Annotated in this window: 73 protein-coding genes (2 of these 73 only partly in view); 44 read left to right on the top strand and 29 right to left on the bottom strand. The window is 72.9% G+C overall.

Annotation, left to right across the window (positions count from 1 at the left end):
- Nucleotides 1-261, top strand: the final stretch of a protein-coding gene (locus tag ACGFNV_RS30985; RefSeq protein ID WP_393626882.1) for a YncE family protein. It extends 918 nt beyond the left edge of the window; the window shows 261 of its 1179 coding nt (coding positions 919-1179); its start codon lies beyond the left edge, outside the window; it ends in the stop codon at nt 259-261.
- A 7-nt stretch (nt 262-268) separates the two neighbouring features.
- Here ACGFNV_RS30985 and ACGFNV_RS30980 read toward each other — a convergent pair whose 3' ends face one another.
- On the bottom strand, nt 269-910 hold the full coding sequence (locus ACGFNV_RS30980) for a GNAT family N-acetyltransferase (RefSeq protein WP_393626881.1): 642 nt from the start codon (nt 908-910) through the stop codon (nt 269-271).
- A gap of 61 nt (nt 911-971) precedes the next feature.
- On the opposite strand from ACGFNV_RS30980, the gene ACGFNV_RS30975 reads away from it, so the two are divergent.
- From ACGFNV_RS30975 to ACGFNV_RS30965, 3 genes are read left to right on the top strand one after another with little or no spacing between them, the layout of a single operon-like run.
- On the top strand, nt 972-1886 hold the full coding sequence (locus ACGFNV_RS30975) for a MerR family transcriptional regulator (protein ID WP_393626879.1): 915 nt from the start codon (nt 972-974) through the stop codon (nt 1884-1886).
- 59 nt (nt 1887-1945) lie between these two features.
- Nucleotides 1946-2158 (top strand): EF-hand domain-containing protein, encoded by a 213-nt coding sequence (locus tag ACGFNV_RS30970; RefSeq protein ID WP_133930085.1) that lies wholly within the window; start codon nt 1946-1948, stop codon nt 2156-2158.
- A complete protein-coding gene (locus tag ACGFNV_RS30965) occupies nt 2155-2982 on the top strand; it encodes an NADPH-dependent F420 reductase (RefSeq protein WP_393626877.1) in 828 nt (275 codons plus the stop codon). The genes ACGFNV_RS30970 and ACGFNV_RS30965 overlap by 4 nt, the downstream gene beginning before the upstream one ends.
- Nucleotides 2983-3013: 31 nt before the next feature.
- On the opposite strand, the gene ACGFNV_RS30960 is transcribed toward ACGFNV_RS30965, so the two are convergent.
- Nucleotides 3014-3556: an MOSC domain-containing protein gene (locus tag ACGFNV_RS30960; protein WP_393626875.1), complete on the bottom strand. Its 543-nt coding sequence runs from the start codon at nt 3554-3556 to the stop codon at nt 3014-3016.
- Nucleotides 3557-3636: 80 nt separating this feature from the next.
- Here ACGFNV_RS30960 and amrS point away from each other — a divergent pair, with 80 nt between their 5' ends.
- Nucleotides 3637-4668: an AmmeMemoRadiSam system radical SAM enzyme gene (gene amrS, locus ACGFNV_RS30955; RefSeq protein ID WP_393626873.1), complete on the top strand. Its 1032-nt coding sequence runs from the start codon at nt 3637-3639 to the stop codon at nt 4666-4668.
- A complete protein-coding gene (locus ACGFNV_RS30950; RefSeq protein WP_393626871.1) occupies nt 4665-4943 on the top strand; it encodes a radical SAM-modified peptide, FtsH ternary system-associated in 279 nt (92 codons plus the stop codon). The genes amrS and ACGFNV_RS30950 overlap by 4 nt, the downstream gene beginning before the upstream one ends.
- A 59-nt stretch (nt 4944-5002) precedes the next feature.
- On the opposite strand, the gene ACGFNV_RS30945 is transcribed toward ACGFNV_RS30950, so the two are convergent.
- Genes ACGFNV_RS30945 through ACGFNV_RS30885 form a run of 13 tightly spaced genes read right to left on the bottom strand, consistent with a single transcriptional unit; the run spans nt 5003 to nt 21432 of the window.
- Nucleotides 5003-8254 (bottom strand): WD40 repeat domain-containing protein, encoded by a 3252-nt coding sequence (locus ACGFNV_RS30945; protein WP_393626869.1) that lies wholly within the window; start codon nt 8252-8254, stop codon nt 5003-5005.
- Nucleotides 8251-9837 (bottom strand): hypothetical protein, encoded by a 1587-nt coding sequence (locus ACGFNV_RS30940; protein ID WP_393626867.1) that lies wholly within the window; start codon nt 9835-9837, stop codon nt 8251-8253. The genes ACGFNV_RS30945 and ACGFNV_RS30940 overlap by 4 nt, the downstream gene beginning before the upstream one ends.
- Nucleotides 9838-9840: 3 nt before the next feature.
- Nucleotides 9841-10554, bottom strand: a complete 714-nt coding sequence (locus ACGFNV_RS30935; RefSeq protein WP_393626866.1) for a hypothetical protein — start codon at nt 10552-10554, stop codon at nt 9841-9843.
- Complete coding sequence (locus ACGFNV_RS30930; RefSeq protein WP_393626864.1) at nt 10551-10871, bottom strand: hypothetical protein; 321 nt, start codon at nt 10869-10871, stop codon at nt 10551-10553. The genes ACGFNV_RS30935 and ACGFNV_RS30930 overlap by 4 nt, the downstream gene beginning before the upstream one ends.
- Nucleotides 10872-10874: 3 nt before the next feature.
- Nucleotides 10875-11672, bottom strand: a complete 798-nt coding sequence (locus ACGFNV_RS30925; protein ID WP_393626862.1) for a hypothetical protein — start codon at nt 11670-11672, stop codon at nt 10875-10877.
- A gap of 43 nt (nt 11673-11715) precedes the next feature.
- Nucleotides 11716-12894: an AAA family ATPase gene (locus tag ACGFNV_RS30920; protein WP_393626860.1), complete on the bottom strand. Its 1179-nt coding sequence runs from the start codon at nt 12892-12894 to the stop codon at nt 11716-11718.
- Nucleotides 12891-14738 carry an ATP-binding protein gene (locus ACGFNV_RS30915; protein WP_393626858.1) on the bottom strand — a complete coding sequence of 616 codons (1848 nt, stop codon included), beginning with the start codon at nt 14736-14738 and terminating at the stop codon, nt 12891-12893. The genes ACGFNV_RS30920 and ACGFNV_RS30915 overlap by 4 nt, the downstream gene beginning before the upstream one ends.
- On the bottom strand, nt 14735-15667 hold the full coding sequence (locus ACGFNV_RS30910) for a hypothetical protein (RefSeq protein WP_393626856.1): 933 nt from the start codon (nt 15665-15667) through the stop codon (nt 14735-14737). Before ACGFNV_RS30910 ends, ACGFNV_RS30915 begins: the two co-directional genes overlap by 4 nt.
- Nucleotides 15615-16868, bottom strand: coding sequence for a JAB N-terminal domain-containing protein (locus tag ACGFNV_RS30905; RefSeq protein WP_393626854.1), 1254 nt, complete (start codon nt 16866-16868; stop codon nt 15615-15617). Before ACGFNV_RS30905 ends, ACGFNV_RS30910 begins: the two co-directional genes overlap by 53 nt.
- Nucleotides 16858-18627: a hypothetical protein gene (locus ACGFNV_RS30900; RefSeq protein ID WP_393626852.1), complete on the bottom strand. Its 1770-nt coding sequence runs from the start codon at nt 18625-18627 to the stop codon at nt 16858-16860. The genes ACGFNV_RS30905 and ACGFNV_RS30900 overlap by 11 nt, the downstream gene beginning before the upstream one ends.
- Complete coding sequence (locus ACGFNV_RS30895) at nt 18624-19685, bottom strand: HesA/MoeB/ThiF family protein (RefSeq protein WP_393626851.1); 1062 nt, start codon at nt 19683-19685, stop codon at nt 18624-18626. Before ACGFNV_RS30895 ends, ACGFNV_RS30900 begins: the two co-directional genes overlap by 4 nt.
- On the bottom strand, nt 19685-20536 hold the full coding sequence (locus ACGFNV_RS30890) for a hypothetical protein (protein ID WP_393626849.1): 852 nt from the start codon (nt 20534-20536) through the stop codon (nt 19685-19687). The genes ACGFNV_RS30895 and ACGFNV_RS30890 overlap by 1 nt, the downstream gene beginning before the upstream one ends.
- Complete coding sequence (locus ACGFNV_RS30885; RefSeq protein WP_393626847.1) at nt 20533-21432, bottom strand: CHAT domain-containing protein; 900 nt, start codon at nt 21430-21432, stop codon at nt 20533-20535. The genes ACGFNV_RS30890 and ACGFNV_RS30885 overlap by 4 nt, the downstream gene beginning before the upstream one ends.
- Nucleotides 21433-21693: 261 nt before the next feature.
- Here ACGFNV_RS30885 and ACGFNV_RS30880 point away from each other — a divergent pair, with 261 nt between their 5' ends.
- The 6 genes from ACGFNV_RS30880 (at nt 21694) to ACGFNV_RS30855 (ending at nt 28914) form a co-directional block, all read left to right on the top strand.
- Nucleotides 21694-24000, top strand: a complete 2307-nt coding sequence (locus ACGFNV_RS30880) for a hypothetical protein (protein WP_393626845.1) — start codon at nt 21694-21696, stop codon at nt 23998-24000.
- Nucleotides 23997-25886, top strand: coding sequence for a hypothetical protein (locus ACGFNV_RS30875; RefSeq protein WP_393626843.1), 1890 nt, complete (start codon nt 23997-23999; stop codon nt 25884-25886). The genes ACGFNV_RS30880 and ACGFNV_RS30875 overlap by 4 nt, the downstream gene beginning before the upstream one ends.
- Before the next feature lie 166 nt (nt 25887-26052).
- On the top strand, nt 26053-27399 hold the full coding sequence (locus tag ACGFNV_RS30870; protein ID WP_393626841.1) for a hypothetical protein: 1347 nt from the start codon (nt 26053-26055) through the stop codon (nt 27397-27399).
- The gene (locus ACGFNV_RS30865; protein ID WP_393626840.1) at nt 27396-28052 is read left to right on the top strand and encodes a hypothetical protein; all 657 of its coding nucleotides are present in this window, start codon (nt 27396-27398) and stop codon (nt 28050-28052) included. Before ACGFNV_RS30870 ends, ACGFNV_RS30865 begins: the two co-directional genes overlap by 4 nt.
- Nucleotides 28053-28066: 14 nt before the next feature.
- Nucleotides 28067-28234 carry a hypothetical protein gene (locus ACGFNV_RS30860; RefSeq protein ID WP_393626838.1) on the top strand — a complete coding sequence of 56 codons (168 nt, stop codon included), beginning with the start codon at nt 28067-28069 and terminating at the stop codon, nt 28232-28234.
- A gap of 26 nt (nt 28235-28260) precedes the next feature.
- Nucleotides 28261-28914, top strand: coding sequence for a hypothetical protein (locus tag ACGFNV_RS30855; RefSeq protein WP_393626836.1), 654 nt, complete (start codon nt 28261-28263; stop codon nt 28912-28914).
- Between the two features lie 17 nt (nt 28915-28931).
- Here the strand turns inward: ACGFNV_RS30855 and ACGFNV_RS30850 are convergent, their stop codons facing one another.
- Nucleotides 28932-29489, bottom strand: a complete 558-nt coding sequence (locus tag ACGFNV_RS30850) for a glycoside hydrolase family 25 protein (RefSeq protein WP_393626834.1) — start codon at nt 29487-29489, stop codon at nt 28932-28934.
- Between the two features lie 248 nt (nt 29490-29737).
- On the opposite strand from ACGFNV_RS30850, the gene ACGFNV_RS30845 reads away from it, so the two are divergent.
- Entirely contained in the window at nt 29738-30766 is a 1029-nt protein-coding gene (locus ACGFNV_RS30845; protein ID WP_393626832.1) for a polyprenyl synthetase family protein, read from the top strand.
- A 29-nt stretch (nt 30767-30795) separates the two neighbouring features.
- Here the strand turns inward: ACGFNV_RS30845 and ACGFNV_RS30840 are convergent, their stop codons facing one another.
- Nucleotides 30796-31467, bottom strand: coding sequence for an FMN-dependent NADH-azoreductase (locus tag ACGFNV_RS30840; protein ID WP_393626830.1), 672 nt, complete (start codon nt 31465-31467; stop codon nt 30796-30798).
- A 129-nt stretch (nt 31468-31596) separates the two neighbouring features.
- On the opposite strand from ACGFNV_RS30840, the gene ACGFNV_RS30835 reads away from it, so the two are divergent.
- A complete protein-coding gene (locus ACGFNV_RS30835) occupies nt 31597-32526 on the top strand; it encodes a LysR family transcriptional regulator (RefSeq protein WP_393626828.1) in 930 nt (309 codons plus the stop codon).
- A gap of 3 nt (nt 32527-32529) precedes the next feature.
- Here ACGFNV_RS30835 and ACGFNV_RS30830 read toward each other — a convergent pair whose 3' ends face one another.
- Genes ACGFNV_RS30830 through ACGFNV_RS30820 form a run of 3 tightly spaced genes read right to left on the bottom strand, consistent with a single transcriptional unit; the run spans nt 32530 to nt 36672 of the window.
- A complete protein-coding gene (locus ACGFNV_RS30830; protein WP_393626826.1) occupies nt 32530-32937 on the bottom strand; it encodes a nuclear transport factor 2 family protein in 408 nt (135 codons plus the stop codon).
- Between the two features lie 10 nt (nt 32938-32947).
- Nucleotides 32948-33886, bottom strand: a complete 939-nt coding sequence (locus ACGFNV_RS30825) for an NAD-dependent epimerase/dehydratase family protein (RefSeq protein ID WP_393626824.1) — start codon at nt 33884-33886, stop codon at nt 32948-32950.
- Complete coding sequence (locus ACGFNV_RS30820) at nt 33880-36672, bottom strand: alpha/beta fold hydrolase (RefSeq protein WP_393626822.1); 2793 nt, start codon at nt 36670-36672, stop codon at nt 33880-33882. The genes ACGFNV_RS30825 and ACGFNV_RS30820 overlap by 7 nt, the downstream gene beginning before the upstream one ends.
- Before the next feature lie 646 nt (nt 36673-37318).
- On the opposite strand from ACGFNV_RS30820, the gene ACGFNV_RS30815 reads away from it, so the two are divergent.
- From ACGFNV_RS30815 to ACGFNV_RS30790, 6 genes are all read left to right on the top strand, one after another.
- Complete coding sequence (locus ACGFNV_RS30815; RefSeq protein ID WP_393626820.1) at nt 37319-38098, top strand: LuxR C-terminal-related transcriptional regulator; 780 nt, start codon at nt 37319-37321, stop codon at nt 38096-38098.
- A gap of 101 nt (nt 38099-38199) precedes the next feature.
- Nucleotides 38200-38991, top strand: coding sequence for a LuxR family transcriptional regulator (locus ACGFNV_RS30810; protein WP_393626818.1), 792 nt, complete (start codon nt 38200-38202; stop codon nt 38989-38991).
- 191 nt (nt 38992-39182) lie between these two features.
- Complete coding sequence (locus ACGFNV_RS30805) at nt 39183-40127, top strand: ACP S-malonyltransferase (protein ID WP_393626816.1); 945 nt, start codon at nt 39183-39185, stop codon at nt 40125-40127.
- The gene (locus tag ACGFNV_RS30800; RefSeq protein ID WP_393626814.1) at nt 40124-40885 is read left to right on the top strand and encodes an IclR family transcriptional regulator; all 762 of its coding nucleotides are present in this window, start codon (nt 40124-40126) and stop codon (nt 40883-40885) included. The genes ACGFNV_RS30805 and ACGFNV_RS30800 overlap by 4 nt, the downstream gene beginning before the upstream one ends.
- A 122-nt stretch (nt 40886-41007) precedes the next feature.
- Nucleotides 41008-42099, top strand: coding sequence for a beta-ketoacyl synthase N-terminal-like domain-containing protein (locus ACGFNV_RS30795; protein ID WP_393626812.1), 1092 nt, complete (start codon nt 41008-41010; stop codon nt 42097-42099).
- Nucleotides 42100-42154: 55 nt separating this feature from the next.
- Nucleotides 42155-42508: a hypothetical protein gene (locus tag ACGFNV_RS30790; protein ID WP_393626810.1), complete on the top strand. Its 354-nt coding sequence runs from the start codon at nt 42155-42157 to the stop codon at nt 42506-42508.
- Nucleotides 42509-42532: 24 nt separating this feature from the next.
- Here ACGFNV_RS30790 and ACGFNV_RS30785 read toward each other — a convergent pair whose 3' ends face one another.
- On the bottom strand, nt 42533-43210 hold the full coding sequence (locus ACGFNV_RS30785) for a hypothetical protein (RefSeq protein ID WP_393626808.1): 678 nt from the start codon (nt 43208-43210) through the stop codon (nt 42533-42535).
- Between the two features lie 185 nt (nt 43211-43395).
- Between ACGFNV_RS30785 and ACGFNV_RS30780 the strand changes: the two genes are divergently transcribed.
- The 4 genes from ACGFNV_RS30780 (at nt 43396) to ACGFNV_RS30765 (ending at nt 49291) form a co-directional block, all read left to right on the top strand.
- Entirely contained in the window at nt 43396-44382 is a 987-nt protein-coding gene (locus ACGFNV_RS30780; RefSeq protein ID WP_393626806.1) for a polyprenyl synthetase family protein, read from the top strand.
- A gap of 10 nt (nt 44383-44392) precedes the next feature.
- Nucleotides 44393-45940, top strand: a complete 1548-nt coding sequence (locus tag ACGFNV_RS30775; protein ID WP_393626804.1) for an acyl-CoA carboxylase subunit beta — start codon at nt 44393-44395, stop codon at nt 45938-45940.
- A gap of 11 nt (nt 45941-45951) precedes the next feature.
- The gene (locus ACGFNV_RS30770; protein ID WP_393626802.1) at nt 45952-46188 is read left to right on the top strand and encodes an acyl-CoA carboxylase subunit epsilon; all 237 of its coding nucleotides are present in this window, start codon (nt 45952-45954) and stop codon (nt 46186-46188) included.
- 100 nt (nt 46189-46288) lie between these two features.
- Nucleotides 46289-49291 (top strand): BTAD domain-containing putative transcriptional regulator, encoded by a 3003-nt coding sequence (locus ACGFNV_RS30765; RefSeq protein ID WP_393626800.1) that lies wholly within the window; start codon nt 46289-46291, stop codon nt 49289-49291.
- 25 nt (nt 49292-49316) lie between these two features.
- Here the strand turns inward: ACGFNV_RS30765 and ACGFNV_RS30760 are convergent, their stop codons facing one another.
- The gene (locus tag ACGFNV_RS30760; RefSeq protein WP_393626798.1) at nt 49317-49514 is read right to left on the bottom strand and encodes a hypothetical protein; all 198 of its coding nucleotides are present in this window, start codon (nt 49512-49514) and stop codon (nt 49317-49319) included.
- Between the two features lie 217 nt (nt 49515-49731).
- Between ACGFNV_RS30760 and ACGFNV_RS30755 the strand changes: the two genes are divergently transcribed.
- Nucleotides 49732-51669, top strand: coding sequence for a BTAD domain-containing putative transcriptional regulator (locus tag ACGFNV_RS30755; RefSeq protein WP_393626796.1), 1938 nt, complete (start codon nt 49732-49734; stop codon nt 51667-51669).
- A gap of 98 nt (nt 51670-51767) precedes the next feature.
- Here the strand turns inward: ACGFNV_RS30755 and ACGFNV_RS30750 are convergent, their stop codons facing one another.
- Nucleotides 51768-52007: a DUF6269 family protein gene (locus ACGFNV_RS30750; protein WP_393626794.1), complete on the bottom strand. Its 240-nt coding sequence runs from the start codon at nt 52005-52007 to the stop codon at nt 51768-51770.
- 158 nt (nt 52008-52165) lie between these two features.
- On the opposite strand from ACGFNV_RS30750, the gene ACGFNV_RS30745 reads away from it, so the two are divergent.
- Both ACGFNV_RS30745 and ACGFNV_RS30740 read left to right on the top strand, forming a co-directional pair.
- Nucleotides 52166-53719 carry a tryptophan 7-halogenase gene (locus tag ACGFNV_RS30745; RefSeq protein WP_393626792.1) on the top strand — a complete coding sequence of 518 codons (1554 nt, stop codon included), beginning with the start codon at nt 52166-52168 and terminating at the stop codon, nt 53717-53719.
- A 72-nt stretch (nt 53720-53791) separates the two neighbouring features.
- Complete coding sequence (locus ACGFNV_RS30740; RefSeq protein WP_393626790.1) at nt 53792-55882, top strand: ABC1 kinase family protein; 2091 nt, start codon at nt 53792-53794, stop codon at nt 55880-55882.
- 39 nt (nt 55883-55921) lie between these two features.
- Here ACGFNV_RS30740 and ACGFNV_RS30735 read toward each other — a convergent pair whose 3' ends face one another.
- Entirely contained in the window at nt 55922-57145 is a 1224-nt protein-coding gene (locus ACGFNV_RS30735; RefSeq protein ID WP_393626788.1) for a cytochrome P450, read from the bottom strand.
- 257 nt (nt 57146-57402) lie between these two features.
- Between ACGFNV_RS30735 and ACGFNV_RS30730 the strand changes: the two genes are divergently transcribed.
- The 3 genes from ACGFNV_RS30730 (at nt 57403) to ACGFNV_RS30720 (ending at nt 61195) form a co-directional block, all read left to right on the top strand.
- On the top strand, nt 57403-58173 hold the full coding sequence (locus ACGFNV_RS30730) for an ABC transporter ATP-binding protein (RefSeq protein WP_393626787.1): 771 nt from the start codon (nt 57403-57405) through the stop codon (nt 58171-58173).
- Nucleotides 58173-60716 carry an ABC transporter permease gene (locus tag ACGFNV_RS30725; RefSeq protein WP_393626786.1) on the top strand — a complete coding sequence of 848 codons (2544 nt, stop codon included), beginning with the start codon at nt 58173-58175 and terminating at the stop codon, nt 60714-60716. The genes ACGFNV_RS30730 and ACGFNV_RS30725 overlap by 1 nt, the downstream gene beginning before the upstream one ends.
- A gap of 221 nt (nt 60717-60937) precedes the next feature.
- Nucleotides 60938-61195 carry a LysR family transcriptional regulator gene (locus ACGFNV_RS30720; RefSeq protein ID WP_393626785.1) on the top strand — a complete coding sequence of 86 codons (258 nt, stop codon included), beginning with the start codon at nt 60938-60940 and terminating at the stop codon, nt 61193-61195.
- A gap of 56 nt (nt 61196-61251) precedes the next feature.
- Here the strand turns inward: ACGFNV_RS30720 and ACGFNV_RS30715 are convergent, their stop codons facing one another.
- Nucleotides 61252-61902 carry a response regulator gene (locus ACGFNV_RS30715; protein WP_393626783.1) on the bottom strand — a complete coding sequence of 217 codons (651 nt, stop codon included), beginning with the start codon at nt 61900-61902 and terminating at the stop codon, nt 61252-61254.
- A 168-nt stretch (nt 61903-62070) separates the two neighbouring features.
- Here ACGFNV_RS30715 and ACGFNV_RS30710 point away from each other — a divergent pair, with 168 nt between their 5' ends.
- The 8 genes from ACGFNV_RS30710 (at nt 62071) to ACGFNV_RS30675 (ending at nt 106923) form a co-directional block, all read left to right on the top strand.
- Nucleotides 62071-66087, top strand: a complete 4017-nt coding sequence (locus ACGFNV_RS30710; protein ID WP_393626781.1) for a PA14 domain-containing protein — start codon at nt 62071-62073, stop codon at nt 66085-66087.
- Nucleotides 66084-67061 (top strand): TauD/TfdA family dioxygenase, encoded by a 978-nt coding sequence (locus ACGFNV_RS30705; protein ID WP_393626779.1) that lies wholly within the window; start codon nt 66084-66086, stop codon nt 67059-67061. Before ACGFNV_RS30710 ends, ACGFNV_RS30705 begins: the two co-directional genes overlap by 4 nt.
- On the top strand, nt 67058-68284 hold the full coding sequence (locus tag ACGFNV_RS30700; RefSeq protein WP_393626777.1) for a cytochrome P450: 1227 nt from the start codon (nt 67058-67060) through the stop codon (nt 68282-68284). The genes ACGFNV_RS30705 and ACGFNV_RS30700 overlap by 4 nt, the downstream gene beginning before the upstream one ends.
- Nucleotides 68285-68525: 241 nt before the next feature.
- Entirely contained in the window at nt 68526-74810 is a 6285-nt protein-coding gene (locus ACGFNV_RS30695) for an amino acid adenylation domain-containing protein (protein ID WP_393626775.1), read from the top strand.
- Nucleotides 74810-90394, top strand: coding sequence for an amino acid adenylation domain-containing protein (locus ACGFNV_RS30690; protein WP_393626773.1), 15585 nt, complete (start codon nt 74810-74812; stop codon nt 90392-90394). The genes ACGFNV_RS30695 and ACGFNV_RS30690 overlap by 1 nt, the downstream gene beginning before the upstream one ends.
- Nucleotides 90395-90411: 17 nt before the next feature.
- Nucleotides 90412-105207, top strand: a complete 14796-nt coding sequence (locus ACGFNV_RS30685) for an amino acid adenylation domain-containing protein (protein WP_393626772.1) — start codon at nt 90412-90414, stop codon at nt 105205-105207.
- A gap of 186 nt (nt 105208-105393) precedes the next feature.
- Nucleotides 105394-106464: a hypothetical protein gene (locus tag ACGFNV_RS30680; RefSeq protein WP_393626770.1), complete on the top strand. Its 1071-nt coding sequence runs from the start codon at nt 105394-105396 to the stop codon at nt 106462-106464.
- A 150-nt stretch (nt 106465-106614) separates the two neighbouring features.
- On the top strand, nt 106615-106923 hold the full coding sequence (locus tag ACGFNV_RS30675) for a hypothetical protein (protein ID WP_393626768.1): 309 nt from the start codon (nt 106615-106617) through the stop codon (nt 106921-106923).
- 109 nt (nt 106924-107032) lie between these two features.
- Here ACGFNV_RS30675 and ACGFNV_RS30670 read toward each other — a convergent pair whose 3' ends face one another.
- The 3 genes from ACGFNV_RS30670 to ACGFNV_RS30660 form a co-directional block, all read right to left on the bottom strand.
- Nucleotides 107033-107872 carry an ABC transporter permease gene (locus tag ACGFNV_RS30670; RefSeq protein ID WP_393626766.1) on the bottom strand — a complete coding sequence of 280 codons (840 nt, stop codon included), beginning with the start codon at nt 107870-107872 and terminating at the stop codon, nt 107033-107035.
- A 13-nt stretch (nt 107873-107885) separates the two neighbouring features.
- A complete protein-coding gene (locus ACGFNV_RS30665; protein WP_393626764.1) occupies nt 107886-108860 on the bottom strand; it encodes an ATP-binding cassette domain-containing protein in 975 nt (324 codons plus the stop codon).
- 290 nt (nt 108861-109150) lie between these two features.
- Complete coding sequence (locus ACGFNV_RS30660) at nt 109151-110392, bottom strand: sensor histidine kinase (RefSeq protein WP_393626763.1); 1242 nt, start codon at nt 110390-110392, stop codon at nt 109151-109153.
- 201 nt (nt 110393-110593) lie between these two features.
- Between ACGFNV_RS30660 and ACGFNV_RS30655 the strand changes: the two genes are divergently transcribed.
- The gene (locus tag ACGFNV_RS30655; protein ID WP_393626761.1) at nt 110594-111130 is read left to right on the top strand and encodes a hypothetical protein; all 537 of its coding nucleotides are present in this window, start codon (nt 110594-110596) and stop codon (nt 111128-111130) included.
- Here ACGFNV_RS30655 and ACGFNV_RS30650 read toward each other — a convergent pair.
- Nucleotides 111119-111898 (bottom strand): thioesterase II family protein, encoded by a 780-nt coding sequence (locus tag ACGFNV_RS30650; RefSeq protein ID WP_393626759.1) that lies wholly within the window; start codon nt 111896-111898, stop codon nt 111119-111121. The genes ACGFNV_RS30655 and ACGFNV_RS30650 overlap by 12 nt on opposite strands.
- A 359-nt stretch (nt 111899-112257) precedes the next feature.
- Between ACGFNV_RS30650 and ACGFNV_RS30645 the strand changes: the two genes are divergently transcribed.
- The 5 genes in view from ACGFNV_RS30645 to ACGFNV_RS30625 are tightly spaced (at most 55 nt apart) and all read left to right on the top strand, a layout consistent with a single transcriptional unit that may run on beyond the window.
- Nucleotides 112258-112476, top strand: a complete 219-nt coding sequence (locus ACGFNV_RS30645; RefSeq protein ID WP_393626757.1) for an MbtH family protein — start codon at nt 112258-112260, stop codon at nt 112474-112476.
- Nucleotides 112477-112527: 51 nt separating this feature from the next.
- Nucleotides 112528-112779 (top strand): acyl carrier protein, encoded by a 252-nt coding sequence (locus tag ACGFNV_RS30640; protein ID WP_393626755.1) that lies wholly within the window; start codon nt 112528-112530, stop codon nt 112777-112779.
- A gap of 55 nt (nt 112780-112834) precedes the next feature.
- Complete coding sequence (locus ACGFNV_RS30635) at nt 112835-114091, top strand: beta-ketoacyl-[acyl-carrier-protein] synthase family protein (RefSeq protein WP_393626753.1); 1257 nt, start codon at nt 112835-112837, stop codon at nt 114089-114091.
- Entirely contained in the window at nt 114088-115218 is a 1131-nt protein-coding gene (locus ACGFNV_RS30630; protein ID WP_393626751.1) for a beta-ketoacyl-[acyl-carrier-protein] synthase family protein, read from the top strand. Before ACGFNV_RS30635 ends, ACGFNV_RS30630 begins: the two co-directional genes overlap by 4 nt.
- On the top strand, nt 115215-115343 hold the start of the coding sequence (locus ACGFNV_RS30625; RefSeq protein ID WP_393626749.1) for a beta-ketoacyl synthase N-terminal-like domain-containing protein. Its footprint extends 759 nt past the window's final position; only the first 129 of its 888 coding nucleotides appear in the window; the start codon lies at nt 115215-115217; its stop codon lies beyond the right edge, outside the window. The genes ACGFNV_RS30630 and ACGFNV_RS30625 overlap by 4 nt, the downstream gene beginning before the upstream one ends.

The following is a 115343-nucleotide window of genomic DNA, read 5'->3' as shown; positions in this document are numbered from 1 at the left end:
ATCTCCGTCTTCGACTTCACCCAGAACAAGCTGACCAAGAAGTGGCACCTGCCCGACGGCGGCAGCCCCGACATGGGTGGTGTCTCGGCCGACGGCAAGGTCCTGTGGCTGTCGGGCCGCTACAACTCCGAGGTGTACGCCATCGACACCCGCACCGGCACCCAGCTCGCCCGCATCCCCGTGGGCAGCGGCCCCCACGGCCTCGCCGTCTACCCACAGCCGGGCCGCTACTCGCTCGGCCACACGGGCATCTTCCGCTGAGCGCGGCTCACCCGACCCGCGGCGCCCTGAGCAGCGCCTCCGCCCCCACCGGACGGTAACCGGCCGCCTGGAACGCCCGCATGCTGCGGGCGTTCCCCGGCGCGACCTGCGCCCACAGCGGCTCCGTGACGAGATGCCGGGCGGCGGTCACGAGGAGCCGCCCCAGCCCCCGGTGCCGTACCTCCTCGTCCACCTCCACCGAGACCTCCAGGCGGCCGCCGATCCCGCGCCCCGTCACCAGCACACCGCCGTCGGCCGTCCACGCGCGCACGTCGTCGCGCCGTCCGCGGGCGTACAGGACGCGGGAGTGGCCGGCGTCCTCGATCTCCTTCAGCACGAGCGGCGGCTCACCGGGCAGCGGCGCGGCGACCAGCATCGCGTCGATGGTCTCGGACGTACGGCCCGTCCGCTCCATGAGCGCCGTCAGGAACCGCGGGTTCATGGGCGCCGCCAGGGCGTCGCAGTCCATCGCGCGCAGTGTCGCGTGGACCCATCCCGGATCCTCGTCGGTGAAGACGACGGAGTGCCCGGTGAAGGCGAGGACCCCCGCGTCCCGGTCGGAGTGCTGGGGCACCACGCTCGTGCCGCCGTCCGCAGGCGGGAACACCCCGCGTGCCGCCGCGTCGAGAACGGCCCACAAGGTCTCCATCGCAGCGCTCCCCGAGTCTCCGCTTGAGTCTCCACCCACTGGAGGGACCAGACTCACACACATGATCGACGACGGCACCGGACTTCTCACCATCGGCGAGCTGGCGCGGGCCACCGGACTGACCGTGCGCACCATCCGCTACTGGTCCGACGAGGACGTCCTGGCCCCTGTGGCCCGTACGACGGGCGGCTACCGCCTGTACGACGCCGAGTCCGTCGCCCGCCTGGAGCTGATCCGCACCCTGCGCGAGCTGGGTCTCGGCCTGGGCGACGTGCGCGAGGTGCTGGCGGGGGAGCGGACGGTCGCGGAGGTCGCGGCGGCGCACGTGGTGGCGCTGGACGCGCAGATCCGATCACTGAAGGTCACTCGTGCGGTGCTCTCGTCCGTGGCACGACGTGGCTCGACAGCGGAGGAGACGACGTTGATGAACAAGCTGGCGCGGCTTTCGGCGGCCGAGCGGAGCCGGATCGTCGAGGACTTCATGGCAGAGGTCTTCGAGGGGCTCGACACCGCCGACCCCGACATCCGCCGCCGTCTGCGGTTCGCTCCCGCGGACCTGCCCGACGACCCCACCCCCCAGCAGGTGGACGCCTGGGTGGAGCTCGCCGAGCTGATCCAGGACCCCGAGTTCCGGGCGACCATGCGGCGGGCGGTCGAGTTCCACGCGGCGGACCGGGGGCCGGACGCGCCGCCGGGCACCTCCCTGTGGTTGATGAGCCGTCTGGTGCAGACGGCCGGTGAGGCGCTGCGCGACGGCGTCGCCCCCGAGGCGCCGGAGGCGGAGGACATCCTGCGCGGGCTGCTCGGCGACGCCGATCCGGCCGACGTACTGGAACGCCTGGAGGCCGCCACGACCGTACGGCTCGCCCGGTACCGGGAGCTGTCGGCCGTCGTGCGGGGTCTGGAACCCCAGGCCGCGTACGAGCAGGAGTTCTCCTGGGTGGTCGCTGCGCTGCGGGCTCGCGCGGGCGGTTAATCTGACCTGCGTCAGTACGACGGCACGTAACGGAAACACGAGCAATAAGGGGCGGATCGGTGGCGGACATCGACGAGGCACGCAAGCAGTTCGAGCGGATCGATACGGACGGTGACGGCTTCATCACCGCTGCCGAGTTCAAGACCGCCCTGGCCCAGGAAGGTGACTGGAACGTCACCGAGACGGTCGCCGAGGCGATCATCAAGACCCGCGACCTCAACGGCGACAAGCTGCTGTCGTTCGACGAGTTCTGGGCGTACCTGAACAAGTGACGCGCGCGGAAGGGGGGTGCCCGCCGGGGCGCCCCCCTTCGTCATGCCCGGCGCCGGCGATCCGATTTCCGGGGACGCGGAATAGACCCCCCGGATTGGCGGTTACTCGGCCCCGACAGCCGTACGCGGTACCACCGACCCCCGGAAGGGCGAGGCAGGACATGAAGATCGGCATCATCGGAGCGGGAAACATCGGCGGCAACCTCACCCGGAGGCTCACCGCCCTCGGGCACGACGTCTCCGTGGCCAACTCCCGCGGTCCGCACACGCTCACGGAACTGGCCGAGGAGACGGGCGCCACCCCCGTTCGGATCGAGGAGGCGGCGCGCGGCGCGGAGGTCGTCGTGATCGCGATCCCCGAGAAGGCACTGGCGGACCTGCCGACCGGGGTGCTCGACGGGGCCGCCGACGGTGTCGCCGTCATCGACACCGGCAACTACTACCCCAAGCAGCGGGACGGGAAGATCCTCGCGATCGAAGCCGAGGGTCTCACCGAGAGCCGCTGGACGGAACGCTCCATCGGCCACCCGGTGATCAAGGCGTTCAACGGCACCTACGCCCAGGACATCCTGGACCGCCCGCGCCCGGCCGGCGCCCCCGACCGCATGGCCCTGCCGGTGGCCGGTGACGACGAGGCGGCGAAGACGGTCGTCCGCGCGCTGATCGACGAGCTGGGCTTCGACACCGTCGACGCGGGCGGCCTCGACGAGTCCTGGCGACAGCAGCCCGACACCCCCGTCTACGGTCTGCGCGGTGGGGTGGCGGAGGTGACGAAGGCGCTGGCGGAGGCGTCACCGGAGCGCAAGCCGGAGTGGCGCGCGTAGGGGACCGGTGCGGAGGGCGTCCCGAAGGCGCTCAGACGATCTCCAGGGGCCGGTGCGGCCCGTCCGGCAGCTCGACCTCGACCGGGTCCCCGGGCCGCACCACGCCTCCGTGGACGACGACGCTCATGATCCCGGACTTGAACCGGACCGTGCCGTCCTCGTCCCGGCCGACGACCTGCTTCATGAGGCCCTGCTGGAAGCCGTCGATCTGGGCGCAGGGGTTGCGCAGGCCGGTCACCTCGACGACCGCCTCGTCCCCGAGGCGCAGCAGGGTTCCCGTGGGCAGGCCGAGCAGGTCGATCCCGCGCGTGGTGACGTTCTCGCCGAGCTGACCGGCCGCCACCTCGAACCCGGCAGCGCCGACCTCGGTGAACAGTTCCTCGTGGATGAGGTGCACCTGACGCAGGTTCGGCTGCGAAGGATCCTTCCGCATCCGGAACCGGTGCTTCACCGTTACCCCCGCGTGCACGTCCCCCTCCACCCCGAGCCCCGCGATCAACGTGATGCTGTCGCGGTTGGGCTTGGTGAAGGAGTACGTACCGTTGCTGCTGACTGCGCTGACTGTCCCACCCATGCCGCGAGCGTACCCGCCGGCGTTGTCCTGACAGGCGTCGGCCGCGCCACTACGCTGGCCGGGACGACGGGGGTGGTGCGGTGGCGGGGACCTGGCAGAGCGCCGACGGCGCCTTCACCCGGGCCACCGCCGACGAGGTCAGATGCGTGCTGTGCCCGTTCCGCTGCCGGCTGCGGGACGGCGAGACCGGCGCCTGCAAGGTACGACGGCGGCGGGGCGGGTCCGTGCAGACCCTCACCCTCGCCACCACGGTGAAGCACCGGGACGCCGTCGAACGCAAGCCCTTCTACCACTTCAGACCCGGCAGCACCGTGCTCACGCTGGCGCCGCCCGGCTGCTCCTTCCGCTGCGACTACTGCGTCAACCACCGGCTCTCCCAGTACGGCCGTGAGCCCGACGCCGGCCGCGGGCTGCCGTTGGAGACGGTGGACGTACCGGCGGTGGTGCGGGAAGCGGCCGAGGTGTCCGCGTCCCTGGGGCTGTCGTACTCGGAGCCCTCCCTGGCCCCGGAACTCACGCTGGCGCTCGCGGCGGAGGCCCGGCCTGCGGGCGTGCCCCTGCTCTGGAAGAGCAACGGCTTCCTCACCCCTGAGGCCACCGACCGGCTGGCGCCCGCGCTGTCCGCCGTCAACATCGACATCAAGGCCGCCGAGGAGGAGCCCCACCGCAGGCTCACCGGTGCTCCGCTGCGCCCCGTACTGGAGACGCTGCGGCGGATGCACGCCCAGGGCGTCTGGGTGGAGGCGACCACTCCGCTCATCCCGGGGACCAGCGCCGAGGACGCCCAACTGGAGGGGATCGCGGGCTTTCTGGCCTCCGTCGACCGGGACATCCCCTGGCACCTGATGCGGTTCACACCGACGCACCGCATGGACACCCACGCCCCGACCGGCCCGGACCGCCTCGACCGGGCGCGCGCCATCGGCAGGGCGGCCGGGCTGCGGCACGTGTACGTGGAGCGGGCGTTGGGGGCGGAGGGACGCACCACCTACTGCCCCGGATGCGGCGCGGCCGCGGTCGACCGGGACATCTGGGCACTGTCCGCCCTGCGGCTGGACGGGACGGGGCGGTGCGGGGAGTGCGGGACACGGATCGAGGGGGTCTGGCGATGACGACTGTGGAACCGGGGGCGGAGCACGGTGAGGAGCAGGCGGGGGTCGGGGAGGGGACCGCGCCGGGGGCGACCTACCGGCTGGTGGACTCGTTGCCCGATCTGATCGACGCGGACGAGTACGCCCGGCACCCCGAGGGACGGCTGGTGCGGCTGCGGCTGACCTGGTCGGCGGAAGGGGTCGAGATCCTGGGCGACGCCTTCCGGCCGGACCTGCTGGAACGGCTGCTGGAGGGGCTCGGCCCGGACGAGATCGAGCAGATGATGTGCGGCTGACCGCTGACCGCTGACCGCTGACCGCTGGCCGCCTGACCGGCTGACCGCCTTGGTGACCGTCACAACTCCGCCAGCACGGAGGCGAGTACGGCTCTCAGTCGTTCCGGTTCCGGGTCGGGCGCCAGGGTCCATGAGTCGCGTTCGTCGGTCGTCGTGGGCGCTCCCGGGTAGTGGACCCGGATCGTGAGCAGGCCGGGCAGGCCGAGCCGACGCTGGTGGGGGTGGGTGAGCAGCACCGCGCGCGGGGTGCCGAGCGCGCCGCCCTCCAGTCGGCGCAGCGCGGCGGCCGCGCGCTCCGCCGCCCGTACCGGATCCGGGGGCGCGGGCGGGGAGAGCTGCCACAGCGCGCGCAGATCGGCGGTGTGGGCCAGGGGCAGCGGGCCGCCCAGGCCGTTCAGCTGGAGCAGCTCCACCTGGCGCCCCGCCCGCAGCAGTGCCTGGGCCAGGGCGTGGGCGCACACCCGCAGACAGGTGCCGACCTGGCCGTGGGCCGCGGGGCCCGTGTCCAGGACGAGGACGGCGTTGCGGGTCGCGGGCGGCGCCGCGCCGCTGCGGGTGCGGTAGAGCAGGGCGTCCTGTGCGTAGAGAGGGCCCAACACGTCGTCGGGGAGGGCGAGTTGGCTGGGAACGACGCGGTCCGGCGGGCCGTGCCGCACCAGACCGGCCGGGGACCCGGCGGCGGTGGGCCCGGTGATCTCGTCGCCGACGGGGGACGACGGCAGCCGCAGCCCCGGAACGGGATGGCGTCCGTCCGGCTGCGGGCCCTGTGTCGCCAGGCCCCGTGCCACCCGCTGCACCAGGCCCGGGTCCTGGCGTACGGCGTCCGGGCCGAGCAGGCGCAGGGCGGGCAGCAGGCGGGTGCGGGTCAGCTCCAGCGCGGCGGCCAGCGCACCGGCCGCGGGTCCGTGCTCCGGCGGGTCCTGGGCCGCGCCGCCGAGGCCGCGTTCCAGTGCGGAGCGCAGCTCGGCCGCGGGGACGGCCGAGGGTGCCGCGTACCGGGAGTCGGGAGGCAGCTGGGAGGCGGTGACGGCGGCCAGCGCCGGGTGCGCGGCCGGGGGCCAGTCCAGCGCGCGCAGCGCCCGCGCCGCCCGGGCGCCGTACAGCAGTTGGGCGTGATCCGCGGTCGGGCCGCCCGTCGGTGTGGGCGTGAGCAGGGCCAGCAGGTCGGCGAGGGTGGACAGCGGGACCGCGGCGTCCGCGGCGACGGCCGCGCCGCCCAGCTCGGCGAGCCGGGTCGCGGGCAGGGGGAGCGGCGCGGAGGGCGCGGAGCCGGTGGTGCGCAGCTCCCACACGAGCGTGGTGCCACCGCCGTACGTCGTGGCGATCCGGCGGCCGTCCGGTGACCAGCGCACCGCCCACAACGGGCCCGGCACGCGGGGCGGTTCGAGGGTGAGCACCACCGACGCCCCGGCCACGTCCCAGATCTGCACGGTCGACGTCGACGTGCCCGGCCCCGGCGCCGCCAGCAGCGCACCGTCCGGCGACCAGGCGAGCGCGGGCGCCCAGCCGACGCCGCCCGGCGCCCCGAGCTCGCGGTGGATCTGCCAGTCGGCGGTGTCCCACACCACGACCGGCCCGCGGCCCGCCTCACAGGTGGCCGCGAGCCTGCTGCCGTCGGGGGACCAGGCGACCCTGGTGGCGAAGGCCCCGGACGGCAGCCGCAGCCGGGGGCTGGTCAGCGCGAACTCCGGCATCCGCCACAGCAGCACCTCGCCGGCCGTGCCCGCCGCCAGCAGCCGCCCGTCCGGCGACCAGGCGGGCCGGCCCACCCGGCCGCGCACGAACCGGCTCACCTCGGTGGTCGCGGAGGGCGGTTCCCCCAGCTCGTACAGGTACAGGTGGGCGGGTTGCGGTCCCGGCTCGGGTACGACCAGCCGGCCGCCGCCGGTGGGACACCACACCGGCGCCCGCCCCCCGGGCAACCGCGCCCGTACGGCACCCGTGACCGCGTCCAGCACGGTGAGCGGGGCCGATCCGCCGCGTGTCGCGAGGGCGAGGGCGGCGCCCGGGGAGTCGCACCGCGCCGGATCCAGGGCTTCCGCCGACGCCTCGATGTCCACGGCCCCGCTCCAGCCGGCGGTGCCCAAGTCGGCGGTCCACACGGGTCCCGTGGCCGGGCGGGGCAGGTCCGTCACCTCTGCCGGTGCCGCCGTCGTCCGGCCCGGCGCCCCCGGTCCGGGTGGGCGCCGGGCCGGCTGTCCCGGCCGTAGCTCGCCGACCGAACCGCCGTCGCCGAGCCAGGCGAATCCCGGCGCCCGCACCCCCTCGGCCGTGCCGAGCGCGCGGGGTGGTCCGGCGCGCAGGGCGGGTGCCTCTCCCGGCTCGGGGACGCGCCGCCCGACCGAGCCGCACATGGCGGCCACCCAGCGCCGTAGCGCCGCGTCGGTGCGTCGCCCGGTCACCGGCTCGATGGCGTCGGGGAGTTCCCACAGCGCGTAGCCCGCCGTACCGTCCTGCTCGGTGCGCACCAGCAGCCGTCCCGCGGCGCAGGCGCTGAAGTCGGCCGGCAGGAGCGGGGCCGCCGAGATCTCGGCGACGGGCGCCAGAGCGAGGTCGAGGACCAGCACACCGCCCGAGCCGGCGACCGCGAGATGCCGGCCGGTGCGGCTGAACCCGAGCCCGTACACCCGGGGGAAGGGGGCCGAGACCGGGGTGGCCGTGCCGTGGGTGTCCACCAGGTGCACGCCCAGGGCGTCGGCGAAGGCCAGGGTCCTGCGGTCGGGGGACCACGCGACCGCGTGCAGGGCGGTGCGCCCGGAGCAGGGGGTGGCGTACGGATCACGGGTGGTCGGGTTCCACAGCTGCAACGCGGTCGGCGTGGCCACGCACAACAGCCGGCCGCCCGGGTCCCACACCAGGTCGGCGACCGCGTCCCCGGCGGCCAGGTGGACGGTCGCCTCCGTGCGCCGGTGACGGACCGCCACGGTCCGTGGGTCGGAGAGAAGGGCCGTGCGCAGGCCGTCCGGCGAGACGGCGACCGCGGGCCCCGCCGTCCCCCGCACCGCCCGGAACCGGGAGCGCTCGGCGCCGGTGTGGAGGTCCAGAACCCGCCCCCGGTCACCGGCGCACACCAGCACCTCGCTCCCGTCGGCCACCCACACGGCGGCCACCGGCCCTGCAGACCCCTCCCCGGACCCCTCCAGCGCGGCCGACCACAGTCTGCGGCCGCTGTCGTCGACGGCCTCGACGGTGGTGCCCTCGGTGCGCAGGAAGAGGGTGCCGTCGGGGGAGAGGCCGAGGTACCGGGCCTCGTCCGCACGGAACCAGCGGCGTCGCGGTGCCCGGTCGTCGTCCGGGGCGGGCGAGGTCACTCCGTCTCTCCCAGCCGTAGCGCCGCCTGTTCGAAGAGCCGGCCCGCCTCCAGGGGGTCGCCGGCCGTGCGGAACGCCTCGGCGGCCTCCGTCAGATGTCCCTCGGTCCGCAGCCGGGCGGCCCGGGCGAGGGCTGTCGTGGGGTTCTCCTCGGGTGCCTCGGGCGGCACCCGGCCGTCCGCCGGGCCGTCCACCGGACCGGACGCCTCCGTCCGGCCGTCCAGCAGGGACTCGAAGAGCGTCAGGAGTTCCTGGGCCGTGCGGGAGAGCCCGGGAGGCGCGGCCGGTGGCCCGGCAGGAGCCCACAGCGTCCACACCGGCAGCAGCGGATCGAGCCGGAACTCGGACCGGCCCGCGTACCAGCACACCACGGCGACCCCCGCCCGCAGGCCCAGCGACCGGACCCGGGCACCCGGCGGCAACGGCGGCGTCAGCACATGCCCGGACTGCACGTAGCAGGCCCCCGGGCCCACCCGGCGCAGGGGCACGCCGAAGGGCACGGAGGCCACCAACCCCGTCGCGTCGACGAGGAGTTGCATGCCGTCGCCCATCGCGAGGAAGGCCTGGTCCGCCAATCGACGGCCCGTCAGGTAGCGGCGCAGCAGCGGGAGTTCGGCGTCCGTGAGCAGCACCGCGTCCACCCCCGTACCCGCCTCCGTGTCCCGTACCACCCGCAGTTCCGTTCCGGGCGGTTCGGGCGCGGGGTCCACCGTCCGCCGTACGGCCGCCGCGGGCGCGTCCGGCGGAGCCTCGACGCTCAGCGGTGCCGGAACCGCCAAGAGGCGCAGCGCCACGGGTGGTTGCTCACCCGAGTCGCCGAGCAGCCACAACTCGCCCTCGGGGATGACGGGTTGCAGCAACTCCTCGTCGAGCGGCGGATCGTGGCGTACGTCGAGGAGCAGCCGTACGCAGTGGGCGGCCGGGCGGCACACGGAGGTACGGGGCAGCGACACCAGGGAGTGCACGAGGCCGTCGGGAACCGTGTGGTCCGGGGTGTCGGAGGCCGGGTCCGCCGGGGCGCTCAGCAGCACCAGCAGCCGCTCCTCCGTCACGGCGGGCCGCACCCCCGGGAACAGGGGGCGTGCCGTGGCCCGGACGAGGGAGATGTCGACCCGCGCGGACCGGGCGTGGCGCACCACGGTCGGCAGCAGGGCGGGGGCGGTGAGCACGTACAGCAGCGGGTGGCCCGCCGTCGGCGGGCCGTGGGTGGGGAAGGCGGCCAGCAGCTCCACCGCCGTCACCTCGGGCCAGGACAGCACCTCGCGCAGATCGCGTGCCCGCGGGCTGTCCACCGGCACCGGCTCGCCGCCGTGCAGCGCGATCACATCGGCGGCCACCGGCCCGTGCACCGTCGTGAGCAGCCAGTACGCCGACGCCTCACCCGGTGCCCCGCCGGGCTGCCGGTGGCAGACCCAGTCCGCCGCGCCCGCCCCGTACAGCGAGCCCAGGGCGGCCAGGGTCTGCCGGGCGGTGCCGAAGCGGCCCGCGCTGCGCCAGCGCACCGCGCCGCCCGTCGGAGTGGCCGGGGCGGGGCGGGCGCTCTCGTCGGGGCGGCGCCGGGCACGGCCCAGGAAGTCCGTCACGGCTCACCCCGCCACAGGGGTGGCGCCCGGACCGGGCAGCCAGGCCGTGCCGCCCAACCGCCGGGCCGCCCAGTCCTGCCACTGCTCCAGCACCTCGGTGCGGGCGCCCGACTGGTCCCGGCGCGGCCGGTGCGCGGCGCCGAACAGCGCGGCGGACAGGTCGAAGCGGTCGATCCGGTCGGCCGCTTCCACGCCCCACTCCAGCAGCCGCAGCCGCTCGGTGCGCGACGACACGGTGAGGATGCCCCGCTCCACCTCCGCGAGCAGGGCCGTCAGCGGTTCGGGACCCACGGCCCGGCCCGGCCCGCCGCGGTCGGCGATCCGGCGGTACAGCGCCCCCGCGAGCCGCAGCCGCAGCGACGGTCCCGGCGCGGTGGGCGGGGTGCGGGCCGCGTCGGCCAGCAGCGGGGCGGCCGCCTCGGTCCGGTCGGCCACCAGCAGCTCCCAGCCCGCCTCCAGCGGACTGCCGACCTCCTGCCAGCACCGGGCGGCCCGGTCGGGCAGGCCGAGCAGCCGGAAGCAGCGGGCCGCCCGGTCCGGATGACCGGACCTGCGGTAGGTCTCGGCGGCGTGCTCCAGATCGCCCGCGCGGTGGTACGCGTCCGCGGCGGTCCAGCGCCAGCCCAACGCGTCGTAACAGCGGGCCGCCTCGGCGTGCGCGCCCGCCTCCGAGTAGGCGCGGGCCGCTCGCAGCAGCAGCTGGACCCTCTTGCTCACTGCGTGCCCAACTCTCCTGTCTCGACGTCGGGTTCGGACTCCTCCTGGCTGGACCCGACCGGACGTACCCGCGACCACTGCGAGGGATCGAACGGGATGCCGGTGACCAGCGGCCGTACCTCCTCGACGCCGGGCCGGCGGGCGGCGACCGCGCCGATCTCGGCGCTGATCCGGTCGTGTTCGGCGTCGTGCGCCGGCCCGCGGTAGCGGGCGGCGCCCTCCGTGCCGTCCGCATCCTCCGCGCTGATGTCGTCGATCTGGAACAGCTCGACCTCGCCCGAGACCGTGTTGAAGCGGAAGCGCACTCTGACCCGCATGGTTCAGCTCCCCATCTCGAACTCGACGGCGATCGAGTCCTCCGACTCGTCGACCCGTACCTCGCGGGCCCCCTGCTCCCGGGCGAAGGCCACCAGCGCCTCCCGGTACGCCAGCGCCAGTACGGCGTTCACCGCCCGCAGCGCCTCCTGCCCCAGCCGCTCCACCCGGACCCGGTTGCGGGCGTCGAGCTCGTCCCGCACCCGGGCCCGCTCCGTCTCGAGCCGGGCGGCGGCGTCCGCGGTCGCCGCCTGCCGTACCCGGTCGTCGGCGGCCCGTTCCGCGCTCGCGGAGGCCTCCTGGGCGCGGCGGCGCACACTGTCGAGGAGCGCCCGCGCGTTGTGCTCCGCCGCGGACTCGGCGATCCTGCGGGCCTCCGCGTCGGCGGCCCGGCGGGTCCGGCCGCGCCAGTTGTCGTCGTAGTAGCTGCCCCGGCCCTCGCCGTGCGCGACGTCCCTGACCGTGCCGTGCAGCGTCTCGGCCGCCACGCCCTCGGCGCGCGCGGTGTCCGTCAGCCGGGCCCGCACCACGAGCGTCCCGTCCGCCGGACGGTAGGTCACCGTCCCGTCGGGCAACGGCAGTTCATGGGCGCCGTCGCTCGTCTCCCGCCAGTGCGGGTCCCGGGCGAGGGCGCCCTCGAAGACCGCGCGGGTACGGTCGCCCAGGGTGCCCCCGAAGGGGAAGGAGATCTCCAGTTCGCTGACGACGGTGTCGCTCAGGGCGACCCGACGCTCCAGCTCGACCTGCCAGGCCTCGGCGACCTCCCGCGTCGCGGTGACTCTGACTCGGCGTGGATTGCACATGTCCTGTCGGCTCCCCCCGTACAGGGCCCGGCCGCCTCCCCGCTCAACGGGGGAGGAACTCGAGCGTGTCGGTGATGATGGTGCTCAGTTCGTGGTACACGGCCTCGTCCCGCGGATGGTGCCCCTCCAGCTCGAGCCGCAGGGTGTTGAGACCGCGCAGGGTCGCCTCCGTGGCGGAGGGCGAGGGGGACGAGCCCAGCTGGCGGAACAACACCCGGGCGTCCGTGATCAGTTGGTGTGGGGGACGCTCCTGCGGGCGTCTGGGGCCTTCGGTCCCGGCGAACCGGCTCACGGCCTCCGCGACCACCGGCTCGTGCACCGGATCCGACCAGAAGTGGCGCAGCGGCCACAGGTCGCCGGGCACGGCAAGCGCCCGCTCGTCGAGCATCGCCGCGGCCGCCACCAGCCGGGTGCCGCGGATGATCCGGCGGTCCGACAGGGTCACCCCCTGCCCGAGCAGCTCGCGGATCAGCGCCCGGTAGGCGGCGCTCGCCCCGCTCAGGTCGACCCGGGCCACCTGACGGCCGAGCCGGTCCAGGGATTCCTTGTCGACGTAGGTCTGGCCGTCGGCCCGCTGCGCCGCATCGGGCTGCGGCGGTGCGAAGTGCGCCGCGAGCAGCTCGTCGAGGCGGCTCTCCGCCACGGGCGCCACATGCAGCCGCAGCAGGAACCGGTCCGCGAAGGCCAGCAGGGACGGGTCACGGGGCAGCGCGTTGGAGGCACCGACGAGACTGATCAGCGGCACCGGGACGGTGCCCCCGCCGTGCCGGAACAGCCGCTCGTTCATCACCGTCAGCAGGGTGTTGAGGATCGGGCTGCCGCACTGGAACACCTCGTCGAGGAACACGATCGACGCCTCGGGAAGCATGTTCTCGGTGCGGACCTCGTGGCGGCCGTCGCGGAACGCGGACACGTCCATCGGGCCGAACAGCTCGGCGGGCTCGGTGAAACGGGTGAGCAGCCGGATGAAGGGGTGCGTGCCGAGACCGGCCGCGAACCGCGACACCAGATCGGTCTTGCCGGTGCCGGGCGGGCCCAGCAGCAGCACGTGCTCCTGGGCGACGACCGCGACCTCCAGCAGCTCCAGCGCCTGCCGGCGTCCCGTGAAGTGCCGCTGCACACTGCGGCCGAGGGCGCGCAGCGTACGGATGGCCTTCAGGTCGTCCCCGTCCCAGCCGGGCCGCGCCGGACCGGCTCCGCTCCCGGCGGGGGGCGCCGTCACTGCTGCGCCTTCTGCTGACGGCGCTCGTGCTGGATACGGCCCACCAGCTTGCCCATCTGCAGCGCGGTGGGCGGGTTGCCGTGCAGCTTGTCCTCGACGGAGGCGTCCCGCATCAGGGAGCGCAGTTCGTCGCCGTTCCAGAGGTCGGTCGCGCCGCTGATCAGTTCCAACAGTTCGTCCTCGAGTTCGACGTGGTAGCGGCGGGCGTGATGGCGCAGGATCTGACGCCGGGCGGCCAGGCCGGGCAACTCGATGTGGATGCTGCGGAACCGGCTGGGCCGCTGGAGGGCCTTGTCGATCACGTCGATGCGGTTGGTGGTGCCGATGACCAGCATCTGCACCTCGGGACGGAAGCCGTCCATCTCGGTGAGGATCTGCGCCACCACGCTGTTGCCGACCCGGGAGCCGCCGTCCTGACGGGCGCTGCGCTCCATGGCGATCGCGTCGAACTCGTCGAAGACGATGACCGAGGGGGCGCTGCGCCGGCCGGCGGCGAACACCTCGCGCACCATCCGCTCGCTCTCGCCGACGTACATGTTCAGCACCTCGGGACCGGAGACGACCTGGATCGTCGCGTCCATGACGTTGGCGATCGCCTTGGCGAAGAGCGTCTTGCCGGTGCCGGGCTCGCCGTGCAGGATGAAGCCCCGCGGCACCAGCTCGCCCCGCACCTTCTCCAGTTCGGCGGGCAGCTGACGGGCGCCGGTGACCAGGGACAGCGCCTGCTCGATCTCCTTCTTGACGTCCTCGTAGCCGCCGATGTCCTTGAGCGTGACGTCGGGCACCTCGAAACTAGTGGACTGCTGGGCCTTGAAGGAGCGCAGGGTGTCCAGCAGTTGCCGCACGGTGGGCCGACGGCCGTCCGGCCTGGGCTCCGAGTGCACCTGGCGGGCGTAGCGCATCGCCTGCCGCATCCGCACCGGGTTGAGACCGGCCACGTGCTTGTGGAAGTCCTGCGCCTGGAAATCCTCGAAGCAGGCCGCCTCGTCAGCGGTGACGAGTGCGATGCCCAGCGGGGTCCGCGGGGCGCCCGGCCGGTCCGGGACCGGCACCGTGGCCGGGACCCCGGTGATGGAGACCCGGACGCTGAACCGCTCGGCCAGCACGTGCGGCAGGGGCAGCGAGCTGTCCGCGAAGGCGAGGACGAGCCGGTCCGGGTACTCGTACAGCAGCTCCACGAGCTCCCTGGCCTCGGCGTGCCGCCCCAGGTCCTGGCCGCCGCACAGCAGGTCGAGGTGGGGCAGGACGACGACGTCGTTCTCCTTGAGGTGCTGGAGCAGGGAGCGCAGCTGGGTCAGCCGGTCCACGCGGGTGTTCGCCTCGGCGTGGAGGGTCTGCGCCATCCCGGACAGCACGGCCACCTCCTGCCCGGCCGGGAGGTCCCCGGCTGCCGCGGCCGCCGCGTCCCGCGGTGCCTCCAGCAACACCGGGCGCAGCCCGGCCAGACCGGTCATCTCGTTCAACAGGTGGGTGACGACCAGCTTCTCGGTCACGACGAGGACCGGGAGGCCGTTGCGCAGCAGCGAGGCCACCTGCTCGATCTGCTCCCAGTAGGCGGTCCGCACCGCCTGACCGTCCCTCAGCTCGGCCGGGTGCTCCGCCCTGCGGTCCGGCACCGTCCGGGACGGCCCGGCCCCGGACTCCGTCCGGCCCTCCACCACGCACTCCGGAGCGAACCGGTCCCACGGCAGGTCGTACAGCTCCTTCGCGACCTCCTCCAGCAGCCGGTAGCGGCCGGAGGCCAGCACCTCGCGCAGTGTCAGCGTCGGTGGTGCCCCCAGCAGTTCGCCCCGCTCGGCCTCGGAGCGGGCCACCACCTTCACCTCGTAGGGATCGTCGCTCACCTGGCCGCCAATCGCATCAGTTCCGCACGGGCCCGCACGCCCCGGTGGACCGTGCACAGCTCCAGGGCGTCGTCGTAGTCCCGCAGCAGCGGCCGGGCACGCAGCTCCGCGAGGTGGAGATGGGTGAGCACCGCCAGCGGCCGCCACCACTCGGCGAGCGCCTCGGCCTCGTCCACCGCCAGGCCCTCCCCGGTGTCCCGCTCGTCCGGCCCCGGCGGCACGGGCCCGACGGCCGCCAGTACGGCGGTGGCGTGCGCGGTACGGCGGCGCAGCTCCGGCCCGTGGTGCAGCAGCGCCGTCTCGTACACGTCGAGGACCCACGGCCGTTCCTCGGCGGTGTACCGGCGGCGTTCCAGCAGCCCGGCCCGCCAGCGCGCGGTGCGCCGGTCGTCCGGCGGCGGGGCGAGGGCGGTGGTGACGCTCGCGCGGCCCTCGGGGTGACCCAGCAGCCGGTCCAGGACCTGCTCGGCGGCCGTCTCGGCACCGGGCGCGGACGCGGGCGCGGTCAGCAGCCCGGTCAGCGGGGAACGGCACAGCAACTCCTCGCCGAGCCGGCCGTCGGGCGTGAGCGCCGGGTCACCGCACGAACGGAGCCGGCGCACCAGACCGTGCCGGGCCAGCAGATCCGCCACCGAGGCGGGCGCGGACACGTCCAGCGCCATCGCGGCCACCTCCGGGGCGTGCCGCAGGGCCACGGCGGTGGCGAGCAGCAGCGCGCCGAGCCCGGCGGGCCCCTCGTCGCCCAGCGGCGGGTCGGGCAGCCGCAGCCGGGCCGCCGTCACCGCCGCCAGCCGCTCCACCCCCGCCACCGGGTCGCCGTCGTCGCCCGGCCGGGGGCCGGCGGCGCCCGACACGGACGGCGGGAGACCGGCGCGGTCAACGGCGGCCCAGCGAAGGACGCGTAAGACGGTAAGGGACAGTGTCGTCATCCCGGCTCCACAGGGGGCACAGTTCCATGGAGTTCTCGGAGCGGCTGTAGCAGCGCACGACGCGGCGGCCGCCCGAGATGTTGATCAGTGCGGCGACCTGCCAGGGGCGGCGGAAGGTGGCCCGGTGCAGCTCGACGTCGGTGCGGGACAGTCCCATTCCGCCGACCGCCGAGAAGAGATGGGTGTGGTACCAGCCGAGCAGCTGGTCCTCGGGATGACGTTCCTCCATGACCCGGCTCATGGTGCGGAACGAGTCCCCCGTGAACGTGAAGTGCATGTGCGAGGCCCCGGAGTGCTCGGCCGGCAGCACATGTTCGACGATCACCACATGACCGTCCGCGCCGTCCGGCCTGCGGTACACCTTGCCGAGGAGGAAGCCGCCCTCCTCGACGTCCAGCGACAGCGGCAGGTCGCGCTCCAGCCGCCGCTGGACCTGCGGCGTCAGCAGGACGGTCACCGGCCGCCGCTCCAGGTCGTGCGGCAGCCCCGCCCCGTGCGTGTCGGACGAGCTGATCCGCGGCGCCTCGGGCTCCTCCACCCGTCGCACGCCGAACGACAGCCGCGAGGAACGCGTGACGTCCACGTCACCGGTGCCCGTCACGATCGGCGGCAGCCGGGACGCGTCGCGGCCTTCGAGCAGTTCGCGGCGCCGTCGGCGTTCGTAGGCGTCGTAGGCCTCGTAGCGGTCGTACGGGCCAGGGGCGTCGTAGGGGTCGAAGTCGCCGTAGCCCCCGCGCGGCCCGAGGTCACGCAGGTCGCGGCCGGTCGCCGAGTCGCGCCGGGCGACGGAGTCGACGCGGAACGACCAGCGCGCCTCGCCGGGGTCGATGCCGCGGGCCAGCGCCGCGAGCGCCGGACCCAGCAACCCGGTCACGGAGTGCGGCTGCTGGTACAGCACCCGGTCGCCGACGTGCGCCAGCACCGTCAGATGGCCGAAGTCGGGGCGCAGGTTGACGATCTCGGGCGGCCCCTCGTACCGGTCCCGGCCCTCGATGTCGTGGAAGAGCAGCACGAAACCGAACTCCGGATCCCGTGCGTACTCCCGCAGTTCTCCGGCCAGCACCCGTTCCAGCAGGGGCACCAGGCCCAGCCGCCGGGCGACGCGCGCGGTGCCGTCGCCCCGGTACAGCTCGACCTGCGGCTCACGGCCCAGCTCCAGACCCGGGCCGGGCCACCTGTGTGAGCCGCCGTCAGGTGTCATCGCCGACCACGTCCGCTTTCCGCAGCCGCAGGGCCCGCACCCGCAGGCTCATGGCGTCCCCGTCCGGATTCTCCCGCGCCGGGACCGACGGCACCCCGTTGATCTCCCTGATCATCGCCTCCCCCTTCTCGGAGGCGGCCCACCGCGCCGCGCGCGCGTTGAACCACCCCTCGCCACCGTCATTGTGGGAGCGGACGTCGTAGGTGCGGTAGCCCGCGATGTCGACCAGCATCTGACACAGCCTCCCGAAGTCCATCGTCGGCCGGTACGCGCGGTTCAACTGTCCCAGACACACCAGTCCGTCCGGGGCTTCCGCGGCTTCCGGGGGCCATTCGGGTGGCCTCTCGGGGCCCAGGATGTTGGGGTGGAACACCGGGGTCTGCCACACGGCCACCGGTGCGCCGTACGGGAACTGCGGAGTCAGCCGGATCGTGACCGTGTGCACGTTCCGGGGCATCGGGGGCGAACCGGGGGGCGCGCCCTCCGGCGGGGGGCGGAAACCGGGCGCATCGAAGGAGATGTCGTAGACCGTCGGGAACTCCGGGTCGTCCATGTGGTCGATCCGGAAGAAGTCCGTGTGCTGCTGCGCGTACCGCAGGATCTCCCGCTTCACCCGAAGGATCGCCCGGATCCGCTCCTGCGGCGCGCCCGCACCGGCAGTGCTCTCGGGCGACACACGCAGGGTGTCGCCGTCCCGCACTCCGGAGTCGTACAACGTCTGCGACAGAGGGTCCAGCTCCACCCAGCCACCGTCGGGCAGCAACCGGTCGACGACGGTCCGCCGCCGCCGCGCGAGCCGGTCCCGGTACGCGCCCTCGCCGTGGCCCAGCACCGCCGCCGCGATGTCGTGGCCCGTGGTGATCGAGGGGACGCTGTCCAGGCTGTACGGCTGCCTGTCGGGGCCCTGCGCGCGCAACTCGTGGAAAAGATAGGGGCGATGCCCGTGCACCTGCTGGAGGAGTTCGAGGTCCGCGGGGGCGCCGAGATCCACCAGGGTGCGCCGCAGGATCTCGACGCGCTTGGCGGACAGGGGCTCCTCCAGCAGCATCGCGACCTGGCCGACCTCGGCGTTCCCGTTGTTGCTGACGAAGAGCAGCTGAGCCGCGGGCTCCTCGCGCTGGACGGTCTGGATGAACTGCACATGGTGGCTGCCGGCGACGAACACCAGCGTGTGGTGATCGGTGGGGGGTTGGGGCTCAGGGGCCGGTGTCGGCACCTCCTGCGGATGGGGCCGCACGGTGTACGGCGGCGGGGCGGGGTGCTCGTTGCCCGTCGGCGAGGCCGGGCCCGCGCCGGCGGGAGGCGTGGGCGGTCCGGGGTGCGGATGAGGGTAGTAGGCGGGGGCCCACGGGCTGCCCGGTACGTGGTGGGGCTGCTGGTAGGGCGGCGGAGTCATCGCGTGCATGCCGTACTGCCCGTACCCGGGGGGCCCGTAACCACCGTGCGGGGGCCCCGGCGGCGGGGATGTCTGGGCCGCCGCGGCCGCCGCCCGCTCACCGACCTCGATGTGCAGGATCCGCTGGAGCACCTTGTTGTCCGGGAACTGCGGTTGGATCTGGCGCAGCAGCCTGAACTCGCCGTCGGGGTGCGCCCCTTCGGTCAGCAACTGCCGCAGGTTGGACCAGAACTGCTGGGGGGAGACCTGGAAGTTCAGCCGTTGCACCGGGAAGCCCAGCGCCTGGAGGTGGATACGGGCCTCCTCCAGACTCACCGCTCTCTCGAGCACCGCGTACAGCTCGTCCCGCAGGTCTTCTCTCATCGGATCCCCCCGTCTCCGGCCAACTCCAGATACCGCAGTCCGCTTCCGTCCCGCCGCGTCACGGCCAGCAGCTCCCCGGGAGCCACCCCGATCTCGCGCAGGGTCGCCCCCGGTGGCGCGGCGCGCAGCCGGAACGCCGCGGGCAGCGCCTTCTGCGACTCGCCCGCGGCCCGGAAACCGGCCCAGCCCAGCGGCTCCTCGTCGGGGTCCGCGTGGGCGAGCAGTTCGCTCACGCGGGCCTCATGGCCGAAGGGCAGCCGCCGGACGTCGTCTTCCTCGATGCGCTCGTGCAGGGGACAGTCCTCTCCCGGCGTGTTCATGGGACCCGTGCGGGACACGGGCACCGCGGAGCCGTACGTGTCGATCCGCAGCGGCAGCGGCTCCACCGGCAGACCGAGCAGCAGCCGTACGGCGTGACCGGCGAGCCACGATCCGACCAGGAACGACACCGGGGCGCTCGCACCGACGGGCACTCCGGGGGCGAGCGGCGCGGCGCACGACCAGGGGTTGTCCGCCACGGCCAGCTCCTCCGGCGGTGTTCCGCAGGCCCAGCAGCGGCCGCCGGGCGGGAAGTACGCGACCTGTCCTCCCCAGTCATGGGTGCCGCCGTCGAGCATGCCGACGCCCACCAGGTTGCAGCGGGAGGCGAGTTCGATCCGGGCGGCCCGGCTGTCGAGGCAGCTCACGACGAGTCCGGCGGCGCGCAGTTCGCCCAGGCCGATTCCGGAGAGCAGGGGAGCGGCGCGGGCCTCGGCGCGTACTTCCGGCGCCAAACGGGCGAGCGTGGCCGCGGCGGTTGTCGCCTTGGGGCGGCCGACATCGTCGGGGCGGAACAGTGGGCAGCGGCTGAGGTTGCTCGGCGCCACCACGTCGGGATCGCACAGCAGCAGCCGGCCCACGCCGGCCAGGGCGAGGGCCTGCGCGACGACGTTGCCGAGCGCGCCCACACCGAGCACGGCCACGGTCGCCGAGCCCAGTCGGTCCTGCTTCCAGCCGGGGACCAGCGTGTGGCGGGCGTAGCGCGACTCCTCCGGGGGAGCGGGTGTCGTGTCGGTCATCAGCCGCCGCCCCCGCCCACACACGGATCGGTGTCGTTGTGGGCCCGCCAGTTGTCGTAGCAGAGATTTCCCCGTTCCGGATCGCGGTGAATCGCGCCCATGCAGTACGGGCGGTGCGGGGAGCAGGTGCAGTGGATCACGAGGTCCCCGGGGCGGAGCGTCATGTCGCAGACCCAGCAGGTGAACCGGGTGGGCGGCCGGAGCCCGCCACCCGCGTGCAGGCCCAGCAGCGGGTGCCCGGGCGCCAGCCGCACCGGGTGCTTGTCGCCGGAGGGCGGGTTGCTCTCGTCGAGCCCGCGGTGGAAGTCCGCCGCCAGGCGCGAGGTGTGCGTGTCCAGGGTGCCGGCGTTCCCGCAGCCCAGCAGTCTGCCGCGGTGGCGCAGGGTGTACGAGCCGTCGGCGGGGTCCCGGTCCACCATGACCTCCTCGCCGAGCCGGAAGGTGTGGTGGCACTCGGGACAGGTCTGCCCGGCTTCACCCAGCCCGATCAGCAGACGGTCCGTCACGACCGTCGCACCGTCCTCCAGTTGCTCACCCTCCAGGCCGGAGTCCGCATCCCCCGCGCCACCCGCCAGCCCCAGCTCGAACTCGATCGCCGACCGACTGCGCGCCTCCGCCCCACCCCCGGGCCGGGCCCGCCTCCGGTGCGCCCCCCAGTCGAAGTCACCCCAGCCACCGGCGCCCCAGTCGGCGCCGGTCCACTCGCCGTGCGAGGCGTCGGCGGTGGTGCCGGTGTCGTCGGCGGAGTCGGTGACGGTGTGGGCGCGGTCGGCATCGGCCGCCGCGGGGGCGGCCCCGTCCGGCACCGGTAAAGCCCCGTCAGGCGGTGGGACCGGCGTGGGTTCGGTCACGGCAGCGCACCCCCGCCGCGGCGGCCCCGCACGAGCCGTAGGCCCTGGGAGTCGCCGGCTGTCATGGTGACCTGGGCGGTGCCGAGGGCGAAGGCGTCCGGGACCTGTCTGCCTCGGCGGAGGGCCTCGTAGAAGACGCGGCTGAAGGCGCGGCCGTCGCGGTCGCGGAGCGGGACGGTCGCGCCGATGGAGAAGTCGGCGCAGGAGCGGAAGTCCTCCAGGTCGCGGCCGAGATGACAGCTCGTCAGGACGAGGCAGTGGACCCCGCCGACGGCGGCGAGCGACTCCGCCAGCCAGCCGGTCCGCACCGGGGCCATGCTTCCTCCGGGCCCCTCCATCAGCAGGTGACCATTGGGCGAGCCGTGCCCGGCGTAGTGCAGGACGTCCGGGCGCTCGGTGTCCAGGGCGGACACGACGCCGTCGTTGCGGGCCGCCGCCCGTACCCGTAACTCGACACGGCGCGAGCCGGCCGCCGCGACCGCCTCCTGGATCTCGTCGAACTCCGCGCCCAACGCCAGCCGTCTCTCCGTGCGCGGGCCGGACATCAGGAACAGCACGGTCGCCGGATCCGGGAGCCCGACAGTGGCACCGGCGCTCTCGGCGGCCCCGGAACACCCGCCGCAGCGCCTCGCGACGAACGCCGTCAGGGTCTTGTCCGCATGCTCCGCCAGCACGGCTTCCAGCAGCTTCCCGAGGTCGAACGGAAACGCGCCGTGCTCGGTCAGGCGGCAGACGTGGTACCACCGCACGAGGGGCGTGCTCTGGTCGGGAACCCGGGTCAGGCTGCCCCCGAGCGGCTCCAGCAGCAGTCGTGTCTCCGCGGTGCCGGGATACAGCTCGGCCAGGAGGCCCACGATGCCCTCACGTTGCAGCTCGGCGGCCGTGAACTCCCCCACGCGCCCCACCCCCCTCTTGGACCCCCCGTGACGGTTTCGGGACTCTACTCGGCCGCGTGCCGGGGCCCGACCGCTCCGGACAGCTTGGCACACGAAAACACGCCAAGTAACTATTCATGCACAAAACGTCTCCTTGGTGGTTCCGTTTGTGGTAGAGCTTTGCCCCTGCACGTACTGCGGGGCGCGTCGACTTGGGGGGAGGTCGTGGCGTTGACTGAGGAGTTTCGCGGTGAACGGCCCGCGGAGCCACGAGGGCAGCGGGTGACCATCGCCATCGTTCCGGAATCCGGTGAGGGCTCCGAATTCGTCTGCGACGGCTGGCACATGGCTCGTTTCCGTCACCATGTGACGGGGCGTCAGCTCGTGGTCAAGTCGGCCCGGCGCGGCAGCGATGTGGTCGCGCTGGAGCGGGAGTTCGACAACACCGCCGTCCTGGTCCGTCTGTACCACCGTGACCGGGTGCCGAGGCAGCTCGCCCACGTGGTCGCCCGGGACGACACCGGCCCGACAGGCCCCCGGCTGCTGCTGGCCCTGCGCGGCCGCAGGCTCGCCGACTGGACGTCCCCGGACGCACTGCACGGCAACCAGCTCGAAGGCGCCGTGCGCGACCTGTTCACCGGTGTCGCCGCGCTGCACCGCTGCGGGTTGGTCCACGGGCGGCTGTCCCCGGAGTGCCTGTGGTGGGACGGGGACAGCCTCCAACTGTCCGGCCTGGACACGGCCGTTCGGGCCAACCGGCCCCTGCCCGCGCGGCCCGTCACCGCTTGGGACCCGCCGGAGTTCGGGCACGGCCGTACCGCCGACGAGCAGGACGACGTGCACAGTGCGGCCCTGCTCGCCTTCTGGATGGCGACCGGCCAGACGGTGCCCCCGGGCAGCAGCCGCAGCGCGCTGCGGGACCTCGTGGACCCGCACGAGGAGTGGATCCGGGGCCTGATGCTGCGGATCTTCTCCCACACCGGACCGGCACAGCTGCCGCCCCGGCTGCCCAGGGCCCGGGAGGTCCAGGAGTGGCTGGAGCCCCAACCGCCGCCCGGACAGCGGCTCTGGCAGGAGCGGCTCGACCGGAACCTGGAGCGCGCGCAGGAACTGGCCCGCAAGGACTTCGCCCAGCTCCGCGCCCAGCAGCGGTCGGCGCGTGAGGCCGGACGGCAGCGTGCGGAGGAGGCCGCCCGCCAGGAACGCGAACGCCGGGACCGGGCGGCCGCCGAGGCCGCCCGGGCCGCCGCCGCCGAGGCCGCGGCGGCCTACGGCGGCCCCCCGCCGGGGCCCGCCCCCGGCGGCCGCCGGGGACTGCGGGCCACCCTGCTGTCCTGGTTAGGGGTGGAGACCGTGGAGACCCCATCCGCGCCGAGCACGCCACCGCCCCCGCGCTCGGCGCCGTTCGTGCCCCCTCCCGCACGGGAGCCGGCGCGGCTGACGGTGGAGTGCCCCATCTGCCTCAAGGTCCTCGACTGGGACGGTCTGCGGCGCGGTGAGGACGAGGACAGCCGGTCCCCGGCGCTGCGCGGCGAACCGGACGAGCCCGGAACCGGCCCGGCCCGGGCCGACGGGCGCGCCGCCCGGGCCGCCCAGGAGGCACGCTCCTACCGCGTCTGCCCGGGCAACACCGCCATCACCGCGCACCGCATCCCCGAGCGCTACCCCTCCTACGGCACCCCGGTCCGCATCGGCCTGGTGGGCGAGTCCGCCACCGGCAAGTCGCACCTCCTCGCCGCGATGATCCACCAGGTGATGGACGCGGGGCTGGCCCAGCGGTACGGCATCGAGGTGCAGCCGCTGGACCAGCGGCAGTACAACGAGTACCGGTCCAGGACCATCGATCCGCTGATGCGGGGGCGCCGTGAGCTGCACGCCACCTCCGCGGCCGAGGTCCTGAACTTCGCCGTCGGGCTGATCGTGACCGATCTGAACTCCGGCCGCCGGCACACGGTCGTCTTCTTCGACGTCGCGGGCGAGCGTCTTCAGCGGCACGGCCCGGAGGTCGACTTCCTCGGCGGACTCAACGCCCTGCTGTGCGTGGTCGACCCGACGGCGGTCCCCGGGCTGCGGCGCCTGAGCCGGCGTGGGTCCGGGCAGGGCGAGGACCGTGCGGTGGCGGCAGTACGCGCCCGGCTCAAGGCGCAGCGCAACGCCACCGACGGCCCCCTGCTGAACCTGCCGTGCGCACTGGTCGTCTCCAAGTCGGACACCCTGCGGCACCTGCGGCTCACGGAGGCCGAGCCCTGGCTGCCCGGGGGCGACGAACCCGAGGACGACCTCGCGAACGTCGAACGCGAGAGCGAGGACGTGTACGCGCTGCTGGCGGCCCGCGGCGGCCGTCGTGCCCTGGACCTGGTCCAGGAGTGCGAGGACGCCACCCTCCATCTCGCCTCCGCCACCGGCACCGCCTCGGTCCCGGTCAGACAGCGGGACGGCGGCACGGTGCAGCTCTTCGGCGACGGCTTCGGCCAGCACCGCGTCCTGGCCCCCCTGCTCTCGCTGCTCGCGATGAAGGGCGTACTCACCGGTCCGGGCGCCTACCTCGGCCTGCACCGGGACGCCCGGCACGGGGGGTCCGGGACATGACCCTGCCCGCCCTCTCCGGCCCCAGGGCGTTCGCCGACCTCACCGTCTACCGGTGGTCGGAGCTCTCCCTCACCGGCGGGAACGGCGTGGGCCCGGTGGCCACGTCACTGAGCGACGCGGACCTCGGCCGCTGGGACCGCCGCCTCGCCGCGCTCGTCTGGGCGGCCCAGGGCTCCACCCGGCCCGGCTACATGTACCTGACGTACGACGACGAGGCCGCCGTCCTGCGCAAGGTATCCGTCCAGGACGCCCACGGCCGCAGCGGGTCCACGCTGACCCACGTCCTGACCGGACCGGCCGCCGACGTCGACCTCGCGCTCGCGCTGACCCTGTGCCGCAGCGACTGGAACTGGCTGCCGCCCGGGGGCCTCGACGGGACGCAGAGCCACCTGCCGCCGGTGCCGCTGAACCGGCTGCGGCCCCATCTGGAGCCCGACGCGGCCGAGTTGGAGAAGGCGGCGGCCGAGGTGCCGGAGGCGCTGCTCGCCCCGGTCGCGGCCGCGGTGCTGTCCGCTCCCACCGATCCCGTGACGGTCGTCGGGTCGCGGGTCCCGGGGGAGGTGGTGATCCAGGCGCTGAGCGGGGTGCTCGGCCTGCTGACGGCGGGCGAGTGGACCTTCGCGACCAGCGAGGAGAGCGACTCGGCCCCGGGGCTGCCGCGGTTCGTCTTCCTCGACCGGGAGCGCGGCCCCCTGCACCAGGGGAACTCCCGGCTGCTGGTGCGCGCCGACGTGGTGGAGGACCTGGGTGCGGCGGACGCCTCCGTCGAGCGTGCCGCGCGGCTCGTGCGCCTGCACCGCAGGCGCGGCCCCGAGGCCCTCGCCCGGCTGAGACCGAGCGAGCCGCTGCGCAGCGGGCAGGAGGCCCGCGCCTGGCAGGACGAGCACCAGACCCCCACCGGCATGGTCAAGGACATCGCCGGCATGCTGCTCGACGCCGTGCAGGGCCGTCTGGAGCCCGACGAGGTCGCCTTCCTGAGCCGACGGGCGAGCGCCCCCCAGGTGGAGACGCACCTGCGCCGGATGAAGCCGCAGGAGCTGGAGACGCTGGTACGGGACTGGTCGCCGCACCGCCAGGACCTGCGGGAACTGTCCCTCGTCCGGGACACCCTGCACACCGAGGTGCTGCGCCGTGTGCTGCGGGCCCGGACCGACCCGGGCGCCCACACGGCCGCCGAGACCAGCCCCGGCCTGGTGTCCGCCCTGCGCTCGGCGCTGCCCAGCGGGGACCTGCTGCGCGAGCGGCTCGACTTCGAGCTGGAACTCGCCCACCGCCGAGGCCTGCGGGTCGACGTCCTGGGCGTCCTGCTGGTCGCCCGCAGTGCCGGGCTGCCCGAGACCGCCCTGGTCGAGGAGGTGCGCCGGTTCGCCGAGTCGGACCTGCCCGTCGAGGTCCTGCTGGCGCAGGTGGACCGCATCACGGCGACGGACCCCTCGCTGGGCCGGGAACTCCTCCAGATCTGCTACCGGCGACGGGCCCGGCGCGCGGACAAGTACCGGATCGCGTCCGTCCTCGGCGACCACCGCTTCCTGGAGAGCGCCGTGCAGACCATGTCCGACGGTCAGCCCGGACTGGCCGTCAAGTACTACAAGTGGCTGCTGTACTGCCTCACCGGCGCCCAGACCGTCCAGCGCAGGGACGTCCAGGACGTCCTGATGCTCGTCGGCCATCCGCCGCCGGCGGCGCTGCTGAAGGCGCTGCGGGAGATCGGGAGCAAGTACGCCGTCCAGGCCGTCGACGCGATCGCGGCCAGCGAGTACTTCCGGCAGAACCTGTCTCCGCGACAGCGCCCCTCCGAACCGACGGACCACTCGGATCACGCGTTCCGGCAGGGCGAACCGCGGAGTTCGTCGCACCACGACGAACCCGACCGGCGCCACGACTGACCGACGAGGTCACCCCACCGACCCGCGTCACGAACCGGGCGCACGAAACCCGACCCACGACCGCACCCACGAAACCGGACCCCCGACCGGGCTCACGAAGCCGGCCCCACAACGGACCCACGAAACCGGACCCAGGAACCGGAGTCACGAAAACGAAAGGCACACGGTGACCACGAACACAGTCCCGCCGCAGCCGCCGCCGGCGGCCCCGCCGAGCACGACACCGGAACTGCGCGCGGCGGGAGCGCAGTTGGCCAAGCTCGCCCTGCGATCCCCCAGCGTCACCGGTCGCGTGGTGCTGAAACGCGTGGCCGACGACGCCGTCGCCGGCGGCCGGGCGCTCGTCGGCCTCGACCTCGTCCGCGTCTACCCGCCGCACCTGCTGGTGCCCGACGCCCCGCAACCGGGCCGACAGGTCCGGGGCTGGCTGGGCGTGGTCCGGGACGTGTGCGTCTTCGCGCCGATCGTCGTGACCTGGCTCTCGCTGTACTCCGCGCTCAAGCAGTACAAGGACGGCGCCAACTTCCTCATGCTGTGGGCCGACGACTTCGGCGGGACCGCCGTGCTGTTGGTCGTGGCGCTGATACTGGTGGTGGTGACCCTCACCGTCCTCCTGCACTGGCTGCGCATGCAGGCCCAACAGAGCTCCTCCCGCGCCGCGTTACGCCGGTCGGTGGGCGAACAGCTGGCGCTGATCACCTTCGAGCTGTCGACGACGACCGGCGCCCAGGCGGCGGCCGTGCCCACCGGTCGGCTCGTCCGCGCCGCCGGAGAGATCAGCGGCGCGACCGACCGGCTCACCCTGATCCTGCACGAGGCCACGGAGCGGCTGGGCAAGATCTTCGACCCCGGCCCGGAATCCGGCTTCACCAAGGCGCTGGAGGGCTGGACGTCGTCGGCCGGTGCCCTGGAACGGATGGGCCGGTCCCTGACCGTTCCGCACCAGCTCATCCAGGAGTTCGCCGCGATGCGCAAGTCCCTCGGCGCGGACGAGGAGGCCACCCGCCGTGCCCTCGCGGAGCTGCTCGCCGAACTGAACGAGGCGACCGCGACCTCCCGGGACTCCGACCAGGCACATGTGCGGGTGGCCGAAGTGGTCCTGGAGGGGACCCGGCAGGTCCGCGAGGCCATGCTGGTGTTCGTCGAGCGCACCCAGAAGCTGGACATGTACCTGGCCGCCATGGAGAACACGATCTACCGTCTCGACCCCAACTGGACGCCCCCACCGTCGGCGGGATCCACCTCGGCGTCCTCCGGGTTCTACGACCCCATGGGCGACGACGCCTTCGACCACCTGCACGAACACGACGAGGGCAGGACCGCGCCCGCGGCGGGCCGGGGCCCGGCCGAGCCCCGTACGCCGGCCGAGGAGCCCGTCCGGGAGCCCATGGAGTGGCCCGAGGGGGACGAGCGGGCCGACGACCCGGCCCCCGACCCGGCGAGGGGCGCCGGCCGCGGCGCGCAGGGCTCCTCGGACACCGACCAGTGGTACGGCGACGGGAGCGGCCGGTGAGCGCCCCGACCGCGCGCGCCTGGGAGGAGTCGTACGAGGAACACGAAGGCGGTCAGGGGGAGGGCGACGAGTGGCCGGAGCCCGAGGAACGCTCGGCGACCGCCCCCCGCCACCTGGCCGGCTGGCTCTTCGCGGACCTCTTCCTCGTGCTGTTCGTCCTGGTCCTGGGGCTGCTGCCGCCCGCGCCCCGGGAGAAGAAGGAGCCGGTGGTGGACCCCACCGGTTCCGCGCCCGCGTCGGACGCGCCGCCGGGCGGGAAGGCGGTGGCCGGCGGCATCGACCCGAAGTACCACACGGTCGGCGTCGCCCTCTCCGCGCAGTCCACCGTCCGCGCCGGGCAGCGCAAGGCGCTCACCTCCGCCGACGCCGCGAAGGTCACCGCCGCCGTGGCGAGGGAGGTCGCCCGCAGCGGCAACGGCCGCAGGGTCGGCATGCTGATCACCTTCGGCGGCGCCCCCCACTTCGAGGAGAACGCCCGCACCCTGGCCCGCCACACCAACGCGGCCCTGCTGAAGGAGGCGCCGAAGCTGTTCTGCGGCGGGAACGTCGGCACCCGCCCCTTCTGGGACGGCGATCCCCTGGGCGACGGCAGGCGCTCCTACGACGCGGTGCGGGTCGACGTCTACTACACCAACTCCTGCGAAGAGGACTGAAGGAGGGGCTGCGCATGGCACCCGAGGAACAGCCGGAGACGGGCAGCATCAGGCTCAACGCCGACAACGAGGTGGAGCGGTACGACGGCACCCGCTGGCAGCGGTACGAGCAACTCCCCGACGACGGCTCGGACCACCTGTTCCGGGGCGAGGACCCGGACGCGGAGCCGGAACGGACATGAGCTCGCCAACCGCAGGTGACCAGCCCTTGGTTCAGCCCCTCGACCAGTTCCTCGGCCAGCCGGCCGCCGGTGCCGCGCAGGCCGCCGTCGCCGACATGCGGGCCACGGCCCGCTGGTCCGTGGCGACCACCGGCGCCGTCGGCGGACTGCTCCTGGGCGGCTTCCCGCTGACGGCCGTCGGCAAGATCCACGGCACGGCCGACATCCTGCCGGCCGTCGGCGGGCTCGTCGTGGCGGTGGCCGGGGTGGCCTGGGCGCTCTGGTCGACCGGCGAGGTCCTGACACCCCGGTTCGCCACGCTGCGCTCACTCGCCGACCCCGCCCTGGCCGACCTCCGCGCGGAGATCGACGCGGCGCCCGAGACCTTCTTCGGCCCCTTCGGCCGTACCGCCGGCCAACTGGAGGCCGCCTGCCGCGAGCACACCGACGTCGCGGTGCGGCTCGCGGCCCTGCTCGCCCGGGAACACGACGAGGAGCGACGCGCCGGACTCTCCCGGGGCCTGGCCGACGCCCGCGCCAACGCCGCCCACGCGACCGCACGCCGCCGGGCCCTGCTGGAACTCGTCCACGCCTGGCAGGTGCGCCGCGCCCTGCGCCGGGCCCGGATCCACACCCTGCTCGCCTCGGTCGTCGTGGTCACGGGCGCGGTGCTCTTCCTCCTGGCGACGGACGGCGGCTGACGGGCCCCGTACGACGGTCAGCTCACCGTGGCCCACGCACGCAGCGCCTGCGCGCTCGCGAAGTTCGCCACGTCCTTGTCGTGCGGTTCGTCGGTGTACTGGTGGAAGCGCCACTTCGCCTTGATCCGGGGCTTGCCCGCGCCGACGTAGTCGGCGATCCACAGGCCGTCGCCCGCGTACGAGGTGTCGTCGACGTTCAGCCAGAAGTGCCGGTTGCAGTAGAGCACCACCCGGTTCCTCGGCCGCAGTTCCTTCAGCTTCCGGATGAAGCGGTCCTTCTCCGCGTTGCTCGCGTGCGTCCCCTCGCCGGTCGTCTCCCAGTCCACGGCGAGGATGTCGCCCGCGCGCTCGGGAGCCTTGCCGACGAAGTACTCCGCCTGGGCCGTGAGGTCGCCCGGCCACAGGAAGTGGTAGAACCCGACGACCAGACCGGCGTCCCGGGCCGTCTTCGTCTGGGCGGCGAGTCTGGGGTTCACGTACGACCGCCCCTCCGTCGCCTTGATGAAGACGAAGGAGAGGCCGTCCGTGCCGTAGTGGGAGGACTGGTACGAACTGACGTCTATACCGCGCAACATGGGGGGCTCCCAAGCGGGGTGGGGGGCGGGAGTCGAAGCGGCTGCCCACCCTCCCCATTCCCGGTGATGGCCGGCTAGTACACGGCGACCGCCCGCAGGACTTCTCCGGCAGGTTGCTGCCAGTGCTGCGTGGCAGGTGTCCGATTGCGGACAAACGTGCGGGAATTCCTGTCGCGGCACGGGGGCCCGTTCCTACGCTCCGATGTGGAAAGCCGTCGGCCGAGGGCCACGACTCGGAGGGGAAGTGGATGTCCGCGCTGACTGCGAGGGTGCGAGGCCGGTCGATCATCACGCGGCTCGCCGTGCGGGACCGGGCATGGGAACGCCGTATGCAGCGGGGTCTGGAGGAAGTGGAGACCCGGCTCCAGGAGTGCGTGCGTGAGGCGGACGACCCGCGCCTGTCCGAGGTCGTCGGCCATCTGATCGCGGCCGGCGGCAAGCGCCTGCGGCCGCTGCTCACCCTGCTCGGCGCGGAGTTCGGCGCCCCGAGGGCCGTGGGCGTCGTCGAGGCGGCCGTGGTCGCCGAGCTCATCCACACCGCCTCGCTCCACCACGACGACGTCATGGACGAGGCCCTCATCCGCCACGGTGTGACCAGTGTCAACGCCCGCTGGGGCAACACCGTCGCGGTCAGGTCGGGCAACTGGCTGCTGGCCAAGGCCGCCCAGCTGTCGGCCGGACTGACCACGGAGGCGGTCCCGATCCAGGCGGAGGCCTCGGAACGTCTCGTCCAGGGCCAACTGCGGGAACTCGTCGGCCCGGCCCTCCCCGAGGACCGCCTGCCCCACTACTTCGATGTGATCGCCGACAAGTCGGCGTCCCTGCTCTCCCTGTCCCTGCGGCTCGGCGCGGCGCAGGCGGGCGCGCCCGCCTCCGTGGGTGAGGCGCTCGCGGAGTACGGCGAGCACCTCGGCGTGGCCTTCCAGATATCCGACGACCTGATCGACATCGCCTCGCCGTCCGCCGACCTCGGCAAGGAGCAGGGCAAGGACCTCGCGGTCGGGGTGGCCGGCCTTCCGGTCCTGCTGGTGCTCGACGGCGCGTGGCCCGGCGACGACGAACTGCGCGGCCTGCTCTCCGACCCCGGCGGGTTACGGGGTGAACGGCACCTCAGGGCGCTCGCCCTGCTCCAGCGGTCCCCGGCCATGGAACGGGCCGGCCGGATCATGGACGAGCGGCTCGCCGGGGCGCGCTCCGCGCTGGCGGCGCTGCCGCCGGGCCCGCCGCGCCGGGCCCTCGACGCGCTCTGCGACTTCGTGGCCACCCGGACCGCGTAGCCCCGGGGGCGGCCCAGGACGTCATCCGGTCAGCCGCGCGCGATCTCGCGGGCGCGTTCCACCGCCAGCCTGAGGGAGCCGACGGCGGCCTTCCGGTAGGAGGCCAGCCCGGGAACGAAGCCGGACTTCGTCATCTCGGCGTGCAGGAAGTGCAGTTCGTCGGCGAGCCCCACCATGCGGAACGCGGTCCGCAGATACGGTTCCTGGAAATCGTCCCCGTGGCGCGGCGAACCCGGCCCGTAACTCCCCCCACGCGCCGTCGCCACCACGGTCCGCCGTCCGGACAGCGGGCCCTTGCCGGTCTGCGAGTCCACGATCAGCGGCGGGATGGCGACCCGGTCGAACCACGCCTTGAAGGTGGAGGGGACGGAGAAGTTGTACATCGGCAGGCCGATCAGCAGCACGTCACAGGCGAGGAGTTCGTCGATCAGCTCCCAGCTGTGCCGCCAGCTCTCGCGCTCCTTCGCGGTCCGAGCCGCCTGGCGCGCCTCGTCCAGATCGGCCGTGCCCGCCGTCTCGAGCCGGGTGACCACCTCGATCTGCGCCGCGTCGACATGGCGTACGGGCGTGGCCGCCAGGTCACGATGGATGTGCCTGCCTTCCGGGTGGGCCGCGCGCCAGGCCACCGCGAACTCCGTCGAAATCTGCCGGGAGACGGATTCGGGGCGGGCACTGCAGTCGAGGTGGAGCAACGTGGGCATGCCGGGCGACCTCTCTTGGAAGGGACGGAGGTGTGCGGGTAGCTCATTCAATAGGTCAACTCGCCCAGGAGTCTCGTCGCTTGGCGTAAAAGTCGGCGACGGCCGACGTTAAGGGAACAGACGGTACGAATGGTGCTTGACATACGGAAACTGGTGCTGCTGCGAGAGGTGCAGGCACGCGGATCGATCGCCGCGGCGGCCGAGGCCCTCAACTACACGCGCTCGGCGGTGTCCCAGCAGCTGTCCGCGCTGGAGGCGGAGACCGGCACCGCGTTGCTGGACCGGCGCAGCAGGCGAGCCGCCCTGACCGCGGCCGGGCGGCTCCTCGTCGAGCACACCGAGCGCATCCTCGCCGGCCTGGAGACGGCGGAGGCCGACCTGATCGCCGCGACCGGCCGGGTCTGCGGAGAGCTGCGGGTGGGCGTGCCGTTCCACGACGGGCCCGCCCTGCTGATCCCCGCGCTGACCCGGGTCCGCGAGGCACATCCCGAGCTCAGGATCACTCTGCGGGGCCTGCCCGCGGGCGGCTCCCGGGAGGCGGTCCGGCTCGGACAGGTCGACCTGGTCCTCGCGGTGGGCTATGACCGGGTACCCGAACCACCGATCCCGGGGCTGTACGAGGAGCAGGTGATCGAGGACCAGGTGCGTCTCGTCATCGCTCCCGAGGGAGCCGCCCCCGGCGACTGGAGCCGAGGGCCGCTGCCGCACACCCTCGCCGGCTACGCCGACTGTCCCTGGGCCCTCGATCCGGACTCCGGGCTCGGCAGACTCACCCTGCACGCCTGTGCCGCGGCGGGCTTCGCCCCCGACGTGGTGGCCCGGACTCCCGACCTGCAGGCCACCCTGGGCCTGGTCTCCCTGGGCTGGGGGGTCTCCCTGATGCCGGATCTGGTCCCCGACCGGCCCGGCTACCCGGTGCGCAGGGTCACCCTCGACGGCCCCCCGCTGATCCGGCGCGTGTCCCTCGTCGTGCGCCGGGGCGCCCTGTCGAGCCCCGCCGTCTCGGCCGTCCTCTCGGAGGTCCGCGGACGGTCGAAGGACTCGCTCAGGGCGTCATGACGGTCAGCTCTCGATGAGCCGGTGGAAGAGGACGGTGTCGAAGATGTCCTCCATGACGGCGGCCTTCCCCTCGTGCAGCGTCCATGAGTGGACGAACTTCAGCCGCTCGGTGTGGCCGCGCACCGACGTCACATGGCGGACACCGAACACCACGACGCGGTCGCCCGACTCGACGAACTCGTGCGGTTCGAGCCGCATCCCGTTCAGGACGGTCGGCACCCGGGCCAGGAACCCCCTGACACCGGCGTGGCCGTGCGCGGTCCCGCCCAGGTCGTAGGTGGACATGCCGTCGGGATGGACCCAGCGCACGTCCGGCGCGAGGACGTCGAGAAGGGCGTCCGGGTCCCGGCGGTGGAAGGCGTCGTAGGCGGCTCGGACCAGTTCGAGGTTGGGCGAGTCGGACACGGACATCGGGGGCTCCTCAGGAGTGGGCGGGCCGGCGGACGTGCTGGGGGAAGTGGGCTTCGAGGGTGCGGCGGATGCCGTCCTGCCAGGAGACGGCGCAGGGGCCGGTCAGCGCACGGCGTCGCGTCGGGTCGAAGTGGTAGGTCTCCCGGGTGATCCCGCTCGGCAGCAGCGTGGCCTCCACACCCGTCAGCTCGGACATGAACCGCACGCAGTCGGTGATGCCGACCGCTTCGTCGCCGCCCCAGTTGACCAGCGTCGCCGGGGCCGCCGCCGCTCGCCACAGCCGGGGAACCTGGGCGACGAGATCGTCCGTGTACAGCAACGAGCACCAGTTCTGGCCGGTCAGCGGCACCGGAATCGCCTCGCCCGCGAGCATCCGCCGGAAGTACAGCATCGGCACACCGCCGTAACCACCCGGCCCGTAGGCGATGTTGAGCCTCGCGATCGTCGTGGGCAGGCCGAGCACCTGGCTGAAGGCGCGCACCGCGCCCTCGGTCGCGATCTTTCCGACGGGGTAGGCGGGCAGCCAGTCGGCGACCCCGTCCACCGGGTCGTCCTCGGTGTACGCGTGGTCGAGGGACTGCCGCGCGTACAGGGCGCCGGTGGAGACGTACAGGAAGGCCTCGGCGGTGCGGCAGTGTGTCATGAGGCGGCCGGTCGCCACCGCGTTGACCTCGATGGTCGTGTTGAAGTCCCCGTCGTCGCCCCGGCGCACCGCGGAGTGGACGACGTGCGTGAAGTCCTCGGGCAGGCCCTTGAGCGTGTCCGGGGACAGGTCCGCCATGTCCCAGTGCCAGGTGGTGATGGACTTCTCGTTGAGCTCCCGTTCGACGCCGGGGGTGCCGAACCTGCCGAGGCACCAGACGTCGTTGTGCTCGGCGAGTGCTTCCGCCACCGGCCGGGCGACCTGTCCGGTACCACCGGTGACCAGGATCTTCTTTCCGGTCAGCATGATCTCTCCGCCGCCGTCGTGGTGTCGGCGGTGCGGTCGGCGTCGGCCAGGGCGCGGTCGAGTTCGCGGCGCAGGATCGCCTGGAAGGACGCCACGTGCCGGGGGCTCATCAGCGTGTAGTGCTCGCCGGGCACATCGATGTAGCGGTTGGGCCCGGTGGTGTGCTCGTCCCAGCGGCGCAGCTCGTTGTTGAGCCAGTCCTCCTTGGTGCCGCGCAGGGGGATCGCGTAGAAGACGTGCATCGACGGCACCGTTCCGCTCGGCCGGTAGGAGCGGCCGAGGTCGGTCAGTGAGTTGGCGAGCTCCGCCCAGTTCCCGAACTTCTCCTCGTCCAGGTCGAGTTCGGCCAGCCGATCGCGTGGGGCGAGGTCCAGGAGGCGGGCGACCTGCTCCTCCGCGGGCAGGTGGCGGAGCCGGCCGGGCAGTTCCAGGGCCTGCTCGCGGTCGATGAGGGCCAGGAAGAACGCCAGATTGACGGCGGTCTCGGCGAAGTCGAGTTCGTCCATGCGGTACTTGATGTTCGGCGGCAGATTGAAACTGCCGACGAAGTCGACGCGCTCGCCCTGGGCGCGCAGCGCCTTGGCCATCTCGAAGGCCACGGCGCCACCGTAGGAGTAGCCGGCGAGTGCGTAGGGGCCGTGCGGTTGCCGTGCGCGGACGGCGTCCACATAGCAGTCGACCATCTGCTCGAAGGTGGCGAAGGGCTTCTCGCCCTCGTTGAATCCACGGGCGCGCAGGGCGTAGAACGGCCGGTCGCCCACGAAGTACTTGGCCAGGTTGACGAAGACGAGGACCTCGCCGACGCCGGGGTGGACGCAGAACAGGGGCGTCTTGGTGCCGCCGGTCTGCATCGGCACGATCGGGTCGTAGGGGCGGGTGCCGGGCGCGGCCTGTTCGGTGAGCCGCGCGGCGAGCGCTCGGACCGTGGGAGCCCTGAGCACGGTGATGATCTCCAGGTCGGTGACGCCGAGCCGCCCGGCCACCTTGCTGCGCAGGCGGAGGATGTCGAGCGAGGTGCCGCCGAGGTCGAAGAAGTTGGCGCCGGCGCTGACCGAGCCGGGATCGGTGCCGAGGATCTCGGCGAAGATCTCGCACAGCACCCGCTCGGTGGCGCCCTCGGGCGTGAGGTAACCGCCCAGCATGCGCATCGTGAGGTCGGCGACGGCATCCTTCCGGGTGTCGTACGCGCCCGATTCGAGGCGTCGGCGCATCAGAGCGCGCTGGATCTTGCCGAGGCTGGTCTTGGGGAAGGCGTCCTTCGGCAGGGGCAGGATGAGGGAGGGCCTGAAGCCCCAGTGCATCACGACGCTGCTGCGTACGGCGGAGAGTACCTGGTGCAGCGCGACCTCGTCGTCCTCGGGGATCTCCGGGTGAAAGGCGATCACCAGTTCCTCGGTGTCGGCGCCCGCCGGGCGGGTCGGGAAGGCGGCCACGTAGGACCCGGTGACGCCGGCCAGTTGTTCCAGGGAGGTCTCTATCTCATGGCTGAAGTAGTTGACGCCATTGACGATGATGCTGTCCTTGCTGCGGCCGACCAGGGAGAGCCGTCCGGCGTCGATCCGGCCCAGGTCGCCGCTGCGGAACCAGCCGTCGGCGGTGAAGGCGTCCGCCGTGGCGGCGGGGTTGTTGTAGTAGCCGCGGGTGATCATGGGGCCGCTGAGCTGGAGTTCGCCCACCTCTCCCGCGGGGAGCTCACGGTCGTCGCCGTCGGCGACCCGGATGCGCAGGCCGGGCACCGGAGTGCCCAGGGACGCGAACTCGCTGCCCCGGTCCACCTCCGGGAAGGCCTTGCGGGAGTAGACGCTGCCGGCGCAGGTCTCGGTCATCCCGAAGGCGGGCCACAGCGTGTCGGGGGCCAGTCCGTAGGGCGCGAAGTGGTCGAGGAAGGCCTCGCCGGTGGTGCGGACCACGGCCTCGCCGCCGCTGATGATGTGCCGCAGCCGGGTCAGGTCGAGGTGCTCCCCGCTGTCGCGCAGTTGATCGGCCGCCGAACTCAGCTGACCCAGAAGGAAGTTGGGCGTGAAGGTCATGGTCACGCCGTGCCGGGAGGCGAGCCGCAGGAACTCCAGCGGTTCCCCCAGGACCACCGGGGGTTCCACCTGCAGCTGGCGGCTGCCGGTCGACAGCGGGAGCAGATGACATTCGAGGAGGGCGGCCACATGGTCGAAGGAGACCCAGTTCAAGGTGGTGTCCTCGGCGGTGAGCCGGTGGTGGCCGTTCTTCCCCGCCATGGAGGCCAGCAGATTGGCGTGGCTGAGTACAACGGCCTTGGAGTTCCCGGTCGAGCCCGAGGTCAGCACGAGCAGCGCGGTGTCCGCGGGAGTGGCGCCGTACGGCTCGGCGCGTTCCTCCGTGTACAGCCGGTCGAGCGAGGTGACCGCGAGCCCGTCCACCGGCGGCAGTTCCCCGCTCAGGGACTCGCTGGTGATCACCAGGGGGCGGTCGAGCAGGGTGTTGACGTGGGCCAGTTGGGCGGCCCATCGCTCGCGGTCGCCGCGCAGCGGCACCATGGGGCACGGCACGAAGCCGCCGAGCACCGAGGCCCAGAACGCGGTGAGGAACTCCCTGGGCCGCTCCAGGATCAGGACGACCTTGTCCTGGGGGCGCAGGCCCTGGGCGCGCAGTCCGGACAGGACCCGCAGGGCGTCGTCGAGGAGCTCCGGGTGGCTCTGGTCCTGGAACGCGGCGGCCGCGCCGCCGAGGCAGTAGCGGATGCCGGAGTCGGAGTGGTGCCGTGCGGCGTGCAGGAGAAGGTCGGCGATGCTCTGCTGAGGTGGCGTGTTCACGTTGGTCTCCCTTGCCTGGGGGCGCGTCGGGCGTGCGGGCCCGTGCGTCGACGAGGTGCGAACTGGGCGTGCCGTGAGCGGGACTGCGTACAAGGGGGTGCGGTGGCCCGAGGTGACCGAAATTGCCGGGCTGTTCGACGGCAATTCCCACAGGGATCACACAGGCATTACGAAAAGGGCCGGAATTTCGGGCGCTATGTGACGCGCGGCGCCGACCTGGGCAGGAATACGCTGTCTGTCCGATATTGGCTGGCCGGTGGTGTGTGACGAAGCGCGGTCACGCCGGAAACTTAGGGGTGACCATGCCCGCCCAGCGGGACGACTGGCCGCTAGCGGCCAGTCGCATCACGTAGAGTGAAAGTTACGCTGCGGTAATATCACGAAAAGGGAAGATGAGGCGCCGCTTCCGGGGTGTGCGGGCAGTTTGCTGACAACCCCCTAACGGGAGTAACTGATGGGGGCCCAGTTGACTGAATGTGATCACTCGAACTACTGTCGGAGAGAATCTGGTGGGCTTCTTATGGCTGTAAAGTTAATTGATCGATAAACAGTTGTAGCCATCAGATTTATGGGGCGAGCCTGTGACGCTCGTGATCGGCAAGAGCCGTGCGGGAGTGGGACCCGGTGCCGCAATAGGGGGAGCTTGATGTCGGATGGATTAGTTGAACCAGGGGGCACCGGCGGGGCGGAGGGGACGCCCACAGCCGATTACTCCGCCGGCCTGGAAGAGGCGCTGCTGCAGGCGGGGGCTCTGATCGATTCCACCGTCCTGCTGCACCGGCAGCGCTCGGGGCTGCCCACTCCGGTGGCGCGAACGGGCGGGGTGCCGATCGGCCACGCGCTCGAGTCGCTCATCGGCCGGACCCGCCACACCGTGTGCGTCGCGCTGACCGAGACCGGGGAATTCGCCGACGTCGTGGTGCGGTCGCTCACCAGGATCTCGGACCGGGCGGCCGTGCGGATCCTGTGCACCGCGGAGGCGACGGACTCCGCACTGACCCGACTGGCCCAGCTCGCCGACAGCCGGCTCGAGGTGCGGGTGTCGGAGAGCGAGCTGCGCGAGACGCTGGTGGTCGACGGCGTGGCGGCACTGGTCAGGGGAGCGGAGGGGGCCGGAGGCCAGGCCGCCATCGTGAACGACGCCGCCGCGGTGCGCGCCCTCGAACTGCTCTTCGCCGGTGCCTGGTCCCGGGGCCGACGGCTCGCCGACCACCTCCAGCTGAGCCCCCGGCTCCGCACCGAGCTCGCCAGGAACATCCTGGAGCGGCTGCGCGCGGGCAACACCGACGAGACGGCGGCGCGCGATCTCAACGTGTCCCTGCGGACCTATCGGCGTTACGTCGCGGAGATCATGCGTGAACTCGACGCGCACTCCCGCTTCCAGGCCGGAGTCCGGGCCGTGGAGTTCGGACTGCTTTCGGAGTAACGAGCGATACCGACCAGGAGAGCCGTACGAGCGGAGCCGTCCCGTACGGGGGCCCGCCCATCGGCGCTCAACGCCAAGAGCCAAGGGTGGTGGAACACTACGTGTCCAACGGGGGAGGCGACGAGCTGGAGCATGCCCTGCTCCAGGTCAGGGCGCTGATCGAGTCGACGGTCGCCCTGCACAGGGACCGAAGTCTCCAGGAAGGCCTGATCACCGGCATAGAGAACGACTACGACGCCGTGCTCGACGAGGCGCAGAAGCTCATCCTGGGCGCCTCCCGGAGCATCGACATCGTGCACGCACGCCGACTCGGCGCCGGCGAACGGTCCGACCGTACGGAGCGGGAACTGATCTACGGCGCGCGGGAGGGCGTGGGCGTGCGGCTGCTGTCCAGCCCCGCCCTCCTCGACGAGGACTACGTGCGCGAACAACTGGACAGGGAACGGCCCGTGGCCATCCGGATCGCTCGGGTTCCCCCGCTTCAGGCGATGATCGTGGACGGCAGTTCCGCGCTGGTGATGGCCGATTCGGCGGTCGGCCGCCGGGCGTCGCTGATCCGGGTCCCGGAAGTCCTCAACACGCTGGCGACGCTGTTCGAGAGTGTGTGGGTGCGTGCCGTGCCCGCGGGCGAGCGCACGGTCTTCGGGGACCACTACCGGGCGGAGCTCGCCCGGCAGATACTCGGTGCCCTCCAGGCCGGTGTCACGGACGAGGTGGCGGCACGTGAACTGACCGTCTCCGTCCGCACCTACCGGCGCCATGTCGCGGAGATCATGACCCTGCTCGGTGCGAATTCCCGCTTCCAGGCGGGGGTCCGCGCGGCCGAGCTGGGATTGCTGCCACCCGCGGCCGGACCGGGTACGGAACGCGGAGGCCCGCTGGCAATTTCCTGAAAGGTCCGTTGCCGCCCGCTCGCACGGCCCACTTGTATGAGGCGTCAGGAACGGGGGATCCGTCCGGACGGCGGACCCCTTCCCCGACGGCCGGTACCCCCGTTGAGCCGTCGGTGCACGAGGCCGGTCACCTGAGCCCAGGTGGCCGGCCACGCGTGCCCCTCGATGAGCGTCGTGCGGAAGGCGGGTTCATGAATCACGTACCGGTCGGCCTGGTTTTCCCCGGGCAGGGAACACAGAAACAGGGAATGGGCGAGCCCTGGCGGGACACCCCCTCCTGGGAGCTCACCGCGGAAGTCTCCGCCGTCACGGGGGAGGACCTCTCCGAACTGCTCCTGCACACGCCCGGCGAGCACCTCCGACGCACCGATCTCGCCCAACTCAGCGTGTTCACCGTCTCGTTGATCGCGCACGCCGAAGCCGTACGCGGTGACGCACTCGGCGGGCCCGTCGTGGCCTGCGCGGGACACAGTCTCGGCGAGTACGCGGCCCTCGTCGTGGCCGGTGCCCTCACCGTCGGCGGCGCCGCCACCCTGGTCGCCGCCCGGGGACGCGCCATGCGCGAGGCGGCGCTGGCCCGCGAGGGCACGATGGGGGTGGTCGTGGCGGCGCCGCTGGCCGAGGTGGAGGCCCTGGTGCGCGAGATTCGTGCCGAGGGCGGCCAGGTGTGGGTCGCCAATGTCAACGCCCCCGGGCAGACGGTGGTTTCCGGCGATCCCGACGCGCTCGCGGAGGTGGCGGGACGGGCCGCGTCGATCGGGGGGAGGATGCTCGACCTCCAGGTCGGGGGAGCCTTCCACAGTCCGTACATGGCACCCGCCGCCGACGCACTGGGCCGCGCGCTGCGAGAGGCGGCCTTCGCCCCCGCGCGTCTGCCGGTGGTGGCCAACGTGGACGCGGTGGCGTACGGCGCCGACGGCGACTGGCCGGCGCTCTGCGCCCGGCAACTCACCTCCCCGGTGCTGTGGGAGGGGAGCGTGCACACCCTCACCCGTCGGCTCGGCTGCCGCCGGCTCGTCGAACTGGGCCCGGGGCGGACCCTGGCCGGGCTGATCCGTCGCATCGACCGGGACGTCGAGGTGGTCTCCGTGGACAGCCCCCACGCCGTCCCCGCCCGACCGGTGAGTGAACGGTGACCGTCGCGACCCGGCAGCCGAAGAGGGTCAGCGGGATCGGAGTGCTCGACAAGGCCTCGACCCTGCTCGACCTCGTGGAGAAGGGCCCGGCGTCCCTGGCGGACCTGGTCGCCGGCAGCGGGTTCGCCCGTCCCACCGTGCACCGGATCGCGCTCGGGATGGAGAGCCTCGGGCTGCTCGCCCGGGACTTCCGGGGCCGGTTCGTCCTCGGCCCCAGGCTGGGGAACATGGCCGTCGAGGTGCAGCGCGACCACCTGGTCAAGGCGGCCTCACCGGTACTGGCCGACCTGCAGACGCTGACCGGCCTCGACGCCCGGCTCTTCCGGCGCCGTGGTGCCCAGCAGATCTGTGTCGCCACCGCCGCCGACGCCACCGAGGGCAGGGAGGACCTGCCGGTCGGCACGGCACGCTCGCTCAAGGCCGGCCCGGTCGCCCAGATCCTGCTCGCCTGGGAGGAGCCCGAGGAACTCTACGACGGGCTCCGCAGCGCCCGTTTCACCGCCGCGCAACTCTCCCTCGTACGGCGCCGCGGCTGGTCGCACGGCCCCGACGCGATGGTGCCCGGCGCCGTCTCGATCGCGGTGCCGGTACGCGCCAAGGGCAAACGCGTGGTGGCCGCCCTGGCCCTCACCGGAGCGCAGCCCCGTATGCCCGCGACGCCGGGCCGGCTGCTGCTCGGCGCGGTGGTCGACGCGGCGGGCGAACTCGGGGACACGCTGGTGGAATCCGGTGCGGCCCCACGGGCGCGAACGCGGTAGTTCCTGCCGTGGGTGGCAGCAATGTGTCCGCTTCGTTGTGGGGGTGCCGAGCCCCCCACAGCATGGAGTCCGAGCCGTCCGCCGGTCCGTCGGGGCCGACCGATCCGCAAAGGGGAACAGGCGTGTCCACTGCTGTGCGAGCCGAGCCGGTGAGCCGTCCCATCGTCGGGATGGGTGCGGTGGCGGCCACCGGATCAGATCTCGACGAACTCTTCGAGAGCCTCTGCCTGGACGGCGGTGGCCGGCCGGAAGTCCGGGCCTTCGACCCCTCCCGGTCCCGTGCCCGGTACGCCTCCCCGGTGGACGGCCGGCCGGTTCCGGGCGCGGACCTCGCGGGCCGTGCCACCCGGCTGCTGCTCGACGCGGTCGGCCAGGCCGCGGCCGACGCCGGACTCGGCGAGGACCTGAGTGGTGTACCGGTCCTGGTCGGCACCGGGGTGCGGGAGCCGCGCCCCCTGGAGCTGTGGTGGCGGGACGGATCACCCTTCGCCGACTCCGGCCTCGACTTCGGCACCGCGCTGCGCGAGCGCTTCGGCGTCGAGGTCACCCACACCTTCTCCAACGCCTGCTCGGCGTCGCTGTACGCGCTGGCGCTCGCCTTCGACCTGCTGGGGCAGGAGGGCGACGACGCTCTGGACACGGTGATCGTCGCCGGGGTCGACGTGGCGAGCGGGTCCCTGCCGGACTCGCCGCTCGAACGGACCCGCCCCTTCGGCGCGGACGACCGGTGCGTCTCCCCGGGGGACGGCGCCGCCGCGATCGTGCTGCGCCGGGCCGACTGCCCGGCGGCCCGGGTCCACGGCCGTCTGCGGGGCGTGGCGTTCGACTGTGACGACCACGGGCCCACCGCGCTCTCGGCGGACCAGATCGCCGCGGTCATGCGGACCGCGCACCGGCTCGCCGGAGTGAAGGCGTCCGATGTCGACCTCGTGATGCTGGACGGCAGGGGGCCCTCGGAGACGACGACGGCGGAGGCCTTCGCGCTCGCCACCGTGCTCGGCGACGCCGCGTCGGCCCCGCTGATGACCGCCGTGGAGTCGACGACCGGGCAGCCCTCCGGGGCCTCCGGGCTGCTCGGTCTGATCGTGGGGATTCGTGCCCTGAACCAGGGACGGGCGAGGGACGGGCAGCGGCTGAACCTGGCGCAGCTCAACGCTTTCGGGCTCGGCGGTATCAACGCCGTCGCCATAGTGGAAGGAACCGAGCGCTCATGACCGCCTCCGGCATGGCGACGGGTGTGCCCCTCGTCGAGGGCAAGGCCGTGGGGACGTGACGGCGCAACGGGAGCAGCCCGCAGGGGACGGTCCGTGGCTGCTCCTCGTCGAGAGCCGGGGGCACGACGGCGAACCGGACGGTTTCCGGCAGGACGCCGTCACTCAGGTGCTCATGGGGAACCCGGTGGTGTTCCTCCTGGTCGAGGAGGGCGTGGTGCTGGCCGTCCCGGAGAGCGACGCGGATCTCGACCGGTTCCAGAAGGAGGGCGGGACCCTGGCCGCCGACCGTTTCTCCCTGGCGCAACGAGGCCTGGACGAGGCCCCGCTGCGCGCGGGAACGCGGGTCACCGGCATGGACGAGGTGGCGGGCTGGATCCTCGACCCTTCCGTGCGCGTCGTCTGGCACTGACCCCGCCGGCCGTCCCCGGTCCGGTCACTCGCAGCCGCGCTGCCAGTTCCATCCCACGAAGGTGTGCTTGAGCTCGACATCGAAGGTGCAGGTGGCGGTCGCGTCGGCAGCCAGCTTCACCTGCGAGCGGTGGGCGTTGGCGTACCAGTCGCCGGTGGGGTCGAAGACGCCCTTGTAGGTGAAGTCCGCGGCGGCCTCGTGGTTGACGACGGAACAGCCGGTGGCGCAATCCTGCTTGTCGGCGGCGGACTTCAGCGACCAGCCGGCGTCCCAGGGCTCACGGTTCCACTGCTGGGTCGCGGTGGTGGTGGCCTTGCTGATCCGGCCGTCGGCGGCACTCCAGTCGGCGGTCGTGTACAGCCCGGTCATCCGGATGTTGCAGCAGTCGTACATCTCGTTCCAGCTGCGGATCCGACGGCTGGTCGAGGCGGCCGCGACGGCCGGCGCACCGGACTTGGCGGCGGCGGAGACCGGAACGTAGCGAACGGGTCCCGCTTGCGGCTCGCAGTCCTCGCCGATGGTGACCGTCTGTTGCACGGACATCCCGGCCGGAGGCACCGGGAGCGCCCCGGAAAGCTTGACCGTGCCGCACGACTGCGCGGTGTCCTGACCGGTCGCGGGCGCGGCGGTCGCCGTACCACCCAGGACGGAAACAAGACCGACTGCGGCGAGCGTGGCGGAGGCGAAACGCATGTATCGCATTTTTTGAATTCTCTTTCTCGGGACGCGGTTCTTCGATCTGGACAGTAATGGCTGCAATTTGGCGGCAGGCCGGGGCGGCGAATGGTTGGCACCTTCATGTCACCCCTGTTGGAGGAAAGTCGGACGGGCTGCCACAGTCGCCATGGATCGCCCTTATTCGGGCGAGGAAAAGGAGGCTCATTCACATGCGCGCGACCGCGATGTCGGGGCCGACGCGGCAGCATTCCGGCCTCCTGGGACTGCTCGACCTGGAATCACCCGAGTTCGAGTCGCGTGTGGGCGCGTCTCTGGACGTGACCGAGGAACGACTGCGGGACTGCGTGCTCGGCGCCCCGGAGCCGGGCCTGGCCGCCGAACTGTCCGACCGTCTCGCCGGGGCGGACGAAGGGCGGCTGCGTCCCCTGCTCGTCCTGCTCGGCGCCGAGTTCGGTGAGTCGTGGCGGGAAGGAGTGACCGAGGCGGCCGTCATGGTCGAGCTGCTGCACCTGTCGTCGGTCGCCGACGCGCACCGCAGCGCGACGCCCGGTACCGACTGGCTGCTGGCCCGCTCCGCCCAGCTCGCCGCCGGCCTCGGCACGCACGCCCTGCAACTCAGCGCGCAGACCGTGGGCCGGCTCGCGGCGGGACAGCTGCGCCAACTGGCCGGGCCCGCCCCCGAGGAGGAGCCCGTCGCCCACTACTTCGAGGTGACCGCGGGCCGGACCGCAGCACTGCTCGCCCTGTCGCTGGGCATGGGAGCGCTGCAGGCCGGTGCCCCCGACCGGTGCGCGCGGGCCCTGATCGACTACGGGGAACACCTCGGTGTCGCCCTCCGGATCGCCGACGACCTGATCGTCTCGGCCCCGCCGGCCCCCGACGCCGGCGACGCGCCCGACCACGACCCGTTCTCCGGGGCCCCCGGCCTGCCCGTGCTCCTGGCCCGGTCCGACACCACCGCGCGGGGCGCGGAACTGCGCCGCCTGCTCACGGGCGGCGCGCCGGCCGCGGCGGACCGGAGGCGGGCCCGGGAGATGCTGCGTACCGCCCCCGCCACCCGGCGGGCCCGGGCGGCCCTGCACGGGCGGCTGGCCGCGGCCGTCGCCGCGGTCGGCGTCCTGCCCTCGCTGCCCGCGCGCCGCGCGCTCTACGCGCTGTGCGACTTCGTCGCCGCACGAACCAGTCGGACCACATGAGGAGTTGGCCATGACGATGCACGACCGGGTGGGCGAGCTCGCGCTGATCCGCGACGAGGTCCTCGAAGGAGTCCCCCGGGCCACGCAGGCCCAGCACGCCAAGGGGAAACTGACCGCGCGCGAACGCCTCGCGCTCCTCTTCGACGAGGGGTCCTTCACCGAGATCGAGCAGCTGCGCAGACACCGGGCCACGGGTTTCGGCCTGGAGGCCAAGAGGCCGCACACCGACGGCGTGGTGACCGGCTGGGGCACGGTCGAGGGCCGTACGGTCTTCGCCTTCGCCCATGACTTCCGGATCTTCGGCGGCGCGCTCGGCGAGGCCCACGCCACGAAGATCCACAAGGTGATGGACCTCGCGATCGCCGCCGGAGCTCCCCTGGTCTCCCTCAACGACGGTGCCGGCGCCCGTATCCAGGAAGGTGTCTCGGCCCTGGCGGGCTACGGCGGCATCTTCCAGCGCAACACCCGGGCCTCGGGCGTGATCCCGCAGATCAGCGTGATGCTCGGCCCGTGTGCGGGCGGGGCGGCCTACAGTCCGGCGCTGACCGACTTCGTGTTCATGGTCCGGGACACCTCGCAGATGTTCATCACCGGCCCCGACGTGGTGCGCGCGGTCACCGGGGAGGAGATCACCCAGAACGGCCTCGGCGGAGCCGACGTGCACGCCGAGACCTCCGGAGTGGCGCACTTCGCCTACGACGACGAGGAGACCTGCCTCGCCGAGGTCCGCTACCTGCTCTCCCTGCTGCCGGCCAACAACCGCGAGACGCCACCGGCCACCCGAGCGCAGGACCCGGCAGACCGGCGCTGCGAACGGCTGCTGGAGCTGGTGCCGCTCGACGGCAGCCGCCCGTACGACATGCACGAGGTGATCGCCGAACTCGTCGACGACGGCGAGTACATGGAGGTGCACGAGCGCTGGGCCACCAGTGTCATCACGGCCCTCGCCCGGCTCGACGGCCAGGTGGTCGGTGTCGTCGCCAACCAGCCGCAGTCCTTCGCGGGGGTGCTCGACATCCACTCCTCGGAGAAGGCCGCGCGATTCGTCCAGATGTGCGACGCCTTCAACATCCCGCTGGTCACCCTGGTCGACGTGCCCGGCTTCCTCCCCGGGGTCGACCAGGAGCACGGCGGGATCATCCGGCACGGCGCGAAACTCCTGTACGCGTACTGCAACGCCACGGTCCCACGGGTGCAGGTGATCCTGCGCAAGGCGTACGGCGGCGCGTACATCGTGATGGACTCCCGCTCCATCGGCACGGACATCTCGCTGGCCTGGCCGACCAACGAGATCGCCGTGATGGGCGCCGAGGGCGCGGCCAACGTGGTCTTCCGGCGCCAGATCCAGGCGGCCGACGATCCGGAGGCCACCCGGGCGCAGCTGGTCAAGGAGTACAAGTCCGAGCTGATGCACCCCTACTACGCGGCGGAACGCGGCCTCGTCGACGATGTGATCGACCCCGCCGACACCCGCTCCGCACTGGTCCGCGCCCTGTCCATGCTCCGCGCCAAGCACGCCGCGCTGCCCTCCCGCAAGCACGGCAACCCCCCGGTGTAGAGGAGACCGCCATGCCGGCGTCAGTGTTCGACGGGCCGTTGGGCCCCACCCTGTTCAAGGTCGTCAGCGGCACGCCCTCCGCGGAGGAGCTCGCCGCCGTCACCGCGGTGCTCACCGCTCTGGCGGTCACCGCCGGCGCCGAGACCGAAGCCGGCCAGCTCCCGGCGTCGGACATCGCGGACTGGAACCGTCCCGAACTTCTGCCACCGGCCTCCTGGATGGCGGCCCGGCGCTCGGCTGGCAGCTAGCTGCCAGCCTCGTTGCAGGCCTTGATCCTCTCTGTTAGTCAGTCCAAAAGCGGTACGAACGGGTCATTCGACGACCGGCCGCAATATCGGGAGGCAGCTCGTGCTTCAGGTGGTGTTCCGGATCCTGGGGCCTTTGGACATCAGTGCCGACGGACAGCCGGTGGTCCTCACCGGCGCCCGCCAGCGCACCATCATGTCGATGCTGCTGCTCGCTCCCGACCGGGTCGTCTCCGTCGACGCGCTCGCCGACGCCGTCTGGCACGGCACCCCGCCCCCGACCGCCCGCAACCAGATCGCGATCTGCGTCTCGGCCCTGCGCAAGACGCTCAAGGCGGCGGCCGGGGCCGACGACATGCTCGTCACCAGCCACCCCGGCTACATGCTGTTCACCGGTGAACACCGCATCGACGCAGTCGAGTTCGACGAGTGCGCCGCCCTGGGCCGGGAGGCCGCCCGCAGCGGCCGGCCCGAGGAGGCCTGCGCCCACTTCGCGGACGCGCTCGCCATGTGGCGCGGCCCCGCCCTGGACGGAATCCCGGCCGAACGGGTCGAGGCCGAGGCGGCCCGGCTGACCGAGATGCGGCTCGACGTGTACGAGGAGTACATGGGGCTGCGGCTGGAACTGGGCCAGCACCGCGAGATCATCGGCGAACTCGCCGCCTTCGTGCGCGAACACCCGCTGCGGGAGCAGGCCACGGCCCACCTGATGCTCGCCCAGTACCGCTCGGGGCGGCGCGCCGAGGCGATGGAGACCTACCGCGAGGGCCGCAAGGTGCTCGCCGACGACCTCGGCATCGACCCCGGGCCCGCGCTCCAGGAACTGCACGAGCAGATCCTCGCCGACTCCCCCCGGCTCAACCTCCCCGTGGAGCCGGTGACACCGGTCCCGTCGGCGACCGTGCCCGCCCATCTGCCCTCCAGCGTCGCCTCGTTCACCGGACGCAACCCCGAACTCGCCACCCTGGACCGGCTGCTGGACCTCCTGGACGGACCGGCGCTGCCCGTCGGGTCGATCACCGGCATCGGAGGCGTGGGCAAGACCGCCCTCGCCGTGCGCTGGGCCCACCAGGTCGCCGGCCGGTTCCCCGACGGCCAGCTCTTCGCCGACATGCGTGGCTACGACGAGGAGGCACCGAGCCTCCCCGGCGCCGTACTCGACCGGTTCCTGCGCGCCCTCGGTGTGCCCGGACCCCAGATCCCCGCCGACCCCAACGAGCGCACCGCGCTCTTCCGCAGCGTCCTGGACGGCCGGCGTGTCCTGATCGTCCTCGACAACGCCCGCTCCTTCCGGCAGATACGGCCCCTGCTGCCCGGTTCCGGACGCTGCTGCGTCCTGGTCACCAGCCGTGACCCGATGGGCGGCGCGCTCGCCGGTGACTACGCCTTCGTACCGCTGAACCTCGAGGCGCTCGGGCAGGACGAGTCGATCGCGCTGCTGTCCAAGGTCGCCGCGGACGGCAGGCTGAGCGCCGACCCGGTGGCCGCCGCCCGGCTCAGCGCCCTGTGCGACCGGCTGCCGCTCGCGCTGCGCATCGCGGCCGCCCGGCTCGCCGCCAAGCCCCACTGGTCGGTGCGGACCCTGGTCTCCCGCCTGGAGGACCAGCACCGCAGGCTCGACGAACTCAGCCCGGACGAGCGCGGTGTGCGGGCCGGTCTGCGGCTCAGCTACCGAGACCTGCCGCCCGCCACCGCCCGTATGTTCCGGCTGCTCGGCCATCTGAACGTGCCCGACTTCGCCTCCTGGGCCGGGGCCGCGCTCCTCGACATCGATCCGTTCGACGCCGAGGACCTCATCGAGGAACTGGTCGACGCCCAGATGCTGGTACCGCTCTCCTCGGCCACCGGCCCTGTCCGCTACCGCTTCCAGGACCTGCCCCGGCTGTTCGCCCGTGAGCTGGCGCTCGCCGAGGACACGGAGGACGAGCGGCGCGCCGCCCTGCGGCGCGCCTGCGGGGCGTGGCTGGGGCTCGCCGCCGAGGCCCACCGCAAGGTGTACGGCGGCGACTACACCATCATCCACGGGCAGGCCCCGCTGCGGCCGCTGCCCGGCCATCTGGCGGAGAGCATGCTCGAGGACCCGATGGAGTGGTTCGAGAGCGAACGCGCCTCGATCACCGGCCTGGTGGACCAGGCCGCCCGGGAGGGCGAGGCCGCGTACGCCTGGGACCTGGCGATCACCAGCGTCACCCTCTTCCAGAACCGCAACTACCTGGAGGACTGGCGTTTCTGCGGCGACCGGGCGCTGGCCGCCGCGCGGGCGGTCGGCGACCGGCTTGGCGAGGCCGTGATGCTGCACTCGCTCGGCACGCTGGAGATCGTGCGCTGGGAGTACGAGGCCGCCCATGGTCATCTCGACGTGGCGCTGCGCCTGTTCGAGGCGCTGGAGGACGAACAGGGGGAGAACCGGGCGAAGGGGCGGGCCCTGGTGCTGCGCAACCTGGCGCTGTGCGCACGCCATCGCGGGGACCTGGGCGCGGCGCGGGAACTGGGACACCGCTCGCTGGAGATCTTCCGCACGGTCGGAGACCACTACGCGGAGGCTCATGTGCTCGGTCTGCTGGCCCAGATCGAGCTGGAGCGGGGCCGGCCGCAGGCGAGCCTGGTGCTGTCCTCCGAGGCGGTCGCCAGAAGCCGCGGACTGGGAAGCGTACGGGGGGAGGCGCAGAGCACGGTCCGTCTCGCCGAGGCGTTGATCCACGAGGGGGAGGGCGAGCGGGCGGAGGACGCCTGCCGTCGGGCGCTGGAACTGGTACGCAGCAGTGGTGACCGGCGTGGTGAGGCGCATGCCCTGCGGGCCCTGGGCGAGGCGTTGTGGCGCCAGGACAAGAACGAGGAGGCCGAAGCGGTGCTCGAGCTGGCGCTGTCGGTCGCCGGCAAGGTGCCGGACCGTTTCCTGGAGGCGCGGGCCGGGGTGCTGCTCGGCTGTGTGCGTGCCCTGCTCGGGGAACGCGCCGGGGCCGCGGCCTGCTTCAAGACGGCGGGTGACCTCTTCTCCGAGGTCGGCGCGCCGTCCTGGCGGGAACGGACGACCCGGCTGCTGACGGTGCTCGGTGAGGAGGAGCGCGTCGAGCCGGCGGGACTGTTCGAGCTGGTGCGGCCCTGAGAGGCCGGGAGCGGATCGGGTCGGGTCACGTCCACGGGTCGTCGATGTCGGCCCCGGCCGGCGCGGTGGTCCACGGGTCGTCCACCACGGTCCCGGCGACCGTCCGGTCCGTCTGCGATCCGGTGAGCTGAGCGGCGCCGGCACCCGCACCGGCCGCCGAGAGGAGCAGGACCAGGCCGGTCGTGACGGCTGCCTTGGCCGAGGTGATGACGAAGCGCTGCATGACACTCTCCTGAGGGTTGCTGCACGATGCGGACCCCGCTCTGGGCGGTTGCCCCGCGGTATGGGGAAAAAGCTACGAGGACCGCTTTTTCCGGCGGTTTCGTCTCGCTTTCGCGGCCACGAAATCGCTCCGACACCGGTGAAAAAGACCAGCTCAGTAGCTTTTCGCGGCAGGTGGCCCCGTGCGTGGAGCGGGCCCGCGCAGCGAGGAGGACGCCATGGATTTCAAGATCCTCGGCTCGGTGTCGGCCGAGTCCCAGGGACGTGCGGTCCCCCTCGACGGCAGCAAGCAGCGCACGGTGCTCGCCGCCCTGCTGCTGGCCCACGGCAAGGTCATGACCGACGAGCGGCTCACCACGCTGGTGTGGGGATTCGACCCGCCGGCGACCAGCACCAACCAGCTCTACACCTATGTGTCGAGACTGCGCACCCGCCTGGCCCCCGGGATCGGCCTGCGACGCAGCGGCCCCGGCTACCGGATGGACATCGGCGACGCCACGTTCGACTGGGAGACCTTCCGGGCGCTGGCCGAGTCGGGCGGCGCGGACCTGCGGGCCGGGAGGTACGCCGACGCCGAGCGCCGGCTGGCGAGGGCCCTCGCCCTCTGGAACGGCCCGGCCCTCACGGGCGTCACCGAGCAGCTCGCCGAGGCCGAGGGCACCCGGATGGAAGAGGCCCGGCTCTGCGCCGTGGAGCACCACACGGAGGCCGCGCTCGCCCTGGGCCGCCACACCGAGACCGTGCCCGGCCTGACCCGCCAGGTGGCCCTGCACCCGGTGCGGGAGCGGCTGCGGGGCCAGCTGATGACCGCCCTGTACCGCTGCGGCCGACAGGCCGACGCGCTCGCGCTGTACGAGGAGGGACGCCACGTCCTCGCCGAGGAGCTGGGCATCGACCCGGGTCCGGCACTGCGCACGCTGTACGAGGAGATCCTCAGGGGCACACTCGCCGCACCGGCCGCACCGGAGCGCGCGGCCGGCACTGCGGCTCACAGGAACGAAGCCGAGAGCGCCGACCGCGGCCCCCGCGGGAGCGGGAACCCCGAAACCGTCCATGACGAGGCCCCCGCGCCGGCCCGGCTCGCCGCCTGCCCTGCGGACGGCGTACGGCAGGGCCCGCCCGTCGCGCGGACGACGGGACTCTCGGAGCGCGCCCTGGTGCCGACGCTTCTCCCCGCCGCCCCCCGCGACTTCACCGGCCGCGACGCCGAGGTGGAGTGGCTGCTCGACGCGCTGCACGCAGGGCAGGACGTCGTGGTCACCGGCGCGCCGGGGACCGGTACCTCGGCCCTGGCCCTGCACTGCGCCGAACGCTGCCGCGACGCCTTCCCCGACGGCCAGCTCTACGCCGACCTGCGCACCGAGGGTGGCGCGCGCGAACCCGGCGAGGTCCTCGGCTGGTTCCTGCGCGCCCTGGGCGCCGATCCCGACCGGCTGCCCGCGACCCTCGACGAGCGCGCCCAGCTCTACCGGACGTTGCTGACCGGCCGGCGGATGCTGATCGTCCTCGACAACGCGACCGACGACGCCCAGGTGCGCCCGCTGCTCCCGGGCTGCGGGGAGAGCCGCATCGTCGTCACGGGGGTACGCGCCCCGCTGGCCTCGCTCGAAGGGACCCGCCTGATGCGGCTCGGTCCGCTGGAGCCGGGCGACGCCGTGCGGCTGCTCGCCGCCGTCGCGGGTGCCGGCCGCATCGGGGACGACGCCGAGGCCGTCGTCCGCATCGCCGAGTGCTGTGACCGGCTGCCGCTCGCGCTGCGGATCGCCGGGGCCCGGCTCGCCGCCCGCCCGCAGTTGACCGCGACCCGGCTGGCCGCGCGCCTGGAGCGTCAGGAACGACGGCTGGGCGAACTGCGGCTCGGCAGCCTGGACGTCGCGGCGGGACTGCGCCGCGTCCTCGACGAACTGCCGCCCCGCGTCGCCGGTGCCTTCGTCGCCCTGGCCGCGTCCGGCCCGCCGCAGCTCAGCGCCCCCGACGCGGCCGCCGTCCTCGGGACCGCGACCGACGACGCCGAGGACCTCCTGGAACAGCTCGCCGACGCCCGTCTGATGGAGGGCTGGAGCGCCGACGGGGACACCTGGGCGCGCTATCGCGTCCCGCCGCTCGTCCGGCTCTTCGCCCGCGAGCGGAGCGAGACGGCCCTCGTCGGCGTCTGACGTCCCACGGCTTCTCGCCGCCCGCTTCTCCCGCTCCGGTCCTTCGGGGCCTTCCCCCGGTCTTGGGGGGAGGCCCCGAAGTGGCGTCCGGCGCGGGATCAGCCGCAGCCGCCCGCGTGGCCTTCGTCCAGGGTGTACATCTCGGGAGGGCTGTTGAACTTGTGTCCCTGTGCGATGAGTTCGCTCAGTGCGTCGACATATTCCGCGAGAAGTTCGGCCCACGGCCTGGGGCTGTCCCGCAGCAGCTCCTCCCGCTCCCTTGCCGCCTGGTTCTCGATGTATTCGAGGAATTCCAGCGGGTGCTGGACCTGGACAGGGGCGTTCTGGTCTTCACGCATGCTTCCTCCTCTGTTGACGACCGGGCCCCTCGAGGTCCCGCACAAACAGAGTCGGCCGGTTCCCTGTACGAATCCCTGCCTCGTTCTCCACGCCCCCGTACAGGTTTTCGCGTGGCGCGATACAGGTTCCGTACAGACGGTCCGGAAAGCATTTCGTCATGGAGCGCAGCATCAGGAGAATCGTCGTCGTCGGCGGCTCGGTCGTCGGCTGGACCGTCGCGGTCCGGCTGGCGCACGCCTTCGGCGGGACGGTCTCCGTCACCGTCCTCCAGACGCCGGCGACGCTCGCGGACGGGATGGAGACAGAGCAGGTCACGGCCGTCCCGCCGGAAATCCAGCGGGTGCTGTTCGACCAGTTGGGCGTCGCCGAGAGCGCATGGATGAGGGCCTGCCGGGCCTCGTTCAGGACGGCCGTCCGCCATGTCAACTGGCGCACCACGGGCGCGGCGGAAGCGGTGGCGCACACCCTCCCGAACGGCGGCGTGGATCACTTCTACCGCCCCTACGCCGATATGCCGGAATGTGAGAAGAACCCGCTCTCCGACTACTGGCAGACCCGGCGCTTTCACGGGGAAACCGTGGAGCCGTACGACTACGCGTGTTTTCGTGAGCCGCCGCTGATGGACGCGAGGAAATCACCGCGCTGGCTGGACGGCCGGGCGGCCCTTTCCTACGGATGGCACGCCGACACCCGGCTGTTCGCCGAGTTCCTCCGGGACATCGCCGTACGGCGGCTCGGAGTAGGCGTCCTCTGTGATCGCCTGCGCGACACCTCGCGCGACGCGAACGGAATGCTCACCGCACTGCACACGGAACAGGGGCGCACGGTCACCGGCGATTTCTTTCTGGACTGCACCGGACAGCAGGGGCTGTTGCTGACAGCAGCACTTGGGGAGCCGTTCGAGGACGCGCACGACCGGCTGCTGTGCGACAGCGCCGTCACCGTCACCGTCCCGCACGACGACGACACCCACGGCATCGAGCCGTACGCCACCGCGACGGCGTCGCCGCACGGCTGGTCCTGGAAGATGCCGCTGCCCGGCCGCTTCGTCGCCGGACACGTGTACGCCCGACACCTGACGACCCCGGACGAGGCGGCCCGCGCGCTGTGCGCACTGTGGGGGATCGACCCGGACCGCGGCGAGGTCCGTCAGGTGCGCCACCGCTTCGGGCGCAGCCGCCGCGCCTGGGTGGGCAACTGTGTCGCGGCGGGGGCGTCCGCCTTCTCCGTGGAACCGCTGGGGGGCGACGCGCTGACCGAAGCACTGGACACCGTCGACCGGCTGATCCGCGACTTTCCCTCCCGGGACGCCAGGGACGTCCCCGCGGCCCGATTCAACCGGGCCGTCGCGGCCCGGCAGGCGCGAGCCCTCGACCTGGTGCAGCTGCACTACGCGGCCGCGCCCCGCACCGACCCCGGTTTCTGGCGGGCCCAGCGCGAACTGCCCCTCTCCGGCGCGCTGGAGGAGTGCGTACAGGCCTACCGCGCGGGGCTGGCCTCGGACACCGGTGAGGCCGAGCACTACGGTCTGCTCGCGGCCCTGCAAGCGGGACGGCCCGCGCCGCGGGCCTCGATCGGCCACCGCCCCGACGCCCGGCGCGCGGCCGGCGAGTACTTCACCCGGGTGCGGCGCCAGCAGCGCATCCTGCTGGAGACGCTGCCGAGCGCACACGCCTACCTGCGTCGGCTGCACCGGCCCGCGGTTGCATGAAGCTGCCACTTCTGTCCGAGTTCGGCCCGGCTGCGCCTAGGGTGGCCCGCGACCTACCGAGGGAGCGGTTTCATGGCAGCACAGGCCAACGGAGTCATCGACGGCGTCCCCCTCACCCTCCTCATCGCCCTGACCGCCACCGTCCTGCTCGGCCTTCTCGCCCTGGGCGTCTCGACAGCCTCCCGTCGGCTCCTGGGCATCCGGGTCGGCCCGCTGCGCGCGCTCGGCGCCGGCCTGGTGGGGGTGGCCGCCGTGGCCGTCTACGGGCAGGCGATGCAGCACAGCGAGGAGGACCTGGGCGCGCTCTCCACCATGCAGATCCCCCTCGCGCTGTTCGCCGCAATGGTCACCCTGGCGATCGCGGAGGTCTTTCTCCCGTACGGCAGCTGGGCCAGACCGCTGCAGGCGGTGCGGGGTCTCGGCGACCGGCTGCGCCGGGCCCGCCGCTACTCCCGGATCAGCAGGATCTTCGTACGGCACGGACTGGGCCGGCTGCTCAGGGGACGGACCGGCTGGCAGCGGGCGATGCGGCCCGGGCCGTACGGCGAGCAGTGCGCCAGGTCGGCGCGGTTGGCCCTGGAGGAGTGCGGGGGCGCCCTCATCAAGCTCGGCCAGGTGCTCTCCACCCGACGCGATCTGCTGCCCGCGCACTTCATCGACGAACTGAGCCGGCTGCAGAGCGACGTACCACCGGCGCCCTGGCCGGAGGTGGAGGCGGTGCTCCACAAGGAGCTGGGCAAACCGGTCTCCGAGGTCTTCGAGTGGATCGAGCACGTGCCGCTGGCCGCCGCGTCCATCGCCCAGGTGCACCGGGCCCGGCTGCACGGCGGCCCCACCGTGGTCGTGAAGGTCCAGCGCCCCGGCATCCGTGACACCGTCGAGCGGGACCTGGACATCGTGCTCGCCGTCAGCCGCAGCCTGCAGAGCAGGCTCCGCTCCGCCCAGGCGCTCGGTCTGCGTGAACTGGGCGACGGGTTCGCCGAGTCGGTGCGGGAGGAGCTCGACTTCCGTATCGAGGCGCGCAACGCCAGCGCCGTGGCGAAGGCCACCGGCGGGCTCGACTCCGACGCCCCCGTGCGCATTCCGCGGGTGTACTACGAGTTCACCTCGGCGCGGGTCCTGGTGCAGGAGTGGATGGAGGGCGTCACCTTCGACCGGGCCGGCGCGGCCGCCGACGGAGCCGGCCTGGACCGGGAGGCGCTGGCCCGCACCGCCGTCGGCGCGATGCTCCACCAGATCCTGCGGGTGGGCGTCTTCCACGCCGACCCCCACCCGGGCAACATGCTGCTCCTGGACGACGGGCGGATCGGCCTCATCGACTTCGGCTCGGTCGGCCGCATCGACCCGTCGGTGCAGATCGCCATCCAGGAACTGCTGGTGGCGGTGGACCGCGGCGACCCGGCCGGGCTGCACGACGCCCTGATCACCCTGCTCGGCACCCGGGCCACCACGCACGAGGAGATGGTGCCCGACCAGCTGCTGCTGGAGCGGGAGTTGGGCCGCTTCATGGCCCGGCACCTGGGGATGGCGGCGCAGCCCGACACGGAGACGTTCACCGCGCTGTTCCGTATGTTCGCCCGGTTCGGTCTCGCGGTGCCGCCCGAGGTCGCCGCGGTGTTCCGGGCCCTGGCCACCATCGAGGGGACCCTCACCCAGCTCGCCCCGGGCTTCAACCTGCTGGAGGAGGCACGGGGGTTCGCCGTGGGCCTGCTCGCCGACCGGTTCGGGTACCGCAGGCCGAAGGAGGACGGCCAGAAGAACGCCACCTCCGCCGGAGGTCTCGTCCCCCCGGCCTTCTCGGCCGTGACCCACGCGGCGGCCCAGGAGCTGCTGTCGGTGCTGCCGATGCTGCGCAGGCTGCCCCGGCGGGCCGAGCGCATCAGCGCCTCGCTGGAGGAGGGCAGGCTGGGCGTACGGGTGAGATGGCTCGCGGACGAGCGGGAGCGGCGGTTCGTCTCCGGCCTGATCCACCAGGTGACGGTCACCCTGATGGCCGCGTGCAGCGGGCTGATGGGCGTGATGCTGGTGGTGTTCGGCACGGGCAAGGGCCCCAGGGTGTCACGGCAGCTGGAGCTGTACCCGCTGCTCGGCTACCACGTGCTCGCCCTCAGCGCCATCCTCATGCTGAGGGCCCTCTACACCGCGATGCGCCGCACCACATGACCGCGGGGCGCAAAGGGCGCCCCGCGGGGAGCCTCGCTCTCACCCGCGCAGCAGGACCGGCAGGGCCTCCAGCGGGCGTACGACCACGCTGCGCTGGTAGCGCAGCTCCGTCGGGGCCACCGCGAGGCGGGCGGACGGGAAGCGCTCGAAGAGCCGACGGGCCGCGATCTCCGTGATGACCTTCGCCAGGTGCGCGCCCGAGCAGTAGTGGATGCCGAACCCGAAACTGAGGTGGGCCGGCTTGTGCCGGTCCAGGTCCAGCTCGTCGGGGTGGGCGGGGAACTGGTCCGTGTCCCGGTTGGTCGACATCACGCAGACGACGACGACCTCGCCGGCCGGGATGGTCACTCCGCCCAGCTCGACCGGCTCGGTGGTGACGCGCTGCAGCGCGTTGCTGATGGGGCTCACGTAACGGATCAGCTCGTCCATCGACTTGCCCCAGCGGCCGGGCTCCGCCAGGAGCCGCGCCCGCTCCGCCGGGTGGGTCAGCAGAGCGGCGATCACCCCGCCGACCAGGCTGGCGGTGGTGTCGTTGCCCCCCGTCATCAGGGCGAAGCCGGTGGAGAGGATCTCGGTGCTGGTGAGCCGGTTCTCCGGGGCGGCGTGGATCAGCGCGGACAGCAGGTCCTCGCCGGGCTCGCGTTCCTTGCGTGCGATGAGGTCGGCCATGTAGGCGGACAGTTCCTGGATGTTGCGGTCGAGGACCCCGGAGCCGTCCGTGGGGGAGTAGGTGCGCAGCGCGGTCGACCAGCGCAGGAAGTCGGGCCAGGCCTCGGCCGGCACACCCATCAGCTCGGCGATGGTGATCACGGGCAGCGGGTCGGCGTACCCGGCGATCAGCTCGGCCTCCGACCCCTCGCCGAGGCGGTCGAGGAGATCGTCGGCTATCTGCTCCACCTTCGGACGCAGCGCCTCGGCCCGGCGCGGGGTGAACGCGAAGCTGATGGCCCTGCGCAGCGGGGTGTGCCGCGGCGGCTCCAGGTTGGCGAGGTGGTTCGCCTCCTCCGGCGGGGGCGTCATGGTGCGTCCGGTGCGTTCGGACATCAGGCGGTAGTGGACGTGGATGTCCCGGCTGAGACGCGGGTCGGCGAGCGCGGCCTTGGCGTCCTCGTAGCGCGTCACCACCCAGGCGCGTCCGCCGTCCGGGAACGACAGTTCGCGCACCGGGCTCTCGCGCCGCACGTGTTCGAGCACCGGATAGGGGTTCTGGGTGAATTCGTTGGTGAGCATCCAGTACTTGGAAAGAGTCCGTGTGCCGGTCATGTCCGTCCTCCGTGCTGTCACGCCGGGAGAGCCCCATTCGGTCGGCACGTTAGGCGCGCTCTGCCGTTCGGCGCAGGCCTGCTTTCAAGAGTTCTATCTGCGCTCGGACCGAGGGGGTCAGGGGGAGGAACATCTATGCCGTTTGGGAGATGTGGCCGCCTCAGGTCGGCTTCTAGGCTCCATCGCATCCGCCGGACACGGTGCACAGTGCTCCGGTCATGGACCGTTCGAACCAACCCGTGTGGGGAGTGTGAGTCATGACCGCGACCATTCCGACGTCGACGAAGCGTCAGGTCGTCGCCCGTGCTGTCGGTGTGACGAAGCTGTACGGCAAGGGAGAGGCGCAAGTTGCGGCACTGCGGGGCGTGGACGTGGAATTCACCGCCGGTGAGTTCACTGCCATCATGGGGCCGTCCGGCTCGGGGAAGTCGACGCTCATGCACACGCTGGCCGGTCTGGACACCCTCACGGACGGTGAGGTGTTCATCGGCGACGCCCGGGTGAGCGACATGTCCGACAAGGAGCTGACCCAGCTGCGCCGCGACCGGATCGGGTTCATCTTCCAGCAGTTCAACCTGCTCCCGACGCTGACGGCGGAGGAGAACATCCTGCTGCCGCTGTCGATCGCGGGACGCAAGCCGTCCAAGGACTGGTTCGACCGCGTGGTCGACACCGTGGGCCTGGCGCAGCGGCTGGGCCACCGGCCCACCGAACTCTCCGGCGGCCAGCAGCAGCGGGTGGCCTGCGCCCGCGCGCTGGTCTCCCAGCCGGAGGTGATCTTCGCCGACGAGCCGACCGGCAACCTGGACTCCGTCTCCGGGACCGAGGTGCTGGAGTTCCTGCGGGACTCGGTGCGCACCCTCGGGCAGACCATCGTCATGGTCACGCACGACCCGCGGGCCGCGTCCTACGCCGACCGCGTCATCTTCCTTGCCGACGGCCGGATCGTGACCGAGCTGAGGGAGCCGACCGCGGACGCCGTCATCGACACGATGCGCTCCCTCGACAGCAGTGCGCGGGTGTCGTGATGCTGAAGTTCACCCTCAAGAGCCTGCTGTCCCGCAAGCTCCGACTGGTCCTGTCGGGCCTCGCGGTCGTCCTCGCGGTGATGTTCGTCTCCGGTGCCATGGTCATCAAGGACACCCTGAACCGGTCCATCGACGCCCAGTTCACCGGTGCCTACGCCGACATCGACCTGCATGTGGCGCTCAAGCCCAAGGTGAAGTCCGCGGCCGACGGCGACGCGGCGGTGGTCCCGCCCGTGGACCGGGCGGCCGTCGACCGGGCGGCCGACGTCGCCGGTGTCGCCGAGGCGAGCGGGATGGTCCTCGCCGAGGGCGCCCGGGTCATCGGCAAGGACGGCAAGGTGGTGCCCGGCACCGGTGGCCCCCGCTACGGCGAGAGCTGGCGCCCGGAGAGCGAGCTGATCTCGCTGCGCTCCGGGCACGAGCCGCGCCGCGACAACGAGGTGGCCGTCAACGCCGGCCTCGCCGAGAAGGCCGGCCTCAAGGTGGGCGACCCGGTCGGTGTGCTGACGAACGAGCCCAGGAAGGACTTCGTCGTGGCCGGCGTCTTCGGCTACTCCGGGGACCGGGACTCCATCGGCGGCGAGCAGACGGTGGCCTTCACCGAACCGGTCGCCCAGCGGCTGATGCTCGGCCGGGCCGACGGCTGGTCCGGCATCAGGGTCACCCTCGCCGACGGCGCCTCCGCCGACACCGTCCGCTCCGCCCTCACCAAGGAACTCGGCCCGGGCTACGACGTGCTGACCGGCGAGGAACTGGCCCGCAAGGCCTCCGACAAGTCGCGCGGCATCCTGGACATGATGGGCACGCTGCTCCTCGGCTTCGCGGGGGTCGCGGTGTTCGTCGGCGTCTTCCTCATCATCAACACGTTCTCGATCATCATCGCCCAGCGGATGCGTGAACTCGCCCTGCTGCGGGCCCTGGGCGCCAGTCGCAAGCAGATGATCGGCTCGGTGCTCGTGGAGTCGTTCGTGGTGGGCCTGGTCTCCTCGACCCTGGGTCTGGCCGCCGGGTGCGGCATCGGGGCACTCGGCGCCGACATGCTGGCCTCGTCGACCGACGGGCTCCAGGTCGCCGCGTTGCAGGTGCCCGCCGGCGCGGTGGTCACCTCGTTCGCGGTGGGCATCCTGGTGACGATGCTGTCCGCGCTGCTCCCGGCCGTACGGGCCTCCAAGGTCGCCCCCGTCGCGGTGATCCGGGCGACGGCCACCCAGCAGGGCAGGCACCGCAAGCAGACCTGGACCGGCACCGCCCTGCTCGGCCTCGGCGTCGTGCTCCTCGGTCTCGGGCTCTTCAGGTCCGGCGGCGCCTCGACGATCATCAGCGGTGTCCTGCTGGCGTTCGTCGGCGTCTCCCTGCTCACCCCGCTGATCAGCAAGCCGTCGGTGCAGGTGCTCGGGGCGGTGTTCGCCCGGTCGACGCCCGGAGCCCTCGGCCGCCGCAACTCGGCCCGCAACCCGCGCCGTACGGCCATCACCGCCTCGGCGATGATGATCGGGGTGGCGCTGGTCACCGCCATCAGCACGGTGGCCGCCTCCGCCGAGGACAGCGTCAGCGGGGACATCAGGCGGGACCTGAAGGCCGACCTGGTGGCCATGGGCGAGGCGGGCTCGGCGTCCTCCGCCGCCATCGACCCGGCCGCGCTGGCCAGGATCGCCGAGGTGCCGGGGGTCGAGCGGGTCGCGGCCGTCACCATGGACACGGCCACGGTCGGCACGGCGGACCAGTCGGTCGCCTCCTGGCAGGACTGGACGAAGGCCCGCGAGGTGCTCGGTCTCAAGGCGGCGAAGGGAAGCATCGACACACTGGCCCCCGGCACCGTGATCATGAACGAGGGCACCGCCGAGAGCCGCGGGGTGAAGGTCGGCGACCGGATCGCCCTCCAGTTCCAGCGCGGCGACGCGCACACCTACCGGGTGTCCGGCGTCTTCGCGGACTCCACGCTCTCGAACGGCATCGTCGTGCCCTGGACCGACGCCGAGGCCGGCTTCCGTTCCAAGCAGCCCTCGCAGGCGTTCTTCCAGCTGGCGTCGGGCGCGGACGAGTCCCGGGCCCGGGCGCAGATCGAGACGCTGCTCAAGGACAGCCCCGAGGTCAGCGTGCAGACCCGTGACGATGTGATCGAGATGTTCAGCGGCGGGTTCGCCATGATGCTCATGGTCGTCCAGGCGCTCCTCGCCGTGGCGATGCTCATCGCGGTCCTCGGCATCGTGAACACCCTCGCCCTGTCGATCCTGGAACGGACGCGGGAGATGGGCACGCTGCGGGCGATCGGCCTCAGCAGGGGCCAGACCGTGCGCATGATCATGACCGAGTCGGTGGTGATCTCGCTCTTCGGCGCGGTGCTCGGGATCGTGGTCGGCGGCGCGCTCGGCCTCGCCGTCGCCCGGGCCATGGAGGACCAGGGCGTCAGCCGGCTCTCCCTCCCCTGGGGGCAGATGCTCGCCTACCTGCTGGGCGCCGCGGTCGTCGGGGTCATCGCCTCGATCGCCCCCGCCCGGCGCGGGTCCCGCCTCAACGTCCTCGCGGCCATCAGCCACGGCTGACCCGGCATCGCCGCACCATGGCCGAAAGGCGCCTTCGAGAGCTTCTCGAAGGCGCCTTCGCCGTGTCCGGGCGGCACCAGGACCGCGGGTGTGCAGGTTCCTGCATCTTCCATTGCCGTCCCAGTCCAGGTGAGTTGCTATGGAGTGGAATTCAAACGGTTCCGGCGGTAGGGAGCCGGAACTGTTCGAACTCGTTGTGTTCACCGAGGACAGGGGGAGTGATGCACGAGCGTGAGTTCCGGGCATTTGTGTCCGTGGCCGAGATCGGGCGCATGGATCAGGCCGCGAAAGAACTCGGATATTCGCAACCCGCCATCAGCTATCAGATCAAGTGTCTGGAACAGATGCTGGGCGCCAAACTCTTCACCCGTGACTCCACCGGGGCGAGACTCACCCGGGAGGGGCGCATGATATTGCCGTCCGCCCGTGCCGTACTCGCCCTGATCGACAGTATGAAAGGTGTCTGCACACCGGCGTGACCCCACTGGCTCCGGGCCCGAGACCCACCCGGTCCGGAGCCGGGGCCCGGTACCGGTCACCGGGCCAGGCCGCTGCCCCACACCCACGCCGCGATGCCGACCCTGTTGCGGACGTCCAGTTTGCGCTGGACGTTGGCGACGTGCGTCTTGGCGGTGCCGGCCGAGATGAACAGCTCGGCCCCGATCTCCGCGTTGGTCAGCCCCCTGGCGACCAGCTGGGCGATCTCCGTCTCACGCTCCGTCAGCGCTTCCGCGGGCGGCGCGGCCTTGGGCTTGTCGGCGTCCCGCAGGTGCTGCAGCAGGCTGACGGTGAGCGAGGGGCTGATCAGGGTGTCGCCGGCCATCGCGGCCCGCACGGCCTCCACCAGCAACGTGGGGCCCGACCGCTTCAGCAGGAAGCCGCAGGCCCCGTTGTGCAGCGCCGTATGGACGTATTCGTCGAGTCCGAACGTCGTCACGACCACCACCCGCACCGGGTTCACGGCCTCGGGTCCGGCGAGCCGCCGGGTGACTTCGAGGCCGTCCATGCGCGGCATGCGGATGTCGGCGAGAACGACGTCCGGTTCGAGCCGCGCGGCCAGTTCGACGGCCTGAAGACCGTCGGTGGCCTCGCCGACGACTTCCATGTCCGGCTGGGAATCCAGGATGAGGCGGAATCCGACGCGCACGGATTCCTGGTCGTCGGCGAGAAGTATACGAGTGGTCACGTCAGCACCGTAGTTGGCGGCCGTCTCCTTCAGCCACCGGATCCGTATTCAAAGATTCTCTGCGGACTTCGGTCGGGATTCAGCCGCTGGCAGCATCTAGTCCGTCGGACCTTCGGCGCCGCCGCGCGGTGCGTTCTCCCCAATTCCCTTTTGGAGCGGTGACTGGGCATGGCTCACACCAGAAGACTCAGAGCGCCGGCCGCGGTCGCGGCGGCGGTGGCGCTGTCCTTCACGCTGCTCGGAGCGCAGGCGCCGACGGCGGCCCGGGCCGCGGCGCCGGGCGATGCCACGCGGGTGCCGCTGCTGCCCACCGCGGCCGGGGCCGCGAACCGGCCGACCTGGCCGGCCGGGGCGTTCGGCCAGGCCACGACCCCCGCCGGGGGCGCCGCGAACGCCCCGTCCGTGTCCGGGCCCGCCGACGGCGCGACCCTGACCGGGACGCGGCCGGAACTGGTCGCGGAACGCCAACACGGCGCGGTGGCCCATGAGTTCGTGATCGCCTCCGGCGACACCCCGCGCACCGGGCAGGTCACGTCCTCCGGCTGGGTCAAGTCGCCCCGCTGGCAGGTTCCTGCGGGACTGCTGAAGGACGGCGGTCGGTACACCTGGACCGTGCGGACCAAGGACCGCACCGGCCGGGTCGGAAAGGACGCCGCCGCCCGCACCTTCGCGGTGAACCAGCGGCTGGGAGCGCAGCAGGACGGCGGCCCGGTCCCCACGGACACCCTGGGCCCCGTCACCGTCAACCTGGCGACCGGCAACGCGACCGCCTCCGTCAACACCGCCCAGGTCCCGACCGGTTCGGCCCCCCTGGGGGCCACCTTCACCTACAACTCCCAGGCCGTGGGCACGGAGGCCGGGCTGACCGGCTCGTACTACGCCGGTGACGCCGAGTCCGGGATCGCCGCGGCCGAGAAGCCCAGGACGGTACGGACCGACGCACGCGTCGACTTCCGCTGGGGCGGTCAGCCCTACCCGGACGCCGAACCCGACGCGGCCTTCCGTGTCGCATGGGCCGGACAGCTGGCCGTACCCGCCGACGGGACCTACCGCCTCGGCGGCGCCTATGACGGCGGGCTGCGGATCCTGGTCGACGGCAAGCCGGTCCTCGACGACTGGCGGGGCACCGACGCCACCGGCGACCGCCCGGTGTACGGCGGCGGACTCGCGCTGAAGGCGGGCCGCGCCTACGCCATCGAGGTCGAGTACCGCCGGCAGGCGGGGGACGGCCAGGTCGCGCTGTGGGCCGCGGGCGCCGGGCACGCCGCGCCCGTGCCGGCGTCCTGGCTGCGACCGGCCGGCGCGGTGCTCCCGCCCGGCTGGACGGTCACCCCCGCCGCCGTCGGACCGGACACCGACAGCGCCGCCAACGCGGCACCGGAGCAGGGCTCGACGCCGTCCTCCCAGGCCGCCGTAGGACTGTCGAAGACGCCCGCCGCCGAGGCACTCGCGGCTACGGGCACCGTCGCACCCGGCGTCGAGGCGCGGCGCAAGGCCGCGGCCGCGGCGGGCCCGGGCCGGCGCGCCGCCGCCCCCGAGGACCCGGCAGCCGGCATCGAGGCCGCCGAGGACGAGGGGCTCAGGTTCTTCTACGCGGGCAGTGCGGAGTGCGCCGACAGCGCGGCACCGGCGGGCTACGTGTGCGCCGTCCGCGTGCCCGGCGCGGGCACCACCCGGCTGTACTACCGCAACGGCAAGCTCAGCCGCGTCGTCAACCCCGGCGCGGAGACGACCGACTTCGGCTACACGGCCGACCACCGGCTCACCACCGTACGTCCGCCCCTCGTCATGGACTGGATCGCCGCGGGCGCCGGGCGCGACACCGAGGCCGCCCAGTACCGCGTCGACTACCGGCGCGACTCCGCCCCGGTGGCCCGGGTGACCGGACCGGACCCGGCCGGCTCCCCGTCCCGTACCGACCGGCGGCCGCAGCGCACCTACACCCGCGCCCCGGGAGCGACAGAGGTCGAGGTCGCCGGGGTGAGCACCGGGCAGGGCTGGACGCGCAGGGTCACCTACGACACCGCGGGCCGCCTCGAGACCGACACCGACGGCACCCGACGCACCACCCGGTTCACCTGGACGGCCGCCGACCAGCCGCTCACCCGCACGGACCCGGCGGGCCGGATGACCACGACGGTCTCCGACGCGTCCGGGACGACCACCGGCACCTACGGACCGGGCCCCCGCGCGTGCTTCGGCACGGACCTGCGCCCGCTCACCCCCGCCCCCCAAGGCTGCGCCAGGATCCCGGCCACGACGAGCGTGCTCGGTCCGGAGGGCCTGACGACCGAGCGCGCGGACACCGACGGAGTGCCGCCGCTGTCCACCCGGACGCGCTTCGACGAACTGGGGCTCCCGGCCGCGCTGGTGACCGACCCCGAGGGCCTCGCCCTGACCACACGTTACGAGTTCGACGAATTCTTCCGCCCGGCCGCCGAGATCCTCCCGAACGGCGCCCGCAAGACCTACCGGTACTACGGGGCCACGGAGAGCGCCGACAACCCGTGCACGGAGGAGAACGACCCGGCCCCCCAGCGCGGACTGCCCAAGTCCATCGCGCTGCCCGCCTCCGCCGACGGGTCCGCACGGGTCGAGAAGTACGTCTTCGGCGCACGCGGCCTGCCGGTCGCGGTGAACTTCGGCGGGCCCGACTGGACCTGCGTCGCCTACGACGCACGCGGCCGGATCAGCCGGATGTCCATGCCGGGCAACTCCACCCTCCCCGCGTGGAGCGTCGCCTACGACAGCGCGTACGGCGGCGACCCGCTCACCATGAAGGCCACCCAGCACGACCACTCCATGACCAACACCGTCGACCTGCTGGGCCGCGCCGTGAGCTACACCGACGGCCAGGGCACCCGTACGCGGACCGACTACGACCGGGCGGGCCGGGCCGTGCTCCAGCGCGTCACCCCGCCGTCCGCCGCCGACGCCCCGCAGATCGAGCGGACGCGGTACGACGCCGCGGGCCGGGTCCTGGCGGTCGTCCTCGACGGCAGGCAGCTCGCCACAGCCGACCACGACGCCGCCGGCGCCGTACGGACCGTGCGCTACGCCAACGGCGTCCGGCTCTCCGTGGACCGCGACGAGGCCGGACGGATCACCGCCAAGAACTGGGTCCTCGCCGACGGGACCGAGCGGCCCACCAAGGTCACCCGGTCGCAGTCGGGAACCGTCGTGGACGAATCGGTGGCCGGCCAGGACGCCCGGCCCGGCGGACCGAACTACCGCTACGACGCGGCGGGCCGGCTCGTGCGGGCCTGGGTCACCGGCCACGAGTACGACCGTGACTTCACCGCGCGGGCACCGGCCGACTGCCCGAGCGGCGCCCGCGCCGACGCCGGCGCCAACGGCAACCTCGTCCGCCTGACCGACCGCACGGCCCACGGCACCACCGTCACCGGCTACTGCTACGACGACGCCGACCGGCTGCTCGCGACCACCGGCGAGAACGCCGTCACGGGCGCGAGGTACGCCCTCAACGGCCACCTGCTCGGGTACGACGTCGGCGCGACCGAGCAGACGCAGCGTCAGGACGCCGTCGAACGCCACCTCGGCTCCGCCGTGACCGGCCCCGACGCGGCGGACGTCACGTACACCAAGGACATCGCCGACCACCTCATGGCGCGCGACGCCACCACCGCGCGCGGCACCGAGCACCTCCGCTACAGCCACACCGACATGGCGGACTCGGTCCCCGACCTGGTGATGGGCGCGGACAAGCGGCTGCTGTCCCGGGTGATCGGACTGCCGGGCGGTGTCGTCCTGTCCGTCAAGGCCGAGGCCTACCGCGGCGGGCGGACGACATGGAGCCTTCCGACGGTCCGCGGCGACCTCTTCCTCGTCGCCGGGGACACCGGCCGGCAGCAGGGCGACCTGTACCAGTACGGCCTGTACGGCGAGTCGCTCCGGTCGGACGGCACGGTCGACGCCCGCCACGTGCCGGACAACCTGCCCGGCGACTTCGACTACGGATGGCTCGGCCAGTACCAGGTGGGCACCGAGCACCAGGGATCGCTGTACAGCGTGGTGCTCGACACCCGCGTGCTGAACCCCGCCCTCGGCCGGTTCTCCGCCCCGGTCGCGGCCGGCCCCTTCCTCAACCCCTACGAGTACGCGGCCGGTGACCCGATCAACCACACGAGCATCAACGGCTACGACCTGGACGTGGAGAAGGAATGATGAAGACGCCCTTTACCGACGCCGACACCGAGATCCTGGAACACCACGGCACCCGTCTGGTGCGGGTGCGGCCCTCCGCGGGCGGTGACCACCGCGCCTGGTTCGCGGTCAACCGGGAGGCGCTGCGCTCGGCGATGTACGAGCACGCGGCGGTCATGGTGGAGGAGAGCGGCATCGTCCAGCACGCCGAACTCGCCGAGCTCGCCGAGGAGATCGGCGGCCGCACCCTGGAGTACAACGAGCGCTCCACACCGCGCAGCCGCGTCACCGGCAAGGTCTACACCTCCACCGAGTACCCGCAGGACCAGAGCATCCCGCAGCACAACGAGAGCGCCTACTCCGAGAACTGGCCGCACAACGTCTTCTTCTTCTGCGCGCTCGCCGCGCGCAGCGGCGGCGAGACCCCGGTCGCCGACAGCACCGCCGTGCTCGGCCGGCTCCCCGGCGACCTGGTCCGCCGGTTCGAGGAGAAGGGCGTGCTCTACACCCGCACGTACCGCACCGGGATGGGCCTGTCCTGGCAGGAGGGGTTCCAGAGCGACGACAAGGGCCACGTGGAGAGTTACTGCGCCGACCACGGCATCGAGACCGACTGGGACGGCGACGTGCTGCGCACCCGGCAGCGCCGTCCCGCGGTGGCCACGCACCCCGTCACCGGGCAGAAGGTCTGGTTCAACCAGGCGCACCTGTTCCACGTGCACGCCCTGCCGGAGGCGGTCCGTGAGGGCCTGCTGGAGATCTGCGGCGAGGACGGGCTGCCCCGCAACGCCTACTACGGCGACGGCACGCCCATCACCGCCGACGAGATCGCGACCGTCCTCGGCGTGTACGACGAGACCACGCTGGCCCATCCCTGGCGCACCGGTGACCTGCTGATGATCGACAACCTGCTCACCTCCCACGGCCGCCGTCCCTTCACCGGCGACCGCAAGGTCCTGGTGGCCATGACCACGCGCGAGGCGGACGGGGCATGACCACGGCCACCACGACGCTGAGCGCCGTCGACCTCACCGAACCACGGACCTTCCTCGGCCGCGGGGACGAACTGATCGCCCTGTGGCGGCGGTTCAGAACCGAGAGCCCGGTCCACTGGCATCCGGTCGAGGGACGTGAGGTGCCCGGCTTCTGGGTCCTCTCGCGCTACCAGGACGTCATGGAGGTCTACCGGGACAACAAGCGGTTCACCTCCGAGCGGGGCAACGTCCTCGCCACCCTCCTGGAGGGCGGCGACTCGGCCGCCGGGCAGATGCTCGCCGTCACGGACGGCCGGCGCCACCGGGAGCTGCGCAACCTGCTGCTCAAGGCCTTCGCACCGCGCGTCCTCGAATCCGTCGTCGACGGGGTGCGCCGCAGGGCCGACCGACTGGTACGGGAGGCCGTCGCCCGCGGCGCGTGCGACTTCGCGCAGGACGTGGCCGAGCACATCCCGATGGCGACCATCGCCGATCTGCTCGGCGTCCCCGCCGCCGACCGGGACTATCTGCTCTCCCTCACCAAGCAGGCCCTCAGCGCGGAGGAGGCCGAGCAGTCGGACGAGGAGGCCCTGGTCGCCCGCAACGAACTGCTCCTCTACTTCTCCGACCTGGCGGAGGAGCGCCGCGGGGACCCGCGCGACGACGTGGTGAGCGTGCTGGCCACGGCCACCATCGACGGCGAACCGCTCACCGAGCAGGAGATCGTCTTCAACTGCTACAGCGTCATCATCGGCGGCGACGAGACCAGCCGGCTCTCGATGATCAGCGCGGTGAACGAGCTGATCGCGCACCCAGAACAATGGCGCCGGCTCAAGTCGGGCGAGGTCGCGGTCGAGAGCGCGGTCGAGGAAGTACTGCGCTGGGTAACCCCCGCCATGCACTTCGGCCGCAGGGCGGTGACCGACGTGGAGATCGGCGGCCGGACCCTCCGCGAGGGAGACGTGGTCACCCTCTGGAACAGCTCGGCCAATTACGACGAAGAGGTGTTCCACCGGCCCGAGGTCTTCGACCTGGGCAGAACGCCCAACAAACACGTGTCGTTCGGCTACGGGCCGCACTTCTGCCTCGGCGCCCATCTGGGCCGGGCCGAGATCCACGCCCTGCTGACGGCGCTGCGCACCCATGTGGCGGAGGTGGTGCCGACCGCCCCGGCCCGCCCCATCCACTCCAACTTCCTGCACGGGTACAGCAGTCTGCCCGTCTCCCTGCGTCCGGCTCCGTAGGAAACCCCCGTCCTGCGAGCCGTGCGAAAACGAGTGCCCCGCTCTCCCCTGGAGCGGGGCACTCGTCATGTTCCCGCGGACCGAAGACCACCCGGCCCCGCCGAAAGTCCCTTACGTAAAGGCCGATGAGCATTTTTCGATACACGGATCTCGGTGCATCGAAGTTTTCCATGAGTCGATGGCCCGCCTGCTTTTGATTCATAGGGTGGGCCGGGTCGACGCGTCTACTCAATCGGAGTGAATGGCAATGGCCGATCGGAATGGACTCCAATTGCCGCTGACGGCCGCTCAGTACGGAATGTGGCTGGCGCAGCAGGTGAATCCGGAAAACCCGATGTACAGCATCGCCGAGTGCGTCGAGATATCGGGCGAGGTCGACGCCGCCTCCTTCGAGGCCGCGCTGCGCCGGGTGGTCCACGAGGCCGAGGCCCTGCGCGTCCGGTTCCTGCGGCGTCCCGAGGGGCCGGTGCAGGCGGTGGTGCCGGACCTGGACTGGCGGTTGCACACCGTCGATGTCAGCGACGCCGTCGACCCGTTCGCCGCCGCCGAGGAGTGGATGCTCGCCCGGGTGAGGACGCCGGTGAACCTCGACGCCGGACCGCTGTTCACCTTCGGGCTGCTCAAGCTGGCCACCGACCGGTACACCTGGTTCAGCCGGGTGCACCACACCATCGTCGACGGATACAGCTGGTCCCTGATCGTCTCCCGGGTCGCCGCCGTCTACTCGGCCCTGGTGGCCGGCGAGGAACCGCAGCCCGCCGCGTTCGGGACACTCGGGGAACTCGTCGAACTGGACGCCGACTACCGGCGGTCCGAGCAGTTCGCCGCCGACGCCGCGCACTGGTCCGAGCGCCTCGCCGGAGCCGCCGAACCGGTCACCCTGGCCGGGCGCCCGACCCGTGTCCCCACCGACCACGTCCGGCAGGCGAGCCGGGTCACACCGGAGTACGCCGAAGCACTGCGCGACCTCGCCAGGGAGGCCCGGGTCGGCTGGCCCGCCGTGGTCGTCGCGGGCATCGCCGCCCATCTGCACCGCCTGACCGGCGCCGACGACCTCGTGCTCGGTCTGGCCGTGGCGGGCAGGCCGGCCACGGCCGCCAAGCGCACCCCGGGCATGGTCTCCAACGCCCTCCCCGTCCGCGTCCGGCCCCGGCCCGCCGACACCGTGGCGGACCTCCTGCGCTCGGTCAGCGACGAGCTCCACCACGCGCTGCGCCACCAGCGCTACCGCTACGAGGACATCCACCGCGACCTCGGCCGCGTCGGCGACCGCAAACGGCTGTGGGGCCCCGAGATCAACCTCATCATGTACGGCGAACAGCTCAGCTTCGCCGGGCACGGCGCGGCCGTACGCGGGTTCTCCGTCGGCCCCGAGGAAGACCTCTCCCTGATCGTCGACAACCGGACGCCGGACGCCGGTTTCCTCATCGACTTCCACGCCAACGCCGACCTCTACACCGAGGAGACGCTGACCGGCCACCGCACGGCGCTCACCGGCTTCCTCGCCGCGCTGGCCGCCGCGGGACCGGACGCCCGCCTCGACTCCCTCGAACCGGCCGTGCCCGCCGGCTGGGTCCCGCCGGCCGCCGTGGACGCCCAGGACACCGGAGCCCCGGCCGCCTACCGCGCCCCGGCCACCCCGCGGGAGGAAGCGCTGTGCGCGCTGGTCGCCCAGGTCCTCAAGGTCGAACGGGTGGGCGTCGACGACGACTTCTTCCAGCTCGGCGGACACTCGCTCGCCGTGATCCGGCTCCTCGGCCGGATCCGTGAGACCTTCGGGGCGGAACTCTCCATCCGGACCGTCTTCGAGACGCCGACCGTCGCCGCCCTCGCCGGCCACCTCGACGGGACCGTCGGCCACCGCCGCGCCCTGGAGCCGATGGCCCGCCCCGCCGAACTCCCGCTCTCCCTCACCCAGCAGCGGCTCTGGCTGGTGAACCGGCTCCAGGGCCCCAGCGGCGCGTACAACATGGGCCTCGCCCTCAGGCTCACCGGCCGGCTGGACCGCGGCGCGCTCGCCGAGGCGTTCCACGACGTCCTGGCCCGCCACGAGAGCCTGCGCACCACCTTCCCGGAGACGGACGGGAAGCCGCGCCAGCGCATCCTGTCCCCGGCCGAGGCCGCCCTGGAGGTGACGCTCACCGAGCGGACGGCCGACGCCGCCACCCTGGACGCGACCGTCGCCGAGGTGGTCGCCGAGGGCTTCGACCTCACCGAGGGACTCGCCGTACGGCCCCGGCTGCTCCTCCTCGGTCCCGACGACCACGTACTGCTCGTCGTGCTGCACCACATCGTCGCCGACGGTCTGTCCCTCGCGCCCCTCGCCCGTGACCTGGGCCTCGCCTACACCGCCCGCGCGGCAGCCGAACCTCCGGCCTTCGCACCGCTGCCGGTCCAGTACGCCGACTACACCCTGTGGCAGCAGTCGGTGCTCGGCGACGAGAACGACCCGGACAGCCCGCTGGCCCGGCAGCTCGCGCACTGGACGAAGGCCCTGGCCGGACTCCCCGAGGAACTGGAACTGCCCACCGACCGGCCCCGGCCCGGCGAGCTGAGCCAGCGCGGCGACATCGTGCGCTTCGAGGTCGGGGCGGCCCTGCACCGTCGCCTGATCGAACTGGGCAGGACCCACCGGGCCAGCCTCTTCATGGTGTTGCAGAGCGCGGTCGCGGTGCTCCTGAGCAAGCTCGGCGCGGGTGAGGACATCCCGCTGGGCAGCGCCGTGGCCGGACGTGGCGACGCCCGGCTCGACGACCTCGTGGGCTGCTTCGTGAACACCCTGGTGTTCCGCAACGACGTCTCCGGCAACCCGAGCGTCAGCCAGCTCATCGAGCGGACGCGGGAGATGTCGCTGTCCGCCCACGCCCACCAGGACGTGCCCTTCGAGCGCCTGGTCGAGGCACTCAACCCGGAGCGCTCGCTCGCCAGGAACCCGCTGTTCCAGGTCATGATGGACGTGCAGACACCGGTCGAGTCCCACCTCGAACTGCCGGGCCTGACCACCACCCCGCAGCAGGTCGACCCCGGAGTCACCAAGATCGACCTGCTCTTCGGGCTCGACGAGCGCTCGGCGGGCCACGAGGCCGCCGCCGGGATCAGCGGCCGGCTCGAATACAGCACCGACCTGTTCGACCGCGCCACCGTCGAGGCCATGAGCGCCCGCCTGCTGCGGGTCCTCGACGCCTTCACGGCCGACCCCGGGCAGCGCGTCGCCGACATCGACATCCTCACCGAACACGAACGGCACCTGGTCCTGGGCGAGTTCGGCCAGTCCCCGGTGGTCGAGCCGGAGCTGCTGCTGCCCACGCTCTTCGAGCGCCAGGCCGCCCGCACCCCGGCGGCGCCGGCCCTGACCGAGCAGGACCGCACCTGCACGTACGCCGAACTCAACGCCCGCGCCAACCGCTTGGCGCGCACCCTGATCGCCGCCGGCGCCGGTCCCGAGCAGCGGATCGCGGTCCTGCTGCCCCGCTCGGCGGAGCTGGTGATCGCGCTCCTCGCGGTCCTCAAGTCCGGTGCCGCCTACGTCCCGGTCGACCCGGAGTACCCCGAAGAGCGGATCGCCTACATGCTCCAGGACGCGGCCCCGGCCCTGGTCCTGGCCGACCCGCGGACCCGGGACGCGGTGCCGCCCACCGAGGTGCCGGTCCTAGACGTCACCGAGGAGCACGACGGGCCGTCGGCGGACCCGGGCGACCCGACCGACACCGACCGGGTGCGGCCGCTGGACCCCGCCCACCCCGCCTACGTCATCTACACCTCCGGCTCCACCGGCCGCCCCAAGGGCGTCGCCGTGACCCACCGGTCCGTCGCGGTGTACCTGGAGTACGCACGCGAGTACTACCCCTCCGTCGCCGACGGCACCCTGCTGCACTCGCCGGTCTCGTTCGACCTGACCGTCACCTCGCTGTACGCCCCGCTGATCTCGGGTGGTCCGGTGCGCGTCACCGCCCTCGAGGGCCCCGGCGACGGCTCCCCGCGGCCGGCCTTCCTGAAGGCGACCCCCGCCCATCTGGCCCTGCTCGGTGTGCTGCCCGAGGAGTTCTCGCCCACCCGCGAACTGGTCGTGGGCGGCGAGATGCTGCTCGGCGAGACCGTCGACGAACTGCGCCGGCACCGGCCGGGGATCACGGTCGTCAACGAGTACGGGCCGACCGAGGCCACCGTCGGCTGCGTCGGGTTCAGGATCGGCCCGGACGACAGCGTTCCCGGGGGCCCGGTGCCGATCGGCCGGCCGATGTGGAACTCGGTGATCCGCGTCCTCGACCCCGTCCTCAACCCCGTACCGCCCGGCGCCTCGGGCGAGATCTACATCGGCGGCGGACAGCTCGCCCGCGGCTACCTGAACCGGCCCGGTCTGACCGCGGAGCGGTTCGTCGCCGACCCCTACGGACCGGCGGGCGCCCGCATGTACCGCACCGGCGACGTGGGCCGCTGGCGCGCCGACGGCCACCTCGAATACCTCGGGCGCGTCGACGACCAGATCAAGCTGAACGGCTTCCGCATCGAACTGGGCGAGATCGAGGCCGTACTGGCCCGGCATCCGCGGGTCGCGCGGTCCGCCGCCACGGTGCGCGAGGACACCCCGGGCCACCGCCAGCTCGTCGGCTACGTCGTCCCCGCGGCGGACGCGACCGTGGACCCGGCCGAGATCCTCACCTGGGCGGCGGGGCCGCTGCCCGCCTACATGGTCCCGGCCGCCGTCGTCGTCCTCGACACCCTGCCCCTCACCCCGAACGGCAAGCTCGACCGCAAGGCCCTGCCCGCACCGCGGCAGGCCGTCGACAGCGGCACCGACGTGCCGCGCACCCCGCTGGAGGAGACCCTCGCCGGGCTCTTCGCCGAGGTGCTCGGCCGCGAGAGCGTCGGACTGCACCAGAGCTTCTTCGAACTGGGCGGCGACAGCATCGTCTCCATCCAGTTGGTGGCCAGAGCCCGCCGCAAGGGCCTGATGTTCTCCCCGAAGGAGGTCTTCGAGCTCAAGACGGTGGCGGCGCTCGCCGCCCAGACCACCGAGGCGGCCGCCCCCGCGGGGGCCGACGAGAACGCCGGCGTCGGCCCGCTCCCCGCGACCCCGATCATGCGGTGGCTGGAGGAGCGCGGCGGCCCGGTCGACGCCTTCCACCAGAGCGCCCTCGTCCAGGTGCCGGCCGGGCTCGGCGAGAGCGAACTGGCCACCGCGCTGCAGGCGGTGCTCGACCGGCACGACGCCCTGCGCACCCGGCAGGACCGGACCGGCTCCGACGGCCGCTGGACGTACGAGATCACCGGACGCGGCAGCGTCGCGGCGGCCGGACTGGTCCGCCGGGTCGACACCGCCGGGCTCTCCGGTGAGGCGTTGCGCACGACGATCGGGCGGGAGGCGCGCGCGGCCTGGGACCGGCTGGCCCCCCAGGCCGGCGTGATGGTCCAGCTTGTCTGGTTCGACGCCGGCCCCGACGAGCCGGGACGGCTGCTCTTCGCCGCCCACCACCTGGTGGTGGACGGCGTCTCCTGGTCCGTCCTGCTGCCCGACCTGCGGGCCGCGTGGGAGGCCGCGGCCGTCGGCAAGGAGCCCGAACTCGCCCCGGTGGGAACGCCGTTGCGCCGCTGGGCCGAGCTGCTCGGGGCGCAGACCGCCGCCCGGGCCGCAGAGGAGGACCACTGGGCGCGTACGCTCGCGCTGCCCGCGCCCGCCCTGACCGAGCGGCCGCTCGACCCGGCCAGGGACACCGCGGGAGCCGCCCGCAAGCTCACCCGCGCACTCGCCGCCGACGCCACCACCGCCCTGCTCGACCGGGTGCCCGGGGCGCTGAACGCGAGCGTGCACGAGGTGCTGATCACCGCGCTCACCGTGGCGGTGGAGCACTGGCGCCGCCACCGGGACCCCGGCGGGGCCGCCGGAGCCCTCATCGACGTGGAGGGCCACGGCCGGCAGGAGATCGCCGACGGGCTCGACCTGTCCCGTACGGTCGGCTGGTTCACCACCATCCGCCCGGCCCGCCTCGACCCCGGAGTCGAGCACTGGGACGACCTGTGGGCGGGCGGCCCCGAGGCGGGCCGCGTGCTGCGCACGGTCAAGGAACAGCTCAGGGACGTACCCGACGAAGGCATCGGATACGGGCTGCTGCGCCACCTCGACCCGGACGCCGGACCCCGGCTCGCCGGGCTGGCCACCGCACCCCTGCTCTTCAACTACCTGGGGCGTGCCGAGGCCCCCGGCGGCGACTGGACCGCGGCGGCCGAGTCCGACGTGGTCCTGGCCGAAGGCGCCGACCTGCCGCTGTCCCATCCGCTGGAGGTCGACGCGGTCGTCCGGCAGGAGCCGGACGGGCCTCGCCTGACGGCCGTCTGGACCTGGCCGGGCCGACTGCTGTCCGACGCCGACGTCCGTGAACTCACGGACACCTGGTTCCGCGCGGTGCGCGCGCTGACCGAGTACGCAGAACGCCCCGACGCGGGCGGCCACACCCCATCGGACCTGGCGCTGGTGGAGCTATCCCAAGACGAGATCGACGGGCTCGAAGCCGAGTGGAGGACGCTGTGATGAAGAAGTCGGGTCCTGAGGACATCCTTCCGTTGTCCCCGCTTCAGGAGGGGCTTCTCTTCCACGCGTTGTACGACGAGTCGGGGAACGACGTCTACACCGTGCAGGTGGTGCTCGACCTGGGCGGCTCCCTGGACGCCGCCACGCTCAGGGCGGCCGCGCAGGCGCTGCTGGACCGGCACGCCAACCTGCGGGTGGGCTTCCTCCACCCCAAGCAGAGCCGTCCGGTGCAGGTCGTCTCGCGCACCGTCGAGGTCCCCTGGTCCGAGAACGACCTCAGGGAACTCGACGAGACGCGGAGGGCCGCGGAGCTGCGGCGGATCCAGGCCGAGGAGAAGGCCCACTCCTTCGACCTCGCGCGGCCGCCGCTGATGCGCTACCGCCTGGTGCGGCTCGCCGACGACGCGTACCGCCTGCTGTGCACCTTCCACCACATCCTGCTCGACGGCTGGTCGACGTCCGTGCTCCTCGGTGAGCTGCTCGCGGTGTACGCCGACGGGGGCGACGCCTCCGCGCTGCCGCGGGTCACTCCGTTCCGCGACCACCTCGCGCACCTGGCCCGGCAGGACCAGCAGGCCTCCGAGGAGGCCTGGCGCCGGGCGCTCGCCGGCATCGACGCACCCACCCGCCTCGTGCCCTCGGACCCGGCCCGCGAGGTCGTCCACCCCGAGCAGTTGGTCCTCGAACTGTCGGCCGACGCCACCGAGGCCCTCTCGGCGCGGCTGCGCGCGAACGGCCTCACCTTCTCCAGCGCCGTGCACGGTTCCTGGGCGCTGCTGCTGTCGGTGCTCACCGGCCGCCAGGACGTGGTGTTCGGCACGGTCGTCTCGGGCCGGCCGCCCGAGGTGCCCGGCGTCGAGCGCATGGTCGGCATGCTCATCAACACCCTGCCGGTCCGGGTCCGCCTGGGCGGCGGCGACTCGCTCGGCAGCGTCCTCGCCGGGCTCCAGGGCGAGCACCTGGAGATGATGGCCCACCAGTACACCGGGATGCGGGACATCCACCGGCTCTCCGGCCACGCCGAACTCTTCGACACCTACGTGGCGTTCGAGAACTTCCCGTTCGACCTGCAGGCCCTGCGCGACCTCGTCGACGACCTGACCATCGACGGCTTCGACGTCCTGGACGCCAACCACTACCCGCTCTGCCTGGTCTCGCACGTGTACGAGGGCAGGCTGCGGCTGCTGCTCAACTACCGGCCCGACCTCTTCCGCCCCGAGCAGGTCGAGGTCATCGGCGGTCGGCTGGTGCGGATCCTCCAGGCCCTGACCGACGACCTCGCGCAGACCGTGGCCGGGCTCGACCTGCTGGCCGACGGCGAGCGGGAGGCGCTGGTCGGGGCCGAGAGCGCCGCCGGGCACACGGTCGCGCAGGCCACCTTCCCCGAGCTTTTCGCGGCCCAGGCCGCGCGCACCCCGGACGCCGTCGCGGTGGAGTCCGCGGCGCTCTCCCTGACCTACGCCGAACTGGACGCGCGTACCGACGCGCTCGCCGATCGCCTCGCGGCCGGCGGCGTCGGGCCCGAACAGGTCGTGGCCCTCGTCCTCGGCCGTTCCGTGGAGTCCGTCGTCGGGTCCCTCGCCGTGATGAAGGCGGGCGCCGCCTATCTGCCGGTGGACCCCGACTACCCGGCCGAGCGCATCGCCTTCATGTTCGACGACGCGCGACCGGCTGCGGTGCTCACCACCACGGCGTACGAGCACGCGGTGCCCCGCACGGGCGGCACTCCCGTCGTCGTTCTCGACGCACTCGACGAGGCGGAGCCGCACCGGGACGGTGCCGGCCGCCGGCCCGCGGGACCCGTCCCGGTGGCCTCGCCCGCGTACGTGATCTACACCTCGGGCTCGACCGGCACGCCCAAGGGTGTCGTGGTCAGCCACGCCGGTCTCGCCGCCTTCGCCGCGACCGAGCGGGAACGGTTCGCGGTGGACGGCACCAGCCGCGTCCTGCAGTTCTCCTCGCCCAGCTTCGACGCCTCCGTGCTGGAACTGTGCATGACGCTGACGTCCGGTGCCGCCCTGGTGGTGCCCGACCCGGGCCCGCTCGCCGGCGAGCCGCTCGCCGAGGTGATCGCCGGACGCCGGGTTACCCACGCCCTGATCCCGCCGGCCGCGCTGGCCAGCGTCCCCGCCGTGGACCTCCCCGGCTTCACCTGCCTGGTCGTCGGCGGAGACGCCTGCACGCCCGAACTGGTGGCGCGCTGGGCCCCCGGCCGGCGCATGGTCAACGCCTACGGCCCCACCGAGTCGACCGTCGCCGTGTCCATGAGCGCCCCCCTGGAGGCCACCGGCACCGTCCCGCCGATCGGCACCCCGGTGCGCGACACCCGCGCCTACGTCCTCGACGCCGCCCTGCGCCGGGTGCCCCAGGGCACCGAGGGCGAGCTGTACGTGGCGGGCGCCGGTCTCGCCCGCGGCTACCTGCGGCGCCCCGCGCTGACCTCGGAGCGCTTCGTCGCCGACCCCTTCGGCGGCCCCGGTGAGCGGATGTACCGCACCGGCGACGTGGTACGACTGGGCGAGGACGGCCAGTTGGAGTTCGTGGGGCGCGCCGACGACCAGGTGAAGGTCCGCGGCTTCCGGATCGAGCTCGGCGAGATCGAGAGCGTCCTGGCCCGCCACGAGAGCGTGGACCGGGCCGCCGTGGTGGTGCACGAGGCCCAGCCGGGGGTGAAGCAGCTAGTCGCCTACGTGGTCCCGGCCGGTCCGGACCCCGTCGACGCCGAGACCCTGCGGACCCATGTCGCGGGGCTGCTGCCGGAGTACATGGTGCCCGCGTTCGTCGTCGCCCTCGACACCCTGCCGCTGATGGTCAACGGCAAGCTGGACCGCAAGGCCCTGCCCGCCCCCGCGTTCACCGCCGCCGAGGGCCGCGCCCCCGCCACCGCGCGCGAGGAGCTGCTCTGCACCCTCTACGCCGAGGTGCTCGGCGTGGAGAAGGTGGGGGTGGACCAGAGCTTCTTCGAGCTCGGCGGCGACAGCATCGGCTCCATCCAGCTGATCAGCCGCGCCCGCAAGGCCGGACTGCGCTTCACCCCGCGCGACGTGTTCACCCACAAGACCGTCGAGGCGCTCGCCGCCGTGGCCACCGAGGGCGCCGCCCCCGCGCGCCGCCGCGCCCCGTCCGACGGCGTGGGCGGCGTCCCGCTGACCCCGATCATCCACTGGTTCAGCGAACACAGCGGTCCTGTCGACCCGTTCAACCAGGCGATGCCGCTGCCGGTGCCCGCCGGGCTGGACACCGACCGGGTCACCCAAGTGCTGCAGACCTTCCTCGACCACCACGACGCGCTGCGGCTCAGGCTCACCCGGATCGAGGACATCGGCGAGTGGACCCTGGAGGTCACCCCGCCCGGCACCGTGGCGGCCGCCGAGTCGCTGTACCGGGTCGACGCCGCGGGCCTCGACGCGGACGAGCTGCGTGCCGTCACCGAGCGGGAGTTCGCCGCCGCCCAGTCCCGGCTCGCCCCCGAGCAGGGGCGCATGGTGCAGGCCGTCTGGTTCGACGCCGGAGCCGACCGGCCCGGCCGGCTGCTGCTGGTGATCCACCACCTCTCGGTGGACGGGGTGTCCTGGCGCATCCTGCTGCCCGAGATCTCCGCCGCGCTCGAGGCGGCCGCCGCGGGCACCGCCTTCACCCCCGAACCGGTGGGAACCTCCTTCCGCCGCTGGGCCCAGCAGCTGACCGCGGCCGCCGGTGAACCCGACCGCATCCGCGAACTCCCCCTGTGGCGCTCGATCCTCTCCGGACCCGACCCGCTGCTCACCGACCGCCCGCTCGACCCGACGACGGACACCCTCGCCACCGCCGGGCACCTCACCCTGCGGCTGCCCGCCGACGTCACCGAGCCGCTGCTCGGCCAGGTACCGGCCGCCTTCAACGCACAGATCAACGACGTACTGCTCACCGCGCTCGCCGTGGCCGTGGCCGACTGGCGCCGCCGCCAGGGCCGCGGCGACACCTCCTCCGTCCTGGTGGGCCTGGAGGGCCACGGCCGCGAGGAGATCGTCGAAGGCGCCGACCTCTCCCGCACGGTGGGCTGGTTCACCAGCCTCTACCCCGTACGGCTCGACCCGGGCGTGGCCGGGGCCGACGCGCTCGCCCCGGGCGGCGAGGCCCTCGTCACCGCGCTCAAGGCCGTCAAGGAACAGCTGCGGGCGATCCCCGACAACGGCATCGGCTTCGGCCTGCTGCGCCATCTCAACCCGCGCACCGCGGTGACCCTGGCCAAGTTCGCCGAGCCGCAGATCGGCTTCAACTACCTGGGACGCATCGGTGGTTCGTCCGACACCGATGCCGCCGGGGAAGGGGCGACGGACGGCCTGGGAGGCGGAGCGGACGCCGCCACCCCGCTGCCGTACACCCTCACCGCCAACGCGGTCACCGAGACCCACAGCGACGGGCCGCGCCTCACCGCGACCTGGACCTGGCCGGGCGGACTGCTCGCCGAGGACGACGTACGGCAGCTCGCCGAGGCGTGGTTCGACGCCCTGCGCGCCCTGGTGGACCGCGCCGACCGGCCCGAGGGCGCCGGCGGGCTCGTCCCGTCCGACCTGACCCTCGTCGACCTGACCCAGGACGAGATCGCCCGTCTGGAAGCGGCCCAGCCCCGCCTCACCGACGTGCTGCCGCTCTCGCCCCTCCAGGAGGGGCTCCTCTTCCACACCGAGTACGACCAGCAGGCCGAGGACGTCTACATCACCCGGCTCGCCCTGGACGTGCGCGGGGAGCTCGACACCGGGGCGCTGCGCGCCGCCGTCGCCGGACTGCTCGCCCGGCACGCCAGCCTGCGCGCCTCCTTCCACCGCACCGCGCAGGGCGTGCCCGTGCAGCTGATCCCGGGGGAGGTCGAACCGCCCTGGAACGAGATCGACCTGAGCGCCCTCGGTGAGCCGGAGCAGCGTGCCGAACTGGACCGGCTGCTGGTCCAGGAACGGTCCCGGCGCTTCGACCCGGAGCGTCCGCCCCTGCTGCGCTTCACCCTGATCAGGCTGGCACCGGGCCTCCACCGGCTGCTGTTCGCCGCCCACCACCTGCTGCTCGACGGCTGGTCGGCGCCGGTCCTCGCCGGTGAGCTCTTCGCGCTGTACGGGCAGCGCGGCGACGCCTCGGCGCTGCCGCCCGTCGTCCCGTACAAGGAGTACCTGACCTGGCTCGCCGCCCAGGACCGCGACTCCGCCGAGGCCGCCTGGCGCACCGCGCTCGCCGGGATCGACGAGCCGACGCTGGTCGCCCCGGGCGCCGCCGGTCACACCGCGGCCCTGCCGGGCCGGATCGTCGACGAGCTCCCGGCCGACCTGACCGCCGCGCTCACCGCGGCGGCCCGGGCCCACGGCCTCACCATGAACGCCGTGGTGCAGGGCGCCTGGGGCCTGGTGCTCGCCGGTCTCACCGGCCGCGACGACGTGCTGTTCGGCGAGACGGTCTCCGGCCGGCCGCCGGAGCTGCCCGGCGTCGAGTCGATGGTCGGCCTGTTCAGCAACACCGTGCCGGTACGGGTCCGGGTCGACCCGGCCGTCTCCCTCGTCGACACCCTCTCCCGGGTCCAGGCGCGGCGCGTCGAACTCCTCGCCCACCACTACCTGGGCCTCGCCGACCTCCAACGGCTGACCGGCCTGGGCACGCTGTTCGACACGGCCGTCGTCTTCGAGAACTTCCCCGCGGACCCCGGCGCCCAGGAGACCGTGCACGGCCTCGCGCTGAGCGAGGTCGACACCAAGGGCGACAACCACTATCCCCTCGGCATGGTCGTGATGCAGGACGACCGGCGGATGGTGCTCAACTGGTACTACCGCCCCGACCTCCTCGACGAGGAGCTGGTGACGTCCGCGACCCGGCAGCTGCGCAGGGTCCTCGAAGCCGTCGCGTCGGCACCCGACACCCCCGTGGGCCGGCTCGGACTCCTCGACGAGGAGGAGACCCGGCAGCTGACAACGGGCGCCGCCGGCCCCGCCGTACCGCTGTCCGAGGCCGTGGTCGGTGAGCTGATCGAGGCTCAGGCCGCCCGCACCCCGGACGCGACCGCGCTGATCGACGGCGGCACGGAACTCACGTACGCCGAGCTCGACGAGCGGGCCAACCGCCTCGCCCACGCCCTGATCGCCCGGGGCGCGGGCCCCGAGCAGCTGGTCGCGGTCGCCATGGAACGCTCGGCCGACCTGGTCGTGGCGCTGCTCGCGGTCCTCAAGTCCGGTGCCGCGTACGTGCCGGTCGACCCGGCCCACCCGGCCGGGCGCATCACCCACCTGCTCGACGACGCCCGGCCGCGGATCCTCCTCACCACCCGGGCCACGGCCCCCGCGCTGCCCGAGCACGCCGTCGAGGCCCTGGTCGTCGACGACGCCGGGACAGCGGCCGAGATCGCCGGACGCCCGTCCCACGACCCGTCGGACGCCGACCGGACGGCCCCGCTGACCCCCGGCCACCCGGCGTACGTGATCTACACCTCCGGCTCCACGGGACGCCCCAAGGGCGTGGTGGTCGAGCACCGCTCGGTCGTCGACTACCTCGGCTGGACCGCGCTCGCCTACCCGGGCGCCGCCGGACTCGCGCTGCTGCACTCGCCGGTCTCCTTCGACCTGACGGTCACGGCACTGTTCACCCCGCTCACCGTCGGCGGCACCGTGCTGATCACCGCCCTGGAGGAGAACCCCGGGATCTCCGCACGGCTGGCCACGACCCCGGTCACCTTCATGAAGGCGACCCCCAGCCACCTTCCGCTCCTCGGCGCCCTGCCCGCCGCCTACTCACCCGCCACCGAACTCCTCCTCGGCGGCGAGGCCCTGCTCGGCGAGGCGCTCACCGCGTGGCGGGAGCGCCACCCGGACGCCGTCGTCCGCAACGTGTACGGGCCCACCGAGGCGACCGTCAACGTCACCGAGTTCCGGATCGAGCCGGGCGCCGAACTCGCTCCCGGGCCGGTCCCGATGGGCCGGCCGCAGGCCAACGTCCGGGCCTACGTCCTGGACTCGGCACTGCGTCCCGTCCCGGCCGGCGTGGCGGGCGAGCTGTACCTGGCGGGCCCCTGCCTGGCCCGCGGCTACCTCGGCCGGCCCGCGCTGACCTCGGAGCGGTTCACCGCCGACCCGTACGGACCGGTCGGCTCCCGGATGTACCGCACCGGCGACGTGGCGCGCCGGCTCGCCGACGGGAACCTGGTGTTCGTCGGCCGCGCCGACGACCAGGTGAAGATCCGCGGTCACCGCGTCGAACTCGGCGAGGTCTCCGCCGCGGTCGCCGCCCTGCCCGGCGTCGCCGCCCAGGCGGTGGTGGTCAGGGACGGCGCGGACGGCGGCCGGCTGATCGCGTACGCCGTGCCCGCGGCCGAGCACGCCCTCACGGGTGCGGAGCTGCGCGAGCGGCTCGCGGCCGGCCTGCCCGACTACATGGTCCCGGAGGCCGTCGTCGTCCTCGACGAGCTGCCGGTCACCGTCAACGGCAAGCTGGACCGCAAGGCGCTGCCCGAGCCCGAGTTCACCGCGGCCGCCACCGTACGGGCCCCGCGCACCCCGCAGGAGGAGATCCTGTGCGGTCTCTTCGGCCAGGTGCTCGACCTGCCCGAGGTGGGCGTGGACGACGACTTCTTCGAACTCGGCGGCAACTCGCTGAGCGCGGTCCGCCTGCTCAGCCGGGTCCGCTCCGCCTTCGGGGCCGAGGTCGACGTCCGGGCGGTCTTCGAGGCACGCACCCCGGCACGGCTCGCCACCCTGGTCGCCCCCGGCGGCTCCGCCCGGCCCGAGCTCGCGGTACGCCGGCGACCGGAGGAGATCCCGCTGTCGTTCGCGCAGCGCCGGCTGTGGTTCCTCAACCGGCTCGAGGGCCCGTCGGGGGCGTACAACATCCCGATCGGGGTCCGGCTCCGGGGCGCGCTCGACCTGGACGCCCTGCGCGCGGCCGTCGCCGACGTCGTGGCCCGCCACGAGAGCCTGCGGACCGTGTTCCCCGACACCGGAGGCAGGCCCCGGCAGGCCGTTCTCGCTCCCGCCGACGCCCACGTGCCCGTCGAGATCGTCGAGGCGGCACCGGAGACCATCGGGCGGGCACTGCGCGACGCCGCCGCCCACGGCTTCGACCTGGCGGCCGAACTCCCGCTGCGCGTCACCCTGTTCCGCATCTCCGGCACGGAGCACGTCCTGCTCCTGAACGTCCATCACATCGCCTCCGACGGCTGGTCCAACGCCCCGCTGGCCGGCGATCTGTCCACCGCCTACGCGGCCCGGCACGGCGGGCGGACGCCCGACTTCGCGCCGCTGCCCGTGCAGTACACCGACTACACCCTCTGGCAGCGCGAGCTCCTCGGCGACGAGAACGACCCGGCCGGCCTGGCCGCGCGCCAGCTGGCCTTCTGGGAGGAGACCCTGGCCGGTGCCCCGGCGGAACTCGCGCTGCCCACCGACCGGCCCCGCCCGGCCGAGATGACCGGCGACGGCGCCACCGTCGAGTTCTCCTGCGACGCCGAGTTGCACACCCGCCTCGTCGCGCTCGCCCGCACCCACCAGGTGAGTCTCTTCATGGTGGCCCAGGCGGGCCTCGCGGCGCTGCTGACCCGGCTCGGCTCCGGTACGGACATCCCCCTCGGCACCGCGACCGCCGGCCGCCCGGACGAAGCCCTCGAAGACCTCGTCGGCTTCTTCGTCAACACCCTGGTGCTGCGCACCGACACCTCGGGCGACCCGTCCTTCGGTGAACTGCTGAGCCGGGTCCGGGCCGCGGACCTGGCCGCCTACGCCCACCAGGACCTGCCCTTCGAGCGGCTGGTCGACCACCTCGGCCCCGACGCGCGGTCGCTGGCCCACACCCCGCTGTTCCAGGTGTTCCTCGCCTTCCAGAACAACGCGGCGGCACGTCTGGAACTGCCCGGCCTCACGGTCGAGCCCGAGGACATCGAGCTGACGTCGGCCAAGACCGACCTCGGCGTGGAACTGCGCGAGACCTTCGGCGGCGACGGCAGTCCCGCCGGCCTGCGGGGCCTGATCAGCTACCGCACCGATCTGTTCGACCGCGCCACGGTCGAGTCGGTCGCGGCCCGGTTCACCGCCCTGCTCGACGCGGTCGCCGGCGACCCGCGGCTGCCGGTCAGCCGGATCGGCCTGCTGTCCGGGACGGAGCGCGAGCAGGTCCTCACCACCTGGAACGACACCGCCCGCGAGGTGCCGGCGGCGACCTTCCCGACCCTGTTCGAGCAGCGGGCGGCGGCCACTCCCGACCACCCGGCGGTCATCGCCGGCCCCACCCGGCTGACCTACGGCGAACTGAACGCCCGGGCCAACCAGTGGGCGCACTACCTCATCGGACAGGGGGTCGGCCCCGAGCAGCGCGTAGCGATCGTCGTGCCACGCTCGACGGACTGGCTCGCGATCACCCTCGGCGTCCTCAAGGCGGGCGCCGCCCATCTGCCGGTCGACCCCGGCTACCCGGCCGAGCGCATCGCGTACATCGTCGAGGACGCGCGCCCCGCGCTCGTGGTCGCCACCGGGGAGACGGCCGGGAGCCCGGCCCTGTCCGGCGCCGCCGTGCACCGCGCCGACGCCGAGGACGTGCGGGCCGCCGTGGCCGCCGCCCCCGTCACCGACCCCACCGACACCGACCGCGTTTGTCCGCTCGCCCTGCACCACCCCGCGTACGTCATCTACACCTCGGGGTCGACCGGCCGGCCCAAGGGTGTCCTGGTCACCCACCGGGGCATCGCGGGCATGGCGGGAGCGCACGCGGAGAACTTCGCCATCGACGCGGACAGCCGCGTCCTGCAGGCCGTGTCGCCGAGCTTCGACGTCTCGATGGCGGACCTGTCGATGACGCTGCTCAGCGGCGCCACGCTGGTGCTGCCGGAGGGACACCAGTCGCCGGCCGGCCAGGAACTGGCCACGCTCCTCGACGACCACGGCGTCACCCACCTTCAGGTCACCGCCGGTGTGCTCGCCACCGTGCCGCACATCCCGCTGCCCGGCCTGCGCACCCTCGCGGTCGGCGGCGAGGCCTGCCCGCCCGACCAGGTGGCGTACTGGTCCGCGGGCCGCCGCCTGCTCAACGTGTACGGACCCAGCGAGGCGACCGTCTGCTCCACCATGAGCCGCCCGCAGTCCGGCGCGGTGCACCCGCCGATCGGCGCCCCGCTGTGGAACACCCGGGTGTACGTGCTGGACGCCTCCCTGATGCCGGTGCCCGTCGGCGGCACCGGGGAGCTCTACATCGCCGGCGACGGCCTCGCCCGCGGCTACCTGGGCCGGCCCGCGCTGACCTCGGAGCGCTTCGTCGCCAACCCCTTCGGGGCGCCGGGCGAGCGGTTCTACCGCACGGGTGACCTGGTGCGCTGGAACGCCGACGGCCAGCTGGAGTTCGCCGGACGCGCCGACGACCAGGTGAAGATACGCGGGTTCCGCGTCGAGCTCGGCGAGATCGAAGCGGCGCTCACGGCCCACCCCGGCATCGCCCGCGCGGCCGTGCTGCTCCACCAGGGGCACGACGACCGCCGGCAGTTGGTCGCCTACACCGTCCCGGCCGCCGGAGCCGAGGTCACCGCCGAGGCGCTGCGCCGGCATCTCGCCGAGCTGCTGCCGGAGTACATGGTGCCCGCCGCGTACACCGCGGTGGACGCGCTGCCGCTGAACGCCAACGGCAAGGTCGACCGCAAGGCGCTGCCGGAGCCGGACTTCGGCTCGCAGGACGGGGGCCGGGCTCCGCGCGACGCCAAGGAGACACTGCTCTGCGAGCTGATCCGCGACCTCCTCGGAGTCGAGCGGGTGAGCATCGACGACAGCTTCTTCGCCCTCGGCGGCGACAGCATCGTCTCGATCCAGCTGGTCAGCCGGGCACTCGAAGCAGGCCTGGAGTTCACCGCGGCGGACGTGCTGCGCCACGCCACCGTCGAGGAGCTGGCTGCCGCGGCCACGGGAGCCGACGAGCCGGACCACGCGTCCGCGACCTCCACCTCGGCCCCCGCGACCGACGACGGCGGCATCGGCGAGATCCCGCTGAGCCCGGCCGTGCACGCGCTGCGCGAACGGGGCGGCCCGGTCGCCCACTCGGCGGCCACCGCCGTCCTGGCGCTGCCCGGCGACACGGACGAGCGTCGGCTGCACGCCGTGCTCCAGGCGCTGCTCGACCACCACGACACCCTGCGGCTGCGGCTCAACCGCCGGGCCGGGAACCTGGTGTGGAACCTCGAGGTCCGGCCGCGCGAGGAGATCGGGGCCGCGGATGTGCTCACCCGGATCGAGGTGACGGGGGCGGACCCCGCCGCGCTGGCCGCCGAGGTGGCACGGCAGACGGACGAAATCCGCTCCACCCTGGCGCCGGAGGACGGCGTCGTGTTCCGGGCCGTCTGGTTCGACGGCGGGCCGGCGGGCGAGCACCGGCTGCTGCTCGTGGTGCACACCCTGGCCGCCGACCCGGCCGCCTGGCGGATCCTCGTCGCCGACCTGCGCACCGCCTGGGAGGCGCTGACGGCCGGAACGCCGGCGCAGCTGCCGGCCGTGGCCACCCCCTACAAGGCATGGGCCGAGGGCAGGGCCACCGCGGCCGCCGCCCCGGAACTCGTCGACGAACTCCAGGTCTGGTCCGACCTCCTCACCGAGACCGCGCCGCCGGTCGCGGGCCCTCCGGACCCGTCCCGCGACACCGAGGCCACCGTCCGGCACCTGGAAGTCACCCTGTCCGCCACCGAGTCGGCGGCCCTGCTCACCGACCTGCCGGAGAGCTTCGCCACCGGCACCGAGGAGGTCCTGCTCGGCACGATCGCCGCCGCCGTGGAGGACTGGCGGACCAGGAAGGGCCTGCCCGCGGGCACCGGATTCCTGGTCGCCGTGGAGCGGGACGGCCGGACCGGCGAGGCCGGGCTCACCCGCACCCTCGGCCGGCTCACCCACACCCACCCGGTGCGCCTCGGCGCCGACGGGGCGGCGGCCCCGCACCCGGCCGACCACGTGAAGCGGGTCAAGGAACTGCTGACGGCGGTTCCCGGGGACGGCGGTGGCCACGGGCTGCTCCGCTACCTCAACCCCCAGACCGTGCCCCTGCTCGCCGCCGCCGCGACCCCGCGGCTGAGGTTCGCCCACCGGGGCGTCTTCCAGGCGCCGCTCGCTGACGGCTCGGTGCCGCTTCACTCGGCGGGCGCCGTACGGGCGACCCCCGCGGAGGACCCGGACATGCCGGTGACGTCCGCGCTCGACATGGAGACCTGGGCGTACGACGGGCCCGACGGAGTGCGGCTGACGGCCCGCTGGGCATGGCCCGAGGCGCTGTTCGCGGAGGCCGACCCCGCGGAACTCGCCGCGTGCTGGCAGCGCGCGGTGCGCGCGCTCCTCGCCGACACCGCGCGCACCGGTGGGCGCACCCCGTCGGACTTCCCGCTGGTCCGCCTGGAACAGCGGGACATCGACCACCTCGAAGAGGGCGGCCGGAGGCTGTCCGACGTGCTGCCGCTGGCGCCGCTGCAGGAGGGACTGCTCTTCCACTCCCTCTACGACCAGCGTGACATCGACGTGTACACCGTCCAGTTCGGACTCGACCTGGACGGCGACCCGCAGACCCCGGTGCTGCGCGCCGCGGTACGGGCGCTGCTGGAACGGCACGAGAACCTGCGCGCCGGATTCGCCCATGAGGGCCTGTCCCAGCCGGTGCAGTTCATCCCGGCGGAGACCGAACTCCCCTGGACGGAGACGGATCTGAGCCATCTCGACGACGCCGGGCGCGCCACCGCGGTCGAGCGGGTGATGCGGGAGGCGCGGGCGGAGAAGTTCGACGTCGACCGGCCCCCGCTGCTGCGCTGCACGCTGCTCCGTCTCGGCGGCGGACACGCCCGACTGGTCCTGACGCTCCATCACCTCCTGATGGACGGCTGGTCCGCACCGGTCCTGCTGGACGAGCTCATGCGCCTGTACGCGGCCGGCGGCGACCCCGCCGGACTGCCCGAGGTCCGTCCGTACCGCACCTATCTGTCCTGGCTGGGCCGCCAGGACCGGGCGGCCTCGGAGCGCGCCTGGCTGGAGGTGCTCGACCCGTCGGTGGAGCCCACCCTGCTGGCGCCCGCCGATCCGGACCGGGTGTCCGTCGAGACCGAGAAGCTCTCGGTCACCTTCGGCGGCGACCTGGTCGCCGGGCTCGGCGCGCTGGCCGGCCGGCACGGCACCACGATGAACACGGTCGTCCAGGCCGCCTGGGGACTGCTGCTCGCCCGGCTCACCGGACGCGACGACGTGGTGTTCGGAGCGACCCTCTCGGGGCGGCCTCCCGAGGTGCCCGGCATCGAGCGGATGGTCGGTCTCTTCATCAACGCCCTGCCGGTGCGGGCGAGTTTCCGCCCCGGCGAGCCGATCGGCGCCGCGCTGTCCCGGCTCTGGGACCAGCAGCTTCGGCTGACGGCACACCAGCACATCCGCCTCGTCGACCTGCAACGCCGGACCGGCAAGGGCGAACTGTTCGACACCCTGCTGGTGTTCCAGAACATCCCCGCCGACGGTGCCGGCTTCGGCGGTGACGGCGACCGGGTCCGGGCGGTCGACCTGGAGATGAACTCCGCCGCCCACTATCCGGTCACCCTCGACGCCGGGCTCTCCGGGGACCAGCTGCACTGTCGGTTCGGATACCGCCCCGACCTGTTCACCAAGGCCGAGGTGGAGACGATCGCCGACGGGCTGCGGGAGGTTCTGGAGACCTTCGCGGCGGAGACGGAGCGGCCGGTCGAGCGGCCGGCCGACGACCCGCTGACCGAGTGGTGGAGCGAGGTGCGCGCCCGGCTCGGACAGCGGCTGGACCAGTCGGCCGCCGCCCCTGCCGTGGGCGGCGACGAGGCGCATGACACGGCCGACGGCGGCGGAACGGCGGACCCCGTCGAGGAGTCGGCCGCCCTCTCCCGGGAGACCGTGCTCGCCGGCCTCTTCTCCGAGCTGCTCGGCGTCGCCGAGGTCGGTCCGGACGATGACTTCTTCGAGCGCGGTGGGGACAGCATCGTCTCCATCCAGCTGGCCGGCCGGGCCCGCAAGGCGGGCCTGCTGATCGGCGTGCGGGACGTCTTCAAGTACAAGACGGTCCGGGCACTGGCCAGGATCGCCCAGGAGGACGGGGGCCCGGCGGCGGGCGAGGCGCCCGAGGACGCCATCGGTGAACTGCCGCTCACCCCGGTCATGCTCGACCTGTACGAGCGGGGCGGGCCGACGGACGCCGTCCACCAGGCGGCCCTCCTCCAGGTCCCGGCGGACGCGGACGAACGGCGTCTCGCGGCGACCCTGCAGGCCGTCCTCGACCACCACGACGTCCTGCGTTCGCGGATCGTGACGGGCCCCGCGGGCCTGCGGCTGGAGGTCCGCCCGCGTGGCTCCGTCGAGGCCTCCGCGCTGCTCGCCCGGACCGAGGTCGCCGCCGTGCCGCAGGGCGAGCTGATCGGTGCCGTGACCGAGGCGCAGCGCCGGGCGCAGGCCGAACTGGCGCCCGCCGAGGGCGAGATGGTCCGGGCCGTCTGGTTCGACGCCGGCCCCGGCCGGCCGGGACGGCTGCTGATCCTGGTCCACCACCTGGCCGTGGACGGCGTGTCCTGGCGGGTGCTGCGGGAGGACCTCGCGCAGGCCTGGGCGGCGGTCACCGAGGGCCGGGAACCCGCCCTCGCAGCCGTCGGCACGTCGTTCCGGAACTGGTCCTCGCAGCTCACCGAGCAGGCGACCGGACCGGCCAGGGCCCAAGAGCTCGACCTGTGGCGCTCGGTGCTCACGACGCCCGACCCGCTGCTCTCGCACCGGCCCCTCGACCCCGCCGTCGACGTGGCCCGCACGGCACGCCGTCTGACGGTCACCCTGCCGGACGCGGTGGCCGCGCCGCTGCTCGGCACGGTGCCCGCGGCGTTCAACGCGGCGGTCGACGAGGTGCTGCTGACCGGTCTCGCGCTCGCGGTGGCCCGCTGGCGGCGGGAGCGCGGCCGGGGTGAGGGGAGCGCGGTTCTGCTGGGCCTGGAGGGCCACGGCCGCGAGGAGATCGTGGACGGGGCCGACCTGTCCCGTACCGTCGGCTGGTTCACCAGCCTGTACCCGGTCGCCGTCGACCCGGGCGCGCCCGCCGGGCCCGGGTTCGGCGTGGACGGCCCGGCGCTCGGCACCGCGCTGAAGCGGGTCAAGGAGCAGCTGCGGGCCATCCCCGACAAGGGCATCGGCTACGGCATGCTGCGCCACCTCAACCCCGTCACGGGTCCGGAGCTGGCCGCGCACCCCGCACCGCAGATCGGCTTCAACTACCTGGGCCGCTTCGCCGCCGTCGACGAGAGTGCCACCCGGGCCGAGGACTGGGCGGCACCGCCCGAGGCGACCGAGACGCTGGGCGCGGGCGGAGCGGAGGCCACCTGGCCGGCCCACGCCCTCGGGCTCAGCGCGGTGGCGCAGGACCGGCCCGACGGGGTCCGGCTGGTGGCCGTCTGGTCCTGGCCCGAGGCCCTCTTCGACGAGCCGGAGGTCCAGGAGCTCGCGGACCTGTGGGTCCAGGCGCTTCAGGCCCTGGCCGAGTTCGCGGTCCGGCCCGAGGCCGGCGGCCTCACCCCGTCCGACGTGTCCCTGCTGCAGCTGTCACAGGACGAGATCGACGAATTCGAGAGGGATCTGAGCTGATGGAAGGAAACAGCAAAGTGTCGAAGCCTGGATTCGTCGACATCTGGCCGTTGTCCCCGCTCCAGAAGGGCATGCTCTTCCACGCCCTGTACGACGAGCAGGGCGCGGACGTGTACGTCATCCAGCTGGCCGTCGACCTGCGGCGCGAGCTGGACGTGGCCGCCCTGCGCGGCGCCGTGGCAGGTGTGCTCGGCCGCCACGAGAACCTGCGGGCGTCCTTCCGCAACCGCAAGTCCGGCGAGCCGGTCCAGGCCATTCTGCGCGAGGTCGAGCCGGACTGGTCCGAGACCGACATCAGCGGCGTCGCCGCGGCGGACCGCGAGGCCGAACTGCGGCGGCTGCTCGAGCAGGACCGCACCCGCCGGTTCGACCTGACCCGCCCGCCGCTGCGGTTCTCCCTGATCAAGCTGGCCGACCAGGAGTACCGGTTCGTCTTCACCGCTCACCACATCCTGCTCGACGGCTGGTCCATGCCGCTGGTGCTCGGCGAGCTGCTGGCCCTGTACAACAACGGCGGTGACACCGCGGCGCTGCCGCCGGTCGCCCCGTACAAGGACTACCTGGGCTGGCTCGCCCGGCAGGACCGGTCCGAGGCCGAACTCGCCTGGAAGCGCGCGCTCGTGGGGGTCGAGCCCACCCTGGTGGCCGGCCCCGGCACCGGTGCCTCGCTGCCCACGACCCTGGTCGAGGACGTCGACCCGCGGCTGTCGGCCGCGCTGGTCGAGCGGGCCCGCTCCCTCGGTCTGACCCTCAACAGCGTCGTCCAGACCGCCTGGGGACTGGTCCTCGGCTCACTGACCGGCCGGGACGACGTCGTCTTCGGCGAGACCGTCTCGGGCCGGCCGCCGGAGCTTCCCGGGGTCGAGCGCATGGTCGGCCTGTTCATCAACACCCTGCCGGTACGGCTGCGCCTGGACGCCGCGCTCTCCCTCGGCGACCAGGTCCGCCGCCTCCAGGAGGCGCAGGCCGACCTCCTCGCCCACAAGCACCTCGGGCTCGCCGAGATCCAGCAACTGCACGGCGGCGGACAGCTCTTCGACGCCATCACGATCTTCGCCAACTACCCGATCGACACCGACACCCTCCAGGACTCCGCCGAGGACATCGGCGCGGTCTCGGCCTCCGCCGTGGACGCCACGCACTACGCCCTCAACCTGGAGGGCACCGTCCGCGGCGAGCGCATGACGGTCCGCCTCGACCACCGCACGGACCTGTTCGCCGAGGGCGCCGGACGCGAGATCCTCGACCGGCTGCTCGCGGTCCTGGCGGCCTTCGCCGCCGACCCGGACCGGCCCGTCGGCTCGGTAGCGCTGTTCACCCCCGCCGACCGGGCCCGCCTGCTGATCCCGCGGGCCGGCGCGGCGGACGCCGCCCCCACGGCCCCGGCGTCGGGCCCGGCCGAGGGCACGGAGCCCGGGGACGACCGTGAGGCACTGCTGTGCCGCCTCTTCGCCGAGGTGCTCGGGGTCGACTCGGTCTCCGTCCACGACAGCTTCTTCGAGCGGGGCGGCGACTCGATCAGCTCCATCCAACTGGCCCACCGCGCGCGCAAGGAGGGCGTCGTGCTGAGCCTGCGGGAGATCTTCGAGCACCGGACCGTGGCCCGGCTCGCCGCGCTCGCCGGCGCGGCCGAGGCGGAGCGGCCGGTGCCGGCCGCCACCGACGACGGGGTCGGCCCCGTGCCGCTCACCCCGGTCATGCACTGGCAGCGGAGCCAGGGCGGCCGGATCGACGCCTTCAACCAGACGCTGACCGTGCCCGTCCCGGCCGGCCTCGACGAGGACCAGGTCCACGCCGCCCTCCAGGCGCTGCTCGACCACCACGACGCGCTGCGCCTGCGCCTCGGCCACACCCCGGACGGCGACTGGACGCTGGAGGTCACGGCCCGCGGCACGGTGCGCGCCGAGGACTGCGTACGCCGCCGCGAGGTCATCGCGGAGCAGGCACACGAAGAGCCGGCACAGCAGGCGTACGACGAGCAGGTGCTCGCGGCCGTGGAGCGGCTCGCCCCCGCCGACGGCCGGATGGTCCAGGCCGTCTGGTTCGACGCGGGGCCGGGCACCGACGGCCGACTGGCCCTGGTCGTCCACCACCTGGCCGTCGACGGTGTGTCCTGGCGCATCCTGCTGCCGGACCTGGAGGCCGCGTTCACCGCGCTGCGGTCCGGCACCGGGATCCGCCTCGACCCGGTCGGCACGTCACTGCGCCGATGGTCGCGGGAGCTGGCGAAGGAGGCCCTGACCGAACGCCGCGTCGCGGAGCTGGACCTGTGGAGCTCGGTGCTCGCCACCCCCGATCCGCTGCTGGCGGACCGCCGCACGGACCCGGCACGCGACGTGGTCGCGGTGGCCCGCCGGCTGACCGTGACGCTGCCCGCCGCGGTGACCGAGCCGCTCCTCGGCACGGTGCCCGCCCTCTTCCACGCCGGCCCCGACGAGGCCATGCTCACCGCTCTCGCGCTCGCGGTGGCCCGCTGGCGGCGGGAGCGCGGACGCGGTGCGGGCAGCGCGGTCCTGGTGGGCCTGGAGGGCCACGGCCGCGAGGAGATCGTGGACGGGGTCGACCTGTCCCGTACCGTCGGCTGGTTCACCAGCCTGTACCCGGTCGCCGTCGACCCGGGCACCGCCCCGGCGGACGAACTGTGGTCCGGCGGGCCCGCCCTCGGCACCGCGTTCAAGACGGTGAAGGAGCAGCTGCGGGCCATCCCCGACAAGGGCATCGGCTACGGATTGCTGCGCCACCTCAACCCCGTCACGGGCCCGGAGCTGGCCGCGCACGCCGCACCGCAGATCGGCTTCAACTACCTGGGCCGGCTGGGCACCGCCGACCCCGGCGCGGACCCCGACACCGCACGGGTGCGTGATCTCACGGGCACCGGCGACGCGACCATGCCGCTCGCGTACACCCTGGAACTCGACGCGGCGACCGTGGGCCACCCCGACGGACAGCGCCTGGTGGCGTCCTGGACCTGGTCCCGCGAGCTGCTCGCCGAGGACGAGGTCAGGGAGATCGCCCGGCTGTGGTTCGAGGCGCTGGGCGCTCTGGTCGCGCACGCGGAGCGCCCGGACGCCGGCGGCCGCACCCCCTCGGACCTGCCCCTGGTGACCGTCTCCCAGTCCGAGATCGACAGACTGGAGACGACGACCCCCGGCGGGATCCGCGACGTGTTGCCGCTCTCGCCGCTCCAGCAGGGCCTGCACTTCCACGGGCTGTACGACGAGTCCGAGTCCGACGTCTACACCATCCAGTCGGTCCTCGAACTGCGGGGCCCGGTGGAGGCAGCCGTCCTGCACGAGGCCGCCCGGGCCCTGCTGCGCCGACACGACAACCTGCGCGCCTTCTTCGTCACCGGGACCGCGGGGCAGCCGCTCCAGGCCATCCCCGAGCACGCCGAAGTCCCTTGGGCCGAGCACGACTTGAGCCACCTCTCAGGTGCCGACCGGGAGGCGGAGCTGGAGCGACTGCTCACGGCCGACCGCGGGCTGCGGTTCGACCTGACGCGGCCGCCCCTGGTGCGCTGCACACTGGTCCGGCTCGGCGAGCGGGAGCACCGCTTCGTCCTGACCGTCCATCACATCGCGATCGACGGCTGGTCGATGCCGCTGCTCGTACGGGACCTCTTCGAGCTGTACGGGCACCACCGGCGCGGTGGCGACGAGTCCGCGCTGCCGCCCGCCGCACCGTACAAGCGGTACCTCGGCTGGCTGGCCGGCCAGGACCGCACCGCCTCCGAGGCGGCCTGGCGCGAGGCGCTCGACGGCATCGACGAGGTGACCCACATCGCCCCGGCCGGCGCGGGCGGCACCCCGGCCGTCCCCGAACGCTGGAGCACCGCCGTCCCGGACGAGCTGACCGCCTCGCTGACGGCCGCGGCCAGGGAGCACGGGCTGACGGTCAACACCCTGGTGCAGGGCGCCTGGGGCCTGGTGCTCTCCACGCTGACCGGCCGTGACGACGTCGTGTTCGGCGCCACGGTCTCCGGCCGCCCGCCGGAGCTTCCCGGCGTCGAGGACATGATCGGCCTCTTCATCAACACGCTCCCGGTCCGCATGGACATCGACCACGGCCTCTCGCTCGCCGGGCTGTTCCAGCGGCTCCAGCAGCGCCAGTCGCGGCTGATGGCGCACCAGTACCTCGGCCTGGCCGACGTACAGCGGCTGGCCGGGACCGGCGAACTCTTCGACACGCTCGTGGTGTTCGAGAACTACCCCGTGCAGGCGGAGCCGCTGCGCGAGTCCGCCCAGGAACTCGGTGTCGTCGACGCCGAGGTCCGGGACGCCGTCCACTATCCGCTGGCCCTGCTGGCGGCCCAGCGCGGCGACCGGCTCACCGTGGACTGGTCCTACCGGCCGGACCTGCTCGACCAAGACCGGCTCCGTGACATCGCCGAGCGCTTCCTGTCCGTCCTGCACGCGTTCGTGGCGGACCCGGCCCGCCCGGTCGCCGGACTGGACCTGCTCACCCCCGCCGAGCGGCGCCGGGTGCTCGTCGAGTGGAACGACACCGCCGCCGCGGTCACCGCGGACTCGGTGACGGAGCGCTTCGAGGCACGGGCGGCCGCGACCCCGCGGGCCACCGCCCTGATCGCCGAGGACCAGGAGCTGTCGTACGCCGAACTGAACGCCCGTGCCAACCGGCTGGCCCACTGGCTGCGCGAACGCGGCGCCGGGCCGGAGCGGTTCGTGGCCGTCCGGCTGCCCCGCACCGCCGACCTGGTGGTGGCCCTGCTCGCGGTCCTCAAGACCGGTGCGGCCTACGTCCCGGTCGACCCCACGCTCCCCGCGGACCGGATCGCGTACGTCCTGCGGGACGCCGACCCCGTCCTCACCCTCACCGAGGAGGAGACGGCCGCCGCGGAACGCGCCGGCCACCCGTCCACCGACCTGGGCCTGACCCGGCTGCCCGGGCAGGCCGCGTACGTCATCTACACCTCGGGCTCCACGGGCCGGCCGAAGGGCGTCGTCGTACCCGGCGGCGGGATGGTGAACCTGCTGGAGGCGGTCCAGGCGCGACTGCGGCTCACCCCGGACGACCGGCTCGCCGCCGTGGCCACGGTCGGTTTCGACGTCTCCGTCATGGAGATCTTCCTGCCGCTGATCAGCGGCGCCACCCTCGTGCTCGCCGGCTCGGACACCGTCAAGGACCCGGACCGGCTCGCCGCGCTGCTCTCCCGGACCGGCACGACCGTGATGGAGGCGGCACCGAGCCTGTGGCACGTCCTGGAGGAGGCGGTGCCCGAGGCGCTGCGCGGGCTGCACAAGGTGACCGCCGGTGAGGCGCTGGCCGCCGACCTGGCCCAGCGGCTCGTCGCGCTCGGCGGCACCCTGACCAACCTGTACGGGCCCACCGAGACCACCGTCTACTCCACCGGCACCGGCATCGACGGTGTCGCGCCGGTCACCATCGGCTCTCCCGTCGCGGGCACCCAGGTGTACGTCCTCGACTCGGCCCTGCGCCCGGTGCTGCCCGGCGTGCCCGGTGAGCTCTACATCGCCGGAGCCGGTGTCACCCGTGGCTACCACCGCCGCCCCGCGCTGTCCGCCGAACGGTTCGTGGCCGACCCCTACGGACCGGCCGGGTCCCGGATGTACCGCACCGGCGACCTGGTGCGCTGGACCGACGAAGGACACGTCGACTACCTCGGCCGCACCGACTTCCAGGTGAAGCTGCGCGGGTTCCGCATCGAACTCGGCGAGATCGAGGAGGTGCTGAACGGTCACGCCGACGTCGGTCGCGCCGTCGTCGGCGTCCACGAGGGCCGCCCCGGCGACCGGCGCCTGGTCGCCCACGTGATGCCGGCCGACGGCCGCACCGCCGACCCGGCCGGCCTGCGCGAGCACGTCGCCACCGCGCTGCCCGGCTACATGGTGCCGTCCGCGTACGTGATCCTCGACAAGCTGCCGCTGACCCCGAGCGGCAAGGTCGACCGCAAGGCGCTGCCCGAGCCGGAGTTCGACGGCGGCGAGCCGTCCAGGGCGCCGGGCAACCCCACCGAGGCACTGCTGTGCGAGCTGTTCGCCGAGGTCCTCGGCATCGAGCGGGTCGGCGTGGCGGAGAGCTTCTTCGCCGCCGGCGGCGACAGCATCAGCTCGATCCAGTTGGTGAGCCGGGCCCGCCGCGCCGGGCTGCGGTTCAGCCCGCGCGACGTCTTCGCGCACCGGACACCGGAGGCCCTCGCGGCGGCCGTCCGGGCCGACCAGGAGACGCCCGCGTCCGCCCCGGCCGCGGCGCGGACCGACGGGGTCGGCGACGTGCCGCTGACGCCGATCGTCCACTGGGTACGCGAACGCGGCGGCAGCATCGACCAGTTCAACCAGACGATGTCGCTGCCGGTCCCGGCCGGCGCGGACCTCGGCGTGGTGACGGCGGCCCTGCAGGCCGTGCTCGACCATCACGACGCGCTGCGGATGACCCTCGCCCGGCTGGGGGAGGACTTCGGCTGGTCGCTGGAGACCGCCGCCCCCGGCGCGGTGCGCGCCGAGGACTGTGTCCACCGCGTCGACGCGGCGGCCCTGATCGCCGCGGGCCTGACCGACGCGGACCTCGACGCCCGCGCGGCCGACGAGGTCGCCGCCGCCCAGTCACGCCTGGACCCGGAGGCCGGGGCGATGGTGCGCTGCGTCTGGTTCGACGCGGGGCCCGAGGCCCCGGGCCGGCTCACCGTCGTCGCCCACCACCTGGTCGTCGACGGCGTGTCCTGGCGCATCCTGCTGCCCGACCTGCAGTCCGCCCTCGAGACCCTGATGGCCGGCCGGTCCGTCGCCCTCGAACCCGTGGGCACCTCCTTCCGCGGCTGGGCCCGGCGGCTGACCGAACTCGCCGCCGCACCGGAGCGGATGCGGGAACTCCCGCTCTGGCGGGAGATCCTCGACGGCCCCGACCTGCCACTGACCTCTCGCCCGCTGGACACCAGGAGAGACACCTTCGGCACGGCCGCCCAGCTGAGCGTGCGGCTTCCCACGGAACTCACCCAGCCCCTGCTCGGACGCATCCCCGCCCTGTTCAACGCCGGGATCAACGACGTGCTGCTGACCGCGCTCGCGCTCGCCGTCATCGACTGGCGGGAGCGCACCGGGCGGGGCACCGGGCCGGACGTCCTCATCGACCTCGAGGGCCACGGCCGCGAGGAGATCGCCGACGGCGTGGACCTCTCCCGCACCGTCGGCTGGTTCACCAGCCTGTACCCGTTGCGTCTCGCCCCGGGCGAGACGCCGTCCGAGGAGCTGTGGGCGGGCGGACCGGAGATCGGCCGCGCGGTCAAGCGGATCAAGGAGCAGCTGCGGGCCCTGCCCGACAACGGGATCGGCTTCGGCCTGCTGCGCCACCTCAACCCGCAGACCGCCCAGGTCCTCGGCCGGTACCCGCAGTCCCAGATCGGCTTCAACTACCTCGGCCGGCTGGGCGAGGCCGACGACAGCGCCGACACCGTCCAGCCGGAGGTGAACCGCGACCTCTCGGGCCTGGCCGAGGCCGGCATGGCCCTGCCGCACGCCCTGGACCTCACCGCCACGGCCGTCACCTACCCCGACGGCCCGCGTCTGGTCGCCCATTGGATCTGGGCCGGCGAGCTGTTCTCGGACGACGACGTCCGCGACCTCGCGCAGAGCTGGTTCCGGGCCCTGGAGGCGCTGGTCCGGCACGCCGAACGGCCGGAGGGCGCGGGCGGCCTGAGCCCCTCCGACCTCACGCTGGTCACGCTCGGGCAGGACGAGATCGACCGCCTCGAGGCCGGCCGGCAGTCAGTCGCCGACGTACTGCCCCTCTCCCCGCTCCAGGAAGGCCTGCTCTTCCACGCCCTGTACGACGAGCGCGGCGCCGACGTCTACACCACGCTCCTCGCCTTCGACCTGCGCGGCGCACTGGACGCCCCCGCGCTGCGGGAGGCGGCCGCCGCGCTGCTGCGCCGTCACCCGAACCTGCGGGCCGCCTTCCGGCCCGGCGCCGCCGGGCAGTCGCTCCAGGTGATCCCGCGCACGGTCGACGTGCCGTGGCGCGAGGTGGACCTGAGCGGCTTCGACGAGGAGCGGCGCGCGCGGGAACTCGACCGGCTGACGGCCGAGGCACTGGCCGAGCGCTTCGACCCGCGCCGGGCGCCGCTGCTGCGCTTCACCCTGGTGAAGGTGGGCGCCGAGGCACACCGGCTGATGCTGGCCAGCCACCACATCCTCTTCGACGGCTGGTCGGGACCGGTCCTGTCCACCGAGCTCTTCGAGCTCTACCGGACCGGCGGCGACGACGCGGCGCTGCCGCGGGTGACCCCGTACAAGGACTATCTGGCCTGGCTCGCCGGCCAGGACCGCCCCGCCGCCGAGGAGGCCTGGCGTCAGGCGCTGGACGGCGTGGACGAGCCGACCCTGGTCGCGCCCGCCGACCCGGCCCGTGCGCCGCTGCGGCCCCGCGTCCACCGGCTGGAGCTGTCCGCCGAGGCCACGGCCGCCCTCACCGCGCGGGCGCGCCGGCACGGCGTCACCAAGAACACCGTGGTCCAGGCCGCTTGGGGGCTCGTGCTGTGCGGGCTCACCGGCCGCGACGACGTGACCTTCGGCGAGACGGTCAACGGCCGCCCCGCCGAACTCCCGGGCGTCGAGACCATGGTGGGCCTGTTCATCAACACCCTGCCCGTACGGGTGCGCACCGCACGCGGCGACTCGCTGCTCGACGTGGTGACCCGGTTGCAGGAGCAGCAGTTCGCGCTCCTGCCGCACAAGTACCTCGGTCTGACCGACATCCAGCGGATCACCGGGACCGGAGCGCTGTTCGACACCTCCACCGAGTTCAGCAACTACCCGGTCGACTCCGAGAGCCTGGAGCAGACGGCCGAGGGGATCGGGATCGTCGACGCCCAGCTCCAGGACGGCACCCACTACCCGCTGGCCCTGGGCGCCTCGGACGGACAGACCCTCTCGCTCAAGATCGACTACCGGCCCGACCTGTTCGACGACGAGACGGTGCGGGCCATCGGCGGACGGCTCAGGACGGTCCTGGAGGAGTTCGCCGCCGATCCGGACCGCCGTGCCGACTCCCTGGACCTGCTGTCCGCCGCCGAGCGGCACACCCTGCTGGCGGAGTGGAACGACACGGCCGCCGAGGTGCCGTCGGCCTCCGTGCCCGAGCTGTTCCGGGCGCAGGCCCTGCGGACCCCCGACGCCCCGGCCGTCGTCTTCGCCGGCGTCACCCTCGACTACCGGGAACTCGACGAGCGCTCGGACCGTCTCGCCGGCCGGCTGGCCGGGCTCGGCGTCGGCCCGGAGACTCCGGTGGCCGTCCTGATGGAGCGCTCCGCCGACCTCCCCGTGGCGCTCCTCGCCGTCCTGAAGGCGGGCGGCGCGTACGTGCCGCTGCGGGACACCGACCCGGTCGCCCGGCTGCGGCACGTCCTGGACGACACCGGCGCCCCGGTCGTGGTCACCGACGCGGAACTGGCGGACCGCGCCCGGGAGCTGGGCGTCACGGTGCTCGACGCGCACGAGGACTCCCCGGCCGCGGCACCGGACGTCACGGTCCTCCCGGACCAGCTCGCCTACGTGATGTACACCTCCGGTTCCACCGGCCTGCCCAAGGGCGTGGAGATCACCCAACGCGACATCGTCGAGCTGGCCTCGGACCGGCGCTGGCGGGGCGACGCCCACCAGCGGGTGCTGCTGCACTCGCCGACCGCCTTCGACGCCTCCACCTACGAGCTCTGGGTGCCGCTCCTCAAGGGAGGAACGGTCGTCGTCGCGCCGCCGCGGGAGCTTTCCGTGGCGGTACTCGAACGGGAGCTCGCCGAACACGCCATCACCGGGCTCTGGCTCACCGCCGGTCTCTTCCGGCTGGTGGCCGAGGAGGCGCCGGGGGCCCTGGCGGGCGTGCGCGAGGTGTGGACGGGGGGCGACGTGGTCCCGGCCGCCGCGGTGCGCCGGGTCCTGGAGGCCTGCCCCGGCACCGTCGTGGCCGACGGCTACGGGCCCACCGAGGCGACCACGTTCGCCCTCAGCCACGCGATGCGGGCCGACGAGCCGGTACCCGCCCGGGTGCCCATCGGCCGGCCGCTCGACAACATGCGCGTGTACGTCCTGGACGGCGGCCTGCGCCCGGCACCGGTCGGTGTCGCGGGTGAGCTGTACATCGCGGGTGCCGGTCTCGCCCGCGGTTACGCCCGGCAGCCGGCGCCGACCGCCGGACGCTTCGTGGCGGACCCGTTCGGTCCCTCGGGAACCAGGATGTACCGCACCGGTGACCTCGCCCGGTGGACCGCGGACGGCGTGGTGGAGTTCGTCGGCCGGGCCGACGAGCAGGTCAAGCTGCGGGGCTTCCGGATCGAACTCGGCGAGATCGAGGACCGGCTGGCCCGCCACCCGGCGGTCGCCCAGGCCGCGGTGATCGTGCGCGAGGACCGGCCCGGCGACAAGCGACTGGCCGGCTACGTGGTCGCGGCCGAACCCGTCGGGACGGCGGAGCTCAGGGAGTACCTGAGCGGAGAACTGCCGGACTACATGGTGCCGTCGGCACTGCTCACCGTCGACGCCCTGCCGCTGACCGCGAACGGCAAGCTCGACCGCAGGGCCCTGCCCGTGCCCGAGTACGGAAGCGCCGCCGAGCGGCGTGCCCCGCGCGACGAACGGGAGAAGACCCTGTGCGCCCTGTACGCCGAGATCCTCGGCGTACCGGAGGTCGGCATCGACGACAGCTTCTTCGAGCTGGGCGGCCACTCCCTGCTCGCGACCCGGCTGGTCAACCGGATCCGCGGCGCGTTCGGGGCCGAGGTGCCGGTGCGTGCCGTCTTCGAGGCGCCCTCGGTCGCCGCCCTCAAGGACCGGCTGACCGACGCGGAGGTGGCCCGGCAGCGGCTCGCCCCGGTCGAACGGCCGGCGGTGATCCCGCTCTCGCACGCCCAGCGCAGGCTGTGGTTCATCGACTCGGTCGACGACACCGCGGGTTCGTACAACATCCAGCTGGCCGTGCGGCTCCTCGGCGAACCGGCCCCCGCGGCGCTGGAGTCGGCGCTCGCGGACGTGGTGGACCGCCACGAGAGCCTGCGCACCGTCTTCCCCGCCGAGGGCGGCGCCCCGCGCCAAAGGATCCTCGGCGCGGGCGAGTACACCCTCTCGCTGCCCGTCCGCACGGTGCCCGAGGACGCACTGGACGGTGTCCTCGGCGAGCTGGCCGCCACCGACTTCGACCTGGCGGCGGACATCCCGCTGCGGGCCGAGCTGCTGCGGCTGGCCCCGCGCGAGCACGTGCTGGTCCTCGTGCTGCACCACATCGCGGGCGACGGCTCCTCGCTGGCACCGCTCGCCCGGGATCTCGGCACCGCCTACGCGGCCCGGGTGGCCGGCCGGGCGCCCGAGTTCCCGCCGCTGCCCGTGCAGTACGCGGACTACGTCCTGTGGCAGCGGCGCACCCTCGGGGACGAACACGACCCGGACAGCCCCATCGGTCGGCAACTGGAGTACTGGCGCGGCGCGCTGGCCGGGCTGCCGGAGGAACTGGACCTGCCGACCGACCGGCCGCGCTCGGCCGAGACCGGCCACCGGGGCGGACAGGTCGAGCTGAGCCTCCCCGACGAGATCGCGCGGGGTGTGCACCGGCTGGCCGAGGAGAGCGGCGCGAGCCTGTTCATGGTGCTGCACGCCGCGGTCGCGGCACTGCTGCACCGCCTCGGCGGCGGTACGGACATCCCGCTGGGGACGGCGGTCGCCGGCCGCGGTGACGAGGCGCTCGACGAACTCGTGGGCTTCTTCGTCAACACCCTGGTGCTGCGCACGGACCTCTCCGGCACCCCGGGCTTCCGCGAACTGGTCGACCGGGTACGGACCGTGGACCTGGAGGCCTTCACCCACCAGGACGTTCCGTTCGAGCGGCTGGTCGAGGAGCTCAACCCGGTCCGGGCCCTCTCCCGCAATCCCCTCTTCCAGGTGGCGATCAGCCTGGAGAACAACGAGGAGGCGGACCTGGAGCTGCCGGGCCTGACCCTGGCCCCGCAGCCGACCACGACGGACGTCGCCAAGTTCGACCTCTCGTTCCACTTCGCCGAGGCGCACCAGGACGGCGCACCGACGACAACGACGCCGACTGTCGGCGGCCAACTGGAGTACAACACCGGCCTGTTCGACCGCGCCACGGTCGAAGCGCTCGCCGAGCGGCTGGTGCGGCTGCTCGGGGCGGCCGTGGCCGATCCCGACCGCCCCGTCGCGGACATCGATCTGCTCTCACCGCACGAGCACGCGCTGCTGAACGAGAGCAACGACACCGCACGGGACATCCCGGCGGGCACGGTCGCCTCCCTGTTCGCGGCGCGGGCGGCCGCCACGCCCGGGGCACCGGCCGTCACCGGCGGGGGCGTGACGCTCAGCTACGCCGAGCTGGACGCCCGGACCAACCGGCTGGCCCGCAGGCTCGCCGGCGCGGGAGTCGTCCCCGGCGACCGGGTGGCGATCCTCCAGGAACGCTCGGTCGACCTGATCGTCTCCACGCTGGCCGTCCTGAAGGCCGGCGCGGTGTACGTCCCGCTCGACGTCCGCTACCCGGCACCCCGCCTCGAACTCATCGTCGAGGAGACGGGATGCGGGGTGCTCCTGGCCGACCGCGCCCTGGCCGGGGTGGAGTTCGGCCACACCGCGGAGGTCATCGTGGTCGACGCGGAGCAGGACGCGGCGGATGTGGCCGCACACGATCCCGGGCCGCTCGAACTCCGCACGCACCCTGACCAGTTGGCGTACATCATGTACACCTCCGGATCGACCGGTAAGCCGAAGGGCATCGGCATCACGCACACCAATGTCGTCGCGCTCGCGACGGACACCCGATGGCGGTCCGGGCACGAGCGGGTGCTGCTGCACTCGCCGCACGCCTTCGACGCGTCGACGTACGAGATCTGGGCCACCCTGCTGGGCGGCGGACTGCTCGTGGTGGCACCGCCCGGCCAGCTGGACGCGGGCGGCCTGCGGCGGCTCACCGGCGAGGAGGGACTCACCGCGGTCTTCATGACCACGGCCCTGTTCAACCTCCTCGCCGAGGAGGACCCCGGCTGCTTCGCCGGGCTCAGCGAGATCTGGACCGGCGGCGAACAGGTCTCCCCGGCCGCCTTCCAGCGCGTGCTCGACGCCTGCGCGGACACCACGGTGGTCCACGTCTACGGCCCGACCGAGACCACGGTGTACGCCACCTGCGTCCCGCTGCGCGCTCCGTACCGCACCGGCCGCAACGTGCCGATCGGGAACCCGATGGACAACACGCGGGCGTACGTCCTGGACGACCGGCTGCGGCCCGTTCCCCTCGGGGTGGCGGGCGAGCTGTACCTGGCGGGTGCCGGCACGGCCCGCGGCTACGTCCGGCTGCCGGGCATGACCGCCGAGCGGTTCGTCGCCGACCCGTTCGGGCCGGCGGGGGAGCGGATGTACCGGACCGGCGACGTGGTGCGCCGGGACGCCGAGGGGCGGATCGAGTTCGTCGGACGGGCGGACCACCAGGTCAAGATCCGCGGCCTGCGGATCGAGCTCGGCGAGATCGAGACCGCGCTCCAGGACCAGCCGCAGGTCTCCCGGACCCTGGTGACCGTCCGGGAGGACCGGCCCGGCGACAAGAGACTCGTGGCGTACGTCGTCCCGGTGCCCGGAGCGGACACCACGGGCCTGCGGGACCAGGTGGCACGACGGCTCCCGGACTACATGGTCCCCGCCGCGTTCGTGTTCCTGCCCGACCTGCCCGTCAACCAGAACGGGAAGGTCGACCGAAACGCCCTGCCCACCCCGGACTTCGGCCCCGCCGACGGCGGGCGCGGACCGCGCGACCCGCGCGAGGAACTGCTCTGCACGCTCCTGGCCGAACTCCTCAAGCTGGACCGGGTGGGTATCGACGACAACTTCTTCGAACTCGGCGGCGACAGCATCATCTCCATCCAGCTCACCAGCCGGATCCGCTCCGTCTTCGGGGTCGAGCTGTCCAACCGGGCGGTCTTCCAGGCCCCCACGGTGGCGGCGCTGATGGAGCTCATGGGCGCCGGCGGCCAGCGCGAGGACTCCTTCGACGTGGTTCTCCCGCTGCGCGCGGGTGGAGCGGCGCCCCCGCTGTTCTGTCTGCACCCCGTCGGCGGTGTCAGCTGGATGTACTCCGGTCTGATGCGGTACGTCGACGGCGACCGTCCGATCTACGGCATCCAGGCCAGGGGCCTCGCCAGGAAGGAGCCACTGCCCCGCTCGATGGCGGAGATGGTGGACGACTACGTCGAGCGGATCCGGGAGGTCCAGCCATCCGGCCCGTACCACCTGCTCGGCTGGTCCATGGGCTCGATCCTCGCCCACGAGGTGGCGGTCCGGCTCCAGCGCCTGGGGGAGGAGGTCGGCCTGCTCGCCAACCTCGACCAGGTGCCCATCAGGGCGGAGGAACTGGACGGTGAGTACGTCGCCGCCGACGACCAGAACGTGCTCGCCGCCCTCCTCGACTTCGTGGGGCGCGACCCCGGGATGTTCGGGGACGCCCCCCTGGAGCACGACAAGGTGATGGAGGTGCTGCGCGAGGCGGGCAGCGCGCTCGCCACCTTCGACGACGAGCACATCCTGCGGGTGGGCGAGGTCAACAACAACAACTGGTCCCTGACGATCGGTCACGAACCGGACGTGTTCGACGGAGACGTCCTGCTGTTCGTCGCCACCCGGGACGAGGACGGCGCCGAGGGGAAGACCGAGCGCTCGGTCGCCACGCTCCAGCGGTACGTCACCGGGAACGTGCGGGTCCAGGAGATCGACTGCGAGCACCGGCAACTGCTCCAGGCGGGACCGGTCGCCGAGGTCGGCCGCGTCCTTCAGGACACGCTCCGCGGCGACCACGACTGACCGGGGCGGTCCGAGGAGCACCACCCGGGCCCGGCGCCGTCCGTCTTCCGCGGACGGCGCCGGGCCGTCGCGCTGCCCGGGCCGTCGCGCCGCGCGGTCCGGCCCCGCGAGATCTGCCGTTCGGCAGATGTGCCGAAGGGCGCGGCCAGGAATGCTGAACACCAGAACACCCAAGGAGGAAGCGCCATGACACAGGTGACCGAGAACGCGTCATTACGGCGGGCGGACCGCGCAGCGGGTCCGGTGCGCCGCCGGTTCAACTGGCCGGACCGGATCGGCTACGCGGCCTTCCTGGCACTGCTTCTCTACGGGCTCGCCCACACCTACTGGGCCTTCGGCGGGGACGGCTTCCCCTTCGGTGCCGACGACGCCAACCCGGAGTACTCGGCCTTCGAGCACGTCGGCCGCGCCCAGCTGGCACCGTGGCTCGCGGCCGGCTTCCTGCTCAGTGCCGGCGTGGCCCTGCTGCTCGCGCTGCCCGGCCGCCGCCGGATCCCCACCCCGGTCCTGCTCGGTGCCACGGGCCTCTCCGCCGCCGCGGTGTTCTGCACCCTCGCCGACTTCCGCATCCTCGGCAACCTCGCCTACGTCTTCATGCTGAGGTTCGGCGCCATCAACTGGACGGTGATCAACCAGGTGTTCGCGGTCGTCTCGGTCGGCCTGATGGTCACGTCCGCGATCGCCTACCAGCGCCGTACCTCCGGCGCCTGCACCAGCTGCGGACGCACCGACTCGGGCGCCGGGTGGACCTCACCGGAGGCCGCCGCCCGCTGGGGCAGGAAGGCCGTGTACACGGCGGTCGTCGTCCCCCTGCTGTACGCCAGCACCCGCTGGGCCTGGGCCCTGGGCTACCCGCTCGGCATCTCCGACAAGCTCTGGGAGGAGGGCAAGCAGGACCACCTGTGGATCTTCGGTGCGGCCCTCGCCACCATGGGCGCCCTCGGCTCGCTCCTCACCCTGGGCCTGGTGCAGCGCTGGGGCGAGATCTTCCCGCGCTGGATGGTGGGCCTCAGGGGCAAGCGGGTACCGCCGGCCCTGGCCATTGTCCCGGCCGCCTTCGTCTCCGTCATGGTGACCATCGCCGGCGTCATGTACATCCGACTGCTGTTCCAGGGCTCCTTCGACAACCCGAAGGACGACTGGGGCGCCACGGTCCCGGAAATGGTCTGGCCGGTGTGGGGCGTCGCCCTGGCGGCCGCGACTCTCGCCTACTACTTCCGCCGGCGGGGCGTGTGCAAGCGCTGCGCCAGGGGATGAGCGCACGACGAAGGGGCCGGAACCGAGAAATCGGTTCCGGCCCCTTTTCGGTTGGCGGTCGGAATCCTTGTTTCGAAGCTGTCGATATGGCGTTGAGGTGCCAGGAACAGTCTTTATTGAATGGGATTCCACCCAACAGGAGGTATTCATATGAGGAAGTTCGCCCACGCGATCGGAGCCGGCGTGGCCGGGCTCGCGCTGATCGGTGCCGCGCAGAGCAGTGCGCAGGCGGCAGAGTCCGTGCCCAGTTGCGTGGTGGGTAAGCCGATCTACATGGTCACGATCGGCGCCTCAATCACCAACAACTGCGCCACCACCCAGCAGGTGAACGTCAAGTACAGCAAGGGTGGCGTGACGTACATTCCCAACAAGTGCCATACGGTCACGCCGGGCAGCACGGTCAACACCTGGGAACCCGTCTGGTACGCCGAAACCTATGTGGGGCTCATCCCCTGTTGAGCCACCGCGGCGGCGACTGACCGGTGTCGCCGAGGCACACCGGGAACGCGTCTCGGCCCGGAACCAGTCACCTGGTTCCGGGCCGAGACGCGTTCGGGGCGCGGGAGGTTCAGGTCGCCCGGCGGAAGCTCCGGATCGCCAGGGGAGCGGTGACGGCCACGAGCACCACACAGGCGCCCAGCGTCGCCAGGACCGTGCTGAGCCGCGGATCACCGAGCGCCAGGTCGCGGGCCGCCGTGATCGCGTACGACATGGGGTTGACCTCGGCGAATCCCTTCAGCCAGCCGGGGAGGCCCTCGGCGGGCACGAAGGCGTTCGAGGCGAAGAGCAGCACCATGTTGACCATGCCGCCGATGGGCTGCAGCGCTTCCGGACGGCGCACCCAGGCGGAGAGCGCCATGAACAGCCAGCCCAGGGACCAGCCGAGCACCACCGCGACCAGCGCCGCGCCGAGCGAGCCGAGCACCCCGCCGTCCGGGCCGAACCCGAACACCACGGTGGCCGCCACCAGCATGACGAGCATGTTGACGACGTTGAGCACGGTGTCCGCGATGCTCCGCCCGATCAGGACCGAACCGGTGTGGATCGGCATCGCCTTGAAGCGGGCGACGATCCCGTTGTTCATCTCCGTCGTCAGCGCCACCCCGGACTTGAGCCCCGCGCTGATCGAGCCGGTGACGAGGAACGCCGGCAACAGGTAGTCGATGTAGCTGACGCCCGCGGGGAAGGCGGAGGTCTGCGAGACGCTCTTGAACACCTGGCTGAACACGGTCAGCATCAGGATGGGTTCGAGAACGCCCGGCAGGACCATGGCGGGTTCGCGCAGCACCCGCAGCGACCGGCCGGACAGGACGGAGATCTGCCGGAGCACTCCGGTCCCGCCGAACCGCGGGGGCGGGAGGAGGCCCGGGGAAGCGGGCCGGGCCTCGGGGTGGGTGGTGATGGTCATCGAACATCCCTGCCTAGGGTCTGTCCGCCGGGACACGGTCCAGCAGGTCCTGGCGGCCGGTGGAGTGGTTCAGGGCCAGGTACACGTCGTCCAGTGAGGGCTCGGAGAACGCGAGTCCCGCGAGGTCCACGCCCGCTTCGTCGGCCGCCCGGACGACGCGGGCCAGCGCGGTGGAGTCCCTGGCGGGCATCGTGAGCACCAGACCGTCCTCCTCGTGCCCGGGAGCGAGGCCGGCCGCCCGCAGCGCCTGCATGGCCCGGGGGCGGTCGTCGGCGCCGCGCAGGGTGACGGACACGGAGCGGTGTCCGATCCTGTTCTTCAGCTCGTCCGTGGTGCCCGCGGCGATGACCCGGCCGGCCGCGAGCACCGTGATCGAGTCCGCCAGGAAGTCGGCCTCCTCCAGGTACTGAGTGGTCAGCAGAACCGTGGTGCCCTCCCGCACGAGACGCTGGACCACCGCCCACAGGGCCCGGCGGGCCGACGGGTCGAGCCCGGTGGTGGGCTCGTCGAGGAAGATCACCTCGGGCTGTCCGACCAGGCTGGCCGCCAGGTCCAGACGCCTGCGCATGCCGCCCGAGTACTCCTTCGCCTTGCGGCCCGCCGCGTCCGTGAGGGAGAAGAGCTCCAGCAGTTCCCCGGCGCGGGCCGCCGCCTCGGCGCGCGAGGCGCCGAGCAGCCGTGCGATCAGCACCAGGTTGGCGTGCCCGGAGAGCGTCTCGTCCACGGCCGCGTACTGGCCGGTGAGGCCGATGCGGCGGCGGACCTCCTCGGCGTTCTCGGTGACGTCGAGTCCCGCCACCCGGGCCCGCCCCGCCGTCGGGAGCGAGAGGGTGCTCAGGATGCCGACGAGAGTCGTCTTGCCGGCGCCGTTGTGCCCGAGCAGCCCCAGGACGGTGCCCTGGGGCACCGTGAGGCTCACACCGTCGAGCGCTTTCGTCGACCCGAACGACTTCGTCACGTCGGAGACTTCGATCATCATCGTGTCCATGGGATGCCCCTCGCTCGATTCCGGAAGCCCACCACCGGTCGTCGGGCGTTTTCAGGGATGACCGAAAGGGACCACGTGGGCCGTCACCTACAGACGTACGGTATCCGTGGTACCGGGAATTCCCGAGGGTCGATCAGAACTCTTGAACTGGCATTGCGGAATTCCGGCGAACCAGTGACCCCGAGCAACTCCGAGAACCCGAGAAGCGCGAGAAGCGCGAGAAGCGCGAGAAGCGCGAGAAGCACGAGAAGCGCGAGAAGCGCGAGAAGCGCGAGAGGAGGGAATCCCGTTCAGTCGACGGGCAGGACGGCGGTGACCCGCCAGCCGCCTTCCCCGTGACCGCCGAAGTCGAGGGTTCCCCCGAGCGCCTTGACGCGTTCGGCGAGTCCTTCCAGGCCCGTCCCGCCGCGACGGCCGCGCTCGCCGAGATACCCCGTGCCCGCCTCGCTGATGGACGGAGCACCGTTGGTCACGGACACGGCGAGCACCGGCACCCGGCCGGACAGGTCGGGCAGTACGGACACGCGCACCCAGGGTGTGGTCGCGGCATGCCGCCGGACATTGGTCAGCGCTTCCACCACCACCCGGTGGGAGGTGCTCGCCACCTCGCGGGGCACCCGGGCGACCTGCTCCGGCGACAGGTCGATGTCCAGGCTCACCTCGGCCCGTCCGGCGTCGCGGAACCGGCCGATGACGTCCACGATGTCGGGGAGCCCGTAGGCCTGCGACTGCCCTTCGCCCGTCCTGCCTCGAGAGTCCGAGGCCGTCTCGTCGGACGTGTCGAGCATGTGGACGGTACGGTCCATGGAACCGAGGGCCTGGAGGCCGGAGGCCTCGATCTGCTTCAGGATCGGCAGGACCTTCTCCGGCTGCTCCGCGCCGACCACCTGCGCCGCCTGTGCGAGCACCACGATGCCCGACACGTCGTGGGCGACGAAGTCGTGCAGGTCGCGGGCCAGTTGGAGCCGCTGGTTGCGGCGGGCCTCGTGCACGGACCGGACCCTGCGCGACTCCAGGGCACGCAGACAACCCCCCACGGCGGCCGCGGCTATGGCGCCGAGTGCGAAGAACGCGCTCTGCGCGGCGGCCTCCAGCGCGGTCGGGGGAACCTGGAGGCGCAGGAGCAGGGTCGACGCCAGAACCCCGAGCACGGTGCACAGCGTGACGGCCCGCCGGGTCTCGGCGTACCGGGCGACGAGGCAGATCAGCAGCAGGATGGCCGCGATCTCCACCAGCGTGACCACGCCGGTCGCCTGCTCCCGCACCGGCGGGTCGCCGAGGGCGGTGCCCAGCGCGGAGCTCACGGCCACCACGGCGGCGGCCGTCGTGAGGACGCGGCCCTTGGCGTGCACTCCGATCACGGTGAGGGTGCCGAGGACCGCGACCGTCATGGGGAGGGCCGCTCGCCAGCCGGCCGACGGGCCGACGAGAAGCCCCGCCGTCACCGCCCCGGCCGCCAGGACCGCGCAGACCGGCCTGGTGACATGGCTCCCGAGACGGCTCTGGACCTGGGTCCTGGTGTTGGTGACCATTCCGGCGATCCTATCGATGGGACCGGTTCCCCCCTGGCAGCTTCCTGATGACCGCCTCGGTGGCCGAGGGCGGACGGACGTCTCGTGAACTCCGTCCTGTCATTTAGCTGCCATCGGGGATATCGGTGCGAGTTCGCTTCGAAATCCTCTCTAGGATGCCCGGGGGAACGGGGTCGGTGAGAGGCCGATGAGGAGGCCGAGTTGCCTGACGAGAGCGAGTCCGCGCTGGAACGGATGTTACCGGAATGGCATTTCAGAGAAGTGCATCGCATTCGGGTGCCCGGCACCGCCGCGGAGGTGATGCGCGCCGCGCACGCGACGACCTGGGCGGAGGCGCCGATGGCCCGCGCACTGGTCGCGATCACCGGGGCCGACATCTCGGCGCGGCGGCGTATCGTCTCCGACTTCCTGCGGGAGATGGGAGAAGTGATCCCCACCGGGGACGACGAGTTCCTGCTCGCCGCGGTGCAGGGGACCGGTGACGTTCCCCGGCCCCCGGGCACCGTTTCCGAGATCGTGACCGGATGCGAGGAGCCGGGAATTCTGAAGATCGGGATGAATGTCCGTCACGCGGGCGGCATGCTCACCACGGAGACCCGTGTCCTCGCCACGGACGAGCGGACCCGCCGCAGGTTCGCGCCCTACTGGTTCTGCATCAGGTTCGGCAGCGGACTGACCCGTACGTCCATGCTCCGCGCGATCCGTGCCCGAGTGCTGCGCGAGATGTCACCGGCCTGACCCGCTGCGTTCGACGCTCCGCCCGGCCCGCTCGGGGCGGAGCGCCGTCATGTGCGCGGGCAGTCGCTGCCACACCGGCGGCGTGTAGAAGTGCCCGCCGGGGAGCGGCGTCGACTCGAACCGGCCCGTGGTCAGCGGGCGCCAGCGCGCCAGGGCCTCCGCGTCCAGGTCGTCGTCCTCGCCGTGCAGCAGCTGGAGCGGTGCGCGCACCCGGTCACCCGGGTGGTACCGGTAGGTGTCCATGGCCCGCAGGTCGGCGCGCAGCACCTCCACGGCCATCTGCCGCAGTTCGGGCTCGGCCCGTACCGCCTCGGGCATCTGGCCGACCGTGAACATCCAGTCGAGGAGCTCCTCGTCGGTGTTCCCCACGTGGGGCGGCGCGTCCGGATCGGTCCGCCGGCTGTCGGGGGCGTGCGCGGCCGAGACGACCAGCGCCTGCGGCGGGGCGACTTCGGCCCGCTCGGCACGCAGCGCGAGATCGAAGGCGACCCAGGCGCCCATGCTGTGGCCCGCCAGGACGTAGGGGCGCGTCGCGACGCCCCGCAGCGCGGTCAGTGCCCCGCCGAGCAGTTCCTCCCAGTCCCGGGCGAACGGGGAGCTGTAGCGCCCTTCCCGGCCCGGATAGCAGTACAGCACCAGTTCGGTGTCCTCGGGCAGGGCCGCGGCCCAGGGCCGGAAGGGCGCCGTGCCGCCCCCGCAGAAGCTGAGACAGAACAGCGTCCGCTCGGCGTGCGGCCGGGGCAGCGGCCGAAGCAGTGGCGCGGACATGCGGACTCCTTTCGAGCGCCGGTCGTGACACGGGGAACGTACCGGCGACGGCGGGACCGCGCCGTGGGGGGCCAACAAAGTCTTCGATGCCCCCAAGTGACCCTCGGCGACCGCTCGCACCGCAAGAGTGACCGTCGGTGGCGGAATCCTGTCGCCGGGGCATCACATGCCCCCATCTCCCGGCACTTCCGGTCCGACGGGAGAGTGGCCGAAAGCAACGCAACGCATTATTCAATTCTTCTCATTGAAAACTCTCTAACGCCGGGTCGAAGTGGTTGCCGGAAGGGCTTGTTGGTGCGATTCCCGGCAGCTTAGGGTCGAGCCTAATTCGGTGACAGCGTCAGGAAGGGGAGAGCTCGATGGCGAATCCGTTCGAGGATGACAACGCCGAGTACTACGTGCTCGTGAACGACGAGAACCAGCATTCGATCTGGCCCGTTTTCGCCGAGATCCCGGAGGGCTGGAAAGCGGTGCACGGTGCGGCCGCCCGGCAGGACTGCCTCGACTACGTGAACGAGCACTGGACCGATATGCGTCCGCGCAGCCTCGCCGACGCCATGGCCGCCCACGCGGCCTGAAAAAAAGAACCCGCCACATCACGACCGAACCATCGAGGGGAAAAGAAGAAAATGCCGACCATCACCAGCGACCGCCGCTCGGCCATCAAGGAAATCGTCTGCGACATCCTTGAACTCGAGGAGGACGAGGTGACGGACACCAGCCTCTTCATCGACGACCACGGCGCCGACTCCCTGCGCGCCATCGAGATCCTGGCCTCCCTGGAGAAGGAGTTCGGCATCACGATCGACCAGTCCGAACTGGCCCAGATGATCAACCTCGAGGCCGTCTACAAGGTGGTCGCCGAAGCGCCCACCCGCTGACCCTGCCCAGCAGCTCTGCCGATCCCAAGGTCTGAAGATCTGAAGGGGAAACAGCATGTCCTCAGCAAGCCCCGGCGCCGGAACCGGGAAACGCCGGGTGGTTCTCACCGGCTTCGGAGTGATCTCCAGTATCGGTATCGGGGCCGAGGAGTTCACCGGCAGTCTGCGGGCGGGCCGTAGCGGTGTCAGCCCGATCTCGGTGTTCGACGTCGAAGGCTTCGCGCATGTCAACGGCTGCGAGGTCAAGGGGTTCGATCCCGAGCAGTGGATCTCCCGCACCCCCGTGCGGGAGCTGGGGCGTGCCAGCGGCTTCGCCGTCGCGGCGGCGCGGATGGCGGTGCAGGACGCCGGTCTGGACCTCGTGGAACTCGCCGGCCGACGGGGACTGATCTCCGTCGGCACCACGGACGGCGAGTCCTACGAGCTGGACCAGCTGGTGGCCGCCGAACTCGCCGACGGTCCTCAGAACATGGATCCCGAGGTCGTCCGGCGAGTCTCGGCGGCCAGACTCTCCACCGCCATCGCCCAGGAGCTGGAACTCACCGACGTCGAGGCCCCCACCATCGCGACCGCCTGCTCCGCGGGCAACTACGCCATCGGGTACGGCTTCGACGCGGTGAGCTCGGGAGAGGTGGAGTACGCGCTGTGCGGCGGCGCCGACGCGATGTGCCGCAAGACCTTCACCGGCTTCTACCGCCTCGGCACCATCGCCCCCGAGCACTGCCAGCCCTTCGACGCCGACCGCAAGGGCATCCTCACCGGCGAGGGAGCCGGCGTCCTGGTCCTGGAGAGCCTGGACTCCGCACTGGCCCGCGGCGCCACCATCTACGCCGAAGTGCTCGGCTACGGCCTCAACTGCGACGCGTACCACCAGGTCGCGCCCAACGGCGACAGCGTCGCGCAGTGCATGAGCATCGCCCTGAAGAACGCCGGGGTGAAGCCCGAGGAGGTCGACCTGATCTCCGCCCACGGCACCGGCACCAAGGCCAACGACATCACCGAGGCCAAGGCCATCCGCAGCGTGTTCGGCGCCGCGACCCCGCGCACGATCTCCCTGAAGTCGATGCTCGGCCACACCATGGGCGCCGCGAGCGCGCTCGGTGCGATCGCCTGCGGACTCGCCCTCACCCACGGCTTCATCCCGCCCACCATCAACCACCACCGGACCGACCCGGAGTGCGAGATCGACTGCGTGCCCAACCAGGCCGTCGACGCCGACCTGCGGATCGTCCAGAACAACGGGCTCGCCTTCGGCGGCAACAACGCCATCGTGATCCTGGGCAAGTACGACCGGGACGGTGACCTCCGATGACGTACCCGATCATCGGAACCGGGGCGGTCGCGAGCATCGGCTCCGATCCGGACGCCATCTTCGACAGCCTCTGCGCCGGCCGCAGCGGACTCGCGCCGCTGCGCGCCTTCGACCGCGCCCGTTTCAACGCCCAGCAGCTCTTTGAGATCGACGACCGGCAGACCGACGGCATCGACGAGCCGGGCCGGGCCACCCGCTTCCTCGTCGAAGCGATCCGGCAGGCGGCCGAGGACGCCGGACTGCCCGAGGACCTCGCGGGAATCCCGGTGCTCGTCGGCACCGGCCTGCGCGAACTGCGCTCCCTCGAACTGTGGTGGCGCGACGGAACCCCCTTCGACGCCGACGGCCTGCACTTCGAGAACGCGCTGAGGCGCCGCTTCGGCGCCGTCGACACCCACACCTTCGCGGGCGCCTGCTCGGCCTCCCTCTACGCCCTCGCGCTCGCCTGGGACCTGCTCGAACTCGGGGAGGCGGAGACGGTCGTCGTGGCCGGCTGCGACGTGGTGACGGAGAGCATGTTCGGGCAGGCCGACCGGGTCCAGTTCGATCCGCCGCCCTCGGTACGCCCCTTCGACCAGGACCGCCAGGGCACGATCCTCGGTGAGGGCGCCGCCGCCGTCGTCCTGAGCCGTTCCGCGACCGTGGGCCGACGCCCCCGTGGCCGGCTGCGCTCGGTGGCCGTCAACTGCGACGCCCACCACCAGACCGCCCCCGACGCGGCCGGCGTCGAGGACGCCGTCCGCCTGGCCCACGAACAGGCCGACGTCACCCCCGCCGAGATCGACCTGGTGATGCTCCACGCCACCGGCACACCGCTCAACGACCGCACGGAAGCCACCGTGACCGCCCAGATCTTCGGCGGCCACGGCCCCGCCCTCACCGGCATCAAGTCGCTGACCGGACACACCTCCGGCTCGGCCGGACTGCTCGGCCTGATCATGGCCCTGCGCTCCCTGGAGAGCGGAGTCGTCCCGCCCATCGCGGGCCTGACCGACCCCCTGCCCGAGGGCGCGGAGCTGCGGCTGGTGGCCGGCGAACCCCTGGTCGCACCGCTGCGGCTGGCCCAGGTCAACAGCTTCGGATTCGGCGGCGTCAACGCCGTCGCCGTCGTGGGAGGTGCCGCATGACCCTCGCCGTCACCGGGACCGCCGTGGCCCTGCCCGGCGCCGCCGACGCACCCGCGCTGCTGCGCCCCGCACCACCCGCGGCGGAACCGGTCGACCCCACGGCCCTGATCGGCAGGAAGGGCCTG

The sequence above is a fragment of the Streptomyces sp. NPDC048751 genome, assembly GCF_043198595.1.
In the GTDB taxonomy this organism is placed as follows: Bacteria; Actinomycetota; Actinomycetes; order Streptomycetales; family Streptomycetaceae; genus Streptomyces.
This window is presented reverse-complemented; position numbering and strand designations above follow the sequence as displayed.

Coding starts and splice junctions, on each gene's coding strand:
- ACGFNV_RS30750 (WP_393626794.1), bottom strand. CDS start 52,007: ATGCGTGAAGACCAGAACGCCCCTGTCCAGGTCCAGCACCCGCTGGAA.
- ACGFNV_RS30700 (WP_393626777.1), top strand. CDS start 67,058: ATGACCACGGCCACCACGACGCTGAGCGCCGTCGACCTCACCGAACCA.
- ACGFNV_RS30960 (WP_393626875.1), bottom strand. CDS start 3,556: ATGGGTGGGACAGTCAGCGCAGTCAGCAGCAACGGTACGTACTCCTTC.
- ACGFNV_RS30850 (WP_393626834.1), bottom strand. CDS start 29,489: ATGTTGCGCGGTATAGACGTCAGTTCGTACCAGTCCTCCCACTACGGC.
- ACGFNV_RS30710 (WP_393626781.1), top strand. CDS start 62,071: ATGGCTCACACCAGAAGACTCAGAGCGCCGGCCGCGGTCGCGGCGGCG.
- ACGFNV_RS30630 (WP_393626751.1), top strand. CDS start 114,088: ATGACGTACCCGATCATCGGAACCGGGGCGGTCGCGAGCATCGGCTCC.
- ACGFNV_RS30725 (WP_393626786.1), top strand. CDS start 58,173: ATGCTGAAGTTCACCCTCAAGAGCCTGCTGTCCCGCAAGCTCCGACTG.
- ACGFNV_RS30950 (WP_393626871.1), top strand. CDS start 4,665: ATGACGACTGTGGAACCGGGGGCGGAGCACGGTGAGGAGCAGGCGGGG.
- ACGFNV_RS30910 (WP_393626856.1), bottom strand. CDS start 15,667: ATGACGACACTGTCCCTTACCGTCTTACGCGTCCTTCGCTGGGCCGCC.
- ACGFNV_RS30745 (WP_393626792.1), top strand. CDS start 52,166: ATGGAGCGCAGCATCAGGAGAATCGTCGTCGTCGGCGGCTCGGTCGTC.
- ACGFNV_RS30730 (WP_393626787.1), top strand. CDS start 57,403: ATGACCGCGACCATTCCGACGTCGACGAAGCGTCAGGTCGTCGCCCGT.
- ACGFNV_RS30665 (WP_393626764.1), bottom strand. CDS start 108,860: ATGGACACGATGATGATCGAAGTCTCCGACGTGACGAAGTCGTTCGGG.
- ACGFNV_RS30760 (WP_393626798.1), bottom strand. CDS start 49,514: ATGCAGCGCTTCGTCATCACCTCGGCCAAGGCAGCCGTCACGACCGGC.
- ACGFNV_RS30875 (WP_393626843.1), top strand. CDS start 23,997: ATGACCCTGCCCGCCCTCTCCGGCCCCAGGGCGTTCGCCGACCTCACC.
- ACGFNV_RS30675 (WP_393626768.1), top strand. CDS start 106,615: ATGAGGAAGTTCGCCCACGCGATCGGAGCCGGCGTGGCCGGGCTCGCG.
- ACGFNV_RS30830 (WP_393626826.1), bottom strand. CDS start 32,937: ATGTCCGTGTCCGACTCGCCCAACCTCGAACTGGTCCGAGCCGCCTAC.
- ACGFNV_RS30905 (WP_393626854.1), bottom strand. CDS start 16,868: ATGACACCTGACGGCGGCTCACACAGGTGGCCCGGCCCGGGTCTGGAG.
- ACGFNV_RS30775 (WP_393626804.1), top strand. CDS start 44,393: ATGACGATGCACGACCGGGTGGGCGAGCTCGCGCTGATCCGCGACGAG.
- ACGFNV_RS30980 (WP_393626881.1), bottom strand. CDS start 910: ATGGAGACCTTGTGGGCCGTTCTCGACGCGGCGGCACGCGGGGTGTTC.
- ACGFNV_RS30680 (WP_393626770.1), top strand. CDS start 105,394: ATGACACAGGTGACCGAGAACGCGTCATTACGGCGGGCGGACCGCGCA.
- ACGFNV_RS30845 (WP_393626832.1), top strand. CDS start 29,738: ATGTCCGCGCTGACTGCGAGGGTGCGAGGCCGGTCGATCATCACGCGG.
- ACGFNV_RS30895 (WP_393626851.1), bottom strand. CDS start 19,685: ATGACCGACACGACACCCGCTCCCCCGGAGGAGTCGCGCTACGCCCGC.
- ACGFNV_RS30770 (WP_393626802.1), top strand. CDS start 45,952: ATGCCGGCGTCAGTGTTCGACGGGCCGTTGGGCCCCACCCTGTTCAAG.
- ACGFNV_RS30780 (WP_393626806.1), top strand. CDS start 43,396: ATGCGCGCGACCGCGATGTCGGGGCCGACGCGGCAGCATTCCGGCCTC.
- ACGFNV_RS30785 (WP_393626808.1), bottom strand. CDS start 43,210: ATGCGATACATGCGTTTCGCCTCCGCCACGCTCGCCGCAGTCGGTCTT.
- ACGFNV_RS30735 (WP_393626788.1), bottom strand. CDS start 57,145: ATGACCGGCACACGGACTCTTTCCAAGTACTGGATGCTCACCAACGAA.
- ACGFNV_RS30805 (WP_393626816.1), top strand. CDS start 39,183: ATGAATCACGTACCGGTCGGCCTGGTTTTCCCCGGGCAGGGAACACAG.
- ACGFNV_RS30705 (WP_393626779.1), top strand. CDS start 66,084: ATGATGAAGACGCCCTTTACCGACGCCGACACCGAGATCCTGGAACAC.
- ACGFNV_RS30835 (WP_393626828.1), top strand. CDS start 31,597: ATGGTGCTTGACATACGGAAACTGGTGCTGCTGCGAGAGGTGCAGGCA.
- ACGFNV_RS30860 (WP_393626838.1), top strand. CDS start 28,067: ATGGCACCCGAGGAACAGCCGGAGACGGGCAGCATCAGGCTCAACGCC.
- ACGFNV_RS30695 (WP_393626775.1), top strand. CDS start 68,526: ATGGCAATGGCCGATCGGAATGGACTCCAATTGCCGCTGACGGCCGCT.
- ACGFNV_RS30640 (WP_393626755.1), top strand. CDS start 112,528: ATGCCGACCATCACCAGCGACCGCCGCTCGGCCATCAAGGAAATCGTC.
- ACGFNV_RS30815 (WP_393626820.1), top strand. CDS start 37,319: ATGTCGGATGGATTAGTTGAACCAGGGGGCACCGGCGGGGCGGAGGGG.
- ACGFNV_RS30645 (WP_393626757.1), top strand. CDS start 112,258: ATGGCGAATCCGTTCGAGGATGACAACGCCGAGTACTACGTGCTCGTG.
- ACGFNV_RS30925 (WP_393626862.1), bottom strand. CDS start 11,672: ATGTGCAATCCACGCCGAGTCAGAGTCACCGCGACGCGGGAGGTCGCC.
- ACGFNV_RS30650 (WP_393626759.1), bottom strand. CDS start 111,898: ATGTCCGCGCCACTGCTTCGGCCGCTGCCCCGGCCGCACGCCGAGCGG.
- ACGFNV_RS30840 (WP_393626830.1), bottom strand. CDS start 31,467: ATGCCCACGTTGCTCCACCTCGACTGCAGTGCCCGCCCCGAATCCGTC.
- ACGFNV_RS30690 (WP_393626773.1), top strand. CDS start 74,810: ATGAAGAAGTCGGGTCCTGAGGACATCCTTCCGTTGTCCCCGCTTCAG.
- ACGFNV_RS30900 (WP_393626852.1), bottom strand. CDS start 18,627: ATGAGAGAAGACCTGCGGGACGAGCTGTACGCGGTGCTCGAGAGAGCG.
- ACGFNV_RS30635 (WP_393626753.1), top strand. CDS start 112,835: ATGTCCTCAGCAAGCCCCGGCGCCGGAACCGGGAAACGCCGGGTGGTT.
- ACGFNV_RS30825 (WP_393626824.1), bottom strand. CDS start 33,886: ATGCTGACCGGAAAGAAGATCCTGGTCACCGGTGGTACCGGACAGGTC.
- ACGFNV_RS30930 (WP_393626864.1), bottom strand. CDS start 10,871: ATGCGGGTCAGAGTGCGCTTCCGCTTCAACACGGTCTCGGGCGAGGTC.
- ACGFNV_RS30660 (WP_393626763.1), bottom strand. CDS start 110,392: ATGGTCACCAACACCAGGACCCAGGTCCAGAGCCGTCTCGGGAGCCAT.
- ACGFNV_RS30740 (WP_393626790.1), top strand. CDS start 53,792: ATGGCAGCACAGGCCAACGGAGTCATCGACGGCGTCCCCCTCACCCTC.
- ACGFNV_RS30755 (WP_393626796.1), top strand. CDS start 49,732: ATGGATTTCAAGATCCTCGGCTCGGTGTCGGCCGAGTCCCAGGGACGT.
- ACGFNV_RS30670 (WP_393626766.1), bottom strand. CDS start 107,872: ATGACCATCACCACCCACCCCGAGGCCCGGCCCGCTTCCCCGGGCCTC.
- ACGFNV_RS30975 (WP_393626879.1), top strand. CDS start 972: ATGATCGACGACGGCACCGGACTTCTCACCATCGGCGAGCTGGCGCGG.
- ACGFNV_RS30720 (WP_393626785.1), top strand. CDS start 60,938: ATGCACGAGCGTGAGTTCCGGGCATTTGTGTCCGTGGCCGAGATCGGG.